This is a genomic window from Janthinobacterium sp. SUN100, assembly GCF_030397705.1.
In the GTDB taxonomy this organism is placed as follows: Bacteria; Pseudomonadota; Gammaproteobacteria; order Burkholderiales; family Burkholderiaceae_D; genus Janthinobacterium; species Janthinobacterium kumbetense.
Map to the genome: position 1 here is coordinate 2,349,490 of NZ_JAPUBU010000001.1, position 112,312 is coordinate 2,461,801.

The window sequence follows — 112,312 nt, forward strand, 5'->3', positions numbered from 1 at the left end:
GCTACCGCCACCGCCGCCGCGCAAACGGACAGCGGCGACTTTACCGACAGCCTGGGCCAGGCCCAGGGGAGGACGGTCGCCACACCGGGCGCCAGCGTGCCGACCGGCAAGGCCGAACCTGGCAAGCTGGCCATCGACGCCCAGCTGGCAGCCACCGCCAAGGCGGGCGCCGCCATGGCCGAACCGATCATCAAGGAAACACCTGCCGACCTGAGCCGCCTGGCGGCCCAGTTGCAGCCGGGCGCGCTGCAGCAGGCGGCGGCCGCCGTGGCCGTGCCGGCCGACAAGCTGACGGGCCGGGTCGGCACGCCGGCCTGGGACCAGCAACTGGGACAGAAAGTCGTGTGGATGGCGGCCGGCGGCGACCAGAGCGCCACCCTGACCTTGAATCCGCCCGACCTGGGACCTGTGCAAGTGGTACTGACAGTCACCAATGACCAGGCCGATGCCGCCTTCATGTCGGCCCAGCCGGAAGTACGCCAGGCGCTGGAAGCGGCCATGCCGCGCCTGCGCGAGATGATGAGCGAAGCGGGCATCGCCTTTGGCAGCGCCACCGTCTCGGCCGGCACGCCGGAACAGCAGGACCAGGGTAACCGGGAAGCATCCGGCGGACGCCGTGGCAATGGCCAGGGCGGCGGCGTAACGGGCGGCGAGATCGCCATCGCGCCAGCGGCAGGCGGACGCAGCCGGCCCAGCCTGAGTGCCGTGGATACCTTTGCCTGAGGACAATTCGTCGTCCGTCAGCCGCTGGCGCGCCCCCTGACGTAACTTTTCGTCTAAAAACAGCGAGTTGAGGGCGCTTCCGCCCTCTTTTCACTGCATCCTTCTGCGCAGAATTTGCCGATAATGACATAATGGCGTCGTGATCCACTTCCATGCACTCGAGTACCATTGAAAGCAAATCCAAAAATGAAAGCAGATCCGAAAGCAGATGCAGGCCTGGCTCCCGCCGGCGCCTCGAAAAAGAAGCTTCTGATCATCGTGCTGGCCTCGGTGCTGGTGGCTGGCAGTATCGGTGGCGGTGCCGCCTGGTATTTCCTGCATGGCAAGGCCGATAAAGAAGAATCGGCGCCCAGCAAGAAAAAACATGCCGCTTCCAAGGCAGGTCCGCCCGTCTTCGTGCCCATCGATGCCTTCACCGTCAACTTGCAGCCGGAAAATGGCGAGCAATACCTGCAAATCGCGTTTACCTTGCAGGCCAGCAGCCCGGAAGAAATGGACTTGATCAAGGTCAACATGCCGAAAGTGCGCAGCCGTTTATTGCTGCTGCTGTCCGGCAAGAAGGCGTCCGAACTCAATACCGTGGAAGGCAAGCAGCAACTGGCGGCCGAAATCATCAATCAGGTGAACCAGCCGTTCGAGGACAAAGGGCCGGAGCAGGACGTGACGGACGTATTATTTACCGCATTCATCATTCAATAAGCAGCCATGGCCGATAATTTCCTCTCCCAGGAAGAAGTCGATGCCCTTCTGAAGGGCGTCAACGGAGACCAGGACGACGCGCAGGCGCCGGAAGATGTCACGGGAGTTCGTACCTACAACCTGGCAACCCAGGAGCGCATCGTGCGCGGCCGGATGCCAACGTTGGAAATTATCAACGAGCGTTTCGCCCGTCTGCTGCGCGTGGGCCTGTTCAACTTCCTGCGCCGCAGCGCCGAAGTGTCGGTCGGTTCCGTGCGCGTGTCGAAATACAGCGAGTTCATCCGTAACCTGGTGGTGCCGACCAACCTGAATTTGGTGCACATGAAGCCGCTGCGCGGCACAGCCCTGATGGTCTTCGATCCGGGCCTCGTGTTCTTGCTGGTCGACAACCTGTTCGGCGGCGACGGACGTTTCCATACGCGCGTCGAAGGGCGCGACTTTACGCAGACGGAGCAGCGCATCATCCTGCGCATCCTCGACATCGTCTTCGAGGCCTACACCAAGTCGTGGGAGCCGGTCTTCCCCGTCGAGTTCGAATATATCCGTTCAGAAATGAACACGCAGTTCGCCAACATCGCCACGCCGAACGAAGTGGTGGTGGCGTCCACGTTTACGGTGGAATTGGGCTCCGTTTCCGGACAAATCCACTTTTGCATGCCGTATTCGATGATCGAGCCGATCCGCGATTCGCTGACCTCCAGCCTGCAGGGCGAGGCGCTGGAAGTGGACAAGCGCTGGATCCGCCTGATGACGCAGCAGATCCAGATCGCCGAAGTCGAGCTGGTCGCTTCGCTGGGCACGGCGCGCGTGTCGTTCGATGAAATCCTGAACATGAAGGTGGGCGACATCATCCCGCTGAATATTCCCGAACTGATCGCCGCCACCGTCGACGGCGTGCCCGTGATGGATTGCACGTACGGCGTGTTGAACGGACAATATGCGCTGAAGGTTGAAAAGTTGCTGGCTAACGCCGATAACATGAACAATCATTAAAAAATACCCGGGCCGCTGCGGCCCGCATCTGTACAACAGGAGAAACACATGTCTGACAACCAAGACGACCAAAGCGCGGAAGACGATTGGGGCGCGGCCATTGCCGAGCAGGCCAAGGCGGAAGCGGAAGCGCTGCAAAACCAGGCCGCCAATACGGCCAGCGCGGCCAGCGCCGCCGTGTTCAAGGACTTTTCCAAGCAGGCATCGAAGTCGGAAACGCACAACGATATCGATTTCATCCTCGATATCCCCGTGCAGCTGACGGTCGAGCTGGGCCGCACCAAGATCGCCATCAAGAACCTGCTGCAACTGGCACAGGGTTCCGTGGTCGAGCTCGACGGCCTGGCCGGCGAACCGATGGACGTGCTGGTGAACGGCTGCCTGATCGCCCAGGGCGAAGTGGTGGTGGTGAATGACAAGTTCGGCATCCGCCTGACGGACATCATCACGCCTTCCGAACGCATCCGAAAATTGAATAAATGAAGCCTGGCCTGTTGATTTCCACTGTGCTGCCGCTCCTGGCGGCATGCAGCATCGCGCACGCCGAACCGGCAACCGCCTCGGCACCGCCGGCCAGCGCCGCCAGCGCTTCCGTCGCGGCGGCCAGCGAGACACCGCCAGCCGCCACGGCGCCGGCAGCAGCAGCTGCAACGGCGGTGCCGGCCTCCGCGCCTGCCGCCGCCCTGCCCGCCATGCCGCCCGGCGCGCCGATGACGATGGCGCCGACCAGCTCGGCCGGCAGCTTGCTGCAAACCATCTTCGCACTCGTGTTCGTGCTGGCCCTCCTAATCGGCCTGGCCTGGTTCATGAAGCGCTATGGCCCCAAGGTCATGGGCGGCAACAGCAAGATGCGCGTCGTCAGCTCGCTCAACCTGGGCGGACGCGAACGCATCGTCCTCGTCGAAGTGGCCGACCAGTGGATCGTCGTCGGCGCCTCGCCCGGCAGGATCAACGCGCTGGCCACCATGCCGCGCCAGGAAGGCGACTTGCCGCAACTGGCCACGGCGCAAAACGGCCCCGCGGCCGCCAATTTTTCCGAGTGGCTGAAACAGACCATCGAAAAACGCAATGGGAAATAAGCAGCAGATGGCGTGGTCCACCTTGAAGACTCCCCTGACCTGGCTGCTGGCGGCCGCCGCCCTGGCCTTGCCGCTGTGGGCCATGGCCCAGCCGGGCATTCCGGCCTTCAACAGCACGCCAGCCCCGGGCGGAGGCCAGAACTACTCGTTGCCGGTGCAGACGCTCATCCTGATGACGTCGCTCACCTTCCTGCCGGCGGCCCTCCTGATGATGACCTGCTTTACGCGCATCATCATCGTGCTGTCCCTGCTGCGCCAGGCCATCGGCACGCAATCGGCGCCGCCGAACCAGGTGCTGGTGGGCCTGGCCCTGTTCCTGACCCTGTTCGTCATGGGGCCCGTGTTCGACAAGATTTATACGGATGCATATCTTCCTTATCAGGAAAACAAGATCACCATGCAGCAGGCCATGGACAAGGGCGTCGATCCCCTGAAAACCTTCATGCTCAAGCAGACACGCCAGGCCGACCTGGCCCTGTTTGCCAAGATGTCGCGCTCGCCGGCCCTGCAAGGTCCGGAGGACGTGCCGCTGCGCATCCTCGTGCCCGCCTTCGTCACCAGCGAACTGAAAACGGCGTTCCAGATCGGCTTTGCCATCTTCATCCCGTTCCTGATCATCGACATGGTGGTCGCCAGCGTGCTGATGTCGATGGGGATGATGATGATGTCGCCGGCGACGATTTCGCTGCCGTTCAAGCTGATGCTGTTCGTGCTGGTCGATGGCTGGCAGTTGCTGCTGGGCTCGCTGTCACAGAGTTTTTACTAGGGGAAATACGATGACACCCGAAAGCGTCATGACCCTGGGCCGCCATGCGATGGAAATCACCCTCATGGTGGCCGCGCCCATGCTGCTCGTCGCCCTCATCATCGGCTTGATCGTGAGTATTTTCCAGGCGGCAACGCAAATCAACGAGGCGACCCTGTCCTTCATCCCCAAGCTGGTCGGCATTTTCGTCGCCCTCGTCGTGGCGGGCCCCTGGATGCTGTCCGTCATGCTCGACTACATGCGCCAGGTCTTCACGGGCATCCCGAACCTGGTGGGCTAGTGCCGCGCTTGTTGCCATGCTGACCCTGTCCAGCATCGAACTCAATACCTGGATCGCAGCACTGCTGTGGCCGCTTAGCCGCATCCTCGGCCTGATCGCGGCCGCCCCCCTGTTCGGCAACGCGGCCGTGCCGGCCACCGTCAAGGTGAGCCTGGGCGCCCTGCTGGCCATGATCATCGCCCCCACCGTGCCGGCCTTGCCGGCCGTCAACCCAATGTCCTTGCCAGGCCTGCTGATCCTCACGCAAGAGATGCTGGTGGGCCTGGCCATGGGCTTTTCCATCCGCATCGTGTTTTCCGCCATCGAAATGGCAGGCGAAATCAGCAGTCTCACCATGGGCCTGGGCTTCGCCTCGTTCTTCGACCCGCAAACCAAGGGCAGGTCTTCCGCCATCAGCCAGTTCCTCGTCATGCTGGCCACCTTGATGTTTTTGACCGTCAACGGCCACCTAGTCTTGCTGGCGGCCCTGGCGGAAAGCTTTGTCAGCCTGCCGATTTCATCGAGCCCCATCAGCGGCGGCGGCTTCCAGCAATTGGCGGCGTGGGGTGGGGAAATTTTCCGTTCCGGCCTGCAAATTTCGCTGCCCATCATCGCCGCCCTGCTGCTGACCAACGTAGCCCTGGGCATCTTGACGCGGGCCGCGCCGCAGCTGAACATCTTCGGTATCGGCTTCCCCGTCACCCTGGGCGTGGGCTTGCTGGTGATCAGCATGGTCCTGCCCTACCTGGCCACGCCCTTCCAGAACATGTTCCTGCGCGGCATAGAAACAGCGCGCCTGCTGCCGCGCGGCTTCGCCACGCACGACCGGCCGCCGCCACCCGCACCGCCGAATCCTTTGCGCCCCCCGGCGCCGGCCGCGCCGGCGCGCTGACTCACCGCGGGTCGCTGCTCAGCGCCGCGCGCCAGCGCCGCATGTCGACGTTCAGGCGCAACTGGTGATGCTTGACCAGGTAGCGCACGCCGACCAGCGCCGCCGCCAGGCCCGACAAGGCGGCTATGCCCAGCGCCCAGCGCGGGCCGAAGGTGTCGGCCACCCAGCCCACGATGGGCGCGCCCAGCGGCGTGCCGCCCGCCGAGATGGCCAGCACGATGGCCATGACCCGGCCCCGCATGGCGGGCGCCGTCGACAGTTGCACGCTGCTGTTGACGCTGGTGGTAAAGGTTTGCGCGGCGATACCGATGACTACCAGCATCATGCCGAACAGCCAATAATTGGGCATCACGGCGGCCAGCGCGCAAGCCAGGCCGAACAGCGCAGCGGCGCCCAGCAGCAAGGCCAGCGTAGGCTGGCCGCGCCCGGCCGCCAGCAGGGCGCCGGCCACGGAGCCGCAAGCCATCACGGAACTGAGCAGGCCATACTGGCCGGCGCCCGCATGGAAGGCCGTCACGGACATGGTCGACAGGAAGATGGGGAAATTCAGGCCGAAGGTGCCGATCAAGAACAGCATCAGCAAAATGGCCATCAGGTCGGGCCGCTGGCGCACGTAGCGAAAACCCTCGCCCAGGCTGGCCCGCGTAGCCTTCAGGCGCGGTGCGCGGCGCAGCAATTCCACGCGCAGCAGCAACAGCGAACCGATCACGGCGGCAAACGAGACGGCGTTGATGATGAAGACCCAGCCGCTGCCGACGCTGCTGATCAGCAAGCCGGCCACGGCCGGGCCCAGCATGCGCGCCGCATTGAACGAGGTGGAATTGAGCGCCACGGCATTCGTCAAGTCTTCCTCGCCGACGATTTCGGCCACAAAAGTCTGGCGCACGGGCGAATCGAAGGCCGTCACGCAGCCCAGCAGGAAAGCAAACACATACACGTGCCACAGTTGCACGAGGCCGCTGATGCACAGCAAACCCAGGCCCAGCGCCAGCAAGCCCATGGCCGCCTGCGTACACAACAGCAATTTCCTGCGGTCGAGCAAGTCGGCCGCCATGCCCGTCAGGGGCAGCAACAGCAGTTGCGGGCCGAATTGCAAGGCCATGACGATGCCGACGGCGCTGGCATTGTGCTGCGTCAATTCGCTCAGCACCAGCCAATCCTGCGCCGTGCGCTGCATCCAGGTGCCGATATTCGACACGAGGGCGCCGCCGGCCCAGATACGGTAATTGGGTATGCGTAGCGAACGGAATGTGTTGTTCATCTGGGCGTGCGGGCTCCTTGCCGGGGTCGTGGTGAAAAATTCAGCGGATCATTCCGCCAAGCGTTTGAGTAATGCCACCGCCTTGTCCAGTTCGGTGACTTCGTCCGGCGTGAGCCGGGTTTCGATGGTGCGCGCCAGCCAGTCTTCGCGCGCGGCACGGCTGGCCGCGATCCAGGCGCGGCAGCTGTCCGTCAGCGTCAAGATGGTTTGCCGGCCATCCAGCGGATCGGGCGACCCCGTCACCATCCGCGCCTCGGTCAGCGCCAGCACGGTGGCGGCCATCGACTGGGGCCGCATGCCTTCGGCGCGCGCCAGGCTGCTGGCCGTGGCCGGGCCGTCGCGTTCGAGACGGCTGAGCACGGATGCCTGCGACATGCTGACATCGCCCAGGTGCGCCTCTTCACGCAGGCGGCGGCGCAGCTTGCCGACCAGGATGCGCAATTCGCCGGCCAGTTGCAGAACTTGTTCGTGGTCTTCTTGCGGGGTGGTCATGGCAGTCATGTAGTGGATCAACGGCCTCCACTATATCAGATATGCAGGTAGACTGCACAGTTTGCCTGCATATCTTGCCAGAACGGCCGTCTTGCGGACGCAAAAAAGCCGGGGCGGGAGATGTCCTCCCTGACCCGGCTTGCCGGCCAGCCTGCGATGCGGCCCGCTTAGCTGATGTAATTGAACAGCGACAGGCCCGAGATCGAGGTAAACGACTTCTGCGCCGCCTGCAGGGTGATCTGCTGCTGGCTGAACAGGGAAATCGCCTTCACCATGTCCAAGTCCTGCAAGCCCGACAGGGTGCTCGCATACTGCAGGTCGAGGTCGTCGCCGGCGCTGTCGAGCGTGTCGAGTTCCTTCAGCCGCGAACCGACTTCCGCGCGCACCGACAGCACGTTATCGTAAGCCGTATCGAGGATGTCGTGTGCCGCGTTCAGGCCGGCCGTCAGGCGCGCCTGCCCCGCGTCGCCCGAGGCCGGCTGGCCCAGCACACCGATCAGGTTGGTGATGGTGCTAAAGATCGATTCCTTGCTGCTGGGCTCCAGGGTGAACTTGTCCAGGTCGGCCGGCTTGCCCGCGACATTGACTTGCTGGCCGTCAAAGTTGATGGCATCGCCCGACTTATACGCTACCGGCACGGCCGGATTCGGGATGGTCTGGCCCAGGGTCACGTCCGTCACGGTATAGGTCGTGACGGCGGCGGTGCCCGTGCCCGTCACCTGGAAATCGATCGAGTACTTGTGCCCCGTCAACTTGGTGGGATCGGTGACGGTGCCGCCGGAAATGATGCCGGCGCCGCCGCGCGTGAAGTTGCCCGGATCGGCCGCCGTGGTGAACTTGCCGTTGCCCGTCAAATTATTCTCGAACACGGCCGCGCCCGAATCGCTGGTGGCCAGGTAGCGGGCCGAGCCCACTTGCAGTTCGCGCTGCCCCTGGTCACCTGCGTAGGTGGCGCCGCCCGGCGTCTGGCTGAACGGTTGCGTCGTCGACTTGTAGCCGCCGAACAGGTAGCCGCCCGCGTTGTCGGACGTGTTGGCGATGCCCAGCAGGTCCGTCAAACGGCCCTGCAGTTCCGTGGCCAGGCTCTGGCGGTCGACATCCTTCAAGGCCGGATTACCGGCTTTGAGCACCAGTTCCTGCACGTCGGCGAGCAGCGAGGTGGTGCTGGCCAGGGCCAGCTCTTCCTGCGAGAGGAAATTCTTGGCGTTCGAGCGGTTCGTCACGAATTGCGTGTTGATCGTTTGCGACTGCGTCACTTCCAGCGCGCGCGCCGAGGCGATCGGGTCGTCGGCCGGCGTCAGGTTGCGGCGATTCGCCGACAGCTGCATCTGACTACGGTTCAACGCGCCCTGCAGGTTGTTCAGCTGTGTGCTGCCCGCGTCATAGATCATTTTGGTACTGATGCGCATGATGCTGCCCTTCCTGATAGCGGCGGGGCGCTAAGCGCCGCCGCTTGAATAATTAACGTCCGAGGCCGATGACCACGTCGAACAGGGTGCTGGCGATCTGCATGACCTTGCCGCAAGCCTGGTAGGCTTGCTGGTAGCGCAGCAGATTGGCCGCCTCTTCATCGAGGTTGACACCGGAGACGGCTTGCTGCTGCGTGCTGGTTTGTTGCAACAACGCAAGACTGGCCAAGCCGCTGACCTGTACTTCGCGCGTCTTGTTGCCGACAAAACTGACGGTTTCCGCGTACGAACCCTGGAACGTGGCCTTGCCGCCGTCGAGAATGTTTTTCGTCTGCAAGCCCGCCAGCAGGGAGGCATTGCGGTTGTCGCCCACGCCGCCCGAGTTCGGCCCGATGGTGAACTTATCGCCCTGCGCGGGCGCCCCCGTCATGTTGACGTTGATGCCGCCAAAGCTGAAGCTGTCGCCTTCCGTGTACGGGATGTTCGCCGTCCCGGCCGGATACGTGGTGGTGGCGCCATTCAAGCCTTTCACGGTCACGGCCTGGCCCGCGGGGAAACCCGACAGCGAAGTGGTCGCCTTGTCGTACGTCAAGGTGACGGGGCCCGTCAAGGCGTTGCCTGGCGTCAAATACGCCTTGTCCACGCTACCTGCGCCCAGCTTGCCGCTACCCGTGTTGCTGACGGGCGCAGCCGTGACGATGGGCGCGCCGGCGGCCAGTTTGTTGCGGTCGGTAATCGCCACGGCCAGGTCGGAAGCGCCGTGCGCCGTCGGCCTGACCATGAAGTTGTCGCCTTCGGCGGCCGCGCCCGAGATCGAGAAATCCACGCCGTCGATGGTTTGCGGCACGGTTTGCGGATACGGGTTGATGGTCGTTTTCGCGCCGTCGCTCTGGCGCGTCACCACATAATTGGCGCCGTCATACTTGACGGCATAATCGCTGGCCGTCAGCTTGGTCGGATCGCTGACCTTGGCCGACAGAACGGTCGTGCTGGTCGCATTGTTGCGGTAGTCGGCGCCGATGACGGGATCGGGCAACTTGAAGAAGTCGGTCCCCATGTCGCCATTCAAGTCCTGGCCCAGCTTGTGCTGTTCATTGAAGGTGGAAGCCAGTGCGATGGCGACCTTGCCCAGCGAATTCTGGATGCGGTCCAGGCTGCCGCTGCGGAATTCCAGCAAGCCGCCCAGCGCGCCGCCGCTGAGGGAGCTTTCCGACAGTTTGCTGACGCTCGAGCCCGTCACATAGCCGATGTCCAGGCGGTTCGGGTCCGTCGGCGACGGCGTGGTGGCCAGTTCAAAGTTCTTGTCACCCACCACCAGCGGCTGGCCCGAGCCGATCGAGACGGTAATCGAATTGCCAGCGCCAGGCTGAACAGTTGCCTTGACGTATTTGTTCAGTTCCGTGATCAACTGGTCGCGCTGGTCCAGCAAATCGTTGGGCTGATTGCTTTCATTCACGGTCAGGTTGGTAATCGAGGTATTCAGTTCCGCGATCTGCTTGGCGTAGGAATTGATCACCTTGACGTTCGACGTGATCTGCGAATTGACGCCGTCGCCGATCTCCGTCAGGCGCGCGCTGAGGCCCTGGAAACGGGCCGTCAGCGAGTTTGCGCTCGACAACAATGCCTGGCGCGACGAGACGGACGAGGGATTCGAGCTGAAATCCTGCACGCCCTTGAAGAAATCGGCCATCGCCGGCGACAGCCCGGCCGTCGGGTCCGCCAGCATATTGTCGATCTGGGTGATCTGCGTGTAATACGCGTCGAGCGAACTGGTGGCCGACTGCGCGGCATTCACCTGGGCCGCCATGAAACCGTCGTACTGGCGCTTGACTTGCGATACCTCGGTACCATTGCCAACAAAGCCATAACCGGCATTGTTGAACTGCGCCGTCTGCTGCAGCACCACCTGGCGGTTGTAACCGTCCACGTTGGCATTGGTGATGTTATGCCCGGTCGTCGACAGGCCCACCTGCGCTGCAAGCAAACCGCTCTTACCGATGCTGAGTAGATTCGAAGTCATGGTGTCTTATTGGTTACCGTCAAAAGTATTTACGGCAGCCGCGGCGAAAACTTGAAGCGCGCGGCTTGCACGGGGGCAAGGCGGGGCGTCAGCCGACCAGAGAATTTTTAATGATTTTTGTCAATTTGGCAGCGTAATTCGGGTCCGTCGCATAACCGGCTTTCTGCAATCCCTGGGCGAAGGTGCTGGCGTCGCCCGCGCTGGCCAGGACTTTTTCGTAGCGTTTGTTGTTGGTAATCAACTGCGCATAATCCTTGAAGCTGTCGGCATAGCTGTCATAGGCGCGGAATTTTTCCACCTTGCGCTGCGCCTTGCCATTTACATATTCCGTGGTGACGGCTTCCGTGACCTTGCCCTTCCAGTCGCTGGAAGCCTTGATGCCGAACAGGTTGTGGCTGCTGCTACCGTCGCGGCTGATGATTTCGCGCTTGCCCCAGCCCGTTTCCAGCGCCGCCTGGCCCAGCATGAACTTGGCCGGGATGCCCGTGGCGCGGCTGGCTTCTTCCGCATGCACGCCCAGCTTTTCCTGGAAGGCGCGCACGTGCGGCGCCTGCGTGGCGTTGGCCTTGTCGCTCAGGGTCTTGCCGCTGGCGGCGGCGCTGCCGCTCCCCTCGGCGAGGGCGCCCTGCTGCTGGCGGAAGGCGGCCAGCGCCTGCGCCATGCTCGAGGAACGGGGCGACGGCGCTTCGGCGCCATCGGCGGCCAGCGCCTGGTTCGACGACGACAATTGGCGGATCAGCACGTCCGCCAGGCCCGTGCCCCGCTTGGCGAGGTTCTGGCTCGTCTGCTGGTCCAGCATCGAGGTGTACATCTTGCTTTGCTGGCTGTCCATGATGCCGTCCTGCGGCGTGGCTTCGCGCATGCTTTTCATCATCATGTTGATGAACATGGCTTCGAATTGCGTGGCCGCCTCTTTCAGGGCGGCGGGGTCCTTCGCCTTGGCGGACTGGCGCAAGCCATCCATGCCCTTGACGTCATAGGCGGCGGTATTGCTGAGGTCGGTTTGACTGATCATGGCGTGCCCATCAAATGATTTCAAGTTCGGCGCGCAGCGAACCGGCCGCCTTCATCGCCTGCAGGATGGCCAGCAAGTCTTGCGGCGAGGCGCCGATGGCGTTGAGGGCCTTGACCACGTCGGACAGCGAGGCGCCGCCCTTGACCAGCATGACCTTGCCCGGTTCCTTCTTGATATCGATCTGCGCCGTCTGCGTGACCACCGTGCGCCCGCCCGACAAGGGGGCCGGCTGGCTCACTTGCGGCTCGACATTGATGGTGACGGACAGGTTGCCGTGCGAAATGGCGCACGTTTCCAGAGTCACGGACTGGTTCATCACGACGGAACCGGTGCGCGCATTCATGATGACCTTGGCCGCCAGGCGGGCCGGGTTGACTTCGATGCTTTCCAGCTGGCCCAAAAAGGACACGCGCTGGTCGCTGCCGCTCGGCGACTGCACCTGGATCACGCGGCCGTCGAGCGCGGCGGCCGTGCCGGCGCCGTAGCGGCTGTTGATGGCGTCGACCACGCGGCTGGCGGTGGCGAAATCGGTGGCGTTCAATTCCAGGCGGATAGTGTTGTTGGCGCCCAGCGCCGAAGGCACGGTGCGCTCGACGGTCGCGCCGCCCGAGATGCGGCCCACGCTCAGGTGATTGATGACGACGGAGCTGCCGGCCGCCTGCGCGCCCACGCCGCCCACCAGCACGTTGCCTTGCGCCATGCCGTACACCTGGCCATCGGCGCCCTTCAGGGGCGTCATCAATAAAGTGCCGCCGCGCAAGCTTTTCGCATTGCCCATCGACGACACCGTCACGTCGAGCAACTGGCCCGGCTGGGCAAACGCGGGCAAGGCCGTCGTCACCATCACGGCGGCCACGTTTTTCAGCTGCAAACTAGTGCCTTGCGGCAAGTTGATGCCCTGCTGCTGCAGCATCGCCGCCACGCTCTGGATGGTGAACGGGGTTTGCGTGGTCTGGTCGCCGCTGCCGTCGAGGCCGACGACGAGGCCATAGCCCATCAGCTGATTCTGGCGCACGCCGGCGATGCTGGCCAGGTCCTTGATGCGTTCGGCTTGCGCCACGGGCGCCAGCAGGGAGATGGCCAGGCCGAAAATGGCGAGAAAGCGGGGAAAGGTCGACGTTGCCATGATCAGAACGGCAACAGGCTGAGGAAGAAGCGCGACGCCATCGAGGCCATTTCGGCGCGGTCGATCTGGCTGTTGGTGCGGTATTCGACGCGCGCTTCGGCCACCTGGGTCGAGGGCACGACATTGCCCGTGCCGATGGTGTCCGGATTGACCATGCCCGAGAAGCGGATGAATTCCGTGCCCTTGTTCATGGCGATCTGTTTTTCGCCCGCGACGATCAAGTTTCCGTTTGGCAATACCTCGATCACCGTCACGCCGATGGTGCCGGAAAACGTGTTGCTGGCGGACTGGTTGTCGCCGTCGGCAAATTTCGTCGCGCCATTCGCCGCCACGGTGCCGCCGAAACGGCCCTGGGCGAAGCCGGGCGTGGAAAAGCCCACGCTGCCGGACTTGTTGCCGGAACTGGCGCCCGCCTTGACGGCATTCGTGCGCTCGGTGATGGCGATCGTCATCGTGTCGCCCACGTGGCGCGCGCGGCGGTCTTCGAAGGCGGGACGGTAGGTCGACGGCTGGTAGATGGAACCGTTGTTGACGACCACGGGTTCCGGCATCGGCGCGCGCGTGGTGGTGGGATATTGCACGATGGACGTAGGCGTGATGGCGCAGCCGGACAGCAGGACTGCGGACAACAGGGCGATGATGGGGTATTGCATGGCGAACCTCCGCTGCCATCCGGCGGCGGATGGCATGACGACTATGAAAATTAAAGTTGCGACAATTTCTGCAGCATTTGATCGGATGTGGTGATAGCCTTGCTGTTGATCTCGTAGGCGCGCTGCGTCTGGATCATGTTGACCATTTCCTCGGCCACGTTGACGTTCGACGTCTCGATATAGCCCTGCATCAGCACGCCGGCGCCGTTGGTGCCCGGGGTGTTGGTTTGCGCCACGCCGGAGGCGCCCGTTTCCATGTACAGGTTTTCGCCCTTCGATTCCAGGCCGGCCGGATTGACGAAGGTGGTCAGTTGCAACGAGCCGATTTGCGATGGCGCAACAGTGTCGGGCAAGGTGACGGACACGGTGCCGTCGCGCGCCACGGTCAGGCTCAGCGCATTGGTCGGCACGGTGATGGCGGGCTGGATGACGAACCCTTCGGACGTCACCAGCTGGCCGTTGGCGTCCGTCTGGAACGAGCCGTCGCGCGTGTAGGCGGTGGCGCCGTCCGGCATCAGCACCTGGAAGAAACCGGTACCGTTGACCATCACGTCGCGCGAATTGCCCGAGGCCTGGGGATTGCCCTGCGTATGGATGCGTTCGGTCGCCACGGTGCGTACGCCCGTGCCGATCTGCAAGCCCGATGGCAGCTGGGTCTGCTGCGACGACTGCGCGCCCGGCTGGCGCACATTTTGATACAGCAAGTCTTCAAACACGGCGCGCGACTTCTTGAAGCCGGTGGTGCTGACGTTGGCCAGGTTATTGGCGATCACGTCCATCTGCGTTTGCTGCGCTTCCAGGCCGGTCTTGGCAATCCAAAGGGAACGAATCATGATATTTCTCCAATAACAGCGCTAACCAGCCCTGTAGACTATTTCTATGCGACCATTATGCGGTGGCCCCCATCAATTCAAAGCGAGGATCTGGGTGGCTTTCGCCGCGTTATTCTCGGCATTCTTCAACAAGCTCATTTGCGTTTCGAACTGGCGCGCCAGGGCGATCATGCTGACCATCGAGTCGACGGGACTGACATTGCTGCCTTCCAGCGCACCGGTGGTCAGCTTGACGGCCTGGTCGGCCTGCGCCACCGTGCCATCCTTCAGGCGGAACAGGCCGTCGTCGCCGCGCACCAGTTGCTGCTCGGGCGGGTTGACCAGCTTGATGCGCCCCAGCACCGTCGAGGGGCCTGGCGGCACGTCCGTGGAAATCGTGCCCACCGTGCCGTCGCTGGCGATGGCCACCGTCACGCCGGGCGGAATCGCCATGGGGCCCGTGTCGCCCTGCACCATCAGCCCGCCCTGCGTTTGCAGCATGCCGTTTTCATTGAGTTTCAGGGCGCCGTTGCGCGTGTAGGCTTCGGAACCGTCGGCCGACTGCACCGCGATCCAGCCGCCGTTTTCCACGGCCACGTCGAGCGCGCGGCCCGTGTGCTGCATGGGTCCTTGCGTGAAATCGGAACCGACCGTCGAATCGACGACGAAGGCGCGCGTCGGCATCATGCCGTCGGCCACAACGGGCACGGCGCGGAACGAGTCGAGCTGGGCACGGAAACCCGTGCTGGTGGCGTTCGCCAGGTTGTTCGCCGTGGTCGCCTGCTTGTCGAGGATGTGCTTGGCGCCCGAGCCGGCGGTGTAGATGAGACGGTCCATGTGTTTTCTCCGTGCAAAACGAAAGCCGGGAGCAGTCCGAAAGAACCGCTCCCCTTACTCTTAACGCAGGTTGACGAGGGTCTGCAAGACGGAATCCTGCGTCTTGATGGTCTGCGCATTCGCCTGGTAGGCGCGCTGGGCCGTGATCATGTTGACCAGCTCCGCCGTCAGGTCGACGTTCGACACTTCCACGGCCGAGGCGCGCAAGTTGCCCAGGGTGCCAGTCTTCGGTTCGCCCGTGATGGGCTTGCCCGAGGCCGAGCTTTCCACCCAGGCGTTGTTGCCCAGCGGTTCCAGGCCGTTCGGGTTGGTAAAGTTGCTCAACACCACTTGGCCCAGGGCGCGCGTCTTGCCATTGTTGTACTGGCCCTGGATGACGCCGTCGTCACCGACGATGAATTGGCTCAGCTGGCCCGCCTTGTAGCCGTCCGCTTCCGTTTTCTTTTCCGCCGTGGTGGTGCCCAGCTGGGTCGACCTGGTGAAGTCGACCTGGACCGACAGGGTCGCATTCGCGCCCGTGGCCGGGAAGATCGGCAAGTTGACGGTGACGGGCAAGGTTTGCGGCGGCGTCAGGGCCAGCATGGCGGCCCGGTCCAGGCTGCCGACAGTGTTGAAGACCAGGGAACCGGTCTTGACAGCCGGCACCACGGTCACGTTGCGGATGGCCTCGTCGATCTGGTCGGGCGTGCGGCTCGAGTTGACGCCGTTCGGCACTGCGCTGCCGTAGGTGGCGGCGATGGCGGCCAGTTGCGCCGGCGTGGCGCCCGCAGCGGCGGCGGCGGCCGAGACGGCGGCACCGACCGCATTGCCATAGGCGACGGCGGCGGCCGTCACGTTGGCCGGCACCAGCGGCACGGCCGTGGCGGCGGCCTGGTAGGCGGCGCGCGCGGCCAGCGAGGCTGGGTCCGTCTGCAGGGCGGCCGCGACTTTCATGCTGGTCACTTCCGTGCCGTCAATGGCCGAGTAGACATCCCAGGTGTTGGTGCCCGTCTTGACATAGAAATTGGCCATGTTGTGGGAATTGCCCAGCGAATCGAAGACTTCGACGGGGAACTGCTTGTGGTAGGAGGTGTCGTCCGTCGACTTGAACGGCACCGTGGTCGGCATGGCCGTGTTCGAATTGAGGTTGACTTGCGTGTCGACCTTGGTCGTTGCCTGGGGCTTCATGTCCGACTGGTCGATCTGCAGGGGCACGACGGCGCCGGCGACGATCTTGCCGTTGACGTCGGCCGGATAGCCGGTCAGCTGCGCCAGCTGGGCGTTGACGATGAAACCGCTCTTGTCGACCTGGAACTGGCCATTGCGCGAATACTGGATGGCGCCATTCACGCTGGTACGGAAGAAACCGCCGCCATTGATGGCGATGTCGAGGGGATTTTGCGACGTTTCCAGGTTACCCTGGTTAAATTGCTGGGCGATTTGCGAGACCGACACGCCGATCCCCGCCTGGTTGCCGCCCACGCCATACAGCGAGTTGGCATAAATGTCGGCGAACTGGGCCTGCGACTGCTTGAAACCCACGGTCGACGAGTTGGCGATGTTGTTGCCGATGACGTCCAGCGATTTGGCGGCGCCATTCAAGCCGCTCAGGCCTTGTTGGAAAGACATTGTGTTCTCCTGGTAGAAATTAGGGGTAGAGGGTCACGCTAAGGGGAAGCGGCTTACAAAATCTGTTTCACGTCGGCCATGGTGATGCTGCCCACGCCCGGCACATTCAATTTCACGCCATTGGCGCCCGTCGACACGCTGGCGACCGAACCGAACATCAGCGCCGTTGCATCCTTGAGCTTGGTGCCGCCGCGCGTCGCTTCCACGGCGAAGGTGTAGGCGCCGTCGGCCAGCACGACCGGCTTGCCATCCTTGTCGAGGTCGGCGGTGGAACCGTTCCAGCCCAGCGGCAAGGTGCCCGCCGGCTGGGCGCCCAGGTCGATGGAATGGACTTCCTTGCCATCCTTGTAGATGACGACCTTGACCTTGTCGGCGGCCGTGGCCAGGTCCACGCCCAGCAGCGCGGCGCTCTTGCTCAGGTTGATGTCCTTGCCCGCCGTCAAGACGCCATGGCCGATGATGTTGGCCGCCTGCATCGATTCGGCTTGCTGGTAGCTGGCTTTCAAACTTTCCACGGTGGTATTGAGCTTGTTGACGCCCGTCACCGTCGACAGCTGGGCCAGCTGGCTGGTCAGCTGTGCATTGTCCAGCGGATTCATCGGGTCCTGGTTTTTCAGCTGGGTAACCAGCAGGGTGAGGAATTTGTTCGTTTCCGCTTCGACACTGCCTGCCTCGGCCGTCGTCTTCTTCGGATTCATCGTCGCCATCAGGTCGGTGACTTTGGAGGTGTTCGTATCGATGATTGCCATAATGATCAGTCAGCCTTACTGGCCGAGGGTGAGGGTTTTCAGGAGCAGCGACTTGGCCGCGTTCATGGTTTCCACGTTGGTCTGGTACGAGCGCGAGGCCGACAGCATGTTGACCATTTCGTCGACCGTATTCACGTTGGGCATGGTGACGTAGCCCTTCTCGTCGGCCAGCGGGTTCTTCGGGTCGTAGACCAGCTTCATCGGCGACGGGTCTTCGATCACCTTCTGTACCTTGACGGCCGTGGCGCCGTTGGCCATGGGCACGGCTTCGAACACCACCTGCTTGGCGCGGTAGGCTTCGCCTGTGGCGCTGGTGGCGCTGTCGGCATTGGCCAGGTTGCTGGCCACCGTGTTCAGGCGCTGCGCCTGGGCGCTCATGGCCGAACCGGAAACATTGAAGATATTAAATAGCGACATGATTATTGTCCTCCCTGGATGGCCGTCAGCATGCCCTTGATCTGCGAATTGAGGAACGTCACGGCCGCCTCGTAGCGGATGGCATTGTCGGCAAACGCGTTGCGTTCGAGATCCATGTCCACCGTATTGCCGTCGACGGCGCCCTGGGCCGGCGCGCGGTACAGCAGCGGCGTGCCGTCGGCCAGGGTCTCGACCTTGCCGCCACCGGGTGCGCCCGCAGCTGCGGCCACGCCCTTGCCCGGCATATGCTGCGGCGCCGTGCCCTTCAGGGCCGGCGGCACGCCATCCTTGCGCGCCATCGCCCCCTTCAGGGCGGCGGCGAAATCGACGTCGCGCGCCTTGTAGTTGGGCGTGTCGGCATTGGCGATATTCGAGGCGAGCAATTCCTGGCGCGTCGAGCGCAGGCTCAGCGCCGTCTCGTTGAAGCGCATGTAATCGTCGAGTTTCCCTATCATGTCAGGCTCCGGAAAGATCTGCCACTGGCGCCCGAGATGGCGGAAGGATGGCGGATTAGTGATGACAGGAAACATAGTAAGGTGCCCGCCAGCAAGACCATCGCCGGATCAGACCGTACTTTTACCCCTTAATCGGCGCTTCGATCGGGGCCGCGCGCACTATCATGGCACTATTCCAGAGGCCTATCACCATGAAAACACCGCTCGCTTTCTTCTTTGCTTTTGCCGCCCTGCCACTGCTGGCGCAGGCGCAAAACGCCGGCCGGCAAACGCCGGAAGCGCTGCGCAACAGCGTGGAACAATTCCTGCAAGTGCAAAGCAACGGCTTGCCCGGCAAGGTGACGGTCACCGTCGGCGCCGTCGATCCGCGCCTGAACCTGGCTGCCTGCCCCGCGCCGCAGGCGTTCATGGCGCCGGGGGCGCGCGCCTGGGGCAAGACCACCGTCGGCGTGCGCTGCACGGCGCCCTCCAGCTGGACTATTTATTTACAAGCGAACGTGGCCGTCGTCGGCGACTACGTGGCCAGCGCCGTGCCGCTGGCGCAAGGGCAAGCCATCGACGCCAGCCAGCTGGTGACGATGCAGGGCGACCTGGCCGCATTGCCGGCAGGCATCGCCACCGACATGGCCCAGGTCGTGGGCGCCAGCACGAATATTTCCGTACCGCCAGGCACGCCGATGCGCCTCGACACCCTGCGCCGCAAGCCGGTGGTCATGCAAGGCCAGCTGGTGCGCGTCGTTTCGAGTGGCAACGGTTTCCAGGTGGCATCAGAAGGACGCGCCATCGGCAGCGCCGGCGATGGCCAGACGGTGCAGGTGCGCACGCAGAGCGGCCAGCAGATCAGCGGCGTGGCGCGGGCTGGCGGCCTGGTGGAGGTGGCGTTTTAAACACGGATGGACAGCGATATTGTGGTCTGGCGCACTAAAGTTTCGGCAAAAGGTGCCGATAATGACACATATCCCGGAGTTTTTTGACTTCGACCAGACGAGGATCACGCTGTGAAAATTACCGACAACACCATTAAAAGCAATCCCGGCCTGCCGGTGGCGCCCGCGAGTACTTCCGGCGCCCGGAATGCCGAGAAAGCCCAGGCAACACCGACAACGTCGGACAATGTACGCCTGTCGCCGCAAGGACAGGCATTAGCGGCCAGTGCAACTGCCGGCAGCGGCGCCGTGTTCGACACGAAGAAAGTCGAACGCATCAAGCTCGCGATCGCCGACGGCCAGTTCCAGGTCAACTCAGAAAAAGTGGCGGACGGTCTCCTCGACACGGTCAAGGACTTGCTGCACTCACGAAATAGATAGGTTCCCTCATGCAATCAGTGACTCCGTTTTCCAGCCTGCGCGACGAGCAACAGCTCATGACCACATTGCTGGCATTGATGAAAGAAGAACAGCGGCATCTGGTTGCGGCTGACATCGATGCAATCACGGAGCTCACGGCGCGCAAGACGGCACTGGTAGGACAATTGAGCCAGCTGGCGGCGCAACGCCACCAGGCGCTGGCGGCAGCCGGTTTCACGGCGGCCGAAGCGGGCATGGAAGACTGGCTGGTCGGCGCCAATGAAGCCGACGCGGCGCCCCTGTGGAAAGCCCTGCTCGAGACGACGCGCGAAGCCAAGGAGCAAAACCGCCTGAACAGCCTGCTCGTCAACAAGCACATGCTGCACACGCAAGGCGCCCTGAACGCCATGCGCCCCCCGGCCCAGAGCGGCAATTTCTACGGCCCCAGCGGCCAACCGACGACGAACACGGCCAGCCGGCGGGTCGTCATCGGCTGATCCCCCCTAGTTAACAGCAATTCCCCGGCAAGGCGCAGCCGCCTTGCCCTTCAGCCGTGCGCGGGACGCCCCGCATGCTGGCGGTATTTCGCCACGATGGCTTGCGCCCTGGCGCTAGCGGCCGCCTGCTGCTCCGGCGTCAGTTCCGCCTGCAGCCAGTGCCAGTATTCGTCCTGGTATGGGTTGGTGACGCCGGGCGCGAGGATATCGTCGTAGACCTGGCGCAGCGCCAGCAGGTAGCCATACGCTTGCGGCGCATCCTTGCGCACCACATCGCCATCGCGCAGGTAGGCCATCATCAGGGTAGCCACGCTGGTCAATTCCGCCTCGTCCGCCTGCGCCGTCAGCTGGGCGATGGCTTGCCGCTTCCACGCCTGCACCAGCGGATCGTCGGGACGATTGCGCAGCGCGCTGCGGTCGCCGAACGGCCCTTCCGACAGGAAGATGGTCGCCGCGCCGGGCACGCCCGCCCTGGCGGCAGTCGCCAGGTAGCCGAGGCGGTCCTCGCGCTGCCGCTGCGTCAGGCCCGCGCACAGCTGCTGCTGCGCGGCTTTTTCCTCTGCCGTCATCTCGCGCCCCAGCTCGAATTCCAGCCCCGGCAGGCGCCCTTCCTGCTGGAAGACGATGCAATCGTCGAGCAGGTTATACGCCGCATACGCGTCTTCCGGCTTGCCGCTGGCCGCCAGGCGCGCGAGCTGCTGCGCCAGGGTGACGGGCATCGGCGCGGCATCGGCGACCGGGCTGGCATCGATATTCAGATACGATTCCAGGCTGCGTCCCGCCGGCGCGCCAGGGGCGGAGGCGACAGCGTCCGGCGCGCCGCCGTCGGGAGCGGGCCAGTACGCGAGCGCCAGCGCTGCCGCGATGGCGGCGGCGATGGCCATGCCGGTGAATTTGACGTTCATGGTGAGGAAGCGCGTGGGTGGGAAACGCACGTTACCACAGGCGCGCGGCGGCGGGCCGCACGCCTCCGCACGCTCAGCCGCCGGCCTTTTTCGGCTGGTGGCCCAGCTTGACCAGCGCAGCCAGGATGGCGTCGACATGGTCGCCCTGCACTTCGATCACGCCATCCTTGACGGTGCCGCCCGAGCCGCACTGCGTGCGCAACTGCTTGCCCAGCAGGGCCAGCGCGATGGCGTCCAGCGGCAAGCCCTTGACCACGGTGACGCTCTTGCCGCCTCGGCCCTTGGTCTGGCGCGAGACGCGCACCACGCCATCGCCCGCAGGCGCAGCCTTCGCTTGCGCCTTGCATGCGCACTGCGCCAGCGGCTGGCGGCAGGCGGGACACATGCGGCCCGTTTCAGTGGAATAGACGAGACCGCCCAGGGAGCTGCTTTTCATGAGGAAACGATAAAAGAGGAAAAAAGCGCGATTGTACCAAGCGGCGGCCCGCAGTTGACGAGCGTCAATTGGCCGGCGCAGGCGCCACGGGCGCCGTCGGCACTTCCGTCACCGTTTCGGGGATGCCCGACAAAATCGTCACGGCGACCCGGCGGTTGCGCGCGCGCCCTTCCGGCGTGGCGTTCGGCGCCACGGGGATATTGTCCGCGTGGCCCACGGCCGTCAGGCGCGACGCCTTGACGCCGCTGGCGATGAACAGGCGCACCACGGCGCTGGCGCGCGCGGCCGACAATTCCCAGTTCGAGGCAAAGGTCGAATTGCTGATCGGCTGCACATCCGTATGCCCTTCCACCTGCACATCGTGCGTGTCGTCCTTGAGCAGCACGGCCACGGCGCGCAAGGCCTGGTCCGATTCGGCCGTCAAGCCCGCCGCGCCCGGATCGAACAGCACGCTGGCATTGATTTCCACGCTCACGCCGCGGCTCGTCTGCGTGACCCGCACCTTGCCTTCCTTGACCAGCGGCGCCAGGGTCGACGTCAGGTCCTGCGCCAGGCGCGTCATGTGTTCGCGCTCGCGGCGGATGGCTTCCGTGCGGCGTTTCAGGGCGGGGTTCGGCAGTGGAATCGCCTGCGGCGCTTCCATGATGATGGGCGGCGCGCCCTTTTCCAGGCTGAAGGCCTGGCCGATGGCATTCTGGAAGACGCGGTATTTGCCTTCGTTGACTTGCGAAATCGCATACATGACGACGAAGAAGGCGAACAGCAGGGTAATGAAGTCGGCGTACGAGATCAGCCAGCGGTCCTGGTTGTCCGGTTCCTCGTCATACTTCCTGCGCGCGCGCCGCATCATGGTCAATGCTCGTGCAAGAGGCTGGACACGCGCTCTTCGATGATGCGCGTGTGGTCGCCCGTGGCGATGTCGTACAGCACGGCGGCCGTGATTTCATATTGCACCACGCGGCGCGAAACGATGGCCTTGAGTTTATTGGCCACCGGCAGGAACAGCAGATTGGCCAGGCCCACGCCATAGATGGTCGAGACGAAGGCCACGGCGATGCCGCCGCCCAGCTTGCTGGGGTCGGTGAGGTTTTCCATCACGTGGATCAGGCCCAGCACGGCGCCCAGGATGCCGATGGTGGGCGAATAGCCGGCCGCCGATTCCCACACCTTGACGGCCTGGCGCTCGGCCATTTCGTAGGCGGAGATTTCCACGTCGAGCAGCTGGCGCAGCTTGTCGGGCGCGATGCCGTCGACGATCATGCGCAAACCCTTGGCGTTGAAGCGGTCGGCCGTGTTTTCCATCAGGCGTTCGAGCGCCAGCGGGCCGTCGCGGCGCGCCGTCAGGCTCCATTGCCCGATGTCGCGCGCCAGCGCGGCGCGCGTGTCGGACGGCGGCAGGAACACCCAGCGCAGCATTTCCAGGCCGCGGACAAAAGTGCGCAGCCGCGTCTGCAGCAGCACGGCGCCGAAGGTGCCAACGATGACGATGGCAAAGGCGGCCGGCTGCAGCAGGGAGGCCATCTTGCCGCCTTCCAGTGCCTGGCCGACCAGCAGGCCGGCCAGCGCCAGCGCCAGCCCGATTACGCTGGACCAGTCCACGCCAGCTCCCTCAAGGTTGCGCGCAGGCGCGCGACGGCCTGGGTATGCAGCTGCGAGACGCGCGATTCGGATACGCCCATCACCGCGCCGATCTCCTTCAGGTTCAGCTCTTCTTCGTAATACAGGCCCATGAGTATTTTCTCGCGTGGCGGCAGCGCGTCGATGGCATCGATCACGGATTGCCGGAAATCGGTATCGAGCAGGGAACGCAAGGGGTCGCTGTCCTCGTCCACGCAGTGGCGGTCGAGGAAGCTGTCATTGCCGTCCGGGTCATGAAAGTCTTCGTAGTACACGAGCTGGTGGCCGCCGCCGTCGCCCAGCATTTCCTGGTAGTCGGCCAGCGACATTTTCAGCAGCTTCGCCACTTCCGACTCCGTCGGCGGATGGCCGAGGCGCTGCTGCAGGGTGCTCATCGCCTCTTCGATCTTGCGCATGTTCTGGCGCATGCTGCGCGGCAGCCAGTCGCTGGTGCGCAATTCGTCGAGCATGGCGCCGCGGATGCGCAGCACGGCATACGTCTCGAACTGCGCGCCATGCGTCTCTTCATAGCGCGTAATGGCATCGAGCAGGCCGATCATGCCGGCCTGGATCAGGTCATCGACCTCGACCGAAGGCGGCAATTTCGCCTTCATATGGTGCGCCAGACGCTTCACCAGCGGAATGTGCTCCGTCAGCAAATAGTCCTTGTTCGATTTCCCTTTGACCGTGTACATAGGCTGCTTATTGTTTTCTCATCTTATCTGGTGCTGCGGTTCGATTCAGGCGCTGAACTGGTGCGGGCTCCCCGTCTGGTACAAGGTGCCGCCAAGCACCGGCGCCGCCGAACGGGCCAGCCGCTCGGCCAGTCCGCGAAACGCCACCGACGCTCCCGCCAGCGGAAACGCGTCGACCACGCTGCGGCCCAGCCGCGCCGCGCGGTGCAGATACTCGTCGGCAGGCACGGAACCCATCGAAGTCAGCTTCACGGCCAGGTAGCGGCTCGCCGCCTGCGCCATATTATCGTATACCACTTTTGCTTCGGATTCGGAAGCGCCGGTGACGAGAATGCCGAACGGACGGCGTCCCAGTTCCTGGCTCAGGCGCTTGATCAGGCAGTACGCCGCCTTGATCGAGGTGGCGCTGGTCGAGACTTGCACGACGATATCCGACGACGCCATCAGCGGCACGGGGAAGCACGCGCCCTCGTCGGCCACAACGCCGTCGACCAGCACGATGCCGCTCTGGCGCGCCAGCACCTCGAACGTCTTGCCCAGGCGGCGCAGTTCATCCTCGCCCGCATAATCCATGCTGTCCATCAAATGGTTGCGCACGCCGAGGCTGGCCACGCCGAAACCTTGCGGCACCTGGTGGATGACCTGGTTCAAGCCGCATTGCTGGCGCGCCACGTCGCGCAGGCTGGCGCCGTGCGCCAGTCCCAGGCGCGATGCCACGCCATCGCTGCCGCCGCTGGCGTCGAGCAGCAGCACGTCATTGCCGCCGTAGACGAGCGACGCGCCCAGGTTGACCAGCATGGCGCCCTTGTCGTCCTGCGGCGTGGCCGAGAGGAACGTCATGACGCGCGGCTGCGGGCCGGCCAGCATGCGGCGCAAGCCTTCGGCCTGGTCGAAATCGAAATTAGCCAAGGTGCACCCCGCGCGCTTCATTGTTGCGGGCGGCCGCCTGCGCCATCAGGAGCGGCAGTTCGGCGTCGGAAAACTGCGTCGCCGCCGCATCGCGCTTGAGCTTGAAGGCACGGTCGATCAGGTAGCCGCGGTCGGCCAGGTACAGGTCTTCCGGCACGCGCTGGCCGTTCGACACATAAAACAGGTTCAGTTTCTGGCGGATCACCACGTCGAGCACATTGCCGATCGAGGCCGCTTCATCGAGCTTGGTCATGATGCAGCCGGCCAGGCCGCTGCCCTGATACGCGCGCACCACTTCATTCAACGTTTCCTGCGTGGCCGTGGAGTTCAGGCACAGCAGGCGCTTCACGTCGGCGCCGGCGCCCGACAGCATGGCCACCTGTTCCGTCACCATCTGGTCGCGCTGGCTCACGCCCACCGTATCGATCAGCACCGTGTGCTTGTTCTTCAATTCTTTCAGGGCGATGCGCAAGTCCGCCTCGTCCTTCACGGAATGCACCATCACGCCGAGGATCTTGCCGTAGATGCGCAGCTGTTCATGCGCGCCGATACGGTAGGCATCCGTGGTGATCAGGGCCAGCTTTTCCGGGCCGTGGCGCATCACGCAGCGGGCCGCCAGCTTGGCCGTGCTGGTGGTCTTGCCGACGCCGGTCGGGCCCACCAGGGCAAACACGCCGCCCTGCTCCAGCATGGCGTCTTCATTGGCCACAGTATTCAGGTTACGGCTGAGGACCGTCTTGATCCAGCGCATGCTTTGCGCGCCATCGAGGCCGGCCGGCAGCTTGTCGATCAGGTAGCGCGCCAGGCTGGCCGAGAAGCCGGCCGCCAGCATTTCGCGCAGCACGACGGCTTTTTGCGGCTCGCGCTGCTGCGTCGAACCCCACGAGATTTCCGCCAGCTGGGTTTCCATCATGCCGCGCATGGCGCGGATTTCATTCATCATGCCGCTCATCTCGGCGGCGGCGTTTTCCTTGACGTGCGCCAGTGCGCTGGCCATCATCTGCTGCATGCGGGCCATGTCCACTGGCTCGGAGGCAGCCTGGCGCGGCGCGGCAGGACGTGGCGCGGCCGGGCGCTGGGCCGGGGCGGCCGGACGCTGCGGCGTGGCGAACTGGGTCTGCAACTGGGGACGGGGCTGGGCCATTTCGGAGGCGGCCGGCGGCGACGCCAGCGAAGCGGCGTCGTCATTGGCCAGCGCGAGGATTTCCACCACGCCATCGGCCTGGCGGTTCGACAGGATCACGGCGTCGGGGCCCAGCGCTTCGCGCACCTTGCGCAGCGCATCGCGCGACGAGGCGCCCGTAAATTTCTTCACATTCATGACCGGCCTCCCAGGGCGGGGGTGGCGCAATATTGGCTGAACTGTGTGACCATCGTCGACTCCTGTTGCTTGAGTGCTGTCTTCCACATGGACACAGATCACCCGGACAGTTTCCATTATTAGCGATGCTTACAGGAAATGATCGAAGGAACAGGACGGGAAAGTACCCGTTATTCAGTTTGCCGAGAGGAAATTGATGTTTATTTGACCAAAAGCAAGCACCGGGCGTCCGTCCCGCAGGAACCGACCCCGATGCCGCTCATCACAACTACTGCGCGCCCACCAGCGCCGTGACGCGGATGGTCTTGGTTTCCGGCACTTCCGCATGCGACAGCACTTTGAGCTGCGGCAAGGCGCGGCGCAGGAAACGCGACAGCAAGGCGCGCAGCGGCGCCGGCACCAGCAGCACGGGCGTCAGGCCCAGCGCTTCCTGTTGCTGGGCAGCCAGGCCCGCCTGGTGCGCGATGGTGTCGGCCAGGCCCGGCTCGATGCCGGCGCCGTCGCCGCCATTGCCCATCGCCTGCATCAGCAGCCGCTCCAGGCGGCTGTCCAGGGTCATCACGGACAGTTCGGCCGAGCCGGGGAACAGTTGCTGCACGATGGCGCGGCCCAGGGCCACGCGCACCAGCGCCGTCAGGTCGTTCGGGTCTTGCGTGCTGACCGTATGCTCGGCCAGGGTTTCGATGATGGTGCGCATGTCGCGGATGTGCACGCCCTCGGCCAGCAGGTTCTGCAGCACCTTTTGCAAGGTCGACAGGGACAGCATCTTCGGCACCAGGTCTTCCACCAGGCGCGGCGACTCCTTGCCCAGGTGGTCGAGCAGCGATTGCACTTCCGCGCGGCCCAGCAGCTCGGAAGCGTGCGAGGTGATCAGGTGATTCAGGTGCGTGGCCACCACCGTCCCCGCGTCGACCACCGTATAGCCCATCGATTGGGCCTGGTCGCGCAGGCTGGCGTCGATCCAGGTGGCGGGCAGGCCGAAGGCGGGGTCGTTCGTGGCCAGGCCGGGCAAGGTGCCGCTGGCCATGCCGGGATTAATCGCCAGGAACTGGCCGTTGAACGCTTCGCCCACGCCCACTTCCACGCCCTTCAGGGTGATGCGGTAGGCGGACGGCTTCAATTCCAGGTTGTCGCGGATATGCACGGGCGGCGCCAGGAAACCCACTTCCTGGGCAAATTTCTTGCGGATGCCCTTGATGCGCTTGAGCAATTCCCCGCCCTGCGTCTTGTCGACCAGGGGGATCAAACGGTAGCCCACTTCCAGGCCCAGGGTATCGACGGGCATGATGTCTTGCCAACTGGCTTCTTCCTGCTCGGGCGCCACGGTCGCTTGCGGCACTTCGGCCGGCTTTTCGGCCGCCGCCTTTTCCTGCGTGCGCTTCTTGCTGATCAGATAGGCGGAACCGGCCAGCAACGAGGCCAGCAGGATGAAGACCATGTTCGGCATGCCGGGAATCAAGCCCATGCCGCCGATGATGCCGGCGGTGATATATAACACTTGCGGTTTCGCAAACAATTGCCCCACCAGCTGGGTGCCGATGTCCTGTTCGCTGGCCACGCGCGAGACGACGATACCGGCCGCCGTGGAAATGATCAGCGAAGGAATCTGCGCCACCAGGCCGTCACCGATGGCCAGCAAGGTGTAGTTCTTGAGCGCATCGGCAAAGCCCATGTCGTGCTGCAGCAAGCCCACCAGCAAGCCGCCGACGATATTGATGACGGTGACCATGATGCCGGCGATGGCGTCGCCGCGCACATATTTACTGGCGCCGTCCATGGCGCCGTAGAATTCCGCTTCCTGCGCCACTTCCGTGCGGCGGCGGCGCGCTTCATCTTCGCCGATCAGGCCCGCGTTCAGGTCGGCATCGATGGCCATCTGTTTACCGGGCATGGCGTCCAGCGCGAAACGGGCGCCCACCTCGGCGATACGGCCCGCACCCTTGGTCACCACGGTAAAGTTGATGATCGTCAAAATGATAAACACGACGATACCGACCGTGTAATTGCCGCCGATCAAGAAGTGACCGAACGCTTCGATCACTTTACCGGCCGCGTCGGCGCCCGTATGGCCTTCCGTCAACACCACGCGCGTGGACGCCACGTTCAGCGACAGGCGCAGCATGGTCGACACGAGCAGGATGGTCGGGAACGCCATGAAGTCGAGCGGCTTGACCGTGTACAGCGCCGTCAGCAGCACGATGATGGACAGCGCGATATTAAAACTGAAGAAGATGTCGAGGATGAAGGCCGGCAGCGGCAGCACCATCATCGCCAGCAGCATGATGATGATGACAGGCGCGGCGATGCCCTTGCTGGCGTTGCCACCCATTCCACTGAGCCAGGCTGGCATTCTCAGGCCGTTCATGGTGTACTTCCTTTATTCTTGTCTTCTGCGCCGGCTGCGGGCGGTGTCTGTGAGGCGGGATTCTGCGGGTCGAGCTCGGGCGGCACGTCGAGTTTCTTCGGCTTGTCGGGACGCTCGCCCTGGCCCTTGCCATAGCTGCGCAGCTGGAACACGTAGGCCAGCACTTCGGCCACGGCGCCGTACAGCGCCTCGGGAATCTCGTCGCCGATGTCCGTGTGCTTGTACAGCGCGCGCGCCAGGGCCGGCGCTTCCAGGATGGCGACCTTGTGTTCGCCGGCCAGTTCGCGGATCTTCGCCGCCACCTCGTCGACGCCCTTGGCCACCACCTGCGGCGCGCCGCGCGAATTCTCGCCATACTTCAAGGCCACCGCGTAGTGGGTAGGGTTGGTCACCACCACGTCGGCCGTCGGCACGTCGGCCATCATGCGGCGGCGCGACATTTCATGCTGCATCTGGCGGATCTTCGCCTTGATCTGCGGATTGCCGTCCGATTCCTTCGACTCTTGCTTGACTTCCTGCAAGGACATTTTCATCTTGTTGGCGTAATGCCACATCTGGTAGGGACCGTCGATGGCGGCGATCAAGCCCAGCGCGCCGACGATCAACAGGAAAGCCGTGATCAAGAGGCTGATCAGATGGGCCGAACCGGCACGCAGGGATTCCACCGACAAGCCCAGCACGGCATCTTTTTGATGCTGCATCACCATCCAGGCGACGACGCCCACGACGAGGGTCTTGGCGATGGCCTTGAGCAATTCCACCAGCGCATTCTTCGAAAACATGTTGCCCAGGCCGCGAATCGGGTTGAGCTTGCCAAAATTGGGTGTAAACGCCTTGGAACTGAACAGCCAGCCGCCCACCAGCACGGGCGAAGCCAGGGCGACGAGCATGATGGCCAGCGCGTACGGCAGGCACGTCAGCAGGACCGAGCCCACGTCGTAGCCGATGCGCAACATCATCGCGTCGGGATTGAGTATCTGTTCCCGGTCCAGGGTCAGCCCGGACACCATGACGGCCGTCAACCGCCGCACGATGGCGTCGCCGGCAAACCACAGGCAGCAGCCGGACGCCATCAACACAGTGAACGTTGCCACTTCACGCGATCGCGGAACGTCGCCTTCCTCACGCGCCTGCTCGAGGCGCTTCGGTGACGCGGCTTCGGTCTTTTCTGCGTCGCTGTCTTCCGACATCAATCAACTCCGGTGAAGTCCTGCAGCCTGGCTAGGCGCAATACGGACTGGGCATGTGGCATTATCGGTTCAATTACCGCAACGCCATCAAGGGAAAAGGAGGGCGAATCCCCTGCTTTTCCTTTGCCTAAATGAAACAAGGCGCCGCAGGCGCCCACTTCAAAGGAGACCGAAAAATGGTCAGGACAAGGCGCAGCCCCGAAGACAGTACGAATAGTACGGCGAGGGGTTGCAACGCAGTCATGGCCATTTTCTCGGGGCTCCTAACGGTTTTTCCTCGCTTCGGCCTGTTTCACGGTCTGCTCGATGGCGCCAAACAGGGACTTGCCGTCATCGCCCAGCATTTCCAGGCGAAGCACGTCGCCGAACAGCAAATACGGCGTGCCGGCGACGCCATCGGCGATCATCTCCTGGTTACGTCGCTCAAAAATACTGGAAAATCCCTTCTTGACTTCCTTGTTGGCGACCCCGCCCGCGCTGACCACGCTGCCGGCGCGCGCGTTGCGCGTCTGGCACAGGTGGGCGAGCAATTGCGGGTAATTGAACGCCATGTCGGCGCCCGCGTGGGGCTGGCCCGTCAACTTGCCGTTCAGGCTGCAGCGCAGCGCGTAATGCACCTTGCCGCCGCGCCAGGCGTCACCCAGCTCGTCGGGCGTGATGGCGACAGGGGAGCACGCCATGGCGGGTTTCGCCTGCAGGAAACCATAACCACTCGCCTGCTCGTCCGGCGCCAGGTTGCGCAGGGTGATGTCGTTGACCAGCATCAACAGCTTGATGTTCAGGTGCGCCTGGTCGGGTGTCGACCCCATGGCCACGTCGTCCGTGATGGCGGCGATGCCCGCCTCGTAGTCGATGCCCCACTGCTCATGCGCCAGCACGATCTCGTCCTGGGCGCCCAGGAAATCGTCGCTGGCGCCCTGGTACAGGCGCGGCGCATCGCGCAGATTGGCGGGCGCCTCGCTGCCCGCCGCCTTGCAGGCCCGCTCGATCTGCTGCAGGTAGGCTGCGCCGGCCACGCGCAAGCTGCTGCGCGGCAAGGGCGCCATGCAGTTGGCGGGATCGAATTCGAAGGCGCGATGGCCGCGGCCGCTATTGATGGTCTGGTACAGCAAATCGAGCTGGGGCGCGATGAAACTCCAGTCGTCGAGCGCCTTTTGCAGGGTCGAGGCGATGCCATCGGCCAGATGGGCCGTTTTCAGGTCGCGCGAGACGACAGCCAGCTGGCCGTCGCGCGTGCCATCCTTCAGGGTAGCTAATTTCATGTGCGGGAAACTTCGTCAAATGCAGGCAATGGAGACTAAAGACGCCAAAAAGCCGGGATATCCCCGGCTTTGGCGGTCAGGAAGGGGCTAGGCCAGGAGCGCGATCTGCTCGGGCGTGAGGTAGCACCACTCGCCTTCGGCGATGCCCAGCGATTCCAGGGTCAGGCTGCCGATGGCGGAACGGTGCAGCGCGCTGCAATGGTTGCCGGCGGCGGCCAGCATGCGCTTGACCTGGTGGTACTTGCCCTGTTCCAGCACGATTTCCAGCTGGTGCTCGCCGCGCTTGACGCAGACGAGGGCCGCCAGCGGGGCCGGCTCGTCGTGCAATTGCACGCCGGCCAGCAGCAGGGCCACCAGCTCATCCGTCACGGGCTCTTGCGTGGTGGCCTGGTAAATCTTCGGAACGTGGCGCTTCGGCGACGATTGCGCATGGATAAACGGGCCATCGTCGGACATCAGCAGCATGCCGGTCGTATCGTGGTCGAGCCGGCCGACGGGCTGGACTTCGCGCCAGGTGAATTGTTCCGGCAGCAGGGTCAGCACGCCCGGATGATGGCTGGGCTTGCGCGAGCATTCGAAGTTGGCGGGCTTGTTCAGCGCCAGGTACAGGTGCGCGCGGTACACCCACTCTTCTTCGAACACGTGCAGCACCAGGCCTTCGGTCTCGACGGTGGTGCGGTAATTGGTCTGGGTGACGCCATCGATGACGACATCGCCATCCTCGATGAGGGAACGACAATATTTACGGGTGCCAAAACCCTGCGATTGCAGGATGCGGTCTAGGGATAATTTACTCATGGGCGTGACTTTACCAGAAGCGGCTGGCAGCGTGAAGCGGCGGCGCCTGGCGTCCGCGCGGCGGCCCGGGCGGCACGAAACCATGGTGCACGCAGAAATACCAAAAAGAACAAGGTGAGATTTGGCGAGAAATGGTTGATTCCTTTGAGAAATATCAAGCGCTCGAAATATCGCGTTGATAGACTGAAACTTCGTTAGGAATCCGCCTAACGAGGTTTAGGAATAATAACTAGGCAACGACTGACAAGGACATCGTATGGAGCATACCGATACCATCGCCTTACAAGGCAACATCGCCGACATGCGCCTGCGCATCGCCGCAGAACAGGCGGCCATGCACAAGGTCAGACTCGGCGTGGCGCGCTGGAGCACCGCCCCTGCGCCGCAGGATGCGGACGCGCCGCCATCGCCGGCAAGCCAGAAGCGCTGGCATGCCGAGGCGCAATGTCATTTCATGTGCTGGCTGGAACTGGGCGGTTTTGCGCACGCGGATGCGCAGGCCGACAACGCGACCGCGCCCGCCATGGCGAACATGCCGTCCGACATCGGCAGCAACGTTGACGCCGGTGCAACAGCAGCCAGGGAAACCAGCGCCGCTCCCCTGCCCCTGCACTGCAACGGCTGCGCCGTCTGAGCGCGGCCCATCCGACCAGCCATGCCACGCCCTCGCATGCCTGCCTTGCCAGCACGCTCAACCTCCTCCGGCGACACCGGACCATCGAACATGAACGACGCACAAAAGGAAACGGCGGCATTGCGCCGCCGTTCCCAAGCCCCATCGGGACTTTAGTGAGGAATGTAAATTCACTCAAAACCACATCTGCGATGCGGCGAGTAGTTCCAAGACCTGCCAATCAAGTTAGTACTGACAACATAGTTGATATATCGCCCCTCCTTGAAAAGAACTACGCTTTCACTATAGCCCAAGCAGCCCTATTTTCAAGCCAATTTACCACCTTATTGAAAATCATTCTCGACTGGCTTGCCTGCCCGCCAAGAGTGATGTCCTCAGCGCAACGCCGGTTGCGACTGCTGCACGGCCGCCTTCATGGCACCCGCACCCATGGCGGCGCCAAACTTCTTCAGCACCCGTTCCGGCAAGCCTTCATGCTGCGTGTAGTCGACGATGTCTTCCGCCTTGACGATGTCGCGCGCCACGCTGTCGACCGTGCCGAAATCGTCGGCCAGTCCCATTTCCACGGCTTTCGCGCCCGTCCAGTACAGGCCGGAGAAGGTATCGGCCGTTTCCTTCAGGCGCTTGCCCCGTCCCGCGCGCACCACGTCGATGAATTGCTGGTGGATTTCATTGAGCATGCCTTGCGCATACGCCTTGTGTTTTTCCGTCAGGGGGCTGAACGGGTCCATGAAGCCCTTGTTCTCGCCCGCCGTCAGCAGGCGGCGCTCGACGCCCACCTTTTCCATCACGCCCGTGAAGCCGAAGCCATCCATCAGCACGCCGATGGAACCGACCACGCTGGCCTTGTTGACGTAGATGCGGTCGGCGGCGGCGGCGATGTAATAGCCGCCCGAGGCGCACATTTCATCGACCACCACATATAAAGGCTTGTCCGGATAGCCCTTGCGCAAACGCTGCATCTCGTCGACGATCATGCCGGCCTGCACGGGACTGCCGCCCGGACTATTAATATGCAGCACCACGGCCACGGAACCGGCATCGGAAAACGCCTTGTCCAGCGCGGGGATGACGACGGCGGCCGAGCCGCTGCCTTCGGACTCGATGGCGCCGCTGATGTCGATCAGGGCCGTGTGGCGGCCCAGGGTTTCGCTGTCGTCGGCCGTGTTGTAGTCATAAAACACCCACAGGGCGAACAGCACGATCAGCAAGCCGAATACCTTGAAAAAGATGCTCCAGCGGCGGTGCGCGCGTTGCTCTTGCAAAGTGGCAAATACCAGCTTTTCCAGCACTTCGCGCTCCCAGTGTCCCGCAGGGGCGCCGTGGCCGGCGGCTGGCGCGCTACTGTCCAGCTTGTCATTCGTGTTATCGCTCATGGTTCACTTTGCGTAAATTACAGAAGGCCTGCCCCGGCCTCAGGCCGGCAGCGGCTGGACATACTCGTCGGGTTGCCAGTACAGCTGGCCATCGCGTTCGGCCACGGCGATCGGGCGCAAGCGCCCGCCCTTGCAGGGGCCGCCCGCACAGTAGCCGCTTTCCGGCACATAGATGGCGCCATGCGTCGAACACATCAGGTACAAGCCGCTGGACTCGAAAAACTCGCCCTCCGCCCAGTCCAGCTCGATCGGCACGTGGGCGCAGCGGTTCAGGTAGCCATACGCCTTGCCGCCATGGCGCACGACAAAGCCCGTGGTGGCTTCACCGCCGGCCGAGACGGGAAAGCGCACACCCTTGCCGCCATCGGCCACGGCGTCGGCGGCACAGATGAAAACGTCGACAACATCGTTCATCATGCGTGCTCGCTCAGCCATTGATGCAGCTCGGCCACCGTGGCGGCCGAATACAGGGGATTGCAAGCTTGCAACTGTGCCACCGGATGCGCTCCATACTCTACGGCAATACCGGCCGCACCCGCATTGCTTGCCATCAACAAATCATGACTGGTGTCGCCGATCATCACGGTGCGGCGCATGTCCTGCCCCAGTTCGCGCGTCAGCTCCTGCAGCATGGCTGGATGGGGCTTGGAAAAGGTTTCATCGGCGCAACGCGTCGCATCGAACAGGGACAGCAGCTTGACGGCATTCAAGGAGCGGTTCAGGCCGACGCGGCTCTTGCCCGTGGCGACGGCGAGGAAATACGCTTGCTGCGACAGTTCCTGCAGCATCTCGTAGACGCCAGGAAACAAGGCCAGCTCATGGTCGCGCGACAGATAGTGATAACGGTAGCGTTCCGCCATGCGCGCATGGTATTTCGGCTCCACGTCGGGCATCACCAGCTGCATGGCTTCCTGCAAGCCCAGGCCGATCACGTGCGAAGCGAGCAACTCGGTGGGAATTGGCAAGCCCAGGTCTTTGGCCGACGCCTGGATGCACTTGACGATGGTCGAGGTACTGTCTATCAGGGTACCGTCCCAATCGAAGACGATCAGATCAAATTGCTTTCTTGCCATGTTTCCCGACGGCATAGCCGCCGGCTCCTTGAGAATGAATGCTGGCGACTGACTACCTTGTGAGTAGTGTCGCGCGCACGGTGGATATTTAGCGTGCGGCAACGGCCAATGGTTTGCCCAAGCTTACCAAGAAACGCTCGCATTCGGCAGCCAGCGGCGCGTTCAGGGTCATCGTCTTGCCCGTTTCCGGATGCGTGAACGTGATCTGGTGCGCGTGCAGGAACATGCGTTTCAGGGCGCCGCGCGTGCTGTCGGCTTTCAACAAGGCACGGTTGAGGGCAAAGTCGCCATATTTATCGTCGCCGGCGATGGGGAAACCGGACGAAGACAGATGCACGCGGATCTGGTGCGTGCGTCCCGTCTTCAATTCCGCTTCCAGCAAGGCGAAGTTGTGATATTTATGCAACAGTGAAAACACCGTGTGCGACGCCAGGCCATCGGCCTGCACGGCCACCCGGCGCTCGCCTTCGGCCGTCGTATATTTATGCAACGGCAACTTGATATGCTGGCGCGCATTCTTCCAGTCGCCCGCCACCAGCACCAGGTAGCGCTTGTCCGTGACGCCGTCGCGCATCTGTTCATGCAGATTCGTCAACGCGGAACGTTTCTTTGCCAGCAACAACAAGCCGGACGTGTCGCGGTCCAGGCGGTGCACCAGTTCCAAAAACTTGGCGTCGGGGCGCGAAGCGCGCAATTGCTCGATCACGCCGAACGAGACGCCCGAGCCGCCATGCACGGCCACGCCGGCCGGCTTGTCGATGACGAGCAGCTGCGCATCTTCGAAGATGATCTTGAATTCGGCGGCCGGCGCGCCCGTGGCGGCCTTTTCGGCCACGCGCACGGGTGGAATGCGCACCACGTCGCCGGCGGCGAGACGGTACAGCTGATCGATACGGCCTTTATTAACCCGCACTTCTCCCGATCGCAAGATCCGGTAGATGTGGCTTTTAGGCACTCCCTTGCACACTCTTAATAAGTAGTTGTCGATGCGCTGGCCTGCTTCTTCCTCGGCGATCGTTACGAATTGGGCTTGCGGCTGAACCGGGGGTGTTGAAGGGGGAACAACATCATTTTGACTCTTCATTTACTATGTCTTCCCAGAAATCTCTCTAAGTCCTTCATTTTGAATATATAATTGTTTTTGCTGCGGCCCTGGCTGCTGCGAGTGTAAGAATAAAAGCACATTTTACACAGGGGCGTCTCCACCGGCCTCGCCAAATTGCAAATTCGGTGGAAAAAAATGTATATGCACCATCCCTGCGCGAATCAAGGTTGCACCGTAGTTGTAATCGGATAACGCGTGGAGATGCTGAAGTGAGTGTATTGGATTATAAGGATAAGTACCCGTTAGCGCGACTTATCGAGTCGGGCTCGCGGGTTGATGAAGTTGATAACGCTTGCCGTTTTCGCCAAACCCCGTATGCGGCCACAATACTGAGGGTTGTCGATGAATAGGCTGAGGCCAAGCCTCGCCATCGCGATCCCTGTAATGAGCCGGCTTACGATTTGGCTCTGAATTTGCTGACCACTTGCATTCTCTGCCCCCGACATCCGGGCTGCTTCAGATGAGTTGCAGGTGTCCTGTGCACTCGGCATGACGATCGACCTCACCGCGCCTGTTGCGGCCGTAACGTATACCTCGTACGCGTTGTTGCTCCGCACGCCTAGGCATTTCCCCCGCCAGCACTCCCGTTCTCGCATATATCCCTGTACTTCGCCGCTTCCCCGGAAGCGGCTTTGAGATGGCCTACGGGTCGCGGAGTTATAAAAATGAAACGCATGTTGTTTAATGCCACGCAGCAAGAAGAACTGCGCGTAGCGATTGTCGACGGACAAAAACTGATCGACATCGATATCGAGACAGCCGGGCGCGAACAGCGCAAATCCAACATCTACAAGGGCGTGATCACGCGCATCGAGCCATCGCTCGAAGCGTGCTTCGTCAGCTATGGCGAAGACCGCCACGGCTTCCTGCCCTTCAAGGAAGTTGCCCGCACGTACTTCCGCGAAGGCGTGGACGTGCGTAACGCTTCCGTCAAGGAAGCGCTGCGCGAAGGCCAGGAAATCATGGTCCAGGTGGAAAAGGAAGAGCGCGGCAACAAGGGCGCCGCCCTGACCTCGTTCGTCTCGCTGGCCGGCCGTTACCTGGTATTGATGCCGAACAACCCGCGTGGCGGTGGCGTATCGCGCCGCGTGGAAGGTGAAGAGCGCCAGGAATTGCGCGAAACCATGGATAAACTGGACTTGCCAGCCGGCATGTCCGTCATTGCCCGCACCGCCGGCATCGGCCGCAACGTCGATGAACTGCAGTGGGACTTGAATTACCTGATGCAACTGTGGCGCGCCATCGAAGGCGCCGGCAAGTCGGCCAACGGCGCTTTCCTGATCTACCAGGAATCGTCGCTCGTCATCCGCGCCATCCGCGACTACTTCCAGCCCGACATCGGCGAGATCCTGATCGACACCGACGAGATCTACGACCAGGCGCACCAGTTCATGAGCCACGTGATGCCCGACATGGTGCACCGCGTGAAACGCTACAGCGACGACGTGCCGCTGTTCTCGCGCTTCCAGATCGAACACCAGATCGAAACGGCGTACAGCCGCACCGTGCCGCTGCCATCGGGCGGCGCCATCGTGATCGACCATACGGAAGCGCTGGTCTCCGTCGACGTCAACTCGGCCCGCGCCACGCGCGGCTCGGACATCGAGACGACCGCCTTCAACACCAACTGCGAAGCGGCCGAAGAAGTGGCCCGCCAGCTGCGCTTGCGCGACTTGGGCGGCCTGATCGTCATCGACTTCATCGACATGGAAGTGGCAAAGAATCAGCGCGAAGTGGAACAGCGCCTGAAAGATGCGCTGCACCATGACCGTGCCCGTGTACAAATGGGCAAGATTTCCCGCTTCGGCCTGATGGAACTGTCGCGCCAGCGCCTGCGCCCTTCGCTGTCCGAAGGCTCGCACGTGACGTGCCCGCGCTGCTCCGGCACCGGCCACATCCGCGATACGGAATCGTCCGCCCTGCAGGTGCTGCGCATCATCCAGGAAGAGGCGATGAAGGAAAACTCGGCCACCATCCACGTGCAAGTGCCCGTGGACGTGGGCGCCTTCCTGCTGAACGAAAAACGCGGCGAAGTGCTGAAGATCGAAAACCGCCACCGCATCGCCGTGATCCTGATCCCGAACAAGCATCTGGAAACGCCGCACTACAAGCTGGAACGCATCAAGCACGACGATCCGCGTCTGGAAGACAGCCAGGCCAGCTACAACCTGGCCGAAAGCGCTGAAACCGACATGGCGTACAGCAAGCGCCAGAAGGAAGAAGCCAAGCCGCGCCAGGAAGCCGTCGTCAAGACGATCACCCCTGACCAGCCGGCACCGCTGGTCGAGCGCAAGCCCGTCGAAGCGAAACCGGCCCCAGTGGCCGCGCCTGCCGCGCCGCAAGGCCTGATCGCCAAGATCATCAGCTTCTTCACCGGCGCCCCGGCACCGGTGGCACCGGCACCCGCCCCAGTCGCCCCGGCCAAGCCGGCCGGCGCCGACCGCGGCGACCGCAACAGCCGTGGCCCGCGTGGCCGTGGCCGCAACGGCAAGCCTGGCCGCGAAGAGCGCGAACCGGGCCAGGGCCGTCCAGCCCAGGACGATGCCGCGAAAGAAGCGGAAGCACTGGAAAAAGCGGCCCGTCCGCCACGCCCGCCGCGTCCGCCACGCGAACCGCGTGAAGCACGCGAAGGCGGCGATGCAACGGCAGCGCCACGCGAACGGGGCGAACGTCCTGAACGCGCGGAACGCCCGGAGCGCGCCGAGCGTCCGGAACGTGCCGAACGTCCGCCACGCCAGCCACGCGAAGGCCGCGAACCGCGCGCCGACAAGGCTGTTGTTGCTGAAGTGAAAGCTGAAGAGCTGGCACTGGTTGGCGCCACCGCCAGCGCAGTGAACGTCGTCGTGCCGTCCAGCGGCCCGGAATCCGACGCCGCACCGGCCAACCTGCTGAAAGCACCGGCGAATGCCGGTCCTGAAGGCGAAGAGACGGAAAACGACGTGGAAGGCGAAGAACCGCGCCGCCGCCGTCGTCGTGGCGGCCGCAACCGCAACCGCCGCGACCGCGAAACGGGCGAGCTGATCGAATCGGCAAATGGCGAGAACGAAGGCCAGGATGCGCCAGTGATCAGCTTTACGGTTGCTCCGGCGCCGGAAGCTGCTGTCGCTGCCGCGCCAGTGGAAGCTGCCGCCGAAGCCGCGCCAGCCGTCGTGGTGGAAGTGGTGGAAGTGGCCAAGGTCGTGGACATCGCCAAGGTCGAAGAAACCGCTCCTGCCGTGGAAGTTGCCCCAGCTGCTGAAGTGATCGTGCCAGCAGCCCCTGTCGAAGCGGCTGCAGCGCAAGCTGAACCAGCCGCTGCCGAACCAGTGCCAGCTGCCGAGTACAGCTTTGCCGAGAAAGCGCAAGCCGCACCAGCGCCTGCCCCTGCTCCAGCGGAAGTCATCGTCGAAGCGGCGCCAGTCGTGGAAGCAGTTGCAGTCGTGGAAACGGTCGTCGTGGTGGAAGAAGCGCCGGTAGCCGAAGCGGCGCCTGTCGTGGCGGAAGCGGCGCCGGTGGTTGCCGAAGTTGCTCCTGCTCCTGCACCAGCGCCGGCACCTGTCGCCGCGCCTGCCCCGGCGCCTGCCGCGCCAGTGGCCGCGCCGCTGGACTTGAGCGCAGTGCTCGGTTCGGCCGGCCTGACCCTGGCTGCCACCGATCCGGAAAAACTGCGCCTGGCGCAGGAAGCGGCCGCCAAGGCAGTCGCTCCGGTCCGCAAGCCGCGCGAACGCAAGCCATTGCCGCCGCAATCGGATGAGCCGTTGATCCAGGTCAACACGCAGCGTCCATAAGCGTGCCGGGTTCGCCCAGCCGCCGATGATGAAAGGGGAAGCTCAGGCTTCCCCTTTTTTACGTCCCCCCCCCTTGCCAGCCAGCCGCCATGCACGAGAACGCCAACCAACTTCCCTCCCCCGTCAGCCTGCGCAGCGCCTTCTGGTACTGGCTCAAGCTCGGTTGCGTCAGCTTTGGCGGCCCGGCCGGGCAAATCGCCATGATGCATGCGGAACTGGTGGAAAAGCGGCGCTGGATTTCCGAGCAGCGTTTCCTGCACGCCCTGAATTACTGCATGCTGCTGCCGGGGCCGGAAGCGACCCAGCTGGCCATCTACATCGGCTGGCTGATGCACCGCACGCGCGGCGCCCTGGTGGCCGGCCTGCTGTTTTTGCTGCCTTCGCTGCTGCTGCTGATCGTCCTGTCCTGGCTGTACATGGCGTATGGCCACGTGGCCGCCATCGCCGGCGTCCTGTACGGCGTCAAGCCGGCCGTCGTCGCCATCGTGCTGGCGGCCGCCTGGCGCCTGGGCCGGCGCACCTTGCGCAGCCCCGGTCCGATCGCCATCGCGGCAGGCGCATTTGTCGCCATCGCCGCGCTACAGCTGCCATTTCCGCTGATCGTGCTCGCCGCCGCCCTGCTTGGCATGGCGGGCGGCCGCTGGCTGCCGGCCCACTTCCATGTCGGCGCCGCCTCGCACGGCGGCGCGGCCCGCTACGGCGCCGCCCTGATCGATGACGACACACCCACGCCGGAACATGCACGCTTCAGCTGGCCGCGCCTGCTTGGCACGGCCGCCGTGGGCCTGGCCCTGACCTTCCTCGCCTGGCTGGGCCTGGCGCTGGCGGGCGGCGCGGACCAGCCGCTGGCGCAGATGGGCATGTTTTTCAGCAAGGCGGCCCTGCTGACGTTCGGCGGCGCGTATGCTGTGCTGCCCTACCTGGTGCAAGGCGCCGCCGAGCACTACCACTGGATCACCAGCGCGCAAATGATGGATGGCCTGGCGCTGGGCGAAACGACGCCCGGCCCCCTGATCATGATCGTCGCCTTCATCGGCTTTGTCGGCGGCTGGAGCCACGCCGTGACAGGGGAGCAGCTGTGGCTGGCGGGCGTGTGCGGCGCGCTCGTCGCCAGCTGGTTCACCTTCCTGCCCTCGTTCATCTTCATCCTGGCCGGCGCGCCGCTGGTGGAAGCGTCGCGCGGCAATCTGCGCCTGAGCGCGCCCCTGACGGCCATCTCGGCGGCCGTGGTGGGCGTCATTGCCAGCCTGGCCCTGTTCTTTGGCCGCCATGTCTTCTGGCAAGAAAACCCGCTGCCGCACTGGGACTGGCTGGCGATTGCCATCGCGCTGGCGGCCGGCGTGGCGCTGATCAGGTTTCAAGTGGGCACCATCAAATTGCTGCTCGCCTGTGGCATCTTCGGCCTCGTGCTATCGTATCTGCCTTGAACGACTCAACGTAAGTGGTATCACCTTTCATGGCTGACAAGATTATCTACCTCGCCGAAGCCCGCAATGGGGCTTTGGCGATTCCTGCGCAGCTGGATAGCCCCAGCGGCAACGTGGCCGACAGCCTGGGCCGGCCCCTGCACGACCTGCGCATCTCGATTACCGACCGCTGCAATTTCCGTTGCGTGTATTGCATGCCCAAGGACGTATTCGACAAGAACCACGTCTACCTGCCGCACACGGATTTGCTGTCGTTCGAGGAAATCACGCGCGTCGCGCGCCTGTTCGTCGCGCACGGGGTGGAAAAGATCCGCCTGACGGGCGGCGAGCCGCTGCTGCGCAAGAATATCGAAAAGCTCATCGCCATGCTGGCCGACCTGCGCACGCCGTCGGGCCAGCCGCTGGACCTGACCCTGACGACCAATGGTTCCTTGCTGGCAAGAAAAGCGCAGGCGCTCAAGGATGCGGGCCTGAACCGGGTCACCGTGTCGCTCGACTCGCTCGACGACGCCACCTTCAAGCGCATGAACGACGTCGATTTCGCCGTGGCCGACGTGCTGCACGGCATCGATGCGGCGCACGCGGCGGGCCTGGGGCCCATCAAGATCAACATGGTCGTCAAGGCCGGCATGAACGAGCAGGAAATCGTGCCCATGGCGCGCCACTTCAAGGGCACGCCCTACATCCTGCGCTTCATCGAATACATGGACGTGGGCGCCTCGAATGGCTGGAACTTGCAGGAAGTCATCCCTTCAGCGGAAGTGGTGCGGCGCATCGCCGCGCACATGCCCTTGCAGCCCATCGACCCGAACTACGCGGGCGAAACGGCGGCGCGCTGGCGCTATGCCGATGGCAGCGGCGAGATCGGTCTCATTTCCAGCGTCACGCAAGCGTTCTGCGGCGAGTGCAGCCGCGCCCGCCTCTCGACCGAGGGCAAGCTGTACACCTGCCTGTTCGCCAGCAGCGGCCACGACTTGCGCAGCCTGCTGCGCGGCGGCCGCAGCGATGCGGAAATCTCCTCGGCCGTGGCGCAACTGTGGCGCGGCCGCGGCGACCGCTATTCGCAATTGCGCACCAGCCAGACGGATTTGACGGGCGGTGCGCTTGAGCACGGTAAAAAGAAAGTGGAAATGTCGTACATCGGCGGCTGAATCGGGCGCAGCGCGCGCCCGCCGCTGCTACCATGGCGCATGCACCAATTTTCCTACCTGACATGATCAACAAACACGACATTACCGGCCTGATCCTGGCCGGCGGCCTCGGCACGCGCATGGGCCAGCGCGACAAGGGCATGCTGCCCCTGCATGGCCAGCCCCTGGCGCGCCACGTGGCCCAGCGCCTGGCGCCGCAAGTGGGCCAGCTGGCCCTCAGCGTCCACGCGGATGCGGGCGACTACGCGCACTTCGGCCTGCCCGTGTGGCCCGACGTGCTGCCAGGCCAGCTGGGGCCGCTGGCCGGCTTGCACAGCGGCATGCAGCACGCCGGCACGCCCTATCTGCTCACCGTGCCGTGCGACTCGCCCCTGCTGCCGCCCGACCTGGCGGCGCGCCTGGCCGCCGGTTTGACGCAAGACAATGCCGACCTGGCCATCGCCGTCACCGAGGAAATCGATGCGGCGACGGGAGCGGCCGTGCGCCGCCCCCACCCCGTCTTTTGCCTGGTAAAAACATCCGCCCTGCCCCAGCTCGACGCCTATCTGCGCGGCGGCGAACGCCGCATGCGCACCTGGCACGGCCCCTTGAAACTGGCCGAAGTACTCTTCGAAAACAATAGTGCATTCGGCAACATCAATACGCCGGACGAGCTGGCCGCCCTGCAGGCGCAGGGCCTGTCCGTGCCGATGGCGCAAGCCATCCTGGCCGACACCGTCGCGCCCGTGGCCGACATCGAGGAACTGCCGCTGCCGCAAGCGTTCGAACGCATCCTGGCGGCCGACATCATCTCGCCCATCAGCGTGCCCGCGCACGACAATTCCGCCATGGATGGCTATGCGCTTTACGGAGCTGACCTTGGCGCCGACCTCGGCGGCGACACCCCCGTGACCCTGGCCGTGGTCGACACCATCCTGGCCGGGCGTCCCGGCACAGTCAAAATCGGACGCGGCCAATGCGCGCGCATCATGACGGGCGCCGTCATGCCCGACGGTTGCGACAGCGTGGTGCCGCAGGAACTGGTGCTGCAAGCGGGCGACGCCAGCATTACCGTGGCACCGGACTGCATCCGCGCCGGCGACAACCGCCGCTTCAAGGGCGAAGACTTGATGCAGGACAAGCCGGCCCTGCTGCAAGGCAAGATACTCGGACCGGCCGAGCTGGGTTTGCTGGCCTCGCTGGGCATCGCCACGGTGCCCGTGCGCCGGCGCCTGCGCGTGGCCTTCTTCTCCACCGGCGACGAATTGCGCTCGATCGGCGAGCCGCTCGACGCGGGCTGCATCTACGACAGCAACCGCTACACGCTGCTGGGCATGCTGACGCGCCTCGGCTGCGAAGTGCTCGACATGGGCATCGTCAAGGACAATCCGCAAGCGCTGGAAGCGGCCCTGCGCGGCGCCTGCGCCACGGCCGACGTCATCATCACCTCGGGCGGCGTATCCAGCGGCGCGGCCGATTTTACGCGCGACATCCTCGCGCGCCTCGGTGACGTGGCCTTCTGGCAAATCAACATGCGCCCGGGCCGCCCCATGGCCTTCGGGCGGATTGCCAGCGAGGGCGAATCGGCCTTGCTGCTGGGTCTGCCCGGCAACCCGGTGGCCGTGATGGCGGCGTTTTATTTCCTCGCCCGCCCCACCCTGCTGCGCCTGATGGGCGCCGACGCGGACACGTCCGCCCTGCCGCTGCTGCAAGTGGCGGCGCAAGCGGCGATCCGCAAGAAACGGGGCCGCACGGAATACCAGCGCGGCATCGTCGAGCGCGGTGCGGACGGGCGCCAGCACGTGCGCGTGACGGGCGCGCAAGGCTCGGGCATCCTGCGCTCGATGACGCAAGCCAATTGCATGATCGTGCTGCACGAAGCGCAAGGCCACGTGGCCGCCGGCGACCTGGTCGATATCGTGCTGTTCCAGGGATTGGTATGAAACTGATACTGGCACTGGCCCTGCTGCAGGGCATGACGGCGTACGCCGGCGAAGTGCACAGCAATGGCTACACGTTGCGCTTCGACGAACGCATCGAGGATGCACGCGGTGACTTGCACGGCGACACCGTGGGCCGCATCCGCCTCGTGCGCACCAGCGACCAGGCGCTCGTGTGGCAGGAAAACACGCCCCTGCGGCCCGGCTGCGGCGCCGTTGCGGCCGTCACCGCCCTCGACGACCGCTTCGTCGCCCTGTGCGGCCACCTGGGCGGGCGCCATTACACGCAAAAGATCATTTTCATGCAAGGCACCTCGCCCGCCATGGTGAGCGTGGACCAGTACGATGCGCCCAGTCCCGTGCGCGTGGAGCGCGACGGATCGCTGGCCATCGACGTCCTGCGGCGCGACCGCTTTCCTGGCGAACTGACGGGCCCGCATTACTTTCCCACCGTGTACCGCTTGCACCGCGATGACGCCACGTTCGGTTTCGTCCCCAGCTTTGATGGCGATGCCGCCGGGCGCTACTGGCAGCACTACCGCGCCACGCGCCAGGCGGCGCCGGCGACGTCCGTGCTGCCGGAACTGCTGGCCTCCCTGCTGGCGGCCCAGGCCGGCAAGCAATCGATCTGCGCAGAACTGGACACGCTCGCCGCCGACTTGCAGCAAGGGCGGCAGTACGATGCGCAAGGCGCGCGCACCTTGATGCGCACCTGGCTGCACAAGCTGCCCGCCATCGGCTATCCCGCCTTCGATACGCAAGCCTGCCCGGGCCGCATCTAAGCATCCCTTGCCGCGCCGCCGGCGGCGCATCCCCAAGCTTCCCCTCCCGAACGGCCCGCCTTGCGCGGGCCGTTTGCATTGCCCCTTCGCAATCAATTTTCCTCCCGGAAACTGCTCGCCTATTGAGATAAAAATGTTAATTATTTCTTTAAATAACATATCAACAAACACAACACTAATTGTAATTATTTTATTTATTTGTTGATATTTAAGTTTCTTCGGTGATAACATCCGAACTTATACGAAAAGTTCAATTTTGATATTGTTTTCACAAGGAAACTAATAATGAGACACCGCTCTTGGAACGCGGGCGCCAGCATGCTGGGAGCGGCTTGCCTGCTTGGCCTATTGACCCTCGCCCCGCCGCCCGCCCATGCCAAAGGGGCCCCTCGGGCCGACGTCCTGGACAACTGCAGCTGGAACCGCCCCGGCGCCGACCCGTTCATGGGCGACGTCGTGGCCGCCGTGGACAGGTACCCGGACATCGCGCCGCAGGTGCGCGAGCAATTGAAGGCGCGCATGCGCGCGCGCCAGTATGATGAAATCGTCGTGATCAGCCGCGACGCCATCCGCGGCAAGGGCAATTACGATGCGCGCATCAGCGACATGCATTTCGGCCCGGGCCGCGTCTGCCGCAATGTCACGCGTGCAGGCTGGAGCGAGCAGATGCAGGAAAGGGGACTCGTGTACTGCGTGCAGGGCACCTGCATCCTCGTGCCCACCGTGTGCCGCAATGTCAGCCGCATCACGCAGGCGGCGGCAGGGCCGCGCGGCGCTGGCGCGGCCCCGGTTGGCGCCGCGCCGGGCGGTGCAACGCCGGCAGCGGCCGCGCCGGCGGCAACGGGCGTGCCCGTCATCGAGCATCCCGTCGCCGCGCATGGCGGCTCGCTCACGGGCGCGGCGCCGCCGGCCGTGGTGGCCGGCCTGCCCCTGCCGGGCTTCGATTTCGTGCGCGGCAGCCGCGACACGATGTTGCCGTCGGGCATAGGCGGTGGCCAGCCACCGCGCGGCAGCAGCATCATCGTCGAGCCGTTCAACCCCACCGTCATGCTGCCTTCGCTGCCGCCCACCGGCCTGTCCGTCATGCCCGCCGTGCCGGAACCGCAAACGTGGGCCATGCTGCTGGCGGGACTCGCGCTGACCGTCTGCGCCACGCTGCGCCGCCGGCCTGCGGCGGCGACCTGAACGGCGGCGGCGCTATTCGCCGTCCGCTTCGGCGGACAGTCCCGCGTCCGCCTTACCCAGCAGCAAGGCGGCCGCCTCGCCCGGCAAGGCTTCCACGGATTTCAATTTGCGCGCCATCTGCCGGCTGCGCACTTCCGCGCTTTCGATATTCTTCGCCGCCTTTTCCAGGGTCAGGCGGGTCTGCGACAGCACGTCGCCAAACTTGCCGAATTCCGTCTTCACGGCGCCCAGCACTTGCCACACTTCCGACGAGCGCTTTTCCAGCGCCAGGGTGCGGAAACCCATTTGCAGGCTGTTGAGCAAGGCCGTCAACGTGGATGGCCCCGCGATGCTGACCCGGTGCACGCGCTGCAATTCGTCGGCCAGGCCCGGGCGGCGCAACACTTCCGCATACAAGCCTTCCGTGGGCAGGAAGAGGATGGCAAAGTCGGTGGTCAGCGGCGGCGCCAGGTATTTGTCCGCGATGGTTTTCGCTTCGCCCCGCACGGCCCGTTCCAGCTCGCGTCCGGCCAGGGCCACGCCGTCGGCATCGGCCCGCTCTGCCGCTTCGACCAGGCGCTCGTACTGTTCCTTGGGGAACTTCGCATCGATCGGCATCCACACGGGCGGCCCGCCATCGGACAGGCCCGGCAATTTCAGGGCGAATTCCACGCGCGCGCCGCTGCCTGGCAAGGTTTCCACGTTCTTCGCATACTGGTCGACAGTGAGTACCTGCTCCAGCAGCATTTCCAGCTGCACTTCGCCCCAGGTTCCCCGCGTCTTGACGTTGGTGAGCACCCGCTTCAGGTCGCCCACGCCCAGCGCCAGCTGCTGCATTTCACCGAGTCCCTGGTGGACTTTTTCCAGCCGCTCCGACACTTGCTGGAACGAGGCAGTCAGGCGCGTTTCCAGCGTGGCGTGCAGCTTTTCATCGACCGTCTTGCGCATCTCTTCCAGGCGCGCGCCATTGTCGGCCTGCAAGTCGCGGATCTTGCTTTCCAGCGTGGCGCGCACTTCCAGCATGCGCTGCGCATTCGATTCCGTCAGCTGCGCCAGGGTCTGGTTGGTGCTGTCGGCAAAGCGCGCCAGGCTTTGCGCCTGTTCCTCGCGCCCGACTTTTCCCTGCGCCTGCATCTGCGTGCGCAGGCTGTCGAGCTGCTGCAGGGTCGCCGCCTGGAATTGCGCCAGGCTGGTGGCCAGGTCTTGCCGCGTCGCCTGTGCCGACGCCTGCAGTTGCAGCCGCACTTCGCGCTCGACCCGGTCGATGCGTTCCAGGCTTTGCTGCTGGTGCTGCTGCACCAGGGCCAGGGTGGTGGCGCCATCGCCGGCCGCGCCACGGGGGCGCAGCAAGATCAATAGCAACAGGACGATGGCGACGATGGCGGCGCCCAGCAGGCTGTAAAACTCGATTGGGCTCATGGGTGTCAGTCAGGTTTGTTGCGCATCCAGTCGGCCGTCTGATAGAACGATTCCATCAGGCGCACGCGCAAGGACTCTTCGATGCCCGTGTCTTCCATGGCCCAGGCCATGGCGCGCAGCCACTGGTCGCGCTCGCTGGTGCCGATGGCGTAGGGCAAGTGACGCGCGCGCAGGCGCGGATGGCCGAATTTCTCGATATACAAGTCCGGGCCGCCCATCCAGCCCGTCAGGAAGAAATACAGCTTGTCGCGCGAACCGTCCGTCGAAGGCGGATGCATGACGCGGATGCCGGCGAACTCGGCTTCGAGTTCCATCAAGTCATAAAAACGGTCGACCATTTCGCGCAGCACGGGGGCGCCGCCGATGGTCTCGTAGAGGGTGGGGGCAGTGGTATCAGTCATGGCCGCCATGATAGCGCAAGCGCCGGCGGCCCATGCGGCGCCAGCTTCCGCTGCCGGCATAAAAAGCAATATACTTGACCACTCAAGCTTTTATCAACTACTATGCAATCTTTAAACACGGACAGGTCAACCATGCCCACCACCGCAGAACCTCCTTTGCTACGCAATACCAACTTCCGCTGGCTGCTGGGCGGCGGCCTCGTCTCCATGCTGGGCGACCAGTTCAGCATGCTGGCCCTGCCCTGGCTGGTGCTGAGCCTGACGGGCGATAGCCTCAGCCTGGGCATCGCCGTGGCCCTGATGGGCGCCCCGCGCGCCGTGCTGATTTTGCTGGGCGGCACCATCGCCGACCGCTATTCGCCCCGGCGCGTGATGCTGCTGAGCAAATACGCGAACGCCGCCATCCTGCTGGCGCTGGCGGGGTTGCTGCTGCTGGACCAGGCCAGTGTGACGCTCGCGTATGCGGCCGCGCTGGCGCTGGGTATCGCGGCCGCCTTCGGCATTCCCGCCGGCACGGCCATCCTGCCGCAAGCCGTGCCGCCGCAATCGTTGCAGAACGCCAATGGCTTGCAGATGGGCGCGCGCCAGTTGTCCCTGCTGGCCGGCCCCCTGCTGGCGGCGCTCGTGCTCGGCGCCCACGATGGCGCGCAGCACACCTCCATGGCGGCGCTGGCCGCCGCCTTTGCCATCGATGCGCTGACGTTCCTGTTCTCCGCCTGGACCTTGCGGCAAGTGAGCCTGCGGCCACTGGCCGCGGCGGCGGCGCAGGGCATGTGGCGCGACATGGCGGCGGGCCTGGCCATGGTGTGGCGCGACCTTCCCTTGCGCAGCTGCTATGCGTACTGGGCGGTGGTGGCGTTCTTCGCGATGGGGCCGCTGCAAGTGGCCTTGCCCGTGCTGGCCAGCGAGCGCCTGCATGGCGCCTCCGCGCTGGGTTTGCTGATGGGCGCGCATGGCGCCGGCACCCTGGCCGGCATGCTGGCGTCCAGCCTGGGCGGTGCCTGGCTGCGCCGCCACTTCGGCGCCACCCTGCTGCTCGTCGATGCGGTCGTCGGCCTGCTGCTGATGGCGCTGGGACAAATCAGCTCGGCCTGGCAAGGCGCGGCCCTGCTGGCCGTGACAGGGTTGCTGGGCGGCTACTTGCAGGTGGCCATCTTTACGTGGATACAGCGGCGCGTGGCGCCCGCCATGCTGGGACGGGCGATGGCCCTGTTCATGGGCATCTTCCTGGGACTGGCGCCGCTGTCGGCGGCGGCCACGGGCGCGCTGCTGCGCCACCTGAGCGTTGAGGAGCTGTTCTGCGGCGGCGGCGCCCTGCTGCTGGCAGCCGCCGTGGCGGCCGCATTATTTACCGCCATCCCGCGCATCGCCGGACCGGAAACGATCAAGCAAACGATATCGGAGAAGTAAAACATGGACAAGACACGACAGGCAACATTGAAAGCGCACTACCGGCAACAGCCGCCGCCGCTGGGCATCATCGCCTTGCGGCACTTGCCCAGCGGGCGCACCTTGCTCGACAGCAGCCGCAACGCGCCCGGCATGCTGAACCGGCACCGCTTCGAGCTGAACCTGGGCAAGCACCGCAACGCCCTGCTGCAGGCGGACTGGCGGCGCGACGGCGCGGCGGCCTTTTCCTGCGCCGTCATCGATACGCTCAAGCTGCCCGACGACCCCGCCTTCGATGCGGATGCCGAACTGGGCGCCCTGCTGGAACTGCACCGCGCACAGTGGCTGGAGCAAGGCCAGCCGCTGTATTGAGCGGCATTGCTTTACACTTGCGTACTCAAGCATTTCGCAATGGATAAAATGGACGCCATGAACGATCACACCCTCCCGTCGCCGGACGCCGACGGCGCGCTGGACTTTTGCCTGCGCCTGGCGCGCGCCCAGGCGCTCATCGTGCGCCGCTTCGACAGCGCCCTGGGCAATTTGCATGGCCTGAGCTTCAGCGACTATCAATTGCTGTACCAGCTGCAGCGCGCGCCCGGTGCGCGCCTGCGCCGCATCGACCTGGCCGAGCGCCTGGCATTGACGGCCTCCGGCGTCACGCGTTCCTTGATGCCACTGGAAAAGATCGGCCTGGTGGCACGCCAGGCCGATGCGCGCGACGCCCGCGTCGGCTATGCCGTGCTGACTGCCGCCGGCCAGGAATTGCTGGGACATGCGAGCGCCACCGCGCAGGCGGTGGGGCGCGAATTGCTGCAGGATGCGCCGGCAGAGCAGCTGGGAGCGCTTTCAGCCCTCCTGGGCCGGCTGGCCGGCTGACGACGCTACACGAGCGCCAGCCTGCGCAGGCGCCGCGTCGACGGCCAGTGTTCCACGCCCGCTTCGGCGCGGATGGCGGCGCAGCCCGCCAACACCCGCTCGATGGCCGCCCCGTCGAGCCCCGCATTGAGGGTCAGGCGCACGAGGGCGCGGTTCTTCGCCGTTGCCGGGGCGCAAAACATGGCGCCGTAAATGCCTTGCCGCTCCAGCGCCTGGCGCAGGACTAGGGTGGCCGGTTCGCCGCCCGCCTCCAGCGCCACGATCTGCTCCGTGCCATCGCTGACGTTGTAGCCCAGTTCGCGCAAGCCTTCGCGCACCTGCAGCGTATGGCGTTGCAGGGTGGCGCGCCGCTCGTCGGCAGCCATGATGAAATCGAGCGCCGCGCCCAGCCACGCCAGCTCATGCGCCAGCAAACAGGAACTGAAGATGGCGGGGCGTGATTCGGACAAAAAATAGCCCTTGAAGCGGCTGGAACAGCTGATGAAACCGGCACGTCCCGCGAAGGCCTTGGCCAGCGACGCCGTGCGGAAATGCACGCGGTGGCCCAGTCCCCACGCCTCCACCAGGCCCGCCCCCTGCGGGCCATGCGTGCCCAGCGAGTGCGACTCGTCGACCACCACCACGCAGTCGCTGCGCTCGGCGATGTCGAGCAATTCCAGCAGCGGCGCCAGGCTGCCGTTGGTGCTGTACAGGGCGTCGACGACGATCACGCCGCGGCCATGCTTTTCCACCTGCCGCCGCAAGTGCGTCATGTCGTTGTGCAGGAAGGGCACGGCCTGGGCCTGCGCCGAGAGCACGCCTTCCCACAGCGAGGCGTGGGCCTGCATGTCGAGGTAGACGGGAATGCCGGGGCTGGCGATGCACTGGATCAGCCCGACGTTGGCCGCCATGCCGGACTGCGCCAGGATGCCGTCCTCGCTGCCCATGAAGCGGGCCAGCCGGCTTTCCAGCCGGTGTTGTTCGCTGCCTTCCTGCAAGTACACGGCCGACATCAGCATGCCGCCCGCATTCGCCTGCAGGGACGCCACCTGGGCCGCCACCAGCGCCGGCTCGGCGGCGATGGACAGGTAATCATTGCCAGCCAGGAAAATGGCATGGGCGGGTGTCGGTTGCCAGGCATGGGGATGCTGGCCGCCCAGCAGCTTTTCGATGCGCGTGACGTGGTGCGCATCCATGCGCCGCACGATGTAGTCTGGCAAGCAGTGTTCTGCGCGGACGAAGGATGGGGCGTGCAAGCTGGTAGCGATGGTCATGAGTTTTCTCCTAGGGAAAGGTTTGCTGCGGCTTAAAGCCTTGACCGTCTCGCGAACCCATCCATTGACGTATATCAATGTCCGATGAGATAACCGTTCAACCAGGAAAATTTACGCGATGATAATGTTCTGAAGAGAATCAAGGCAGAGTCATGACGCAGCAATTGCAAGGACGATGGACACACTGGCGCAGGCGCCTGCTCCATTCGCTGCTGCATGAACGCATGCCCCATGAAAACCTGGCCGGCAGGGTCGCCATGCTGGCCGCCGTGGGCACGGTGGCGATGCCGCTGTACTACCTGCTGTGGAATTACTTTTTTCCGCAAGCCTATGAAAACCTGACCTTGCGCCTGACGGGCGTGGGCATCTGCGCGGTCGGCCTGTTTGCGCGCCACTTCTCGGCCCGCTGGCTGTCGCGCTACCTGCTGTTCGCGCTCAGCTACATCCTGCCCTTCTTCTTTACCTTCATGTTTCTGATGAACCACGCGTCGTCCATCTGGAGCGAATCGCTGCTGATCGGCCTGGTCGTGCTGTTTCATTTCGAAACGAAGCTGGCTTGCCGCGCCTACCTGATCGGCACCAGCACCGCCTGCCTCGCCGTCATCCTGCAGGGGGAAGGCGACTTCCTGCTGCAGCGTGAAGTGCTGCAGCAACTGCCCGTGCACTGGTTCACCATAGCCGCGCTGTCCGTGGTGAAAGTGGGCAGCAAGGTGCTGGAACTGGAACGGCTGGCCGGCCTGTCCGCCGGACTCGGTTCCGTGGCGCACGAGCTGCGCACGCCGCTGACCAGCGTGGAAGCCAATGTGCGGGGCATGCGCCGGCTGCTGCCGCAACTTGCCGGCCAGGCGCACGACTTGCCGCCGTTGCAGGAAGCCCTGTCGCGCATCCAGTTCGAAGTGCGCCACATGCAGCACATGATCGATTTGTTCCTGATGAGCGCCAGCGCCGTGAACCGCAACCTGCAGCCCAGCCAGGCGCTGTCGATGCTGGCGATGGTGAATTCCGTGCTGAAGCGCTACCCATTCACCGGCAACAGCCAGCGCAGCCGCGTCAAGGTGGACGTGCGCGCCGACTTCCAGTTCGCCGGCCAGGACGAACTGTGCGTGGTGATCCTGCTGAACCTGCTGAGAAACGCGCTGAAAGCCATCCAGCGGGCCGGCAAGGGCCGCGTGCGCATCATCATCGACGGCGCCCGCCCCGTGCCCAGGCTGCTGTTCATCGACACGGGCTGCGGCATCGCGAAGAACCGCCTGCCGCTGATCTTCGAGCGTTTTTATTCGTATCCCGTGCATAACGGCAGCGGCATCGGCCTGGCCCTGTGCCGGCAGATCATCACGGCCTGGCAGGCGCGCATCCGCTGCGTGTCGCGCGAGCATGCGTATGCGATTTTCATCCTGGAATTTCCCCAGCCCCTGCCTGCCCGCTTACAACCCTCTTCCCCCGCAAGGTGATGCATGCAACTGCCCGTCTACTCCCATCCGACCCTGACCGTATTGATCGATGACAGCGATTCCTTCCTGAAAAGCCTGGCGTTCCAGCTCGACCCCGCGCTGGCGCGCCTGACCTTTCATGACACCAGCAGCGCGCTGCACTGGCTGCGCCACAGCACGCAGCCGGGCGAGACGCCGCTGCACGTCAATTTCGACACGCAAAACCTGCCGCGCGACCAGCGCAACGTGGCGCTCGACCTCGAACGCATCTGGCGCATCAGCGGCCAGGCGCAGCGCTTTGCCGTGCCTTCCGTGCTGGTGGTCGATTATTCGATGCCGCAGATGAATGGCCTGGAATTCTGCCAGGCCGTGCGTGACTTGCCGTGCAAGAAGATTTTATTTACGGGCGCGGCCGATGAAAAAGTGGCCGTGACGGCCTTCAACCGGGGCTTGATCGACCGCTACATCAAGAAGAGCGACGACGATGCGCTCGATATCCTGGAACAGGAAATCGTTTCCCTGCAACGCGAATTCTTCCTGCAGCAGTCGGACACCGTGCGCGACTTGCTATTGCTGCACGACTATAGTTTCCTGCAAGACGAAGCCATGGCCGCCGTCGTGCAGGAACTGTGCCGGCGCCATGGCTTTGTCGAGTTCTATATTTTCCCGAATCCCTGCGGCATCCTGTTTTTCACGCGCGACGGCCAGGCCCGCCTGATGATCATCGAGACGGAACGCAGCCTGCACACGCAGTACGAAATGGCGCGCGACAGCGACGCGCCCGAGTCCCTGCTGCTGGCCTTGCTGGAAATGCGCGTGATCCCGTACTTTTCCGATGCCGACAGCGACGGCATGTATGCGGCGCACATCGGCGAAAACTGGTTCCGCTATTGCGCCGCGCCGACCATCTGCCTGGGACGCGAAACCTACTTCTGGGCCCTGTTCGACGTGCCGCCGCACCAGCTGGGGCAGCCAGTCATGTCCTACGCGCAATTTTTACGCGCGCAGGCGGACGACAGCGTGGGCGCCTAGTCCTTAGCTTTCCCGCAAGGTTTGCAGCGGCGGATGTTTCAGGACATTGCGCAAGCCCAGCCAGCCGCCGGCGATCGCACACAGGGCGCCGGCCAGCAAACCAAAGGCCCACACGCCGGGCGCGAAGCTCCAGGCGAACTTGAACTGGTACGTGGCCAGCGCCCAGCCCATGGCCGCCGCGCCCGAGGCCGCCAACAGGCCGGCCAGCGCGCCGACAAGGGAAAACTCGATCAGCTGCGCCTGCGCCAGCTGGCGCCGCGTGGCGCCCAGCGCGCGCAGCAGGCCCGCTTCGCGCGTGCGCTCGTCCTGCGAACCCATCAAGGCCGCATACAGCACCAGCAAGCCAGAGGCCAAGGTAAAGGCAAACAGGAATTCGACGGCCGTCACCACTTGGTCCAGCACGCCCTGAATTTGCTTGAGCACGCCGCCCACGTCGACCACCGTCAGATTCGGGTAGTCGCGCAGCAAGGCATTGCCCAGGTCGGCCTGCGCGGGCGGCAGGTGAAACGCCGTGATCCACGTCTGCGGCGTGTCCGCCATGGCGGCCGGATTGATGATGACAAAGAAATTGACGCGCATCGAGCCCCATTCCAGCTTGCGCAAACTGGTAATGGCCGCTTCCACGGGCTGGCCGGCGATGTCGAAGCGCAGCTTGTCGCCCAGCTTCAGCTTCAGGGTCTTGGCGATGCCTTCTTCCACCGACGCCTCGGCTGGCGCGCCCGGCGCATTGCCGAACCACTTGCCGGCCACCAGCTTGTTTTCTTCCTGCATCGCGGCCATCGTCGACAGGTTGAATTCGCGGTCGGCCAGGCCCTTGGCGCGGTCGTCCTCGTAGGTGGTTTCCGTGATGGCGTTGCCGTTCACGGCTACCAGGCGCCCCCGTATCATCGGATACAAGGGCGCATTGGCCACGCCGGCCTGGGCCAGGCGCGCGGCGATCGGGTCTTTCTGTTCCGGCAGGATATTGATCATGAAGCGGTTCGGCGCGTCCGGCGGCGTGGCGTTGCGCCAGGCCACCATCAAGTCGCCGCGCACCACCGTCAGCAGCAGCAAGGCCATCAGGCCCAAGGCCAGGGACACCACCTGGATGACGGTGGCGCCCGGGCGGCGCTGCAGGGACGTGACGGCGAAGCGCCAGCCCGGGTGATTGAAGGCGCCGCGCAGGGTTTTCAGCGAGCGGATGCCCAGCCAGCCGGCCAGGCCGAACAGGGCGAAGCCGCCCAGGAAGCCGGCCGCCGTCAGCAGGGCCAGTTTCACGTCGCCCGCTTGCCACAGGAGCAGCACGACGAAGGCGGCGATGCCCAGGCCGTAGGTGGCCAGGGCCAGCGCCTGCGGCGCCTCCTGCTCGCGGCGGATCACGCGGTTATGGGGGACATTGCGCAACTGCAAAATCGGCGGCAAGGCAAAACCGAGCAGCAACAGCATGCCGGTGGCCACGCCTTGCAGGGCGGGCAGCATGGACACGGGCGGCAAGTCGCTCTGCACCAGCTTGCCCAGCAGCTCCAGCAGCACCAGGTGGCCGCCGAAGCCCACCATCACGCCGACCACGCTGCCGGCCAGTCCCACCAATAAGAATTCGATCACGTACATGGCCGTGACCTGGTTTTGCGTCAGCCCCAGGCAGCGCAGCATGGCGCAGGCATCCAGGTGGCGCAGCATGAAGCGACGCGCCGCCATGGCCACGGCGACGGCCGCCAGCATGGCCGACAGCAAACCGACGAGGGAAAGAAAGCGGTCGGCGCGGTCCAGGGTCGATTGCATCTGCGGGCTGCCCGATTCCAGCGATTCGATGCGCACGCCTTTGATCGCTTGCGTCTTGATCTGGCTTTCCAGCCAGGCTTGATATTGCGCAAGCTCGCCCGCCTTGGCGGGCGGCGCCGACAACAGCAAGCGGTACGACACGCGCGAGCCGTTCTGCACCAGCGCCGTGGCGGCCAGATCGCTCAAGGGCAGCATCACGCGGGGAGCGAAGTTGAGGAAGGACGCGCCTCGGTCCGGCTCGCTGGCGATCAGTTGGGTGACGGTAAATGCCTTGTCGCCCAGCGTCAGCGTATCGCCCAGCTTGGCGTTCAGGCTGGACAGAATCGCCGCATCGACCCACAGGGTGCCGGGCGCCGGCACCTGGTCGGTTGGTCGGCCGACGGCATCCTGCGCCTCGCTAACCTGGGTGGTGATTTTCAGCTTGCCCCGCTGCGGGTAGCCGGGCGAGACGGCCTTGATGGAGGCCAGTTGCGACAGCGATTGCTCGCCCTCGCCCGCCTGCGCCATGCTGGGAAACGTCACCGTGTCGGCCAGGATGAAGCCGCGCTTCTGCGCCTCCGCGCGCCAGGCCGCATTGACGGGCTGGTCGGCGCTGATGACCAGGTCGGCCCCCAGCAGCTGGTGCGCGTCGCGGTTCAAGCCCGCGCGCAGGCGGTCGACGAAGAAGCCGACGGCCGACAGGGCCGCCACGGCGACGATCAGCGCGACGAGCAGGAAACGCAGTTGCCCGGCGCGCCAGTCGCGGCCGGTCATTTTCAGGGAGAGGCGGAACATGGGCGGCGGGTCTTTATAGAGTTACTGCGCGCTGCCGTGGGCGGCGGCGTGCTGCGCGAAATACGCATCGACGGTAGCGAGGAAGGCGTCTTTCTGCGCCTGCGGCAGGAAGGCGGCGATGAAACCGTTGCGCGCCAGGCGTTGCGCGTGGGATAGGCCCAGCGGCAGCGCATCGAAGATGGCGTCGAAATTGTCGTTCATGTAGCCGCCGAAATACGCGGGATCGTCCGAGTTCACCGTCACCAGCAAGCCCGCGTCGAGCAATTGCACCAGGTTATGGTCGTGCATCTGGTCGAACACGCGCAGCTTGGTGTTCGACAGGGGGCAGACGGTCAGGGCGATCTGTTCGCGCGCCAGGCGGGCCGTCAGTTCCGCGTCTTCCAGGCAGCGCACGCCATGGTCGATGCGTTCGACCTGCAAGTCGTCGAGCGCCGTGCGGATGTAGGCCGGCGGGCCTTCCTCGCCCGCGTGGGCCACCAGGTGCAGGCCCAGTTCGCGGCAGCGGGCAAACACGCGCGAGAATTTCTCGGGCGGGTTGCCCACTTCCGAGGAATCGAGGCCGATGCCGATGAATTTGTCACGGTGCGGCAAGGCGTCTTCCAGGGTCTCGAACGCCTCTTTCTCGCTCAAATGGCGCAGGAAGCACAGGATCAGGGCCGCGCTGACGGGACTGTCCTGGCAGGCGCGGTGGATGCCGTTGATCACGTCGGCGATGGGCACGCCGCGCGCCGTGTGGGTTTGCGGGTCGAAAAAGATTTCCGTGTGCAGCACGTTATCGGCTTCGGCGCGGCGCAGGTAGGCTTGCGTCATGTCATAGAAATCCTGCTCTTTCAAGAGCACGCTTGCGCCAGCGTAATAAATGTCGAGAAAAGACTGTAAATCCGTAAAAGCATAGGCGCTGCGCAAGTGTTCCACCGATTCATAGCCCAGCGGCACGCCATTGCGCTCTGCCAGTGCGAAAATCAGTTCTGGCTCCAGCGAGCCTTCGATATGGATATGCAGTTCGGCCTTCGGCATGCCGCGGACGATCGCGCGCAATTGGGGGTTCATCATGGGTGTTCCTTATAGGGTGACGATAAAAATGCTGGCTCGCGCACGCGCACGCGCGGCGCGCAGGGCCATCAGACATGCAGGCATCTTAGCGCAAGATGGCCAGCCTCACCGGCGCCAGGCCGCCATGGCGCAGGCTGCGGCAGCGCCATGGCCGGCTCCGGCACGCGCTGGCGAATTGTCGTATGATGGTTTAAAAGGTATACAAAAGTTCATTGGAATCGATGAAAAATTTGATGATTTATCCAATTAAATCAACAATTTACAAACAAGTATTAAGGATATGCCGACATATCTTTTGACTTCCTGATCCTTTAGAGCAATAATAAATTTCATGGGGTAATGGTAGGTGCAGCAAGCGCTATCAACAGTGAAAAAAAAGCCGGCTGGCCACGTCAGCACACGGCATCAAGCGCCAGTTTTTTGGTCCGGGCAATCCGGACTCGCAAAGACAGCCGGGCTTGAAACAACAATAAAAATCGATACGGGGTACAGGAAAAGTTCAAGCGGCAAGCCCAGGCGAGTGCCAGGCGGGCGGCCATGGTGACTGGCAGTACGGGTTTACATTAAAGGACATTGACATGACCATTTTTGATAACTATGCAGCACGCTACGAGCGCACCCGCGAAGAGGAAATGTCGCTCACCGACTACCTGGCCCTGTGCAAGAAGGACAAGCTGACGTACGCCAGCGCGCCCGAACGCATGCTGGCCGCCATCGGCGAGCCGCAGCTGGTCGACACGCGCAACGACACGCGCTTGTCGCGCATCTTCGCCAACAAGATCATCAAGATCTATCCCGCCTTCCGCGAGTTCTACGGCACCGAGGAGGTGATCGAGCAAGTCGTCTCGTACTTCCGCCACGCCGCGCAAGGCCTGGAAGAGCGCAAGCAGATCCTGTATCTGCTGGGGCCCGTCGGCGGCGGCAAGTCGTCCATCGCGGAAAAACTCAAGTCGCTGATGGAACACGTGCCCTTCTATTGCCTGAAAGGCTCGCCCGTCAATGAGTCGCCGCTGGGCCTGTTCAACGAGGAAGAGGACGGCACCATACTGGAAGAGGATTACGGCATCCCGCGCCGCTACCTGCGCAACATCCCCAGCCCGTGGGCCGTGAAACGCCTGCATGAATACAATGGCGATATCAACCAGTTCCGCGTCGTCAAGCGCTATCCATCCGTGCTGAAACAGATCGCCATCTCGAAAACGGAGCCGGGCGACGAGAACAACCAGGATATTTCCTCGCTGGTGGGCAAGGTCGACATCCGCAAGCTGGAAGACTATGCGCAGGACGATCCGGACGCCTACAGCTATTCGGGCGGCCTGTGCCTGGCCAACCAGGGCTTGATGGAATTCGTGGAAATGTTCAAGGCGCCGATCAAGGTCTTGCACCCCTTGCTGACGGCCACGCAGGAAGGCAATTACAAGGGCACGGAAGGCTTCGGCGCGATTCCGTTCGACGGCATCATCCTGGCCCACTCGAACGAGTCGGAATGGAAGACGTTCAAGAACAACCGCAACAACGAGGCGTTTCTTGACCGTATCTATATAGTCAAGGTGCCGTATTGCCTGCGCGTGTCCGACGAAATCAAGATCTACGACAAGCTGGTGGCCAATTCCTCGCTCGTCAAGGCCCCGTGCGCGCCCGGCACCCTGCGCATGATGGCGCAGTTCGCCATCCTGTCGCGCCTGAAAGACCCGGAAAACTCCAGCATCTTCTCGAAGATGCTCGTCTACGATGGCGAAAACCTCAAGGACACGGACCCGAAAGCCAAGTCCATGCACGAATACGTCGATTACGCGGGCGTGGACGAAGGCATGAACGGCCTGTCGACGCGCTTTGCCTTCAAGATCCTGTCAAAAGTGTTCAACTTTGACAATTCCGAAGTGGCTGCCAATCCCGTGCATCTATTATATGTACTGGAGCAGCAGGTCGAGCGCGAGCAGTTCGCGCCGGAACTCGAGCAGCGCTACTTCTCCTATATTAAAGAGCACCTGGCGCAGCGCTACGTGGAATTCATCGGCAAGGAGATCCAGACGGCTTACCTGGAAAGCTATTCGGAATACGGGCAGAACATCTTCGACCGCTACGTGACGTTTGCCGATTTCTGGATACAGGACCAGGAATACCGCGATCCGGACACGGGCGAAAGCTTCGACCGCGAATCGCTGAACAATGAACTCGAGAAGATCGAGAAGCCGGCGGGCATTTCCAATCCGAAGGATTTCCGCAATGAAATCGTGAACTTCGGCTTGCGCGCGCGGGCCTCGAACGGCGGCAAGAATCCCGCCTGGACCAGTTATGAAAAGTTCCGCACCGTCATTGAAAAGAAAATGTTTTCGAATACGGAGGAATTGTTGCCCGTGATTTCCTTCAATGCCAAGGCCAGCGCCGACGATGCCAACAAGCACGCCGACTTCGTGGCCCGCATGGTGGAAAAAGGCTATACGGCCAAGCAGGTACGCCTGTTATGCGAATGGTACTTGCGCGTGCGCAAGTCATCCTAGCGCGGACAGCGGAGGCGCGCTCCCGCCCGAGGGCTGGCGGGGCGCGCAAGACGAGAAGCAAGGAGGCACCCTTTGACATATCTCATCGACAGGCGCTTGCAAAGCAAGAATAAATCCGCCGTCAACCGCGAGCGTTTCCTGCGGCGTTACAAGGGCCAGATCAAGGATGCCGTGGGGCGCGCCATCAAGGGGCGCTCGATCACGGACGTCGAGAATGGCGAGAAGGTCAGCATCCCCGTCAAGGACGTGGGCGAACCGTCGTTCGGCCACGCGCATGGCGGCGTATGGGAAGTGGTCAATCCCGGCAACAAGGAATACCTGAAAGGCGACCAGATCGCGCGGCCGAAAGGCGGCGGTGGCGCCGGGCGGGGCAAGGCGGGCAATAGCGACGAGACGACGGAAGACGACTTCATCTTCGAATTGTCGCGCGAAGAATTCATGAATTACTTCTTCGAGGACCTGGAATTGCCGCACATGGTAAAAACCCAGCTGACGGCCACCACGGAATTCAAGAACCAGCGCGCTGGCTACAATATGTCGGGCACGCCATCGAACATCCACGTGCTGCGTTCCCTGCGCGGCGCGCTGGGACGGCGCATCGCCGTCGGCGGCGGCGCCCGCAAGCAGCTGGCGCAGGCCGAGGAAGACCTGGCCGAACTGCTGCACGAAGGCGCGCCCGACAGCGACCCGCTCGTCACGGAACTGCGCCGCCTGATCCACCACCTGCACACGCGCCTGCTGGCCATCCCCTTCATCGACCCGTTCGACTTGCGCTACAGCAACCGCATCAAGGTGCCCAAGCCGATGACGCAAGCCGTCATGTTCTGCATCATGGACGTATCCGGTTCCATGGACGAGTCGCGCAAGGACACGGCCAAGCGCTTCTTCATCCTGTTATATCTGTTCCTCAAGCGCGCCTACGACAAGATCGAGGTGGTCTTCATCCGCCACCATACGGCGGCGGCCGAAGTGGACGAGCATGAATTCTTCAATTCGCGCGAGTCGGGCGGCACCGTCGTATCGTCCGCGCTGCACTTGCTCAACACCATCATCGACGAACGCTATGGCGCCGGGCAATGGAACAGCTATGTGGCGCAAGCGTCCGACGGCGACAACTGGGACAACGATTCCGTGCTGTGCCGGCAATTGCTTATTAATACCATCATGCCCAAGGTGCAGTACTACACCTATGTCGAGATCACGGACGGCCCGCAGCAAAACCTGTGGGAGCAATACGCGGGCGTGCTCGACCATCACGCCCATTTCGCCATGCAAAAGATCGTCACGCCGGCCGATATCTACCCGGTCTTCCGCGAACTGTTCAAGAAACAGGTGAAATGATGAGTGCAGCCTTTGACCGCGCCAGCAACACCCCGGGCGAACCGTTCGCGCGCCTGCGCCATCCGAACGCCCTGCCCGAGCAGTCGGAATGGACGTTCGAACTGATCGAGCAAATCCACGAGGAAATCCGCCGCGTGGCGAAACAGTTTGGCCTCGACACCTATCCGAACCAGCTGGAAATCATCACGGCCGAGCAGATGATGGATGCCTATACCTCGGTGGGCATGCCCGTTTCCTACAACCACTGGTCGTTCGGCAAGCATTTTTTATCGACCGAGAAAAGCTACAAGCGGGGGCAGATGGGCCTGGCCTACGAGATCGTCATCAACTCGAACCCGTGCATCGCCTATTTAATGGAGGAAAACAGCCTGACCATGCAATCGCTGGTGATCGCGCATGCGGCCTACGGCCACAACTCCTTTTTTAAAGGCAATTACCTGTTCCGCGCCTGGACGGATGCGGACGCCATCATCGACTATATGGTGTTTGCCAAGAATTACATCGCCGAATGCGAACAGCGCCATGGCGTCGACGCCGTGGAATTGCTGCTCGACTCGTGCCACGCCATCCAGAACTATGGCGTGGACCGCTACAAGCGCCCGGCGAAACTGTCGATGGCGAAGGAGTATGCGCGCCAGAAAGAGCGCGAAGCCTATGTGCAGTCGCAGATCAACCAGCTGTGGCGCACCCTGCCCCGCCGCGAGGATGAGGAGGAAGAGGAAGACCAGCGCAAGGCCGCGCCCCGCTTTCCGCCCGAACCCGAGGAAAACCTGCTGTACTTCATCGAAAAGTATGCGCCTCTGCTGGAACCGTGGCAGCGCGAGATGGTGCGCATCGTGCGCAAGATTTCCCAGTACTTCTATCCGCAGCGGCAAACCCAGGTCATGAACGAGGGCTGGGCCACCTTCTGGCACTACACGATATTGAACCAGCTGTATGACGAAGGCGTGGTGGGCGACGGCTTCATGATGGAATTTCTGAAAAGCCATACCAACGTGGTCTACCAGCCGCCCATCGACAGCCCGTATTACAGCGGCATCAACCCGTATGCGCTGGGTTTTGCCATGATGAGCGACATCCGCCGTATCTGCGAGCACCCGACCGATGAAGACCGCGCCTGGTTCCCCGACATGGCCGGCAGCGACTGGCGCAAGAGCCTGGACTTTGCCATGCGCAATTTCAAGGATGAAAGCTTCATCGCCCAGTACCTGTCGCCGCGGCTGATCCGCGAATTCCACTTCTTTACCGTGCTCGACGACGACAAGAATGAAAAACTGGCCATTTCCGCCATCCACGACGATGCCGGCTACCGCTACGTGCGCCAGCAACTGGCGGAACAGTACAACCTGGGCAACCGCGAGCCGAATATCCAGGTCTGGTCCGTCAACACGCGCGACGACCGCGCCCTGACCCTGCGCCACACGCAATTCCAGCGCCGCCCGCTGAACCAGCAGGCGGCCGAGGTGCTCAAGCACGTGGCACGGCTGTGGGGCTTCGATGTGCACCTCGATACGGTCGACCCGCAGGGGGCGGTGCTGGGCACCTTGAATTGCCGGCGCGAGAAGCGCAACCGGCGCGATGACCCGGTTGCCAAGCCATGAAATGATTTGTTGATAATAATCAATAGCAAGAATATAAGCGCTTCCTATGCCTATATAGGAATTCAGTATGGCCTGACGGCCTCGAAACGGCTGTCAGGAGCGCCTTTTTTGACCTGGGTGAAGTGCGTTCCGCACCCGTTTGGTGCGCGCGACGGGCTAAGTGGTCTGGTTCCGAGGCAAAACATTTCCAAAAAGAAAGATTTTTCTCCAAATTTAGCAGTTTCCATATTGGATATCACGAAATATAATTCCGCCAGATCGACACATCGGAGAACTTAGCAGCGGTCACCCAAAACGGCTGTAAAAAACCGATAAGACCGCCTTTTTTTATGTCCGAAAGCGTGCAAAGATGACATAAGCAAGTACGTTTTCAGGGCGCAAAAGCGCCAAAAATTTAACCGGTTTTAGGCGTTAAAAATCTGTGTAAAATAAAGAATTCGTATGTATAATTCGGCGACGTCCCGGATACGGCTGGAGCTTTGTGTCGTCATTTTGGGGTTCAGTTGCAAGACAAGAGATGGTATTTGGAGAAAGCAGGCATGAATTTTTCGAACGAGAAAAGTCCCAAGAACTACACAGGCATAACCGTCGTTGTCCTGCTGCACGTTCTCGCGGCTTACGGGATCGCGACGGGCTTGGGCAAGCGGTTGGTCACCAAAATGATGGAACCGGTTGAAACCAAGATTATCGAGGAAGTCAAACCGCCTCCACCGAAGGATCTTCCACCGCCACCACCGCCGCCAGAAATGAAGGCGCCACCGCCGCCATTCATTCCGCCAGTCGAGGTGAACGTGCAGCAGCCGCCGCCACAGCAGAACGTGATTGCAAATGCGACTGCCGTGAAGCCAGCATCGAATGTATTGGCACCGCCAACGCCGCCAGCACAGCCTGCGCCAACTCCTGGACCAGCCAAATCGGTGCGTACACCGGCCGTGGTTGACTTCAGCGTCTGCGAAAAACCGGCTTATCCAAAGTCGTCGCAGCGTAACGAGGAAACCGGTGTGGTGACACTGTCGTTCCTGATCGGTGTAGACGGCAAGGTCGCTGATTCGAAGATCGTGAAGTCCAGCGGCTTCAGGGACCTGGACAAAGCTGCGGTGCAAGGTATCAGCCGCTGTACATTTAAGCCGGCAACAGTTGACGGCAAGCCGGAACAAGGCTGGCAGCAAATGCAATACGTTTGGTCGCTGGATTAAAACCCGAGACAGTTATCCCCTGTCTCACACTATGATTTCGTTGTCATTACGTTCAGCGATCTGTTATTTTTAATTTTGGAGGAAGCATGTTTAAGAATACCCGTTTGTCCGCATTTTTTGCCGCGGTTCTGTTGTCCGTTACCGCTACTACCGCTCTGGTAGCAGCTCCGGCATTCGCTGACGCGCCAGCATCGGCTGCCGCTTCGGCTCCTGCGGCAGACGCTGCACCAGCACCAGTTGCTGCAGATGCCGCCGCTCCAGCAGCAGCTCCAGCCGCTGATGCAGCCGCTCCAGCCAAAACCGAAGAAGTGCACAACCCGTTCGGCCTGTCCGCAGTATGGGACGGCGGCTTCGTGCCACGCGCCACCCTGATCATCCTGTCCATCATGTCGATCGGTAGCTGGTACATCATCATCACCAAACTGCTGGATCAAATGAAGATCTTCAAGCAAGCTAAAGAAGCCGCTTCCAAATTCTGGAAAGCTCCTTCGATCGCTGCTGGTTCGGCAACCCTGAGCGAAGGCTCGCCATTCCGCTTCATCGCTGAATCGGGCACCAAGGCAACCGCTCACCATGACGGCGCCCTGCTGGAACAAATCGATCTGTCGACCTGGGTGACGATGTCGATCCAGCGCGCTTCGGACAAAGTCCAATCGCGCCTGCAAGATGGCCTGTCGTTCCTGGCAACCGTTGGTTCGACCGCACCGTTTATCGGTCTGTTCGGTACCGTTTGGGGTATTTACGGCGCGCTGACCGCTATCGGCATGACCGGTAACGCATCGATCGATAAAGTTGCAGGTCCAGTTGGTGAAGCACTGATCATGACCGCTTTCGGTCTGCTGGTCGCCGTTCCTGCCGTTCTGGGTTACAACTGGCTGGTACGTCGTAACAAATCCGCAATGGAAGACATCCGCTCGTTCAGCGCCGACGTTCACTCGGTCCTGGTTTCCGGCGTAATGTCCACCAGCGAAGCTGGCCGTGCTGCCGGCGCTAAAAAGATCGGATAAGAATCATGTCGATGTCCGTCGGCTCCGACAGCGGAGATGAAGATCAAGTAATGTCAGAAATCAACACGACGCCGCTCGTCGACATCATGTTGGTTTTGCTGATCATTTTCTTGATCACCAGTCCGGTTGTCCTCAAATTGCAGAAAATCGATCTGCCGATTGAGGCCAACCAAGCCCTGCAAACCAAGCCAGAGAACGTCAACATCGTTGTTAACAAGGATGGTGAGATTTACCTGGGCCAGACCAGACTGAGAGACACGAACGAATTGTTCGATTATCTTAAAGTTGAAGCAGTGAAAGTACCGCAGCCGGAAGTACACGTTCGTGGCGACCAAGAAACACGCTACGAATCGATCGGCCGGGTTATTTACACGACCCAACGTGCCGGGATCCAGAAGGTCGGCTTCATCACCGAACCACCTGACAAGGGCTGATAGCGACTGACAGCGGCGTCCCGGCAACATGGGGGCGCCACTGAAGGAAGCTTGCCGGGCGGCAGTTTCGCCCGGTGCTTCGTTGGACTTCTTAAAGGAAACACTATGAGTATGAATGTCGGTTCGGGAAGCGCAGCAGGCGCGGATCCGGAACCAATGATGGAACTGAACATGACGCCCCTCATCGACGTGATGCTGGTGCTGATTATCATGTTGATCATCACGATTCCTAAGCAAAACCACTCGGTGAACCTGAACATGCCGGTCGGCACCCCGCCGCCACCGACAACCGAACCAGTGGTCGTCACGATCGATGTCGATTTTGATGGCACTATCTTGTGGGACAATCAGGTCGTACCTGATCGTAATACGCTGGAAGCCAAACTGAGCAACGTTGCTGCGCAAGCAGATCAGCCAGAAGTGCATCTGCGTCCTAACAAGCTGGTGGAATACAAAGTCGTCGCCGGTGTGATGGCGTCGGCGCAGCGTCTGGGCGTGACCAAAATCGGTCTGGTCGGCAACGAGCAATTCCAGTAAGCTGCAGCAATCAGGTTATCTTTACATCCGAATAGGCAGGACTTCCTGCCTATTCGCTTTTTACTGAAAGACTTTCTCATGTCCAAGTTTCGTCTCGCTCATCTCGGCCTCGTCATGGCCGCTATCGGTTTTACCGCAGCAACTCCCGTAATCGGCCTGGGCTCGCTGGCATATGCCGCGGACACCGTGCGTGCCGAAGTGGGCAAACCATTGCAAGAAGCGCAAAAACTCGCTGGCAGCGGCAAAAACAAGGAAGCACTGGCCAAGCTGCGCGAAGCTGACAGCGTCGGCGGCAAGACCGCCTTTGAAAGCTACCAGATCGAACGCGTGCGCGCCTCGGCTGCCGCCGCCGCTGGCGACAACGGCACCGCCATCAAGGCTTTTGAAGCCGTCATCAATTCAGGCCGCCTGAGCGCCGCCGAAGCCCCCAAATTCACACAAGCGCTGGCAGGCATGTACTACCGCGCCAAGGATTGGCCAAACACCATCACCTGGATCAAACGCTCGCTGAAAGACCGCGAAGATCCACAGATGCGCGAACTGCTGATCCAGACCTACTACGTCAGCGGCAACTTCGCCGAAGCGGCAAAAGAACTGCAAGCGCGTGGCGGCAACTCGGAAGCGAGCCTGCAAATGCTGGCCAACATCCAGTTGAAGCAAAACGACAAGGGCGGCTACGTTGCCACCCTGGAAAAACTGGCATCGAACTATCCGAAAACCAGCTACTGGGCCGACCTGCTGAACCGCGTTTCGGGCAAACCTGGCTTCTCGCAACGCCTGGGCCTGGATGTCCAGCGCCTGCGCCTGGCCAACGGCCTGTTCAGCAAGCCTTCCGAATACATGGAAATCAGCCAGCTGGCCCTGCAAGCAGGCAATCCTGGCGAAGCGCTGAGCATCATCGAGCAAGGCTACAAAAAAGGCGTGCTGGGTACCGGCGCCGATGCGCCACGTCACCAGCGTCTGAAAGACCTGGCCCTGAAAACCCAGGCTGACCTGAAAGCCAACGCAGCCAAGTCGGAAGCGGAATACACCAAGAACAAGGACGCCGACAGCTTGAGCAAGCTGGGCTTCGCTCTGGTCTACGATGGCCAGGCTGAAAAAGGTCTGGGCTTGATGAACGACGCCGTGAAACTGGGCACCGCCAAGTATGCGGAAGAAGCCAAGCTGCATCTGGGCATCGCCTACATCCACGCTGGCAAGAAGTCCAACGCCACGACGGCACTCAAGGCCGTCAAGGGCACGGATGGCGCGGCTGACCTGGCCCGCTACTGGACGTTAATGAATAAATAAGACAACACCGCCAAGGCGTTGTCGGGCAGCTAGTCGAGTGCCATCCAAAAGCGTTGCCAGCATACCCGCCGGCAACGCTTTTTATCATTTCAGCAGTGAAATTCGCCCTACGTCCGCCCTGCCGGGTGTGCATCCCCGAAACAGTCCGTATAATCCCCCTTTTGGCACAGTTTTTCATCAGATTCCTATGAAGGTATTCCGCGGACTTCCCAATGCCCAGGCACGAGCGCCTTGCGCTCTGACCATCGGCAATTTTGACGGTGTCCACATCGGCCATCAAGCCTTGCTGGCGCGCGTGCGCGGCGCGGCGACCGAACTCGGCATTGAAGCGGCCGTGATGACGTTCGAACCGCACCCGCGCGAATTCTTCGCGCAGCGCGCGGGCGACCTGTCCAAGGCCCCGCAGCGCATCGCCAACTTGCGCGACAAGCTGCAATCGCTGGATGACGCCGGCATCGACCGTGTCGTCGTCGAGCACTTCAGCGCCCAGTTCGCCGCCTTGACGCCGCAGGAATTCACGGAAAAAGTCCTCGTCGACGGCTTGCACGTGAAATGGCTGATGGTCGGCGACGACTTTTGCTATGGCGCCCGGCGCGCCGGCGACGTGGCCATGCTGCAGGAAGCGGGCCGCAAATATGGTTTCCATGTAGAAACATTGCCTACCGTGATGAACGGCAGCACGCGCATCTCGTCGTCCGCCGTGCGCCTGGCCCTGGCCGCCGGCGATTTCCCGCTGGCCACGCAGCTGCTGGGCCATCCGTACGCCATTTCCGGCCATGTCATCCACGGCCAGAAACTGGGCCGCACCCTCGGTTTCCCCACCCTGAACCTGCGCGTGGCGCACCGTCCCGCCCTGTCCGGCGTCTTCATCGTGCAAGTGCACGGCCTGGCGCCGCAGCCGCTGCCGGCCGTGGCCAGCCTCGGCGTGCGCCCCACCGTCGACGACAGCGGCCGCGTCTTGCTGGAAGTGCATCTGTTTGATTTCAATCAATCCTGCTACGGCAAGCTGGTGCGCGTGGAATTCCTGGAAAAGCTGCGCGACGAAGAAAAGTACGACGACTTGCCCACCCTGACGGCCGCCATCGAGCGCGACTCGAACCAGGCGCGCGCCTATTTTGAGCAGCGCAGCGGCGCCATTACCGCCACCGACCGAATTTGACGCCGGCCAACTCCGCCGCCTGGCGGCACTTGCCGTCGCAAACCCGCTGCAAAAATATACTCCATACCATTAAAGAAGATTATGTCCGATCAAAACAAGCCAGCCACGCCCAAGCAGAACAAGAAGCCTGAAAGCAAATACCCGGTCAACATGACGGAAACCCCGTTCCCGATGCGCGGCGACATGGCCAAGCGCGAGCCGCAATGGGTACAGCAATGGCAAGACAAGAAAATCTACGAGCGCGTGCGCAAGGCTGCCGCCGGCCGTCCGAAATTCATCCTGCATGACGGCCCGCCGTACGCGAATGGCGATATCCACCTGGGCCACGCCGTCAACAAGATCCTGAAGGACATGGTCGTCAAGTCGCGCTCGCTGGCCGGCTTCGACGCGCCGTACGTACCAGGCTGGGATTGCCACGGCATGCCGATCGAGATCCAGATCGAAAAACTGCACGGCAAGAACCTGCCGACGGCCGAAGTGCTGGAAAAGGCCCGCGCCTACGCCAACGTGCAGGTCGAGCGCCAGAAGAAAGACTTCATCCGCCTGGGCGTGCTGGGCGAGTGGGACAACCCGTACCTGACCATGGCGCACGGCAATGAAGCCGACGAATTGCGCGCGCTGGGCAAGCTGCTGGAAAAAGGCTATGTGTACCGCGGCCTGAAACCCGTCAACTGGTGCTTCGACTGCCAGTCGGCGCTGGCCGAGGCGGAAGTGGAATACGCGGAAAAGCGCGATCCCGCCATCGACGTCGGATTCAAGTTCGCCGAGCCGGAAAAACTGGCAGCCGCCTTCGGCCTGCCTTCCCTGCCGACCGATAACGGTTTCATCGTCATCTGGACCACCACGCCGTGGACCATCCCGTCGAACCAGGCGCTGAACGTGCACCCGGAAGTCAAATACGCGCTGGTGAAAGCCGAGCGCGATGGCCAGCCGCTGCTGCTGATCCTGGCGCAAGACCTGGTCGTCGCCAGCCTGGCGCGCTTCAAGCTCGATGGCACGACTATCGCCACCTGCGACGGCGCGGCCCTGGCCGGCATCAGCTTCCGCCACCCGCTGCATGCGGCCGACGCCTTCTACGACCGCCTGTCGCCCTTGTACCTGGCCGAATACGTGACCACGGAAAGCGGCACGGGCGTGGTGCACTCGGCGCCAGCCTACGGCCTGGACGACTTCATCTCGTGCAAGGCGCACGGCATGAAGGACGACGACATCATCAAACCCGTCATGGGCGACGGCAAGTTCGCCTCGACCCTGCCCCTGTTCGGCGGCATGACCATCTGGGAAGCATCGAAGCCGATCTGCAACGCCCTGCGCGAAGCCGGTGCGCTGTTCGAAGTCAAGATGTTCGACCACAGCTACATGCATTGCTGGCGCCACAAGACGCCGATCATCTACCGCGCCACCTCGCAGTGGTTCGCCGGCATGGACGTGACGCCGAAGGACGGCGGCGCGACCTTGCGCGAAACGGCCTTGAAAGGCATCGCCGACACCGAGTTCTTCCCCGACTGGGGCCAGGCGCGCCTGCACGGCATGATCGCCAACCGTCCCGACTGGACCCTGTCGCGCCAGCGCCAGTGGGGCGTGCCGATGGCCTTCATCGTGCACAAGGAAACGGGCGACCTGCATCCGCGCACGCCGGAACTGCTGGAGCAAGTGGCCAAGCTGATCGAAAAAGGCGGCATCGAGGCATGGCAGGCGCTAGACCTGGCTGACCTGATCGGCGACGAAGCGGCCATCTACGCGAAGAACAAGGATACGCTGGACGTGTGGTTCGATTCCGGCGCCACGCACCAGACGGTGCTGGGCGGCCCGCAAGCACACGGTTCGCACTCGACGCAGCTGCAATTCCCGGCCGACCTGTACCTGGAAGGCTCGGACCAGCATCGCGGCTGGTTCCACTCGTCGCTGCTCGTGTCGTCGATGCTCAATGGCCGTCCGCCATATAAAGCGCTGCTGACGCACGGCTTCACGGTCGATGGCGAAGGCAAGAAGATGTCGAAGTCGCTGGGTAACACGCTGGCGCCGCAAAAGATCTCGGACACCCTGGGCGCGGACATCCTGCGCCTGTGGATCGCCTCGACCGACTACACGGGCGAACTGTCGATCTCCGACGAAATCCTGAAACGCGTGACGGAATCGTACCGCCGCATCCGCAACACCCTGCGCTTCCTGCTGGCGAACACCTCGGACTTCAATCCGGCCACGGACGCCGTGCCGGTGGCCGAGATGTTCGAAATCGACCGCTATGCGCTGGCCAACATGGCCTCGCTGCAAACGCAGATCGAGAACAACTACGCGCGCTACGAATTCCACCCGGTCGTGTCGAAGCTGCAGACGTACTGCTCGGAAGACCTGGGCGGCTTCTACCTGGACATCCTGAAGGACCGCCTGTACACCTCCGGCCTGACGTCGCACGCGCGCCGTTCCGCGCAGACGGCCCTGTGGCACATCACGCAAAGCCTGCTGCGCCTGATGGCCCCGGCCCTGTCGTTCACGGCAGAGGAAGCGTGGGCCGTCTTCGCCGGCAGCGAAGCGTATGCCGCCAGCGATGAAACCATCTTCACGCAAACCTGGTGGCAGCTGCCGGAAGTGGCGGATGCGGCCGACCTGCTGGAGAAATACACGGCCCTGCGCGCCGTGCGCACGGACGTCACAAAACAGCTGGAAGACTTGCGCACCTCGGGCGCCATCGGCTCGTCGCTGCAGGCGGAACTGACGATCAAGGCCGCGCCGATGAAGTACAAGCTGTTGACGACCCTGGGCGACGACTTGAAGTTTGTCTTCATCACCTCGCAGGCAAGCGTGGCCGAAGTGGCCGACGAAGCGGCCGAGGAAGTGGTCGTGGCCGCGTCGACGGCGCCGAAGTGCGAGCGCTGCTGGCACTACCGCAGCGACGTGGGCACGGACGCCGCGCATGCCACCCTGTGCGGCCGCTGCGTCAGCAACCTGTTTGGCAAGGGCGAAGTTCGCCGCTTCGCCTAAACAACGGCGTCAAAATCTGCTGCGCGTCGCGATTTGCGGCCTGCGATGCTCACCGTACTAGAGTACGGTTGCGCTTCTCGGCCACAAATCGCTGCCGCTCGCTACGATTTTGCCCGCCGTTGTATGCTATCCGTCCAACCGCCGCCTGCTGCCAGGCGGCGGCTTTATCTTCCCTGGAAAAATATGGCCACTAAAAACCGTTTTTCATCGAAACCGCAATCGCCGCTGACGCTGTGGCTGGGCATTGCCGCCATCGTCATCCTGTTCGACCAGATCACCAAGATCACGATCCTGAAGACCTTCCGCTATGCGCAGGAAATGGTCATCACCTCGTATTTCAACCTGGTGCTCGCGTATAACAAGGGCGCCGCATTCAGCTTCCTGTCCGACCAGGGCGGCTGGCAGCGCTATTTCTTCACCGGCATCGCCCTGGCGGCCGCCATCTACATCATCTACCTGCTGAAAAAGCACGCGGGCCAGCGCATGTTCTGCTGGGCCCTGTCGCTGATCCTCGGCGGCGCGCTGGGCAACGCCATCGACCGCCTGATGTACGGCCACGTGGTCGATTTCCTCGACTTCCACTGGAAAAGCTGGGGCCATTTCCCCGCTTTCAATATCGCCGACAGCGCCATCTGCATCGGCGCGGCCCTGTTCATCATCGATGAACTGCGCCGGGTAAACAAATAAACACGCAGGAGAACGGCATGGAACTGTCCGGCAAAAAAATCGTCCTGGGACTCTCGGGCGGCGTCGCCTGCTACAAGGCGGCGGAATTGTGCCGCGCGCTCACAAAAGCAGGCGCCTCGGTGCAGGTGGTGATGACGGATGCGGCCAGCCACTTCATCACGGCCGTCACGATGCAGGCCCTGTCCGGCCACCCCGTGCACACGAGCCAGTGGGATGCGCGCATAGCCAACAACATGGCGCATATCGATTTGACGCGCCATGCGGACGCGATTTTGATCGCGCCGTGTTCGGCCGACTTCATGCGCAAGCTGGCGCACGGCGTGTGCGACGACCTGCTGTCGACCCTGTGCCTGGCCCGTCCATCCCACCTGCCCCTGCTGGTGGCGCCGGCCATGAACGTGGAAATGTGGCAAAACCCCGCCACGCAACGCAATGTGCAGCAGCTGCGCGACGACGGTATCAAGCTGTTCGGCCCGGCCGCCGGCGAACAGGCGTGCGGTGAAACAGGCCTGGGCCGCATGCTGGAACCGGAACAGCTGCTGACGGAGCTGATCGCCGCCTTCCAGCCGAAGGTATTGGCGGGCAAGCGCGTGCTGGTCACGGCCGGCCCCACGTTCGAAGCCATCGACCCCGTGCGCGGCATCACCAATCTGTCCTCGGGCAAGATGGGCTATGCGGTGGCGCGCGCGGCGCGCGAAGCGGGCGCCGAGGTGCTGCTCATTTCCGGCCCCACGGCCCTGGACGCCCCCTTCGGCGTGCGCCGCATCGACGTGCAAAGCGCGCAGCAGATGCACGACGCGGTACTCGCCCACGTCGACGGCCAGCATGTCTTCGTCGCCGTGGCCGCCGTGGCCGACTGGCGCGTGGCCAACGCCAGCGAACAAAAGATGAAAAAACAGGCCGACGGCTCCGTGCCCGAACTGCAGTTCGCGCAAAACCCCGACATCCTGGCCACTGTGGCGGCGCGCACCAACCTGGCCGGCTATCCGTACTGTGTCGGTTTTGCCGCCGAATCGGAAAACCTGGTGGAATTCGGCTCGACCAAGCGCGAAAAGAAGGGCATCCCCTTGCTGGTCGGCAATATCGGCCAGAACACCTTTGGCCAGGATGACAACACCATCATCCTGTTCGACGAAGAAGGCCATACCGTGCTGCCGCGCGCCTCGAAACTGAACCTGGCGCGCCAGCTGATTTCGGAAATCTCGAAGCGGCTGGCCAAGAATTCGCTGCTCAAATAACCTTTTACACGACTTAGCTTAGTTAGTTAGATTAATGAAAAATATCGACATCAAGATCCTCGACGCCCGCATGAAAGAAATGCTGCCGGCCTACGCCACCCCAGGCAGCGCCGGCCTGGACCTGCGCGCCTGCATCGACGAGGCGATCACCATCGAAGCCGGCCAGACCGTGCTCATTCCCACGGGCCTGGCCATCCACATCGGCGACCCCTCGTATGCGGCCATGATCCTGCCGCGCAGCGGCATGGGCCACAAAAACGGCATCGTATTGGGGAATCTGGTAGGCTTGATCGACTCCGATTACCAGGGCCAGCTGATGGTATCGACCTGGAACCGGGGCCAGAGCGCTTTCACGCTCAATCCCATGGAACGCCTGGCGCAACTGATTATCGTGCCGGTGCTGCAAGTGGGCTTTAACGTCGTCGAGGAATTCGGCGACAGCGAACGCGGTGTTGGCGGTTTCGGCAGCACCGGCAAACATTAACAGCGACTGACAAACCGTAGCGAGCGGATGTGATTTGTGGCCGGGAAGCGGAGTTGTGCGAATGCACGGGGCCGCCGAGGCAGTGAGCATCGGAGGCCGCAAATCTCGCCGCGCAGCAGGTGTTGTCAGGAGCGACAAGAAGGAATAGTTTATGCCAGGTTTCCGCCATCTGATCACAGCCCCAACTTCGCTGCGCCAACTGGCCACTCCCCTGCTGCTGGCCGGCGCGGCCATGCTGGCCGGCTGTACCACGCCAACGACGCATGTCAGCGGCCCGTTCAACGTGGTGCCGGCGCCCGATGCGCCCGCCCCGACGGCGCAGCAAAAGGCGGCGCAGGAAGAACTGGTGAAGATGGTGGCGCTGCAGGACCGCCTGTCGAAAATCTCGGCGCCCCTGCTGATCAACAATGCGGACCTGTGCAAGACGTATGCGCGCAACCTGCTGGGCTTCACGGCGCAAAACAAGTATTCCTACCCCGGCATCTATGCCGACGCGGCGCAGGCGGCCCTCGGCTACGGCGAACAGATGCAGGTCTCCGGCGTCTTGCCGGGCAGCGGCGCCGCACGCGCCGGCTTGCGCAAGGGCGACGGCTTGCTGGCAGCCGAAGGCAAGCCGCTCCCGGCCGGCCCGAAGGCGGAAGGCCCGTTTGGCGCCATCGTCGGCCCGCTGGCCTCGAAAAGCGCCAGTCTGAACATGACCATCGCCCGCGACGGCCAGCAGCAGGACCTGAAGATTCCCGTCACGCGCGCCTGCGCCTTCCGCGTCGCGCTGGGCAATGCGGACAATATCAACGCCTACTCGGACGGCGCGCGCATCATGCTCACGCGCGGCATGGTCAATGCGGCGCAAAACGACGAAGGCATCGCCTTTGTCATCGCCCGCGAAATGGCGCACAACATCCTCGACCATGCGCGCAGCCAGCGCACGGCAGGGACGGCCGGCAGCATCATCGACAGCCTGGGCGCCGTGCAGCCCGACGTGTCGATGCTGACGGGCGCCGCCGGCATCAAGGCCATGCCGCAGGAACTCGACGTGCAAGCCGACACGCTGGCCATCTACCTGCTGGCGCGCGCCGGCTACAACGTCGACAACGCGGCCCGCTTCTGGCAGCGCCTGGCCACGCAAGTCCCGGCCACAGTCGCCAACGGCTACACGGCCCTGCACCCGGGCACCAACTCACGCATGGCCGCCGTCAACCGCGCCGTCACCGACGTGCGCGCCAAGCAGGCGGCGAAGAAACCGCTCAAGCCTTAGAACGCCTGCCATAAGCTACTGCGCGTCGCGCTTTGCGGTCTGCGATGCTCACTGTGCTCAATCCTGATCAAACAGGGTTTGCTCAGGCTCCCGGGAAGTTGGGGAAGTAGGTGCCCATGATCCAGGTCAGGGCACCGCAGAACACCACGGCTAGAAACAGGACAATGAGCAGCTTGCCGAACTTGGGAATACCCTCTTCTTGCGTCTTGACTTCATTTGACATGAAAATTCTCCGCAGGGTGGTGGAACAGGTAGTATATCCACAATCTTGAATACTTTTCCATACTTTGCCGCAAACATGCGGCATGTAACTCGCGCGCGCCATGGACAGCATCGACCTTGAAGTTCTGAAAACCAGCGCCGCCTGGCTCGCCGCCGGCCGCCGCTGCGAACTCGTCACCGTCATCAAGACCTGGGGTTCCAGCCCCCGTCCCGTGGGCGCCACCCTGGCCATCTGCGACGATGGCACAGTGGTCGGTTCCGTCTCCGGCGGCTGCATCGAAGATGACCTGATCGACACCGTGCGCGTGCACGGCATCGTGCGCACGCGGCCCGAAATCGTCAGCTACGGCATCAGCGCCGACGAGGCGCACCGCTTCGGCCTGCCCTGCGGCGGCACCATCGAACTGGCCATCGAGCCGCTGCATGCGGGCAGCCGCGTGGCTGAACTGCTGGCGCGCCTGGAAGCCCATGAACTCGTCGAGCGCCGCCTCGATCTGGATACCGGCGCCGTCACCCTGCAGCGCGCCACGCCGGGCGCCGTGCTGGCCCTGGAAGACGGGGCGCTCACCACGCAGCATGGCCCGCGCTGGCGCCTGCTGATCATCGGCGCCAGCCAGCTGTCGCGCTTCGTGGCGCAAATCGCCACGGCCATGGATTACCACGTCATCGTCTGCGACCCGCGCGAGGAATACCGGGGCGGCTGGAACGTACCGGGCGTGCCCCTGCTGCACGCCATGCCGGACGACCTCGTGCTGGAATTAAAGCTCGACAGCCGCAGCGCCGTCGTCGCCCTCACGCACGACCCCAAGCTCGACGACCTGGCCCTGATGGAAGCGTTGAAATCCCCAGCGTTCTACGTGGGCGCCATCGGCTCGCGCGCGAATAACGCCAAGCGGCGCGAACGGCTGCTGCAATTCGACGTCAGCGCCGAGCAGCTGGCGCGCCTGCACGCCCCCATCGGCCTGTACATCGGCAGCAAGACGCCGGCCGAAATCGCCATTTCCATCCTGGCCGAACTGACGGCCGTGAAAAACGGCGTGCCCGATGCGCTGCAAATCCAGCACGCGGCCGCCTTGACGCCGCCCAACCCTGACCTCTGCGTGCGCTGAAGCGTGAAAAGCAAGAAACGGGATGCGCCAGCATCGTCCCCCTGATACCTTCCCTGACTTTGGCCCGCCATGACCCTGCTGCACTGGACCCTCCCCCTGCCCGCCGGCTACCGCCGCGACGATGTCATCGCCTTCCACAGCCGGGATACGCAAGCCGTGGCGGAACAAGTCACGCCGACAGGCCTGCGCAAGGGCATCCTGCTTGCCGGCGTCCCCGTCGTACTGGACGTGGCGTTCACGCAGGATGCCGCCATTTGCCAGGCAGACCTCGACGACAGTGACGACACCGTCGCCGACCTGCAAACGCCGCTGCACGGCGCCCTGCTGAACATCCTCGGCCTGCGCATCGACCCGCAGCCGTTCGCGCAACTGGCCGCCGCCGACCCGCTGCTGGCGCCCTTGATCCGCGTCAACCCGGGCTTGCGCATCGTGCAATCGGCCAGCCCCTTCGAAGCGCTGACCTGGGCCATCATCGGCCAGCAGATCAACCTGTCGTTCGCCATTTCCCTGCGCCGCACCTTCATCGTGCAGGCGGGACGCCAGCATGGCAGCGGCTTGTGGTGCTACCCGGAGGCGCGCGACGTGGCGCGGCTATCCGCCGAGGATTTGACGAGCCGCAAATTCTCGCGCGCCAAGGCGGAAACCGTGCTGCGTCTGGCGCATCTCGTCAACGATGGGGAACTGTCGCTGGAGCTGCCCCCTTCCGGCGATGTGGCGGCCATTTCGCAGGCGCTGCTGGCCGTGAAGGGCATCGGCCCGTGGACCGTCAACTATGCGCTGCTGCGCGGCTATGGCTATGCCGACTGCTCGCTGCACGGCGACGTGGCCATCCGCGCCGCCCTGCAAAAGCTGCTCGGCGAAGAGGTCAAGCCGGACATGGCGCGCACGGAGCAGTGGCTGCGCCAGTACGCGCCGCACCGCACCATGGCCGCCGCCCACCTGTGGGCCAGCCTGCACGCGCCGGAAAAAAATATTTTGCCGGCCGGGGAATAAACGGCGGGCGGCACGCGTCTATCCCTTGCAAGCCCCCAAAACCTCAAGGAGACCACCATGCGCTTTACCACTTTTGCCGCCACCGCCCTTTTCACCACCTTGTCCGCCCCGCTGGCCTTTGCCGCCGACGCCATGCCCGCCAACGGCATGCTGGTCAACGCCAGCGGCATGACCGTGTATGTGTTCGACAAGGATATCGCCGACAGCGGCAAGAGCGCCTGCAGCGGCGGCTGCCTGGTGGCCTGGCCCGCCGTCATCGCCACCGAAGCGGCGCCCGCCGCCCCGTATGGCAGCATCAAGCGCGAAGACAACGGCGCCATGCAGCTGACCTACAAGGGCAAGCCCCTGTACCTGTACAAGGAAGACAAGAAACCGGGCGACGCGGCCGGCGACAATTTCAAGAACGTGTGGCACGTCGTCAAGCCTTAAGCACGCCATCCCGCCGCCACGATGACCACGCAAGAGAACAGCCGCCAGCTGCAAGCCTGCCTGCCCGGCCTGCGCCGCTATGCGCGCGCGCTGGCGGGCGCCGCGCACGCGGACGACCTGGTGCAGGACACCGTGGAACGGGCCTGGCGCAAGTTCGACCAGTGGCAGCGCAGTGGCGAGATGCGGCCCTGGCTGTTTTCCATCATGCATAACCTGCACGTGGATCAACTGCGCCGCCCCGGCCTGGCGCTGCAGGAGCTCGACGACGACGCCCTGCTGCCTGCGCCTGAGCGCGCGCCTGGGCAGGCCATCGCCATCGGCGAAATGGATGCGGCGCTGGCCCGTTTGCCGCTGGGGCAGCGCGAAGTCATCCTGCTCGTCGCGCTGGAACAGATGCCGTACGAGCAGGTGGCGTCCACGCTGGGCATCCCCGTCGGCACCGTCATGTCGCGGCTGTCGCGCGGGCGCGAGCGGCTGCGCGAACTGCTCGACGGCCGCCCCGCCGGCAGCCATGGCGCCCCTACCCTGAAAGTCGTGAAATGACAACGCAAGCCATCAGCGAAGCGCAATTGCACGCCCTGGCCGACGGCGTCCTGCCCGAGGAGCAGCGCGCGGCCATCGACGCCCACCTGCGCGCGCATCCCGAGGACGCCGCCAGGGTGAATGCGTGGCGCGAACAGAACCGGCAATTGCGCGCCCTGTTCGATCCCGTGCTGGACGAAGCCGTGCCGCCGGCCCTGCGGCAGGCGGCATTGCCAGCGGCGGCAAACGGTGCCTGGCGCCGCCCCGCCATGCAGGCGGCAGCGGCCATCGTGCTGCTCATCGCCGGCGGCGCGGGCGGCTGGCTGCTGCGCGGCGGCGATGGCACGAGCGCCAGCGCCAGCCCCCTGACGCTGGCGCGCAGCGCCGCCATCGCCCATGCCGTCTACACGCCCGAAGTGCGCCACCCCGTCGAGGTGGGCGCGGCGCAGGAAGCGCACCTGGTGCAATGGCTGTCGAAACGCCTGGGCACGCAACTGCAGCCGCCCGCGCTGTCGCCACTCGGCTATCACCTGATCGGCGGGCGCTTGCTGCCCGGCGATGGCGACGGCCCCGTGGCGCAATTCATGTACGAAGATGGCGGTGGCAAGCGCCTGACCCTGTACGTGGCCAAGGAACGGGCGGGCAGGCAGGAAACGGCTTTCCGCTATACGCAGGAAAAGGACCTGAGCGTGTTTTACTGGATCGACGGCCAGCTCGGTTATGCCCTCTCGGCGAGCCTGCCCAAACGGGAACTGGGCAAGATCGCCGACGCCGTGTACGCGCAGCTGGAGCAGGCCCGCTAAGCCCCTCCATCCAGGCGCAAGTGCGCTGAACGCCAGCCCGGCATCAGCCCAGCGCGCGCTTGAGTTCCGCATATGCGTCGACCAGCCGCTCCTTCGAATAGCCGCGATTGAGGCCACTCGGATTGGGCAAGATCCACACGCGTGCGCCGCCGAAGCGCTCTGGCTGCTCACCCCACTCCAGCTGGCGTTTTCCCGTCATCGCCGCGTAGGCGGCCTTGCCCAGGAAGGCGATCCACTGCGGCTGCGCCCATGCCAGCTTGTGCCGCAGGCCCGCCGCCGCTTGCGCAAATTCGTCCGTCCCCACCTGGTCCGCGCGGCTGGTCGGGCGCCCGACGGCCGCCGTCAAGCCCAGCCCGAAACCGAGCACGCTGACATCGTCCTGCGGCGCCACCAGGTGCGGCGTGAAGCCGGCCAGGTGCAGCACGGGCCAGAAGCGGTTGCCGCGGCCGAGAAAATGGTGGCCGGCCACCGCCGCGTCCACGCCGGGATTGAGGCCGCAAAAAACCACCTGCAAGCCGGGAGCGAGGATGTCGGGCAAGCCCGGTGCCGTTGTGAGGTATGTCATGGAAAACTCCGATATCAGAAGCCGCAGTATGCCACCGGCGCCATCTCCTGCAGCGCAGGGCGGCCGGTGCTACCATCCTATACTGATGAGCTAATCCGTCTGGCGGATGGCCGTCGCGCTGTCCCGCACCATCCCCACTCCGAGGAATACACATGACGACCCTGACCATCAATGGCAAGCAGCACGACCTTGCACTGCCTGAAGACACGCCCCTGTTGTGGGCCCTGCGCGACGAACTGGGCATGACCGGCACCAAATTCGGCTGCGGCATGGCCCTGTGCGGCGCCTGCACCGTGCACCTCGATGGCGAAGCCATCCGCTCCTGCGTGACGCCCATGTCGGCCGCCGCCGGCAAGAAGATCACCACCATCGAAGCGGTGGGCGAAGACAAGGTCGGCCTTGCGCTGCAACAAGCCTGGCAGGAACACGGCGTGCCACAATGCGGTTACTGTCAGGCCGGGCAAATCATGTCGGCCACGGCCCTGCTGCACAAGACGCCAAGACCGAACGACCAGCAAATCCGCGAAGCGATGAGCGGCAATATCTGCCGCTGCGGCACCTACACGCGCATCCACGCGGCCATCAAGCAGGCCGCAAGCAGCATCCACGCAAAAGGAGCGGCCAAATGAGCATGCATGACACTGCCGCCGCACATTCGCCTGCGCGGCGCAACTGGCTCAAGGCCGCCGGCGCGCTGGCCGGCTTGACCCTGGTGGCCGGCTCTTCCGGCCTCGTGATGGCGGCCGATGCCGTCAAATACGGCGGCGACAATATGGCTGGCGGCGTGGTCGACGACACCCTGGTCTTCCTGTCGATCGGCGCCGACGGCATCGTCACCATCGTGGCGCACCGCTCCGAAATGGGCCAGGGCATCCGCACCAGCTTGCCCATGGTGGCGGCCGACGAACTGGGCGCCGACTGGGCGCAGGTGCGCGTGCAGCAGGCGCCCGCCGACGAAGCGCGCTACGGCAGCCAGGATACGGACGGCTCGCGCAGCATGCGCCACTCGTTCCGCGCCATGCGCCACGTGGGCGCCACGGCGCGCCTGATGCTGGAAACGGCGGCCGCCGTGCGCTGGGACGTACCCGTGACAGAAGTGAAAGCCGTCAATCACGCGGTCGTGCATGCGGCCAGCGGACGCTCGCTGTCCTTCGGCGCGCTGGCCGAAGACGCGGCCAGATTGCCCGTGCCGCCACGCGCGCGCATCAGCCTGAAAACGGCGGGCGAGCTGCGCTACATCGGGCAAACCAGCACGCGCGGCATCGACTTGCACGACATCGTCACGGGCAACACCCACTTCGGCATCGACACGCGCCTCGATGGCATGGCGTACGCCGTCATCGCCCGTCCGCCCGTCTTCGGCGGCAAGCTGAAAAGCGTGGACAAGACGGCGGCCCTGAAAGTGCCGGGCGTGCTGCGCATCGTCGAACTGGCGGGCAGCCCGCCGCCGGCCATGTTCAATCCGCTGGGCGGCGTGGCCGTCATCGCCAGCAACACCTGGGCCGCCATCAAGGGCCGCGAAGCGCTGGTGCTGGAATGGGACGACGGTCCGAACAGCGGCTACGATTCGAAAGCCTTCCGCAAGACGCTGGAAGCGGCCGTGCGCCAGCCGGCCAGCCCGGCGCGCGACCAGGGCAAGACGGTGGCGACGCTGGCCGCCGCCCCCGCCGCGCGGAAATTCAGCGCCGAGTACTATCTGCCCCACCTGGCCCACGCCACCATGGAGCCGCCCGCCGCCACCGTGCGCATCGCCAACGGCAAGGCCGAAGTGTGGGCCTGCGTGCAGGCACCGCAGGCGACGCGCAGCAACGTGGCCAAGGCCCTGGGCCTGACGTATGACGACGTGACCGTCCACGTGACCCTGCTCGGCGGCGGCTTCGGGCGCAAATCGAAACCCGATTTCGCCGTCGAGGCGGCGCTGCTGTCGAAAGCCATGGATGGCGCGCCCGTCAAGCTGACGTGGACGCGCGACGACGACCTGCAGCACGACTACCTGCATACGGTATCGGTCGAACGGCTGGAAGCGTCGCTCGACGCGAAAGGCATGCCGACGGCCTGGCTGCACCGCACGGCCGCCCCCACCATCACGTCGACCTTCGCCGCTGGCGCGAACAAACAGGCGCCGTTCGAACTGAGCATGTCGGCCATCAACGTGCCGTTCGCCATTGCGAACATCCGCGTCGAAGTGCCGGAAGTGCCGGCCCACACGCGCATCGGCTGGTTCCGCTCCGTGTCGAACATCCCGCACGCCTTCGCCATCCAGTCGTTCACGGCCGAACTGGCGCACGCGGCGAAGAAGGACCATCGCGACTACCTGCTGGCGCTCCTGGGCCCCGCGCGCAAGATCAACCCGGCCGACCTGTCCGACGGCTGGAACTATGGCGAAGATCCGGCGAAGTATCCGGTCGACATCAGCCGCATGCGCCACGTGATCGAGCTGGCGACGGCCAAGGCGGGCTGGGGCCGCAAGCTGCCCAAGGGACGGGGCCTGGGCCTGGCCGTGTCCTACAGTTTCGTCACCTATGTGGCGGCCGTGATCGAAGTGGAGATCAATGCGGCCGGCGAAGTCATCGTGCCGAGGGTCGACATCGCCATGGATTGCGGCCCGCAGATCAACCCGGACCGCGTGCGCTCGCAGATCGAGGGCGCCTGCATCATGGGCCTGTCCCTGGCCATGAGCGGCGAGATCAGCTTTAAAAATGGCCGGGTCGAGCAAAGCAATTTCCACGACTACGCCGTGCTGCGCGCCGCCGACGCGCCGCGCGTGATCCACACGCACCTGGTGCCGGGCACCCTGGACATGGAGCTGGGCGGCGTGGGCGAACCGGCCACGCCGCCGATCGCGCCCGCCCTGTGCAACGCCATCTTCGCCGCTACGGGCAAGCGCATCCGCGCCCTGCCCGTGGGCATGCAACTGGCGAAGAAAGGCTAGCCGCGCCGCGCCGCCGGCAACTGCAGCAGCAAGGCGGCGGCGGCGACCAGGGCGGCGCCGGCCGCCAGCAGCCACATGGGCCAGTCCAGCAGGAGCAGCACCCCGCCCGTGGCGGCGCCGATGGCGCTGCCCAGGTACAGCGCCGATTCGTTGAGGGCGATGGCCAGGTTGCCGTCGCCCTGGCGCGCGCGCACGGCCAGCAGTTGCTGGTTTTGCGGCACTTGCAGGGCCCAGCCGGCCGCGCCCCACAGCACGATAGGCGCCAGCATCAGCCAGGCCGACCAGCCGGCCGCCAGCGGCAGCGCGCCCAAGGCCAGCGCCAGCAGCAGCAAGATGAGCCAGGTCAGTTTCGGCGCCGCCACCTTGTCCGCCCATGGCCCGACCAGTACGCTGCCCACGATGCCCCCCACGCCCCACGCCCACAGGAAGGGCGTGGCGGAGATCGCCAAGCCCTGCGCCGACCACGCCAGCAGCGGCGCAATGAAGGTGTACATGCCCAGGCTGGCGACGGCCGCCAGCAAGGAAACGAGCAGGATGGCCAGCACCTGCCCGTCGGCCAGCAAGGCCAGCTTGCGGCGCAGCGAGATGGCCGGCGCGGACGATGCGGCAGGCAGCGCGGGCAGCTTCCACAGCAAGCCCGCCAGCGCCAGCGCACCGAGAAGCGCCACCAGCCACAGGGCCGCTGCCCAGCCCAGCTGCTGCGCCAGCAGCAAACTCAAGGGCACGCCCAGCACCGTGCCGCCCGCCATGCCGCCCATGATCGCGCCGATGGCCTTGCCCCGCTGCTGGGGCGCCGACACGCCGGCCGCCGCCGCGATGCCCAGCGCCAGGTACACGCCCGCACCGATGCCGGCGATGGCGCGCCATGCCAGCAAACCGCTGAAACCGGGCGCCAGCGCGCTGGCCCCGTTCGCCAGCACGAACACGCCCAGGGCGACCAAAAGGCCGGAGCGCTGCGCGCGCGCCGGCAGCAAGGCCACCATCAGCGGCGAGCCGAGGCCATAGGCCAGCGTAAACGCCGTCACCAGCTGCGCCGCCATCGCCAGGGGAACGGAAAACGCGCCGGCGATCATCGGCATCAGGCCTGCCGTCACATACGACGCCATGCCCAGCGCGAACGCGCCCACGGCGATCAGATAGACGGTGGCGGGCAGCACGGCGGCGGAAGTGCCAGTACTGGCGTGAGAAGAATAATCGGACATGGGCAAGCCTTCGGGAAGAAAGCAGGCATTCTGGAATACAATATAAACAATTACAATTTAACTGTTTATGCTATTACTGATAGCAACAGGCTTACCTGAAAGGCAGCACCATGCGCACTTTGGCCCGCACCCGCCACGAACTGGCCGCCTACCTGCAGGCGCGCCGCGCACGCCTGTCGCCGGAAGACGTGGGCTTGCCCGGCGGCGGGCGGCGCAGGACGCCCGGCTTGCGCCGCGAAGAAGTGGCAGCGCTGGCCGGCGTGGGACTGACCTGGTACACCTGGCTGGAACAGGGGCGCGACATCGGCGTCTCCAGCGCCTTTCTCGACAAGCTGGCCGAAGTGCTGAAACTGGACGCGGGCGAACGCCGCCACCTGTTCCTGCTCGCGCATGCGCGTCCGCCGGCCGAAGAGGGCAAGACGTTTTGCGTGGTGCCGCCGCCGGTGCGCCGCCTGATGCACGAACTGGCGCATCCCGCGTATGTGCTCAACCTGCGCTGGGACGTGCTGGCGTTCAATGCGGGCGCGGACGCCCTGTTCGGCTTCGGCGCGCATGTGCCGGCGCGGCGCAATCTGCTGTGGCTCTTGTTTACCGATCCGCTGCTGCGCTCGCGCTTCATCGGCTGGGAAGAACAGGCGCCGCTGATGCTGTCGAGCTTTCGCCGCGACTATGCGCGCGCCACGCAGGAAGCGGACATTCACGCGCTGGTGGACGAACTGGAAAAAGTCTCGCCCGAATTCAAGCTGTGGTGGCGCCGCCACGACGTGCATGCGCCATGTGCCGGCGTGCGCCGCCTGGACGTCGGCGGCGAAGGCATCGCATATGAGCACACCTCGCTGACCATCGATGCAGACCGCCACCTGCGGCTGGTGGTGTATGCGCGCCAGCTGCCAGAGTAAACACTGCCGCACAACGAAAAAACCGCTGACCCTCTTGCGAGGAATCAGCGGCTTCGAATTGGTTGCGGGGACAGGATTTGAACCTGTGACCTTCGGGTTATGAGCCCGACGAGCTGCCAGACTGCTCCACCCCGCAGCAGAATTATATACCAGATTGTTGCGAGGCGTAAAGGGCAAGATTTGACAATTGCATGCGCGCCCCGCCTCGCGAAGATTGCCGATAGGCAGATGATGGGGTGCGCCAGGCGGAAATGAAAAAAGCCGCCGATCTTTTGCAAGAATCAGCGGCTTTCCGGTATTGGTTGCGGGGACAGGATTTGAACCTGTGACCTTCGGGTTATGAGCCCGACGAGCTGCCAGACTGCTCCACCCCGCACAAGAATTATAAGGGCAAACAGGTGGCTTAGGCAATAGCTATCTCAACTTAGACCGCAATAGAGCCATTTTATTAAAAATGCGTTCCAAAGTGCGTCACGCAGCTTCGCCAATTGCCGGTTGGCATTGTGTCCGCCCGTCACGCCACGCCGCACGCAATCGGTGTACAGTAAGCGGTGTACAGTAAGCGTTACACTAGACATCATTCTTTTCCTAAGCCCGCCCATGAAATTCTGCTCCGAATGCGCCCATCCTGTCAGCCTGTCCATCCCGGAAGGCGACAACCGCCCGCGCTATGTGTGCGCCAACTGCGACGCCATCCATTACCAGAACCCGAAAATGGTGGTCGGCTCGATTCCCGTCTGGGAAGAGGATGGCCAGTTGCAGGTCTTGCTGTGCAAACGGGCCATCGAACCGCGCCTGGGCTACTGGACCCTGCCGGCCGGCTTCATGGAAAACGATGAAACGACGTCGGATGCGGCCGAGCGCGAAACGGTGGAGGAAGCGGGCGCGAATATCGAACTGGGGCCCCTGTTTTCGCTGCTGAACGTGCAGCGCGTGCACCAGGTGCACCTGTTCTACCTGGCCCGCCTGCGCGACCTCGATTTCGCACCGGGCATCGAAAGCCTGGACGTGCAGCTGTTTACGGAAGCGCAGATTCCCTGGGACGACCTGGCCTTCCCCACCATCCGCGCCACCCTGGAACTGTTCTTTGCCGACCGCGTGAAAATCCGCGAAGGCGGCAGCTACGGCGTGCATACGGGCGACATCACGCGCCCGATGGCGCGCACGGATGCAGAATAAGCTCCCCTCACCTGCCACCTTTGACGCCGCATGATTCCCTGGCTCGACATCCACACCCCGTTCCCCGACGTCTCGCGCGCCCTGACCGACGAGGCTCCCGGCCTGCTGGCGGCCGGCGCCGACCTGTCGCCCGCGCGCCTGCTCGACGCCTACCGGCGCGGCATCTTCCCCTGGTTTTCCGAAGGCCAGCCTATCTTGTGGTGGAGCACCGATCCGCGCATGGTGCTGATGACGGAGCATTTCAAGGTCTCCGACAGCCTGGCCAAGGCGATCCGCAAGGTCGAGCGCAGCGCCGCCACGGACGGGCGCTGGCAGCTGCGCTTCGACGGCGATTTCGACGCCGTCATGCGCGCCTGCGCGGCGCCGCGCAAGGATGGCCCGGGCACGTGGATTTCCGACGAAATCATCGCCGGCTACACGGGCTTGCACAAGCTGGGCTACGCGCACTCGTCGGAACTGTGGCTGGACGGGGAACTGGTGGGCGGTGCGTATGGCGTGTCGATCGGGCGCATGTTCTATGGCGAATCGATGTTCGCGCGCGTGACGGATGGCTCGAAGATCGCGCTGGCGCACCTCGTGCGCTTTTTGCAGGCGCACGGCGTGACCATGATTGACTGCCAGCAAGAAACAAGACACCTGGCGTCGCTGGGCGCGGCGCCCATTTCGCGCGCGCGCTTCCTGGCCCATGTGCGCGTCGCCATTGAAGCAGCGCAAATCACGGATTGGCAGGCTGCACCGCCGGCATAAAAAAGCTATGATATCTCCACGCAGACTTCCATTGCCGCGGACAGACCAGACAGGATCAGCATGACGCACCTGAACGAACTACCGTTTGCCACCCTGCAGTTCTACACGACGGCGCCCTACCCGTGCAGCTACCTGGACGACCGCCAGGCCCGCTCGCAGGTGGCCACGCCCTCGCACCTGATCAACAGCGACGTGTATTCGGAACTGGTGCGCAACGGCTTTCGCCGCAGCGGCATTTTTACTTACCGCCCGTATTGCGATGGCTGTCAGGCCTGCATACCCGTGCGCGTCGTGACGGGCGAGTTCACCCCGAACCGCAACCAGCGCCGCGCCTGGAACCGCCACGCCGACCTGCAGGCGGGCGTGGCCACCCTGTCCTTCCTCGACGAGCACTACGAGCTGTACCTGCGCTATCAGAGCACGCGCCACGCGGGCGGCGGCATGGACCAGGACAGCCGCGACCAGTATGCGCAATTCCTGCTGCAAAGCCGGGTCAATACGCGCCTGGTGGAGTTTCGCGATGCCGAAGGCATCCTGCGCATGGTCAGCATCATCGACGTGCTGGCCGACGGCCTGTCGTCCGTCTACACCTTTTTCGATCCGGACGTGCCAGGCGCCTCCTACGGCACCTACAACGTGCTGTGGCAAATCGCCCAGGCGCGCGAACTGGGCCTGCCCTACATCTACCTGGGCTACTGGATAAAGCAAAGCCCGAAGATGGCGTACAAGATCAATTTCAAACCCTTGGAGGCCCGCATCAAGGGGCAGTGGGTCATCCTGTAAAAAAAGGGGCTCGCGCCCCTTTTTTCATGCCTGCCGTACCGGCTTACTTGCTCTTGTCCGGAAACGCAGGACGCTTGGGCTGCACGGGCGGATTCTTCGCCAGTTCGGCCTGGATCACCTCGATCGCCTTTTCCAGCTGCGGATCACGTCCGGCGATGACGTCGGCCGGCGTTTGCTCGACGTCGATATCGGGCGGCACGCCTTCGTTTTCCACGCCCCAGCCATTCTCGCGCGTCCAGAACGCCAGGTTCGGCGCCGTGATGAAGCCGCCGTCCATCAGCACGGGGAAGCCCAGTACGCCCACCAGGCCACCCCACGTCGCCTTGCCGATCAGCGGGCCCATGTTGTTTTTGCGGAACATCCACGGTAGCAGGTCGCCGCCCGAACCGGCCGTCTCGTCGATCAGCATGGCGCGCGGCCCCTGGATCGACGCGGACGGCGTCTTCATGTCGGCGCCATAGCGCATGGTCCACCAGGCGATTTCCTTCTTCTGCAGGATCTCGATGTAGTAATCGGCCACGCTGCCGCCGCCGTTGAAACGCTCGTCGACAATGATGGCCTGCTTGTCCGCCTGCGGGAAGAAGTAGCGCTTGAAGTAGGTGTGGCCCAGCCCCGCCGTATTCGGCACGTACACATACGCCACCTTGCCGCCCGTGGCCGCATTGACCTTGCGCATATTGCCTTCGATCCAGTCGCGGTTGCGCAAGGCATCCTCGGTCGGGACGGGCACCACGGTGATGGTGCGCGCGCCCTTGCCGTCGGCCGACGGTCCCACGGTCAGGTCGATGGCCTTGCCGGCCGTGTTCTCGAAAGCGCTGTAGATATTCGTCGGCGGCAGCAAAGGACGGCTGTCGACGGCCAGCAGGTATTCGCCCGCCTTGACGTTCAGGCCCGGCTCCGTCAGCGGCGCGCGCAGGGCCGGATTCCAGTTCAAGCCGCCATACACCTTCTTGAAGCGGTAATGGCCGTCGCGCACTTCATAATCGGCGCCCAGCAAGCCCCCCGGCACCTTCTTCGCCTCGATAAAATCGTCGCCGCCGCCGCCCCGGTGGTGGCCGACGGCCAGTTCGCTGCACATCCACTGTATCAACCGGTTCAGGTCCGCGCGGCTGGACAGCTCGGGCAGGAACACGGCGTACTTGTCGCGCATGGCCTTCCAGTCCACGCCATGCATGCCCGGGTCATAGAAATAATCGCGGTTGATGCGCCACACCTCGTTGAAAATCTGCGTCCATTCGGCGCGCGGATCGGCCTTCACCTCGATGGCGTCGACCTTGATCTTGCCCTCGCCCGGCGCCAGCAGCTTGCCCGTGGCCGACCCCATGGCCCAATTGTCCTTCTGGCGATACAGCAGCTTCTTGCCGTCGGCCGAGACTTCGAAATCATCGGCTTCCGCCACCACGGTTTCCGCCTTGCGCTCCTTCAGATCGAAGCGCTGCACGGCCTTCTTGCCGTCGCTTTCGCGCAGCAAAAAGATTTGCCCCGCAGCGCCAGCCGTCAGGCTGGAGAATTGCGCGGCCGGCAGCGGCAAGTCGACGATGCGCGTGGCGATGCCGTCGAAATCGATGTGGATCGGCGCCACCGGCGCGACGACCACTTTCGGGTCGTCGCGCCCCGTCTTCGGATCGACCTTCGGCTCGCTCTTCGCTTCCGCTTCCCCCTTCGCCGTGTCTTTTTTACTCTCCGCGCCGGCCGCCTTTTCCTCGTCGCTTTCCTTGATCAGGGGCGATGGCAAGTCGCGCCGCAGCACGGCCATCCACACGGTGCGCGTCACCAAGTTGTCTTCGTTCTGCTGCGAGAACCAGTTGTTGCTGGGGCCAGCATTCGTCGAAGCGAAGAAGTACAGGTATTTGCCGCTCTTGTCGAACACGGGCTGGGCCACGTCGGACAAGCCGTCGGTCACGGGCATCGACTTGTTCTGCTCGACGGAATAGATGTAGGCGCTGCGCGTGTAGGTGGGCGAATTGAGCGTATAGGCCAGCCAGCGCGAATCGGGCGCCCACGAGGCGCGCATGCTCTTGTCGACGCCATACATCGGCTCCGTGGCGATTCTTTGCACCTTGCCCGTGCCGACATCGATCACATACATGCTCCAGCCATTGTCGGCAAACGCGATCTTCCGGCTGTCGGGCGACCAGACGGCGTTGTCATAGAAACCGCTGCCATTGAGCTTGAGCTTTTTCACGGCTCCCTTGCCGTCCTGCGAGCGCACATGCAGTTCATATTCTCCCGACTCGTCCGAGAAATACGCGACCGAGCGGCCATCGGGCGACCAGATCGGCGTGCGCTCGTGGGCGCCGGCCGTCTGCGTCAGGTTGCGCACGTCGCCCTTGTCGGCGGGGATGGTGACGATCTCGCCCCGGTATTCGAAGGCGATGCGCGCGCCCGACGGCGAAATCGACGCGTCGCGGATGTATTTCGCGTTCTTGACCCAGCGGGCGCGCGCCTGCCCCAGGTCGCTGGCCACGGCGATGGCCAGCTTGTGCGCCTGGCCGCTGGCGATGTCGAGCGAGTGCAGATAACCGGCCTGCTCGTAGACGATGGTGCCGTTCGCCGCCGACGCGTTCAACACGGGGAAATCCTTGTGCTGCGTCAACTGGCGCACGGCTTTCGTCTTGACATCGTAGGCAAACAGGTTGAATTCGCCGTTGCGGTCCGAGCGGAAGTACACGATATCCTTGATCCACATGGGATCGACGTCGTTCGAGCGCGTCGTCGGCTGGGGGATTTTTTCAATCGATTTGTCGCTGGACGAAAATAGCCACAGCCAGGAATTGGTGCCGCCCCGGTAGCGCTTCCACTGCTTGAAGGCGGGCGCGAGCGGGTTGTAGGCGATGCGCTGGCCATCGGGCGAATACGTGGCGCGCGAGGCGTTGGGGATTTCCAGCTGGGTCTCCACGCCGCCCGCCACCGGCACCGTGAACAGCTTCTGGAAGCGGTTGTTGAAGGCGGCGCGGGGCGAGGTGAACATCACGGACTGGCCATCGGGCGTAAACGATTGCGCCAGATCAACACCCGGGTGGAAGGTCAGGCGGCGCGGCACGCCGCCCGCCGCGGCGATCACATACACGTCGACATTGCCGTCGATGTTCGCGCTATACGCGATCAGGCTGCCGTCGGGCGAAAACACGGGGTTCGATTTGTCGCCCAGGTCGGAGGTCAGGCGCCGCGCGCCGCCACCGTCCAGGTTCGATAGCCATACATCGCCCGCATAGATGAAGGCGATGTGGCGGCTGGAGACGGCCGGTTCGCTCAGCATGCGGGTGTCTTGCGTATTGGGCAGGGCCAGGGCCGGATGGCTCAGCAGCAGTGCGCTGGCGGCCGCGATGGCGGTCAGGATGCGTGTCTTTTTCAATCGATGTCTCGCTTATGAAGTCAACAGAACAGAGAAAAAACAGGAAGGTCCACGGTCGAATGCGAATTATCAAGGATTCAATATTGCATTAGACCAACAAGAACTATACACCCGGCAGCCGCGCGGAACACGGTAAAATACGCCACTTATTTCGCGCGCCGCCAGCCCTTCCCGGCAGCCCGCATACCTACTCAAAGCGCCCCATGTCTGAAAAATTCCTGTACTCCCTCGCCCGCCCCTTGCTGTTTTCGATGGATGCCGAAGCGGCCCACCATCTCACTCTGCCCGCCCTGAAACGCGCCAGCGCGCTGGGCCTGACGAAGCTGGCCGGCAAACCGGCGGCGGACCCGCGCACGGTGATGGGCATCACCTTCCCGAACCCGGTCGGCCTGGCCGCCGGCCTGGACAAGGACGGCGCCTACATCGACGCGCTGGCCGACCTGGGTTTTGGCTCCATCGAAGTGGGCACCGTCACGCCGCGCGCGCAGGCGGGCAACCCGAAACCGCGCATGTTCCGCCTGCCGCAGGCGCAGGGCATCATCAACCGCATGGGCTTTAACAATGGCGGCGTGGACGCGTTTGTCGCCAACGTGCAGGCGTCGAAGTTTTACCAGAACCGCGCCGGCGTGCTGGGCCTGAACATCGGCAAGAACGCCGACACGCCCATCGAGCGCGCGGCCGACGACTACCTGCTGTGCCTGGAAAAAGTCTACCCCTACGCCAGCTATGTGACGGTGAACATCTCGTCGCCGAACACCAAGAATTTGCGCCAGCTGCAGGGCGCGTCGGAACTCGACGCCCTGCTGTCGCAGCTCAAAGATGCGCAGGCGCGCCTGGCGGACAAGCACAAGCGCTACGTGCCGCTGGCCCTGAAAATCGCGCCGGACATGGATGGCGAACAGGTGAAGAGCATCGCCGAGTCGCTCACGCGCCACCAGATCGACGGCGTCATCGCCACCAACACGACCCTGTCGCGCAGCGCCGTCGAAGGCATGCCGCACGGCGCGGAAGCGGGCGGCCTGTCGGGCGCACCCGTGTTCGAGCTGTCGAACAATGTCATCCGCCTGCTGAAGGCGGAACTGGGCGACGCGCTGCCCATCATCGGCGTGGGCGGCATCATGCAGGGCAGCGACGCCGTGGCCAAGTTCGAGGCGGGCGCGCAACTGGTGCAGCTGTACAGCGGCCTGATTTACGCCGGCCCCGCGCTGATCAAGGATTGCGCGCGCGCGCTGCACGGCAAACAGGCCCGCTAAGGACGGCGCATGGAAAAGATCAAGCTGGGTACCAGCAGCCTGGAAGTCAGCAGGATCTGCCTGGGCACGATGACCTTCGGCGAACAGAACACGGAAGCCGAAGCGCACAGCCAGCTCGATTACGCGCTGGAACGGGGCATCAACTTCATCGACACGGCGGAAATGTATCCGGTGATGGCCAGCGCGCAGACGCAGGGCAGCACCGAGCGCCACATCGGCAGCTGGCTGAAGAAAAGCGGCAAGCGCGGCAACATCGTGCTGGCCAGCAAGGTGGCCGGGCCGAATTCGCGCATGCACTGGATACGCAAGGGCAAGACGGACCACGACGCGGTCAACATCCGCGCCGCCGTCGAAGACAGCTTGCGCCGGCTGCAGACGGAGCACATTGACCTGTATCAATTGCACTGGCCCAGCCGCAACCTGCCCATCTTCGGCGCCAGCGTGTACAACCCGCGCAAGGAGCACGCTTGCATCGCCATCGAAGACACGCTGGCCGTGCTGGGCAAGCTGGTCGAGGAAGGCAAGATCGGCCACATCGGCGTGTCGAACGAATCGTCGTGGGGCGTGTGCGAATACATCAAGCAGGCGGAACTGAAGGGCTTGCCGCGCATCGCCTCCATCCAGAACCTGTACAACCTGACGGCGCGCCATTTCGAGACGAGTTTGCTTGACGAAACCTGCCACCGGGAAAATGTCAGCTTGCTGGCCTACAGCCCGCTGGCGTTCGGCCAGCTGACGGCGAAATACCTCGACGATCCGCAGGCCAAGGGCCGCCTGACGCGCTTTCCGGCCGGCTGGAGCCCCCGCTACGTGCGCCCCGCCACCATCGCGGCCGCCGGCCAGTATGCGGCGCTGGCCCGCGCGCACGGCTTGACGCCGGCGCAGCTGGCGCTGGCCTGGTGCTACACGCGCTGGTTCGTGGCCTCGACCATCATCGGCGCCACCAGCGTGGAGCAGTTGCAGCAAAATATCGACGCCCATCAAGTCACCCTGTCGCCGGAACTGGTGGCGGCCGTCGACGCCATCCACGCCAGTGCGCCCAATCCAGGGCAGTAACCGCCCTGCGTCTGGCGGCGCATGCCGCCGCCAGGCTCCCCCCTCTTTTCCCAGATAGTCGTTTTTATACAACAGCTGGCAATTTACTGCTGTGCAGCATTGCGGCCTTGCCTTGCCCGGCCGTATGCTGGAAACGAGGCCATATGCGCTACTCGCGCCATGTTGACGTGTTTCAGATATTTATTGCATATCGATAGACAGAACGATTCGTAAGCACGCCACGTGCCCACTGTTAATCTGATTTCATCGTCGGACCGCCATGGTCCGCGTAACCACCAACCGAAGAGATATCGTCGATGAGTTCAAGCAACGCCCGCTCCCAGCTTCCCGCCCTGCCCGTAAAAACCGTTATCGCCGCCAGCCTGATCGCCTGCTTCAGCCTGCCCATGCAGGCGCAAGCGCAGCAAGAGCTGCCGGCCGAAGGCGAATTGCAATCGGTGGTTGTCACCGGCACCTTCGCCAAGAACCGCCGCACCATCGATTCCGAATCGCCGATCGACATCCTCACCTCGCGCGACCTGCAAAGCACGGGCTCGGCCGAACTGGCCACCGTGCTGGCGCGCCTGCTGCCATCGCTGAACTTTGCCCGCGCCACGGGCGCCGACGCCAGCGACGCCGTGCGCCCTGCCCAGCTGCGCGGCCTGTCGCCCGACCAGACCCTGGTGCTGGTGAACGGCAAGCGCCGCTACACCTCGGCCGTCGTCAACGTCAACGGTTCCCTGGGCCGCGGCTCCGCGCCTGTCGACCTGAACGCCATCCCCCTGGCCGCCATCGACCACGTGGAAGTGCTGCGCGATGGTGCGGCGGCCCAGTACGGTTCCGATGCCATCGCCGGCGTGATCAACATCATCCTGAAAAAAGGCGCGGCCGGCGGCGACGTCGAAGTGGGCTATGGCCAGACGCAGGAACGCGACGGCAAGCAAAAATCCATCAAGGGTTCGGCCGGCTTCGCCCTGGGGGAGGACGGCTGGGTGCGCATCTCGGCGGAAGTGGCCGACCGCGACCCGACCAACCGCGCCGGCGCCGACTTCCGCAACCCATTGGAACCGCGCTACGGCAAGGTCAACCAGCGCTATGGCGACCCGGAAAGCAAGCCGGCGACGATTTTCCTCAACAGCGAATACCGCATCAGCGACAACCTCGACTGGTATGCCTTCGGCAGCTATGGCAAGCGCGACACGTCGGCTGCCGCCACGTGGCGCACGGCGCTGATCCAGGATTCCGTCACCAAGGCGTATTCGCAGCGCACGCCGATCTACCCGGAAGGCTTCTTGCCGCTGCAAAACAGCACGCTGACGGACCAGTCCATCGTCACGGGCTTGCGCGGCGAAGCCGCCGGCTGGCGCTGGGATGCCAGCCTCAATTACGGCAGCAACAAGTTCGAGCTGGACCTGGACAACACGGTCAACCAGTCGCTGGGCGCGAACAGCCCCACGCATTTCTATGCGGGTTCGCTGAAAAACGAGCAGACCGTGTTCAACCTCGATGCGGCGCGCGAATTCCCCGTCGCCGCCTTCTCCGGCCCGCTGACCGTGGCCGTCGGCGCCGAAGCACGCCATGAAAAGTACAGCATCGGCGCAGGCGACGCAGCGTCGTACACGGGCGGCGGCTCGCAAGGCTTTGCCGGCTTCCGTCCTGCCAACGCGGGCAGCCATTCGCGCCACAACGAATCGATCTATGTGAACCTGGAAGCGGAAGCGACGAAGAAACTCTCGGGCGGCGTAGCCTTACGCCATGAGCGCTACAGCGATTTCGGCAGCACTACCTCGGCCAAGGGTTCCGCCCGCTATGCGTTCACGGATGCGCTATCCCTGCGCGGCACGGTATCGAGCGGCTTCCGTGCGCCATCGCTGGCACAGCAGTACTACACCATCACCACCACCAACTTCCAGGTCATCAACGGCAACAATACGGCCATCGAGACGGGCACCTTCGCCGTCAATACGCCGCAGGCGCGCGCCCTCGGTGCACAGGACCTGAAACCGGAAAAGGCCCGCAACTACAGCCTGGGCCTGCAGTTCCAGCCCAGCCGCAACTTCACGACGACGGTGGACGCCTACCGCATCGACATCGACAACCGCATCCTGTTCTCGGCCAACCTGGCACTGAACGACAAGCTCAAGGCCCAGCTGGCCGCGCAAGGCACGCCGGTGGGCGCGGCGCGCTACTTCACCAACGCCGTCGACACGCGCACGGAAGGCGTGGACATCGTCAGCACCTACCGCATCGACCTGCAGGAGAAGGACCGCCTGGACCTCACCGTGGCGTACAACCACAACAAGAGCACGGTACGGAAAATCGCCGACAATCCGGCCATCCTGACGGCCAACAACCTGAAACTGATCGACCGCCAGAGCATCGACCGCATCACGGTGGCGTCGCCGAAGGACAAGTTCAGCCTGGCCGCCGACTACAGCTTCGGCATCTGGAATGCGCACGGCGTCGTGACGCGCTACGGCAGCTTCACCGTACCGCAAAATGACGTCAAGCTGGACCAGACGTACGACCCGCAATGGGTGCTGGACGTGTCCGGTTCCGTGAAGCTGGGCAAGAACTGGCGCCTGGTGGCCGGCATCGACAACGTCACCAACCGCTACCCGGCGCAAGTGACGAGCGCGGGCAACCTGAACGTCAACGGCACCCAGCCCTACAGCATCTTCGCGCCGAACGGCTTCAACGGCCGCTATTACTACGCCAAGGCCGGCTATAGCTGGTAAATGGCGCTCTGCCATGCAAAAAGCCTGGAACGCATCGCGTTTCCAGGCTTTTTTTTCATGCGTCAGCGCATGCGCCCGCAGGCGCTGCAGGCTCAGGCGCGGCGGCGCGCGGCAAATCCGACCAGGCCCAAGCCCAGCATCAGCATGCCGTAGGTCGCTGGCTCAGGCACTGCCGAAACCGAATTGAACGCGCGGAAATTGCTCAGGCCACGCGGCAGGTTGGCAATGGTGACAACCGTATTGGCGGCCAGCGGCGTGTCCCAGTGGAACAACAGTTCGCCACGGCCATAATGCACGGCCAGGTAGTCGAAGCTGGAGTTGACGGTGAATGAACCAGAGTTGCTGCTGGCCAAGTCGCCCTGGGCGGCAAAGACCAAGGAGCCGGTACCGCTGGACGGCAGGCCGAACGTGCTGCTGACCAAACTCTGGATGGCGGCCGCGCTTTGCGCGCCGGGCGGGTTGGCGCCGTCATAGACCCAAACCGAGTCCGCTGCCACGCTGCCATAGGTGACGGTCTTGCCGCCCACCGAAAAGCCCGTCATGGCAGGATCGGTGATTTCCACCCAGCTCGCCGCCTGGGCCAATGGCGCCAGGCAAGCCGCAGCGGTCAGGCAAAGACCCAGCAACGCGCGTTTGGTCATGTTCATATATTCCCCTGATATAAATATTTCAATAATTGCAATTTTAATTATTTTTCTATCACCCTCACATCGCAGAGCAAAAGATATCATTCAGGAAATCGAAATACAATAAAAGAAACAATTTTTACCATTGGCATTTTCAATTGGCCTTATCGATTTATGGCCGGTGCCGGCTATCGCGGGGCATGCAGCCCTCCCTGCCATGTCCGGGCGCCGCTCCTGGCAGCAGGATTGTTGTAGATCGGCACATGCCAGATAGCGGTGTAGCCCTGCGGCAACGGCAAGCCGGAAGGTAGGCGTGGTCATCCTGGCACGCAATCGGCTACCATGGGCCTTACTCTTCTTGATAACGGATCACCATGCCCAGCTGGCACCTGGCCGACGCCGCCGAACTGGCGGCGCGCCATCCCTACACCTTCTACAAATCGCCGCCCGAGGCCATCGCCCAGGTGCGCCCCGGCGAGGTGGTCAAGCTGATCTTCGCCTTCCACAGCGACGATCCGCAGGCGCCGGGCGCCGAGCGCATGTGGGTGCTGGTCGATACGGTGGACGCCGGCGGCCAATTCACCGGCAAGCTCGACAACACGCCAGGCTACATCCGTGATCTGCAAGCCAAAGACCCCGTCGCCTTCGCGGCGCGCCACATCATCAATACGCAGCACGACGATGACGATAACCTCGTCAACCGCTATGCGGGCCTGTGCTTCGTCACGAAAAAAGTGCTGGAAGACGGCGCGCCCGTCGGCTATCTGTACCGCGAGGAACCGGACAACGACGACGACAGCGGCTGGCGCTTCACGGCGAATGATGAAAGCGACGACTACATCAACGACAGCGCCAACGTGGCCCTCGTGTCGCTGGGCGCCGTGCTCAGCGTGGATGACCGCTTCATTGCGCTGCTGGACGCACCCGCCGGCGCGGCGTTTGCCTTCGACCACGACACGCAACAATTCATGGCGGTGGACGAATGACAAGTGATGAACTGAAGGAATTTTGCGCAACCCTGCCCGGCGCGCAAGCCGTGCTGTACGGTGCGCCGTCGAATATCCTCGTGTATGAAGTGGCGGGCAAGAAATTTGCGTACTTTAAAACCAGCATGCCGGAACAGTGGCGCTTCAGCCTGCGCGCCAGCGCCGGGCGCTTTATCGAACTGACGGACATGCCCGGCGTGAAACCGGCCCGTTACATGGGCCGCTTTCACTGGGTGACCATCGTCGACGTGGCGCGCTTCCCGTCCGATTACCTGGCGGAACTGGTTCAGGATAGCTACGCGCGCGCCGTGGCCAGCCTGACGCGCGCGCAAAGGGCGGCCATCGCCTAGAGGGCGTCCTCGCCCGCCATCGCGCGGTCGATGTCTTCGCGCGTCAAGTCCGGCGCCAGCTGCAGGATGAACTCGTAGGCGTAGGCGCGCAGGTAGGCGCCCCGCCGGACGGCCAGGCGCGTCGTGTTGGTGGCGAACAGATGCGACGCTTCCACGGCCCGCAGCCCCTTGTCGCGGCCATGGTCGAAGGCCATCGAGGCGACGATGCCCACGCCCAGGCCCAGCGCCACGTATTGCTTGATGACGTCGGAATCCATGGCCGTCAGGATGATATCGGTCGCCACGCCAGCCTTGGCAAAGGCGTCGTCGATATGCCCGCGCCCCGTGAAACCCTTGTCGTAGGTAATCAGCGGATACTTCGCCAGGTCTTCCAGGCGGATGGGCGAATGTTCGAGCAGCGGATGGCCGTCGGGCACGACGATCAGATGGCTCCAGCGGTAGCACGGGAACGACACGAGGTCGGGGAACTGGCTCAAGCCTTCCGTGGCGATGCCGATATCGGTCTTGCCGGACAGCACCCATTCCGCGATGTGCTCGGGCGCGCTTTGTTGTAGCGCAATACGCACGTCGGGGAAAGCGGCGCGGAAGCTTTGCACCACTTTCGGCAACGCATAGCGCGCCTGCGTGTGCGTGGCCGCCACGGACAAGGTCCCGCTCGTCTGGCCGCTGTATTCGAGGCTGGCCTGCTGCAGGTTTTCCGCCTCGATCAAGAGACGGTCGACGATCTTCAGGATGCCCTTGCCCGGCTCCGTCAAGCCCGTCAAACGCTTGCCGTTGCGCTCGAAAATCACCACGCCCAGCTCGTCTTCGAGTTCGCGGATTTGCCGGCTCACGCCCGGTTGCGACGTGAACAGGGCGTTCGCCACTTCCGTCAGGTTATAGCCGCGGCGGGCCGCTTCGCGGATCGATCGCAATTGTTGAAAGTTCATGGCTATCCTGTATCAAGTTCGGGTGGGTTCAACAAATACATGGAGACGTTTCGGGCGGACAACCAATGTCTCGCCTTCCTTCAGCTGCAGGTGGGTGAAACGCTCGTTCGACATCACCGCTTCGATCAGTTCGCTGTTATCCACGCGCTGCAAGTCCAGCTGGGCCAGCGGGCCGATGGCATGGGCGCGGCTCAGTTTCACGACGATGCCTTCCGCGCCCTGCGTGTAGCGGTCGATTTCCAGGTCGTGCGGACGCACATAGGCCGTGCCCTTGCTGTCGCTCACGCCCGCGTAGTCGGGCACCTCGAAACTGGCGTCGCCCGTGGCCATCACGCCGTCATGCACGCGGCCGTGGAACAGGTTGACGTTGCCGAGGAAGCCATACACGAACGGCGACGCGGGGTGGTTATAGACTTGCTCTGGGGAACCGAGTTGCTCGACCGTGCCCTTGTTCATCAGTACGACCTGGTCGGCCACTTCCAGCGCCTCTTCCTGGTCATGCGTGACGAAAATACTGGTGACGTGCAAGTCGTCATGCAGGCGGCGCAGCCAGCGGCGCAATTCCTTGCGCACCTTGGCATCCAGGGCGCCAAACGGCTCGTCGAGCAGCAGCACGCGGGGCTCGACCGCCAGCGCGCGCGCCAGGGCGATGCGCTGGCGTTGCCCGCCCGACAATTGCGGCGGATAGCGGTCGGCCAGCCAATCGAGCTGCACCAGCTCCAGCAAATCCTTGACCTTGCGGCGGATCTGGTCTTCCGACGGGCGCTCGCTGCGCGACTTCACGCGCAAGCCGAAGGCCACGTTCTCGAACACGGTCATGTGCTTGAACAGCGCATAGTGTTGAAACACGAAACCGACCTGGCGCTCGCGCACATGGCGGTTCGACGCGTCTTCCGCGTCCAGCAGCACCTGGCCGCTGTCCGGATGTTCCAAGCCAGCAATAATGCGCAGCAAGGTGGTCTTGCCGCAACCGGACGGGCCCAGCAAGGCCGTCAGTTCGCCGGCGGGAAAGTCCAGCGAGATATTGTCGAGGGCAACGAAATCGCCGAAGCGCTTGTGGATGTTTTTAACTGCGATGGTCATATCAGTGCTCCGTGGAACGTAAGGCGGAATCGTCGGCGTTGCTCTCGTTCAAACGCCACTCAATGAAAGCTTTCAAGGCCAGGGTCACCAGCGCCAGCAGGGCCAGCAGGGAGGCGACGGCAAACGCGGCGGCGAAGTTGTACTCGTTGTACAGAATCTCCACCTGCAGCGGCATGGTGTTGGTTTCGCCACGGATATGGCCGGACACGACGGACACGGCGCCGAACTCGCCCATGGCGCGGGCGTTACACAGGATCACGCCATACAGCAGACCCCACTTGATATTTGGCAAAGTCACGCGGCGGAAGGTATTCCAGCCCGAGGCACCCAGCACGATGGCGGCCTCTTCCTCTTCGCTGCCCTGCGACTGCATCAGCGGGATCAATTCACGCGCCACGAACGGGAAGGTGATGAAGATGGTGGCCAGCACGATGCCGGGCACGGCGAACAGGATCTTGATGTCGTGCGCCTGCAGCCACGGGCCGAACCAGCCCTGGGCGCCAAACATCAGCACATAGATCAGGCCGGAAATCACGGGCGAGACGGAAAACGGCAAGTCGATCAGCGTCAGCAAGATGCTCTTGCCGCGGAATTCGAACTTGGCGATGCACCAGGAAGCGGCCACGCCGAACACCAGGTTCAACGGCACGGCGATGGCGGCCGTGATCAGGGTCAATTTAATGGCGGAAATCGCGTCCGGATCGATGATGGCGGCGATATACGCTTCCCAGCCCTTCTTGAACGCTTCCGCAAACACGGCCACCAGGGGCACGATCAGGAACGCCGTCAGGAACAGCAAGGCGACGGTGATCAGGACGGTGCGTACCCACAACGGTTCCAGCACGACGGGGCCGACATTCGGCTCGAAGCGGCGCACTGCCGGGCGCGCATTATCCACGCCAGCGACGCTAGTCGTATTCGTACTCATGATTTCTTCGCCTTTCCGCGCGTCCATGCTTGCAGCAGGTTAATCGTCAACAACAGCAGGAAAGACACCACCAGCATCACCACGGCGATGGCCGTGGCGCCTGCGTAATCGTATTGTTCCAATTTGGTAATAATGAACAGCGGCGTGATTTCCGACACCATCGGCATATTGCCGGCGATAAAGATCACGGAACCGTACTCGCCCGTGGCGCGGGCAAACGCCAGCGCAAAGCCTGTCAGCAAGGATGGCAGGATCGTGGGGAAGATGACGCGGATAAACGTTTGCAGCGAATTGGCGCCCAGGCTGGCGGCCGCTTCTTCCAGTTCCTTTTCCGCGTCTTCCAGCACCGGTTGCACGGTGCGCACGACGAAGGGCAAGCCGATGAAGGTCAGCGCCACCACCACGCCCAGCGGCGTGAACGCCACCTTGATGCCCAGCACGCCTTCGATGAACTGGCCGAACCAGCCGTTCGACGAATACAAGGCTGTCAGGGTGATGCCGGCCACGGCCGTCGGCAAGGCGAACGGCAAGTCGACCAGCGCGTCGATGATGCGCTTGCCGGGGAATTTATAGCGCACCAGCACCCAGGCCAGGATGCCGCCGAACACCACGTTCAACAGGGCGGCGATCAGGGAAGCGCCAAACGTCAGGCGGTACGAGGCCATCACACGGTCGGACGTGACGGCGCTGAAGAAGGCGTCCCATGTCATGGTGAAAGTTTTCAGGAACACCGACGACAGCGGAATGAGAACGATCAAGGCCAGGTAAAAGAGCGTGAAGCCCAGTGACAGCTTAAATCCCGGCATGACCCGAAACGGCGCTCCGCGCGCCTTGAGCGGTGCTGCTGATGCTGCAGACATAGAAACTCCTTCTTATTACATTTTTGAGTTATAGAGTGCAATAATCACATGCATTCGTTATAAAAAGAACTAACCATTTCTCATTTGCTTAGATGGATTTTGCATACTTGCCGATGGAAATGCTGGGCGAAAAAAAACGCACCGGTGAGGTGCGTTTTTGTGGGAACAAGAGCGCCGAATAAAACGTTCAGGGCTAGGCGCCTTGCCGAAGACAGTACGAATGTACGGCGAGGCAATGCAACAACGCCATGGACGTTTTTTCGGTGCTCTTATTTGTTTGGCTGCGGCGTGAGGCGCAAGTATGGCTTCGCTGCCGTAAATCCCTTCGGATATTTCTGCTTGATCACGTCCGGATCTTGCACCGTCAGCGGAATGATGACGTCGTCGCCATCTTTCCAGTTGCCGGGCGTGGCCACCGTGTAGCCGTCCGTCAGTTGCAGGGCGTCGATGACGCGCAGGATTTCATTGAAGTTGCGGCCAGTGCTCAGCGGATACGTGAGGATCAGGCGTACCTTTTTGTTCGGGTCGACGATGAAGACGGAACGCACGGTGGCCGTGACGGACTGTTCCGGGTGAATCATGTCGTACAGCACCGATACTTTCTTGTCGACGTCGGCGATGATGGGGAAGCCCACCACCGTGTTTTGCGTCTCTTCGATATCCTTGATCCAGCTCTTGTGCGACTCGGCCGCATCCACGGACAGGGCGATGGCCTTCACGTTGCGCTTGTCGAATTCCGGCTTGAGCTTGGCCGTCAAGCCCAGTTCCGTCGTGCACACGGGGGTAAAGTCGGCCGGGTGGGAAAACAGCACCACCCAGGAATTGCCCGCCCACTCGTGGAACTTGAGGGGGCCGATCGAGCTGTCTTGTTCAAAATCAGGGGCGACATCGCCCAGGCGTAAAGTCATCGTGATCTCCTTGAGAGGTTGTGTGGCAATGGGATGTGCGTCGAATCAGGCTGCCTGACGGTGGCGTTTGTCGCTTTGCGCCAGATCAAACAGTGTTTGCAGTTGCGCCTGGCCATAGACCCAGTCACCAAGGCGCGACTCGGCGTTGATATGGCCCAGCGCACCGCCATCAATATACTTGCAATTCCAGCGCCGTGCCCACTGCGCCGCGTGTTCGGCCGTCATCCACGGGTCCGTCTGGCTGGCGATCAGGATGCCGGGGCAAGGCAGCCGCTTTTGCGGCAAGACCTTGGCGACGCCAAACTTGTCGGGATCGGCCGGCCCCACCAGCAGCACGCCGGCCACGCCCTGCGGGTCGCGGGCCAGGCTGTGCGCCGTCGTCAGGCAGCCGAAGCTGTGAGCGACGATCAGGGTAGGACGCGCATCCTGCCGCCGCACCTGATCCAGGCGCGCCGACCAGGTGGCCAGGTCGGGAGCGTTCCAGTCATCCTGCTCGACCCGCTCGAATTGCGGATACAGGCGCTGCCAGCGGCTCTGCCAATGCTCGGGACCGCTGTTATGCAAGCCCGGCACGATCAATACCCGGTAATCGGAAAAGCTGCGCAGCGCCATGATGTGTCCTTGCGTGATCGATTCCGGCAAGCGTTGCCGCCTGCCGGTGAAGATTACTTCGGCTGATAGATCTGGTCGAAGATGCCGCCGTCGGCAAAGTGCGCCTTCTGTGCCGCCGTCCAGCCGCCGGCCACTTGCTCGATGGTGAACAGGTTGACCTTGGCGAACTGCGACGCGTATTTCTTTGCCGCCTTGTCCGTTGCTGGACGGTAGTAGTTCTTCGCGATGATGTCTTGCGCTTCGTCCGTGTACAGGTAGTTCAGGTAAGCCTCGGCCACCTTGCGCGTGCCGTGCTTGTCGGCAAATTTATCGACGACGGCGACGGGCGGCTCGGCCAGGATGCTGACGGATGGCGTGATGATGTCGAACTTGGTCGGGCCCAGTTCCTTGACGGCCAGGTAAGCCTCGTTTTCCCAGGCGATCAGCACGTCGCCGATACCCCGTTCGACGAAGGTGGTGGTGGCGCCGCGCGCGCCGGAATCGAGCACGGGCACGTTTTTATACAGTTTGCCGAGGAAATCCTTGGCCTTCGCTTCGTTGCCGCCCGGCTGGCGCAAGGCATAACCCCACGCGGCCAGATGGTTCCAGCGGGCGCCGCCCGAGGTTTTCGGGTTCGGCGTGATGACGGACACGCCCGGCTTGATCAAGTCATTCCAATCCTTGATGCCTTTCGGGTTGCCCTTGCGCACCAGAAACACGATGGTCGAGGTGTAAGGCGAGCTGTTGTGCGCCAAGCGCTTTTGCCAGTCGGCGGCCAGCAGCTTGTGCTCGGCCAGCGCGTCGATGTCGTAGGCCAGGGCCAAAGTGACCACGTCCGCTTCCAGGCCGTCGATGACGGCGCGCGCCTGCTTGCCGGAACCGCCGTGCGATTGCTTGATCTTGACGTTGTCGCCCGTCTTGCCTTTCCACTCCTTGGCAAACGCCGTATTCACATCCTGGTACAGCTCGCGCGTCGGGTCGTATGACACGTTGAGCAGGGTGATATCGGCAGCCTGCGCCGTTTGCAGAAGGGCAAACGCGCTGATGGCGGCGGCAGTGATGATTTTTTTCGACAGCATCTAAGATCCCCGTGTGGTTGAACTTTCAGAGCCACCAGATTACGGCGCTATGGCCGCAAAGAGAACGAAGCGTTTCGCCGTTTGATATACATTTTTCGCATATGGACGGCGCGCAACGGGGATAAAGCGGTTAATAGAAACGGTTAAATAATACGACGGCCCACGTGGCGAAGGCCAGGATGCAGGTCAGCAGCACGGCCGCGCTGCCGAAATCCTTGGCGTTCTTCGACAGCGGATGGCGCTCCAGCGAGATACGGTCGACCACGGCTTCGATGGCGGAATTGATCAGTTCGACGATCAGCACCAGCAGCAGCACGCCGATCAGCACCAGTTTTTCAAAGGCGGAGACGCGCAGCAGCAAGGCGATCACGGTGCCGACGACGAACAAACCGAGTTCCTGGCGGAACGCGTGTTCATGGCGCCAGGCCGCTTTCAAGCCATCGAGCGAGTAGAAAAAAGCGGAAAAAATCCGTTTCAAGCCACTTTTACTTTTGAATTCGTTTACAGGTTGCATAGTTTTCCATATGTAAAGCAAGTGCAGTGGACACATTATGGGGGCGACATAGCACTGTGACCATTTATTCGCTGAATATCTCGGAACATTTCACTATTTTTTCACATCATGGTATAAAGAAGCATGAATACTGCATTGCACCAAATCCATCATGAAAATTGAACCGGTCGCTGCTCCGAAGACGACGATCCAGGTGATCGAACGCATGGTCGCCCTGCTCGACGCCCTGGCCAAATATTCCGACCCGGTCAGCCTGAAGGAATTATCCAAGGTTTCCGGTTTACACCCCTCGACGGCGCACCGCATCCTCAACGACATGGTGCTGACGCGCTTTGTCGACCGCATCGAACCGGGCACGTACCGGCTGGGCATGCGCTTGCTGGAATTGGGCAATGTGGTGAAAAGCCGCCTCAGCGTACGCGAAGCGGCGCTGGACTTCATGCGCCAGTTGCACAAGAAAACCCAGCAAACCATCAACCTGTCCGTGCGCCAGGGCGACGAGATCGTCTACATCGACCGCGCCTTTTCCGAGCGCTCGGGCATGCAGGTGGTGCGCGCCATCGGCGGCCGCGGTCCGCTGCACCTGACCTCGACGGGCAAGCTGTTCCTCTCCGTGGACGAGCCGAAAGCCATCCGCGCCTACGCCACGCGCACGGGACTGGCCGGACACAACAAGAATTCCATCACGGATCTGCAAAAGCTCGAGCGCGAGCTGAGCCTGGTGCGCGAGCGCGGCTATGCGCGCGACAATGAAGAGCTGGAACTGGGCGTGCGCTGCATGGCCGCCGGCATCCGCGACGATACAGGCAAGCTGATCGCCGGCCTGTCGATCTCGGCCCCGGCCGACCGCCTGCAGGATGGGTGGCTGGTGGACCTGGTGGAAACGGCGAACCAGATTTCCGTCACATTGGGTTATATCCCGCAAGACTGACTTCCACATAAAAATGTTCAGGGCAAGGCGCACTAACGAAGGCAGTACGACTAGTACGGCGAGTTAGTGCAACGCCGCCATGGACATTTTTAGCCGCCGGGCAGGCTCATGTTGGCTGGTTTCAAGGCTTCCAGCCACTTGCGCATGCGTCCCGCATCGGCCGTACGCGACTGTTTCCCCTTGGAATCGAGGAAGACCATGATCACGGCCCGTCCTTCGATGACCGCCTGCATCATCAGACAACGTCCCGCCTCATTGATGAACCCCGTCTTTTGCAAGCCGATTTCCCAGCCCGGATTGGCCACCAGATGATTCGTATTGCCAAACTGCATGGGCTGGCCGCTGGCTTCGACGATGGCTTTCGGGTCCGTCGAGTACTCGCGCAGCAGCGGATGGCGGAAGGCGGCCATGGCCAGCTTGCCCAGGTCGCGCGCGCTGGCCACGTTCATTTTCGACAAGCCGCTGGAATCGACGTAATGCGTATCCATCATGCCCAACTGGCGCGCCTTGCTGTTCATGGCGTCGACAAACGCCGGCAAGCCGCCCGGATAATTGCGGCCCAGCGCCGAGGCGGCGCGGTTTTCCGAGCTCATCAGGGCGATGTGCAGCATATTCGCGCGCGTCAATTGCGAGCCCACTTTCAGGCGTGAGCTGCTGAACTTGGCGCGGTCGACGTCCTCGTCCGTGATCGTCAGCAACTCATCCATGTCCTGGCGCGCTTCGACCACCACCAGGCCCGTCATCATCTTGGTGATGGAGGCGATGGGCAAGGCCACATTGGAATTCTTTTCAAACAGCACTTCCGCATTCGCCTGGTCCAGCACCAGCGCCACGCTGGACTTCAGGTCGAGCGGATCGCGCGTCAGGTTCAGGCCCGCCAGGTCGCCCATGGTGGGCATCGGTGCGGCCATGGGCACAGCCACGCTGCTGACTTTTTGATAGATGACCTTGCGTTTGCCGCGCACCATGACGACCCGGCGCACGGTCTTTTCGCGCGGCGCGGCCGTCGCGCCCTTGCGCAGCACGACTTTGACTTTCTTGGTGTTGTGTTTCTTCGAGGCTGAGGATTTGCCGTTCGCTTCCTTGGCGTGCACGGCCGCAGCCGGCGCCAGTGCAAACAGCAGGGAAGCCAGGATACCCAGCGCAAGTTTAAACTTAGCCATTCGATAATTCCCCGTGAAGCTGTTGCCTTATTGCAGTGTAGCGAAATGCAGAGCAATCGCAAGCCTATTTAACAGTTAGGACAGTATTTATTGCAGCAATGAAATACAAATCGTTGGCGATCAGCAAACAAACTCATCCTTAACCGGCTGTTTTTCCCCGCCCGTCGCCAGTAATGTCTATTTGTCCATGAATTTAACAAAGCCGGCCAGCGGCTCGCGCTCCGTGTTCAGGCGGTTCTCGACCTTGTCCGGGTCGGCATAGCCGAGGGCCATGCCGCACACCACCATTTCGCCGGCCGGCACGCCCAGTTCGTCGCGGATGATGTCATGGTAATGGATGAAGGCCGCCTGCGGGCACGTGTCGAGTCCCCGCGCACGCGCCGCCAGCATGATGTTTTGCAAAAACATGCCGTAGTCGAGCCAGGAACCCTGTTCCAGTACCCGCTCGATGGTAAAGATCAGGCCCACGGGCGCATCGAAAAACTGGAAATTGCGCCCATGCTGGGCCGCCATGCCGGCCGTGTCGCCCCGTTCCAGGCCCAGCAGCTGGTACAGGTCCAGGCCGATCTTGCGGCGGCGCTCGATGAATGGCGCCGTCCACTGGCGCGGATAATAGATATATGAGGCCGTGCGCGCGGGCGCATCGGGCGCCTTCGGTGCGGCGTAGGCGGCCAGGATGCGCTGCGACAGGCGCAGGCGGGCCTCGCCCGACAGCACATACACTTTCCACGGCTGCATGTTGGCGCCCGAAGGCGCGCGCGCCGCCACTTCCAGGATGCGCGCGATCTCGTCCTGCGCCACCGGCGTGGGCAAAAAGGCGCGGATGGAACGGCGCGACAGGATGACGCTATCGACGGCTTGCTGCGCCGCTGGTGTTTCCAATGCTTGCTTGTTCACTGCCCTGCTCTCCCGCTATAGCTTATTATTTCTTGACCACGAACACCACGCCGACCACGGCCACCAGCATGCCGGCGATCCCCAGCATATTAAAGGCTTCGCCAAACATCAGCCAAGCCATCACGGCCGTCGTGGGCGGCGTCAGGTACAGCAAGCCCGTCACTTTCGTCGCATCGCTGCGGCGGATCAGGGCGAACAGCAGGAAGATGGCGCCGATGGACAGCACGAGCACCGACCACAGCAAGGCGCCGATGAAATTCGCCGTCCATTGAACATTGCTAAAATGCAAGTCCAATCCTTCGTAATACAGGGCGAATGGCAAGACCAGCACGATGGAAGCGGCAAACTGCACCACCGTGCCGGTGCGCAAGTCAAAGTGCGGACAGTGGCGTTTTTGGTACATGGTGCCGGCCGTCATCGACAGCAGCGCGAACACGCACAGCAGCACGCTTTCCACGGTCAGACCCACGAGGTTGATCTTTGCATACACGACGAGGGCCACGCCCAGCAAGCCAAAGAACAGGCCCAGCCACTGGCGCGGGCGCACGGATTCGCCGATCAGGGGTGCGGCGCAGGCCGTCAACACGGGCTGCATGCCGACAATCAGCGCAGACAGGCCGGCCGGCATGCCCAGCTTGATGGCGCACCACACGCCGGCCAGGTAGCCGGCCTGCATCAGGATGCCGGCCACGGCGATCTGGCGAAATTGGCCCACGGGCCACGGCGCGCGCAACAGCAGCACCAGCGGCAACAAAATGACCAGCACGCCCAGGAAGCGCAGCAGCAAAAAGGTCAGCGGCGGCGCATATGGCAAGCCGAACTTGGCCACAATAAAACCTGTGCTCCATAACAACACAAAGAAGCCGGGCAAGGCCATCGGCGCCAGGTTAGTCAGGAAGGAGGCTTTGCTGCTGGCGCCAGCCGCAGCGGGAGGATTGGACATGGTATCGACTCGGGAAACGGGATCGGCACCGGGGCGTTGCCCAGTGCGGGAGGCAAAGTCTAGCATGCTGCGCCGCGATCGTCCCCGCAGGCACTGGAAACGATAGTTTAAGCACAAACCATTAACAGGTAGAAATCAAATATTTCTCTTTAGAAACAATGACTTTTGATGCAAATCTATTCAATTGTTGCATCGCACAAGAATCGCTTGACTTACGTTTTTTTCGCCGTAGAATAGGGTTTGTTGCGTTGCACAATTCTTGTTCAGCTTGAAAAATTTAGATTCACCTGCTTTCCCAAACGGTACACGCAGCATCAAATTAACCAGATTTCGATTTTTTGGAGATTTATATGTTTTCAATTCCTGAGCAATTTTCGTCCGCTACCAAAGCCAACCTGGAAGCCCAATTCGCCCTGTTCTCGTCGCTGACGGGCAAGGCCTTCGAAGGCATCGAAAAGATCGTCGAACTGAATCTGACCGCTGCCAAGGCAACGCTGGAAGAATCGACCGCCGCCGCCAAGCAATTGCTGTCGGCAAAAGATCCACAAGAATTCTTCTCGCTGGCCTCTGCCCAAGCCCAGCCTGGCGCCGAAAAAGCCATCGCTTACGGCCGTCACCTGGCTGCCATCACGTCGGGCACGCAAGCCGAGTTCAGCAAAGCTGCTGAATCGCAAATCGCTGAAACCAACCGTAAAGTCCTGTCGCTGGTGGAAGAAGTCACCAAGAACGCGCCAGCCGGTTCGGAAAACGCCGTCGCCATCCTGAAAAGCGCCATCGGCAACGCCAATGCAGGCTACGAGCAATTCTCGAAAACCAGCAAGCAAGCCGTCGAAGCCATCGAAGCGAACCTGACGTCGGCCGTGAACCAGTTCACGCAAGCGGCTGAAAAAATCGTGCCGCGCACTGCCGCCAAGTAATTATCAAGCGACCGCCACGGCGGTCTGCTGTTATCGGCTCCTCCAGGCATCCATCCCGCACTTCCCCGACGGATGCCATTATGCCCCAGCCCAGCTGGGGCATTTTTTATGCCTGAACACTTCCCGAACGCGCTTACTCGCCCAGATACGCCGCCTTCACGCGCGGGTCGTCGAGCATGGCGGCCGCGTTGCCGCCCATGGTGACCAGGCCGGAATCCATCACATAGCCGCGGTGCGCCGCCTGCAGGGCCAGCCGGGCATTCTGTTCGACCAGCAAGATCGTGATGCCTTCGGACGACACCTTGCGGATCACCTCGAAGATTTTCTCGACCATGATGGGCGACAGGCCCATCGACGGCTCGTCGAGCAGCAGCAGCTTCGGATGGCTCATCAGGGCGCGCGCCATGGCCAGCATCTGCTGCTCGCCGCCGGACAGGGTGCCGGCCATCTGCGCCGCCCTTTCCTTCAGGCGGGGAAACACGTCGAACCAGCGGGCGATGTCGTCCTCGACGCCCGCCTTGTCCGTGCGCGTGTAGGCGCCCATCATGAGGTTTTCGCGGATCGACATGCGGGTAAACACGCCCCGCCCTTCCGGCACCATCGCCAGTTTCCTTTCCACCAGGTGAAACGATTTCGTGCCCTTCAGCGATTCGCCCAGGTAGCTGATCGTGCCCTCGATCTTGCAGGCAGGCAAAGTGCCCGTGATGGCTTTCAGGGTCGTCGTCTTGCCGGCGCCGTTCGCGCCGATCAGGGCGATCAGCTCGCCCTCGTTGACTTCCAGGTCGATGCCTTTCACCGCCTTGATGCCGCCGTAGGCCACGTGCAGGCCCGCCACCTTCAATATATTGCTCATGCGTGCGATCCCCCCAGGTAAGCCTCGATGACGGCCTGGTTTTGTTGTATTTCGGCCGGCAAGCCTTCCGCGATGCGCTTGCCATATTCGAGCACCGTGATGCGGTCGCACAGCCCCATCATCAGTTTCACGTCATGCTCGATCAGGAGCACGGTCTTGCCTTCCGCCTTGATTTTCACCAGCAACTCGCGCAGGGCCAGCTTTTCCGTCGCATTCATGCCGGCCGCCGGCTCGTCGAGCGCCAGCAGGGTCGGGTCGGTGGCCAGCGCGCGGGCGATTTCCAGGCGCCGCTGGTCGCCATACGACAAAAAGCGCGCCGTGCGGTTGGCGAACTGGGCGATGCCGACGAAGTCGAGCAACTCCATGGCCCGCTTGCGGATGGACGCCTCTTCCTCGCGCGCCGCCTTGTGGCGGAAGATGGCGCCGAAGACGCCCTGGTGCGAGCGCACGTGGCGTCCCACCATGACGTTTTCCAGCGCCGTCATGTCGCCGAACAAACGGATGTTCTGGAAGGTGCGCGCGATGCCTGCCTTCGCCACCTGGTGCGGCGCGGACGGCGAATACGGCTTGCCGGCCAGCTCGAAGGTGCCCGTGTCGGGCTGGTACAGGCCCGTGATGACATTGAAAAACGTCGTCTTGCCGGCGCCGTTCGGGCCGATCAAGCCATAGATCTGCCCCTGGCGGATGGTGATGCCCACGTCGGTGAGCGCCTGCAAGCCGCCGAAACGCTTGTTTACGCCGGCGATATTGAGAATGATCTGTTCGCTCATGTGATTCCCTCCCTTAAGCGGACACGACGCCGGTGGATTTGTTCGGCTGGTCCACATCGTGGTCGGGCCGGTCTTCGTGCTTCGGCGATGGCCACAGTCCCGCAGGACGATTGAGCATGATCAACACCATGGCCAGGCCGTACAGCAGCTGGCGCAGCACTTCCGCTTCAATGACCACGTGGCCGAACAGCGCCTGCTGGGCCGGCTCGACGACATGGCGCAGCACTTCCGGTATCGAGGCGAGGATCACGCCGCCGAGGATCACGCCGGGGATATGGCCGATGCCGCCCAGCACCACCATGGCCAGCACGGCGATCGATTCCGTCAGCGAGAACGATTCCGGCGAGACAAAGCCCTGGAAAGACGCAAACATGGCGCCAGCCACGCCGCCGAACGAGGCGCCCATGGAAAAGGCCAGCAATTTGACGTTGCGCGTGTTGATGCCCATGGCCTTGGCGGCGATCTCGTCTTCGCGGATGGCCACCCAGGCGCGGCCCAGGCGCGAATGCTGTAAGCGCTTGGTGACGAACACGACGGCGATGCACAGGAAGAGGAACAGGAAGTAATAAGCGTTGACGGACGGCATGGAAAAACCGGCCACCGTCACGGTGCTGTTGGTGCCAGCCTCGCCCGCCAGGTTGACGCCGAAGATGCGGATCGGGTCGATCAAATTGATGCCTTGCGGCCCATTCGTGAAATTGATCGGATCGTTCAAATTGTTCATGAAAATGCGGATGATCTCGCCAAAGCCCAGGGTCACGATGGCCAGATAGTCGCCGCGCAGTTTCAAGGTGGGCGCGCCCAGCAGGGCGCCGAACAGGCCTGCCACGGCAGCGGCCAGCGGCACGATGATCCAGATCGACAGGTGGATGCCGTTTTCGCGGATTTCCGGGCCCATCAGCTGCACCAGGGATGCACCCAGCACCGGATACTGGTTCACCACCGATTCGAGCAGGATGGCGAACTGGGGCGACGCCAGCAAGGCCGTCAGGTAGGCGCCCACGGCATAGAAGGCGATGTAGCCGAGGTCGAGCAAGCCGGCGAAGCCGACGACGATGTTCAAGCCCAGGGCCAGCATGATGTACAGCAAGGCCATGTCGATGATGCGCACCCACGAGTTGCCGAACTGCGCGGCAAAAAACGGGAACACCATCAGCAGCGCGGCCAGGCC

The 112,312-nt window shown here is 63.3% G+C and carries 108 protein-coding genes and 2 tRNA genes (2 of these 110 running past the window's edge); 56 read left to right on the forward strand and 54 right to left on the reverse strand.

The features are described 5' to 3' along the window. The 8 genes from O0881_RS10360 to fliR all read left to right on the forward strand — a co-directional run. Window positions 1–723: the 3' portion of a flagellar hook-length control protein FliK gene (locus tag O0881_RS10360; protein ID WP_289911187.1), read on the forward strand. Its footprint begins 585 nt before the window's first position; the window shows 723 of its 1,308 coding nt (coding positions 586–1,308); the start codon falls outside the window, past its left edge; its stop codon occupies window positions 721–723. Between the two features lie 186 nt (window positions 724–909). Next, entirely contained in the window at window positions 910–1,422 is a 513-nt protein-coding gene (fliL, locus tag O0881_RS10365; protein WP_099666868.1) for a flagellar basal body-associated protein FliL, read from the forward strand. A gap of 6 nt (window positions 1,423–1,428) precedes the next feature. After that, on the forward strand, window positions 1,429–2,415 hold the full coding sequence (gene fliM, locus O0881_RS10370; RefSeq protein ID WP_034754035.1) for a flagellar motor switch protein FliM: 987 nt from the start codon (window positions 1,429–1,431) through the stop codon (window positions 2,413–2,415). Between the two features lie 48 nt (window positions 2,416–2,463). After that, window positions 2,464–2,898, forward strand: coding sequence for a flagellar motor switch protein FliN (fliN, locus tag O0881_RS10375; protein WP_034754038.1), 435 nt, complete (start codon window positions 2,464–2,466; stop codon window positions 2,896–2,898). Then, the gene (gene fliO, locus O0881_RS10380) at window positions 2,895–3,494 is read left to right on the forward strand and encodes a flagellar biosynthetic protein FliO (RefSeq protein WP_289911188.1); all 600 of its coding nucleotides are present in this window, start codon (window positions 2,895–2,897) and stop codon (window positions 3,492–3,494) included. The genes fliN and fliO overlap by 4 nt, the downstream gene beginning before the upstream one ends. Before the next feature lie 82 nt (window positions 3,495–3,576). Next, on the forward strand, window positions 3,577–4,260 hold the full coding sequence (fliP, locus tag O0881_RS10385) for a flagellar type III secretion system pore protein FliP (RefSeq protein WP_233516144.1): 684 nt from the start codon (window positions 3,577–3,579) through the stop codon (window positions 4,258–4,260). A 10-nt stretch (window positions 4,261–4,270) separates the two neighbouring features. Continuing rightward, window positions 4,271–4,540 (forward strand): flagellar biosynthesis protein FliQ, encoded by a 270-nt coding sequence (gene fliQ / locus O0881_RS10390; RefSeq protein ID WP_035821365.1) that lies wholly within the window; start codon window positions 4,271–4,273, stop codon window positions 4,538–4,540. A gap of 16 nt (window positions 4,541–4,556) precedes the next feature. Then, window positions 4,557–5,411: a flagellar biosynthetic protein FliR gene (gene fliR / locus O0881_RS10395; RefSeq protein WP_289911189.1), complete on the forward strand. Its 855-nt coding sequence runs from the start codon at window positions 4,557–4,559 to the stop codon at window positions 5,409–5,411. Window position 5,412: 1 nt separating this feature from the next. On the opposite strand, the gene O0881_RS10400 is transcribed toward fliR, so the two are convergent. The 13 genes from O0881_RS10400 to flgB form a co-directional block, all read right to left on the reverse strand. Beyond that, window positions 5,413–6,672 carry an MFS transporter gene (locus O0881_RS10400; protein ID WP_289911190.1) on the reverse strand — a complete coding sequence of 420 codons (1,260 nt, stop codon included), beginning with the start codon at window positions 6,670–6,672 and terminating at the stop codon, window positions 5,413–5,415. Window positions 6,673–6,720: 48 nt separating this feature from the next. After that, window positions 6,721–7,164, reverse strand: coding sequence for a MarR family transcriptional regulator (locus O0881_RS10405; RefSeq protein WP_289911191.1), 444 nt, complete (start codon window positions 7,162–7,164; stop codon window positions 6,721–6,723). Window positions 7,165–7,331: 167 nt separating this feature from the next. Next, entirely contained in the window at window positions 7,332–8,573 is a 1,242-nt protein-coding gene (gene flgL / locus O0881_RS10410; RefSeq protein WP_180278709.1) for a flagellar hook-associated protein FlgL, read from the reverse strand. Window positions 8,574–8,625: 52 nt separating this feature from the next. After that, window positions 8,626–10,593, reverse strand: a complete 1,968-nt coding sequence (flgK, locus tag O0881_RS10415; RefSeq protein ID WP_289911194.1) for a flagellar hook-associated protein FlgK — start codon at window positions 10,591–10,593, stop codon at window positions 8,626–8,628. An 88-nt stretch (window positions 10,594–10,681) separates the two neighbouring features. Beyond that, on the reverse strand, window positions 10,682–11,608 hold the full coding sequence (flgJ, locus tag O0881_RS10420) for a flagellar assembly peptidoglycan hydrolase FlgJ (protein ID WP_289911195.1): 927 nt from the start codon (window positions 11,606–11,608) through the stop codon (window positions 10,682–10,684). Between the two features lie 10 nt (window positions 11,609–11,618). Next, window positions 11,619–12,734 carry a flagellar basal body P-ring protein FlgI gene (locus tag O0881_RS10425; RefSeq protein ID WP_099666858.1) on the reverse strand — a complete coding sequence of 372 codons (1,116 nt, stop codon included), beginning with the start codon at window positions 12,732–12,734 and terminating at the stop codon, window positions 11,619–11,621. A 2-nt stretch (window positions 12,735–12,736) separates the two neighbouring features. After that, on the reverse strand, window positions 12,737–13,387 hold the full coding sequence (locus O0881_RS10430; protein ID WP_077407839.1) for a flagellar basal body L-ring protein FlgH: 651 nt from the start codon (window positions 13,385–13,387) through the stop codon (window positions 12,737–12,739). A 50-nt stretch (window positions 13,388–13,437) separates the two neighbouring features. Beyond that, complete coding sequence (gene flgG, locus O0881_RS10435) at window positions 13,438–14,220, reverse strand: flagellar basal-body rod protein FlgG (RefSeq protein ID WP_034754070.1); 783 nt, start codon at window positions 14,218–14,220, stop codon at window positions 13,438–13,440. A 72-nt stretch (window positions 14,221–14,292) separates the two neighbouring features. Beyond that, the gene (locus O0881_RS10440; RefSeq protein WP_070253727.1) at window positions 14,293–15,036 is read right to left on the reverse strand and encodes a flagellar basal body rod protein FlgF; all 744 of its coding nucleotides are present in this window, start codon (window positions 15,034–15,036) and stop codon (window positions 14,293–14,295) included. 60 nt (window positions 15,037–15,096) lie between these two features. Beyond that, entirely contained in the window at window positions 15,097–16,644 is a 1,548-nt protein-coding gene (locus O0881_RS10445; RefSeq protein WP_099666857.1) for a flagellar hook protein FlgE, read from the reverse strand. A gap of 53 nt (window positions 16,645–16,697) precedes the next feature. Beyond that, a complete protein-coding gene (locus tag O0881_RS10450) occupies window positions 16,698–17,393 on the reverse strand; it encodes a flagellar hook assembly protein FlgD (protein WP_099666856.1) in 696 nt (231 codons plus the stop codon). Between the two features lie 15 nt (window positions 17,394–17,408). Next, window positions 17,409–17,810 (reverse strand): flagellar basal body rod protein FlgC, encoded by a 402-nt coding sequence (gene flgC / locus O0881_RS10455; protein WP_071075845.1) that lies wholly within the window; start codon window positions 17,808–17,810, stop codon window positions 17,409–17,411. A 2-nt stretch (window positions 17,811–17,812) separates the two neighbouring features. After that, window positions 17,813–18,265 (reverse strand): flagellar basal body rod protein FlgB, encoded by a 453-nt coding sequence (gene flgB, locus O0881_RS10460; RefSeq protein WP_099666855.1) that lies wholly within the window; start codon window positions 18,263–18,265, stop codon window positions 17,813–17,815. 191 nt (window positions 18,266–18,456) lie between these two features. On the opposite strand from flgB, the gene flgA reads away from it, so the two are divergent. From flgA to O0881_RS10475, 3 genes are all read left to right on the forward strand, one after another. After that, entirely contained in the window at window positions 18,457–19,152 is a 696-nt protein-coding gene (gene flgA / locus O0881_RS10465; RefSeq protein WP_289911197.1) for a flagellar basal body P-ring formation chaperone FlgA, read from the forward strand. Window positions 19,153–19,263: 111 nt separating this feature from the next. Next, entirely contained in the window at window positions 19,264–19,572 is a 309-nt protein-coding gene (gene flgM, locus O0881_RS10470) for a flagellar biosynthesis anti-sigma factor FlgM (RefSeq protein WP_034787161.1), read from the forward strand. Window positions 19,573–19,580: 8 nt separating this feature from the next. Beyond that, window positions 19,581–20,048 (forward strand): flagellar protein FlgN, encoded by a 468-nt coding sequence (locus O0881_RS10475; RefSeq protein WP_099666853.1) that lies wholly within the window; start codon window positions 19,581–19,583, stop codon window positions 20,046–20,048. Between the two features lie 50 nt (window positions 20,049–20,098). Here O0881_RS10475 and O0881_RS10480 read toward each other — a convergent pair whose 3' ends face one another. From O0881_RS10480 to O0881_RS10530, 11 genes are all read right to left on the reverse strand, one after another. Continuing rightward, window positions 20,099–20,983 carry a hypothetical protein gene (locus O0881_RS10480; protein WP_289911198.1) on the reverse strand — a complete coding sequence of 295 codons (885 nt, stop codon included), beginning with the start codon at window positions 20,981–20,983 and terminating at the stop codon, window positions 20,099–20,101. Between the two features lie 43 nt (window positions 20,984–21,026). Next, window positions 21,027–21,389 (reverse strand): translation initiation factor Sui1, encoded by a 363-nt coding sequence (locus tag O0881_RS10485; RefSeq protein ID WP_289911199.1) that lies wholly within the window; start codon window positions 21,387–21,389, stop codon window positions 21,027–21,029. A 64-nt stretch (window positions 21,390–21,453) separates the two neighbouring features. After that, window positions 21,454–22,236, reverse strand: coding sequence for a flagellar motor protein MotD (gene motD, locus O0881_RS10490; protein ID WP_077409251.1), 783 nt, complete (start codon window positions 22,234–22,236; stop codon window positions 21,454–21,456). 5 nt (window positions 22,237–22,241) lie between these two features. Then, window positions 22,242–22,988: a flagellar motor protein gene (locus tag O0881_RS10495; RefSeq protein ID WP_099666849.1), complete on the reverse strand. Its 747-nt coding sequence runs from the start codon at window positions 22,986–22,988 to the stop codon at window positions 22,242–22,244. Next, window positions 22,970–23,701: an RNA polymerase sigma factor FliA gene (locus O0881_RS10500; protein ID WP_077407859.1), complete on the reverse strand. Its 732-nt coding sequence runs from the start codon at window positions 23,699–23,701 to the stop codon at window positions 22,970–22,972. The genes O0881_RS10495 and O0881_RS10500 overlap by 19 nt, the downstream gene beginning before the upstream one ends. A 45-nt stretch (window positions 23,702–23,746) precedes the next feature. Beyond that, window positions 23,747–24,610, reverse strand: a complete 864-nt coding sequence (locus tag O0881_RS10505) for an antiactivator of flagellar biosynthesis FleN protein (protein WP_289911200.1) — start codon at window positions 24,608–24,610, stop codon at window positions 23,747–23,749. Then, a complete protein-coding gene (flhF, locus tag O0881_RS10510) occupies window positions 24,603–25,931 on the reverse strand; it encodes a flagellar biosynthesis protein FlhF (RefSeq protein ID WP_034785293.1) in 1,329 nt (442 codons plus the stop codon). The genes O0881_RS10505 and flhF overlap by 8 nt, the downstream gene beginning before the upstream one ends. Window positions 25,932–26,199: 268 nt before the next feature. Continuing rightward, the gene (gene flhA / locus O0881_RS10515; protein WP_077407865.1) at window positions 26,200–28,296 is read right to left on the reverse strand and encodes a flagellar biosynthesis protein FlhA; all 2,097 of its coding nucleotides are present in this window, start codon (window positions 28,294–28,296) and stop codon (window positions 26,200–26,202) included. Beyond that, the gene (gene flhB, locus O0881_RS10520) at window positions 28,293–29,486 is read right to left on the reverse strand and encodes a flagellar biosynthesis protein FlhB (protein WP_092608479.1); all 1,194 of its coding nucleotides are present in this window, start codon (window positions 29,484–29,486) and stop codon (window positions 28,293–28,295) included. Before flhB ends, flhA begins: the two co-directional genes overlap by 4 nt. A 263-nt stretch (window positions 29,487–29,749) precedes the next feature. Then, window positions 29,750–30,748 carry a fumarylacetoacetate hydrolase family protein gene (locus O0881_RS10525; RefSeq protein ID WP_289911201.1) on the reverse strand — a complete coding sequence of 333 codons (999 nt, stop codon included), beginning with the start codon at window positions 30,746–30,748 and terminating at the stop codon, window positions 29,750–29,752. A gap of 87 nt (window positions 30,749–30,835) precedes the next feature. Continuing rightward, a complete protein-coding gene (locus O0881_RS10530; RefSeq protein ID WP_034754110.1) occupies window positions 30,836–31,546 on the reverse strand; it encodes a 16S rRNA pseudouridine(516) synthase in 711 nt (236 codons plus the stop codon). Window positions 31,547–31,802: 256 nt separating this feature from the next. On the opposite strand from O0881_RS10530, the gene O0881_RS10535 reads away from it, so the two are divergent. Next, the gene (locus O0881_RS10535) at window positions 31,803–32,180 is read left to right on the forward strand and encodes a hypothetical protein (RefSeq protein WP_289911204.1); all 378 of its coding nucleotides are present in this window, start codon (window positions 31,803–31,805) and stop codon (window positions 32,178–32,180) included. Window positions 32,181–32,554: 374 nt separating this feature from the next. On the opposite strand, the gene O0881_RS10540 is transcribed toward O0881_RS10535, so the two are convergent. From O0881_RS10540 to O0881_RS10555, 4 genes are all read right to left on the reverse strand, one after another. Continuing rightward, window positions 32,555–33,556, reverse strand: a complete 1,002-nt coding sequence (locus tag O0881_RS10540; RefSeq protein ID WP_289911206.1) for a S49 family peptidase — start codon at window positions 33,554–33,556, stop codon at window positions 32,555–32,557. A gap of 39 nt (window positions 33,557–33,595) precedes the next feature. Next, window positions 33,596–33,973, reverse strand: coding sequence for a Rieske 2Fe-2S domain-containing protein (locus O0881_RS10545; protein ID WP_115057572.1), 378 nt, complete (start codon window positions 33,971–33,973; stop codon window positions 33,596–33,598). Beyond that, on the reverse strand, window positions 33,970–34,629 hold the full coding sequence (locus O0881_RS10550) for an HAD-IIIA family hydrolase (RefSeq protein WP_035821424.1): 660 nt from the start codon (window positions 34,627–34,629) through the stop codon (window positions 33,970–33,972). Before O0881_RS10550 ends, O0881_RS10545 begins: the two co-directional genes overlap by 4 nt. A gap of 88 nt (window positions 34,630–34,717) precedes the next feature. Beyond that, window positions 34,718–35,713 (reverse strand): RluA family pseudouridine synthase, encoded by a 996-nt coding sequence (locus tag O0881_RS10555; protein ID WP_077407877.1) that lies wholly within the window; start codon window positions 35,711–35,713, stop codon window positions 34,718–34,720. Between the two features lie 686 nt (window positions 35,714–36,399). On the opposite strand from O0881_RS10555, the gene O0881_RS10560 reads away from it, so the two are divergent. From O0881_RS10560 to O0881_RS10585, 6 genes are all read left to right on the forward strand, one after another. Beyond that, the gene (locus O0881_RS10560; RefSeq protein WP_289911209.1) at window positions 36,400–39,501 is read left to right on the forward strand and encodes an Rne/Rng family ribonuclease; all 3,102 of its coding nucleotides are present in this window, start codon (window positions 36,400–36,402) and stop codon (window positions 39,499–39,501) included. Window positions 39,502–39,590: 89 nt separating this feature from the next. Further along, a complete protein-coding gene (chrA, locus tag O0881_RS10565) occupies window positions 39,591–40,928 on the forward strand; it encodes a chromate efflux transporter (RefSeq protein ID WP_289911210.1) in 1,338 nt (445 codons plus the stop codon). A gap of 29 nt (window positions 40,929–40,957) precedes the next feature. Continuing rightward, a complete protein-coding gene (gene moaA / locus O0881_RS10570; RefSeq protein ID WP_289911212.1) occupies window positions 40,958–42,079 on the forward strand; it encodes a GTP 3',8-cyclase MoaA in 1,122 nt (373 codons plus the stop codon). A 62-nt stretch (window positions 42,080–42,141) separates the two neighbouring features. Beyond that, on the forward strand, window positions 42,142–44,001 hold the full coding sequence (gene glp / locus O0881_RS10575) for a gephyrin-like molybdotransferase Glp (protein ID WP_289911213.1): 1,860 nt from the start codon (window positions 42,142–42,144) through the stop codon (window positions 43,999–44,001). Further along, window positions 43,998–44,780: a hypothetical protein gene (locus O0881_RS10580; RefSeq protein WP_289911214.1), complete on the forward strand. Its 783-nt coding sequence runs from the start codon at window positions 43,998–44,000 to the stop codon at window positions 44,778–44,780. The genes glp and O0881_RS10580 overlap by 4 nt, the downstream gene beginning before the upstream one ends. 285 nt (window positions 44,781–45,065) lie before the next feature. After that, window positions 45,066–45,965, forward strand: coding sequence for an MHFG family PEP-CTERM protein (locus O0881_RS10585; RefSeq protein ID WP_289911215.1), 900 nt, complete (start codon window positions 45,066–45,068; stop codon window positions 45,963–45,965). A gap of 12 nt (window positions 45,966–45,977) precedes the next feature. Here O0881_RS10585 and rmuC read toward each other — a convergent pair whose 3' ends face one another. Together rmuC and O0881_RS10595 are read right to left on the reverse strand one after the other, a co-directional pair. Next, window positions 45,978–47,363, reverse strand: coding sequence for a DNA recombination protein RmuC (gene rmuC / locus O0881_RS10590; RefSeq protein WP_289898665.1), 1,386 nt, complete (start codon window positions 47,361–47,363; stop codon window positions 45,978–45,980). Window positions 47,364–47,368: 5 nt separating this feature from the next. After that, a complete protein-coding gene (locus O0881_RS10595; RefSeq protein ID WP_034785429.1) occupies window positions 47,369–47,764 on the reverse strand; it encodes a group II truncated hemoglobin in 396 nt (131 codons plus the stop codon). A gap of 132 nt (window positions 47,765–47,896) precedes the next feature. Here O0881_RS10595 and O0881_RS10600 point away from each other — a divergent pair, with 132 nt between their 5' ends. The 3 genes from O0881_RS10600 to O0881_RS10610 are packed head-to-tail and all read left to right on the forward strand — an operon-like array spanning window position 47,897 to window position 50,032. After that, on the forward strand, window positions 47,897–49,174 hold the full coding sequence (locus O0881_RS10600) for an MFS transporter (RefSeq protein ID WP_289911216.1): 1,278 nt from the start codon (window positions 47,897–47,899) through the stop codon (window positions 49,172–49,174). A gap of 3 nt (window positions 49,175–49,177) precedes the next feature. Then, window positions 49,178–49,525, forward strand: coding sequence for a GIY-YIG nuclease family protein (locus O0881_RS10605; RefSeq protein WP_143451483.1), 348 nt, complete (start codon window positions 49,178–49,180; stop codon window positions 49,523–49,525). A 57-nt stretch (window positions 49,526–49,582) separates the two neighbouring features. Then, window positions 49,583–50,032 (forward strand): MarR family winged helix-turn-helix transcriptional regulator, encoded by a 450-nt coding sequence (locus O0881_RS10610; RefSeq protein ID WP_099668394.1) that lies wholly within the window; start codon window positions 49,583–49,585, stop codon window positions 50,030–50,032. 5 nt (window positions 50,033–50,037) lie between these two features. Here the strand turns inward: O0881_RS10610 and cqsA are convergent, their stop codons facing one another. Then, a complete protein-coding gene (cqsA, locus tag O0881_RS10615; protein ID WP_289898668.1) occupies window positions 50,038–51,285 on the reverse strand; it encodes an alpha-hydroxyketone-type quorum-sensing autoinducer synthase in 1,248 nt (415 codons plus the stop codon). A 152-nt stretch (window positions 51,286–51,437) separates the two neighbouring features. Here cqsA and O0881_RS10620 point away from each other — a divergent pair, with 152 nt between their 5' ends. Both O0881_RS10620 and O0881_RS10625 read left to right on the forward strand, forming a co-directional pair. Then, a complete protein-coding gene (locus tag O0881_RS10620; protein ID WP_289911218.1) occupies window positions 51,438–52,736 on the forward strand; it encodes a HAMP domain-containing sensor histidine kinase in 1,299 nt (432 codons plus the stop codon). A gap of 3 nt (window positions 52,737–52,739) precedes the next feature. Further along, the gene (locus O0881_RS10625; protein ID WP_289911221.1) at window positions 52,740–53,747 is read left to right on the forward strand and encodes a response regulator; all 1,008 of its coding nucleotides are present in this window, start codon (window positions 52,740–52,742) and stop codon (window positions 53,745–53,747) included. Between the two features lie 3 nt (window positions 53,748–53,750). Here O0881_RS10625 and O0881_RS10630 read toward each other — a convergent pair whose 3' ends face one another. Both O0881_RS10630 and O0881_RS10635 read right to left on the reverse strand, forming a co-directional pair. Next, window positions 53,751–56,282 carry an FtsX-like permease family protein gene (locus O0881_RS10630; protein WP_289911223.1) on the reverse strand — a complete coding sequence of 844 codons (2,532 nt, stop codon included), beginning with the start codon at window positions 56,280–56,282 and terminating at the stop codon, window positions 53,751–53,753. 21 nt (window positions 56,283–56,303) lie between these two features. Further along, a complete protein-coding gene (locus O0881_RS10635; protein WP_289911225.1) occupies window positions 56,304–57,335 on the reverse strand; it encodes an adenosine deaminase in 1,032 nt (343 codons plus the stop codon). Between O0881_RS10635 and O0881_RS10640 the strand changes: the two genes are divergently transcribed. From O0881_RS10640 to O0881_RS10710, 15 genes are all read left to right on the forward strand, one after another. After that, window positions 57,334–57,585 carry a hypothetical protein gene (locus tag O0881_RS10640; RefSeq protein WP_289911226.1) on the forward strand — a complete coding sequence of 84 codons (252 nt, stop codon included), beginning with the start codon at window positions 57,334–57,336 and terminating at the stop codon, window positions 57,583–57,585. The two genes, O0881_RS10635 and O0881_RS10640, sit on opposite strands and share 2 nt — an antisense overlap. Window positions 57,586–57,913: 328 nt before the next feature. Further along, window positions 57,914–59,836 carry a PrkA family serine protein kinase gene (locus O0881_RS10645; RefSeq protein WP_099666829.1) on the forward strand — a complete coding sequence of 641 codons (1,923 nt, stop codon included), beginning with the start codon at window positions 57,914–57,916 and terminating at the stop codon, window positions 59,834–59,836. A gap of 72 nt (window positions 59,837–59,908) precedes the next feature. Next, window positions 59,909–61,177, forward strand: coding sequence for a YeaH/YhbH family protein (locus O0881_RS10650; RefSeq protein WP_077407911.1), 1,269 nt, complete (start codon window positions 59,909–59,911; stop codon window positions 61,175–61,177). Beyond that, complete coding sequence (locus O0881_RS10655) at window positions 61,177–62,778, forward strand: SpoVR family protein (RefSeq protein ID WP_099666828.1); 1,602 nt, start codon at window positions 61,177–61,179, stop codon at window positions 62,776–62,778. Before O0881_RS10650 ends, O0881_RS10655 begins: the two co-directional genes overlap by 1 nt. Before the next feature lie 539 nt (window positions 62,779–63,317). Then, a complete protein-coding gene (locus O0881_RS10660; RefSeq protein ID WP_289911227.1) occupies window positions 63,318–63,974 on the forward strand; it encodes an energy transducer TonB in 657 nt (218 codons plus the stop codon). An 86-nt stretch (window positions 63,975–64,060) separates the two neighbouring features. Continuing rightward, a complete protein-coding gene (locus O0881_RS10665) occupies window positions 64,061–64,981 on the forward strand; it encodes a MotA/TolQ/ExbB proton channel family protein (RefSeq protein ID WP_180278707.1) in 921 nt (306 codons plus the stop codon). 5 nt (window positions 64,982–64,986) lie between these two features. Next, a complete protein-coding gene (locus O0881_RS10670) occupies window positions 64,987–65,415 on the forward strand; it encodes a biopolymer transporter ExbD (RefSeq protein WP_289911228.1) in 429 nt (142 codons plus the stop codon). Window positions 65,416–65,520: 105 nt separating this feature from the next. Beyond that, a complete protein-coding gene (locus tag O0881_RS10675) occupies window positions 65,521–65,952 on the forward strand; it encodes a biopolymer transporter ExbD (RefSeq protein ID WP_170840419.1) in 432 nt (143 codons plus the stop codon). A gap of 78 nt (window positions 65,953–66,030) precedes the next feature. Beyond that, the gene (locus tag O0881_RS10680) at window positions 66,031–67,242 is read left to right on the forward strand and encodes a hypothetical protein (RefSeq protein ID WP_289911230.1); all 1,212 of its coding nucleotides are present in this window, start codon (window positions 66,031–66,033) and stop codon (window positions 67,240–67,242) included. 187 nt (window positions 67,243–67,429) lie between these two features. After that, window positions 67,430–68,401: a bifunctional riboflavin kinase/FAD synthetase gene (locus O0881_RS10685; protein ID WP_077407919.1), complete on the forward strand. Its 972-nt coding sequence runs from the start codon at window positions 67,430–67,432 to the stop codon at window positions 68,399–68,401. 81 nt (window positions 68,402–68,482) lie between these two features. Continuing rightward, on the forward strand, window positions 68,483–71,383 hold the full coding sequence (gene ileS / locus O0881_RS10690) for an isoleucine--tRNA ligase (protein WP_289898672.1): 2,901 nt from the start codon (window positions 68,483–68,485) through the stop codon (window positions 71,381–71,383). Window positions 71,384–71,566: 183 nt separating this feature from the next. Further along, window positions 71,567–72,070: a signal peptidase II gene (gene lspA, locus O0881_RS10695; RefSeq protein ID WP_077407922.1), complete on the forward strand. Its 504-nt coding sequence runs from the start codon at window positions 71,567–71,569 to the stop codon at window positions 72,068–72,070. Window positions 72,071–72,087: 17 nt separating this feature from the next. Next, window positions 72,088–73,308 carry a bifunctional phosphopantothenoylcysteine decarboxylase/phosphopantothenate--cysteine ligase CoaBC gene (coaBC, locus tag O0881_RS10700; RefSeq protein WP_099666824.1) on the forward strand — a complete coding sequence of 407 codons (1,221 nt, stop codon included), beginning with the start codon at window positions 72,088–72,090 and terminating at the stop codon, window positions 73,306–73,308. 34 nt (window positions 73,309–73,342) lie between these two features. After that, on the forward strand, window positions 73,343–73,792 hold the full coding sequence (dut, locus tag O0881_RS10705) for a dUTP diphosphatase (RefSeq protein ID WP_099666823.1): 450 nt from the start codon (window positions 73,343–73,345) through the stop codon (window positions 73,790–73,792). Between the two features lie 151 nt (window positions 73,793–73,943). After that, window positions 73,944–75,047 (forward strand): M48 family metallopeptidase, encoded by a 1,104-nt coding sequence (locus O0881_RS10710; protein ID WP_289911232.1) that lies wholly within the window; start codon window positions 73,944–73,946, stop codon window positions 75,045–75,047. An 82-nt stretch (window positions 75,048–75,129) separates the two neighbouring features. Here the strand turns inward: O0881_RS10710 and O0881_RS10715 are convergent, their stop codons facing one another. Continuing rightward, entirely contained in the window at window positions 75,130–75,270 is a 141-nt protein-coding gene (locus tag O0881_RS10715) for a hypothetical protein (protein WP_162835767.1), read from the reverse strand. A gap of 100 nt (window positions 75,271–75,370) precedes the next feature. Here O0881_RS10715 and O0881_RS10720 point away from each other — a divergent pair, with 100 nt between their 5' ends. The 5 genes from O0881_RS10720 (at window position 75,371) to O0881_RS10740 (ending at window position 79,125) form a co-directional block, all read left to right on the forward strand. Next, window positions 75,371–76,378, forward strand: coding sequence for an XdhC family protein (locus O0881_RS10720; RefSeq protein WP_289911234.1), 1,008 nt, complete (start codon window positions 75,371–75,373; stop codon window positions 76,376–76,378). A gap of 69 nt (window positions 76,379–76,447) precedes the next feature. After that, window positions 76,448–77,371, forward strand: coding sequence for a DNA-3-methyladenine glycosylase 2 (locus tag O0881_RS10725; RefSeq protein ID WP_289911235.1), 924 nt, complete (start codon window positions 76,448–76,450; stop codon window positions 77,369–77,371). Window positions 77,372–77,428: 57 nt separating this feature from the next. After that, window positions 77,429–77,800, forward strand: coding sequence for a hypothetical protein (locus tag O0881_RS10730; RefSeq protein WP_289911236.1), 372 nt, complete (start codon window positions 77,429–77,431; stop codon window positions 77,798–77,800). 21 nt (window positions 77,801–77,821) lie between these two features. Continuing rightward, a complete protein-coding gene (locus O0881_RS10735; protein ID WP_289911237.1) occupies window positions 77,822–78,343 on the forward strand; it encodes an RNA polymerase sigma factor in 522 nt (173 codons plus the stop codon). Next, window positions 78,340–79,125: an anti-sigma factor gene (locus O0881_RS10740; RefSeq protein WP_289911238.1), complete on the forward strand. Its 786-nt coding sequence runs from the start codon at window positions 78,340–78,342 to the stop codon at window positions 79,123–79,125. Before O0881_RS10735 ends, O0881_RS10740 begins: the two co-directional genes overlap by 4 nt. A gap of 43 nt (window positions 79,126–79,168) precedes the next feature. Here O0881_RS10740 and mug read toward each other — a convergent pair whose 3' ends face one another. Then, window positions 79,169–79,690 (reverse strand): G/U mismatch-specific DNA glycosylase, encoded by a 522-nt coding sequence (gene mug, locus O0881_RS10745; protein WP_289911239.1) that lies wholly within the window; start codon window positions 79,688–79,690, stop codon window positions 79,169–79,171. A 152-nt stretch (window positions 79,691–79,842) separates the two neighbouring features. Here mug and O0881_RS10750 point away from each other — a divergent pair, with 152 nt between their 5' ends. Next, a complete protein-coding gene (locus tag O0881_RS10750; protein WP_289903870.1) occupies window positions 79,843–80,319 on the forward strand; it encodes a (2Fe-2S)-binding protein in 477 nt (158 codons plus the stop codon). Next, window positions 80,316–82,622: a xanthine dehydrogenase family protein molybdopterin-binding subunit gene (locus tag O0881_RS10755; protein WP_289911240.1), complete on the forward strand. Its 2,307-nt coding sequence runs from the start codon at window positions 80,316–80,318 to the stop codon at window positions 82,620–82,622. Before O0881_RS10750 ends, O0881_RS10755 begins: the two co-directional genes overlap by 4 nt. Here O0881_RS10755 and O0881_RS10760 read toward each other — a convergent pair. Further along, entirely contained in the window at window positions 82,619–83,824 is a 1,206-nt protein-coding gene (locus O0881_RS10760) for an MFS transporter (protein ID WP_289911241.1), read from the reverse strand. The two genes, O0881_RS10755 and O0881_RS10760, sit on opposite strands and share 4 nt — an antisense overlap. Window positions 83,825–83,934: 110 nt before the next feature. Here O0881_RS10760 and O0881_RS10765 point away from each other — a divergent pair, with 110 nt between their 5' ends. Continuing rightward, window positions 83,935–84,723: a helix-turn-helix transcriptional regulator gene (locus O0881_RS10765; RefSeq protein ID WP_289911242.1), complete on the forward strand. Its 789-nt coding sequence runs from the start codon at window positions 83,935–83,937 to the stop codon at window positions 84,721–84,723. A gap of 59 nt (window positions 84,724–84,782) precedes the next feature. Here O0881_RS10765 and O0881_RS10770 read toward each other — a convergent pair. Both O0881_RS10770 and O0881_RS10775 read right to left on the reverse strand, forming a co-directional pair. Then, window positions 84,783–84,859: transfer RNA gene (locus O0881_RS10770), tRNA-Met, on the reverse strand. Window positions 84,860–85,022: 163 nt separating this feature from the next. Beyond that, window positions 85,023–85,099, reverse strand: a tRNA-Met gene (locus O0881_RS10775). A gap of 224 nt (window positions 85,100–85,323) precedes the next feature. Between O0881_RS10775 and O0881_RS10780 the strand changes: the two genes are divergently transcribed. The 3 genes from O0881_RS10780 to O0881_RS10790 are packed head-to-tail and all read left to right on the forward strand — an operon-like array spanning window position 85,324 to window position 87,432. Further along, a complete protein-coding gene (locus O0881_RS10780) occupies window positions 85,324–85,902 on the forward strand; it encodes an NUDIX hydrolase (protein ID WP_099666811.1) in 579 nt (192 codons plus the stop codon). Between the two features lie 30 nt (window positions 85,903–85,932). Continuing rightward, window positions 85,933–86,649 carry a leucyl/phenylalanyl-tRNA--protein transferase gene (gene aat / locus O0881_RS10785; RefSeq protein ID WP_289911243.1) on the forward strand — a complete coding sequence of 239 codons (717 nt, stop codon included), beginning with the start codon at window positions 85,933–85,935 and terminating at the stop codon, window positions 86,647–86,649. Window positions 86,650–86,709: 60 nt separating this feature from the next. Continuing rightward, entirely contained in the window at window positions 86,710–87,432 is a 723-nt protein-coding gene (locus O0881_RS10790; RefSeq protein ID WP_289911244.1) for an arginyltransferase, read from the forward strand. A 43-nt stretch (window positions 87,433–87,475) separates the two neighbouring features. Here O0881_RS10790 and O0881_RS10795 read toward each other — a convergent pair whose 3' ends face one another. Continuing rightward, window positions 87,476–90,787, reverse strand: a complete 3,312-nt coding sequence (locus O0881_RS10795) for a S41 family peptidase (RefSeq protein WP_289911245.1) — start codon at window positions 90,785–90,787, stop codon at window positions 87,476–87,478. 203 nt (window positions 90,788–90,990) lie between these two features. Between O0881_RS10795 and O0881_RS10800 the strand changes: the two genes are divergently transcribed. The 3 genes from O0881_RS10800 to O0881_RS10810 all read left to right on the forward strand — a co-directional run bounded on the left by O0881_RS10800 (window position 90,991) and on the right by O0881_RS10810 (window position 95,813). After that, a complete protein-coding gene (locus O0881_RS10800; protein ID WP_099666807.1) occupies window positions 90,991–92,040 on the forward strand; it encodes a quinone-dependent dihydroorotate dehydrogenase in 1,050 nt (349 codons plus the stop codon). A gap of 9 nt (window positions 92,041–92,049) precedes the next feature. Then, window positions 92,050–93,096 (forward strand): aldo/keto reductase, encoded by a 1,047-nt coding sequence (locus O0881_RS10805; RefSeq protein ID WP_289911246.1) that lies wholly within the window; start codon window positions 92,050–92,052, stop codon window positions 93,094–93,096. Window positions 93,097–93,392: 296 nt separating this feature from the next. After that, the gene (locus tag O0881_RS10810) at window positions 93,393–95,813 is read left to right on the forward strand and encodes a TonB-dependent receptor (protein ID WP_289911247.1); all 2,421 of its coding nucleotides are present in this window, start codon (window positions 93,393–93,395) and stop codon (window positions 95,811–95,813) included. 92 nt (window positions 95,814–95,905) lie between these two features. On the opposite strand, the gene O0881_RS10815 is transcribed toward O0881_RS10810, so the two are convergent. Next, complete coding sequence (locus O0881_RS10815; RefSeq protein WP_289911248.1) at window positions 95,906–96,460, reverse strand: PEP-CTERM sorting domain-containing protein; 555 nt, start codon at window positions 96,458–96,460, stop codon at window positions 95,906–95,908. 353 nt (window positions 96,461–96,813) lie between these two features. On the opposite strand from O0881_RS10815, the gene O0881_RS10820 reads away from it, so the two are divergent. Continuing rightward, the gene (locus O0881_RS10820; RefSeq protein WP_289911249.1) at window positions 96,814–97,425 is read left to right on the forward strand and encodes a DUF2185 domain-containing protein; all 612 of its coding nucleotides are present in this window, start codon (window positions 96,814–96,816) and stop codon (window positions 97,423–97,425) included. Next, on the forward strand, window positions 97,422–97,775 hold the full coding sequence (locus O0881_RS10825) for an MmcQ/YjbR family DNA-binding protein (protein WP_289911250.1): 354 nt from the start codon (window positions 97,422–97,424) through the stop codon (window positions 97,773–97,775). The genes O0881_RS10820 and O0881_RS10825 overlap by 4 nt, the downstream gene beginning before the upstream one ends. On the opposite strand, the gene O0881_RS10830 is transcribed toward O0881_RS10825, so the two are convergent. The 8 genes from O0881_RS10830 to O0881_RS10865 form a co-directional block, all read right to left on the reverse strand. Next, the gene (locus O0881_RS10830) at window positions 97,772–98,704 is read right to left on the reverse strand and encodes a CysB family HTH-type transcriptional regulator (RefSeq protein WP_070256667.1); all 933 of its coding nucleotides are present in this window, start codon (window positions 98,702–98,704) and stop codon (window positions 97,772–97,774) included. The genes O0881_RS10825 and O0881_RS10830 overlap by 4 nt on opposite strands. Window positions 98,705–98,716: 12 nt before the next feature. Next, entirely contained in the window at window positions 98,717–99,787 is a 1,071-nt protein-coding gene (locus O0881_RS10835; RefSeq protein WP_034747519.1) for a sulfate ABC transporter ATP-binding protein, read from the reverse strand. Window position 99,788: 1 nt separating this feature from the next. Next, complete coding sequence (gene cysW, locus O0881_RS10840; RefSeq protein WP_251350677.1) at window positions 99,789–100,715, reverse strand: sulfate ABC transporter permease subunit CysW; 927 nt, start codon at window positions 100,713–100,715, stop codon at window positions 99,789–99,791. Further along, window positions 100,712–101,521, reverse strand: a complete 810-nt coding sequence (gene cysT, locus O0881_RS10845; protein WP_099408869.1) for a sulfate ABC transporter permease subunit CysT — start codon at window positions 101,519–101,521, stop codon at window positions 100,712–100,714. Before cysT ends, cysW begins: the two co-directional genes overlap by 4 nt. 323 nt (window positions 101,522–101,844) lie before the next feature. Further along, window positions 101,845–102,483, reverse strand: coding sequence for a peroxiredoxin (locus O0881_RS10850; protein ID WP_034785187.1), 639 nt, complete (start codon window positions 102,481–102,483; stop codon window positions 101,845–101,847). Between the two features lie 45 nt (window positions 102,484–102,528). After that, a complete protein-coding gene (locus O0881_RS10855; RefSeq protein WP_289911483.1) occupies window positions 102,529–103,095 on the reverse strand; it encodes an alpha/beta hydrolase in 567 nt (188 codons plus the stop codon). Between the two features lie 53 nt (window positions 103,096–103,148). Beyond that, window positions 103,149–104,153, reverse strand: a complete 1,005-nt coding sequence (locus O0881_RS10860; protein WP_099666802.1) for a sulfate ABC transporter substrate-binding protein — start codon at window positions 104,151–104,153, stop codon at window positions 103,149–103,151. Window positions 104,154–104,283: 130 nt separating this feature from the next. Then, the gene (locus O0881_RS10865) at window positions 104,284–104,667 is read right to left on the reverse strand and encodes a diacylglycerol kinase (protein ID WP_289911252.1); all 384 of its coding nucleotides are present in this window, start codon (window positions 104,665–104,667) and stop codon (window positions 104,284–104,286) included. A 151-nt stretch (window positions 104,668–104,818) separates the two neighbouring features. Here O0881_RS10865 and O0881_RS10870 point away from each other — a divergent pair, with 151 nt between their 5' ends. Next, window positions 104,819–105,598 (forward strand): IclR family transcriptional regulator, encoded by a 780-nt coding sequence (locus O0881_RS10870; RefSeq protein ID WP_289911253.1) that lies wholly within the window; start codon window positions 104,819–104,821, stop codon window positions 105,596–105,598. Between the two features lie 89 nt (window positions 105,599–105,687). Here the strand turns inward: O0881_RS10870 and pbpG are convergent, their stop codons facing one another. The 3 genes from pbpG to O0881_RS10885 all read right to left on the reverse strand — a co-directional run bounded on the left by pbpG (window position 105,688) and on the right by O0881_RS10885 (window position 108,601). Continuing rightward, a complete protein-coding gene (pbpG, locus tag O0881_RS10875) occupies window positions 105,688–106,761 on the reverse strand; it encodes a D-alanyl-D-alanine endopeptidase (RefSeq protein ID WP_289911254.1) in 1,074 nt (357 codons plus the stop codon). Between the two features lie 177 nt (window positions 106,762–106,938). Further along, on the reverse strand, window positions 106,939–107,658 hold the full coding sequence (locus O0881_RS10880; RefSeq protein WP_099666798.1) for a nitroreductase: 720 nt from the start codon (window positions 107,656–107,658) through the stop codon (window positions 106,939–106,941). Between the two features lie 25 nt (window positions 107,659–107,683). Further along, window positions 107,684–108,601, reverse strand: a complete 918-nt coding sequence (locus tag O0881_RS10885; RefSeq protein ID WP_289911255.1) for a DMT family transporter — start codon at window positions 108,599–108,601, stop codon at window positions 107,684–107,686. A 350-nt stretch (window positions 108,602–108,951) separates the two neighbouring features. Between O0881_RS10885 and O0881_RS10890 the strand changes: the two genes are divergently transcribed. Next, the gene (locus tag O0881_RS10890) at window positions 108,952–109,518 is read left to right on the forward strand and encodes a phasin family protein (RefSeq protein ID WP_099666796.1); all 567 of its coding nucleotides are present in this window, start codon (window positions 108,952–108,954) and stop codon (window positions 109,516–109,518) included. A gap of 133 nt (window positions 109,519–109,651) precedes the next feature. Here O0881_RS10890 and O0881_RS10895 read toward each other — a convergent pair whose 3' ends face one another. The 3 genes in view from O0881_RS10895 to O0881_RS10905 are tightly spaced (at most 13 nt apart) and all read right to left on the reverse strand, a layout consistent with a single transcriptional unit that may run on beyond the window. Continuing rightward, on the reverse strand, window positions 109,652–110,371 hold the full coding sequence (locus O0881_RS10895; RefSeq protein ID WP_070256673.1) for an ABC transporter ATP-binding protein: 720 nt from the start codon (window positions 110,369–110,371) through the stop codon (window positions 109,652–109,654). After that, entirely contained in the window at window positions 110,368–111,141 is a 774-nt protein-coding gene (locus O0881_RS10900; RefSeq protein WP_099666795.1) for an ABC transporter ATP-binding protein, read from the reverse strand. The genes O0881_RS10895 and O0881_RS10900 overlap by 4 nt, the downstream gene beginning before the upstream one ends. A gap of 13 nt (window positions 111,142–111,154) precedes the next feature. Then, window positions 111,155–112,312 carry the 3' portion of an ABC transporter ATP-binding protein gene (locus tag O0881_RS10905; RefSeq protein WP_251350675.1) on the reverse strand. It continues 60 nt past the right edge of the window, so only the last 1,158 of its 1,218 coding nucleotides appear in the window; its start codon lies beyond the right edge, outside the window — the gene reads right to left on this strand; its stop codon occupies window positions 111,155–111,157.

Excerpts from the sequence above, each read along its gene's own strand:
- fliL (WP_099666868.1), top strand. The coding sequence starts at position 910 with ATGAAAGCAGATCCGAAAGCAGATGCAGGCCTGGCTCCCGCCGGCGCC.
- fliM (WP_034754035.1), top strand. The coding sequence starts at position 1,429 with ATGGCCGATAATTTCCTCTCCCAGGAAGAAGTCGATGCCCTTCTGAAG.
- fliN (WP_034754038.1), top strand. The coding sequence starts at position 2,464 with ATGTCTGACAACCAAGACGACCAAAGCGCGGAAGACGATTGGGGCGCG.
- fliO (WP_289911188.1), top strand. The coding sequence starts at position 2,895 with ATGAAGCCTGGCCTGTTGATTTCCACTGTGCTGCCGCTCCTGGCGGCA.
- fliP (WP_233516144.1), top strand. The coding sequence starts at position 3,577 with ATGGCCCAGCCGGGCATTCCGGCCTTCAACAGCACGCCAGCCCCGGGC.
- fliQ (WP_035821365.1), top strand. The coding sequence starts at position 4,271 with ATGACACCCGAAAGCGTCATGACCCTGGGCCGCCATGCGATGGAAATC.
- fliR (WP_289911189.1), top strand. The coding sequence starts at position 4,557 with ATGCTGACCCTGTCCAGCATCGAACTCAATACCTGGATCGCAGCACTG.
- O0881_RS10400 (WP_289911190.1), bottom strand. The coding sequence starts at position 6,672 with ATGAACAACACATTCCGTTCGCTACGCATACCCAATTACCGTATCTGG.
- O0881_RS10405 (WP_289911191.1), bottom strand. The coding sequence starts at position 7,164 with ATGACCACCCCGCAAGAAGACCACGAACAAGTTCTGCAACTGGCCGGC.
- flgL (WP_180278709.1), bottom strand. The coding sequence starts at position 8,573 with ATGCGCATCAGTACCAAAATGATCTATGACGCGGGCAGCACACAGCTG.
- flgK (WP_289911194.1), bottom strand. The coding sequence starts at position 10,593 with ATGACTTCGAATCTACTCAGCATCGGTAAGAGCGGTTTGCTTGCAGCG.
- flgJ (WP_289911195.1), bottom strand. The coding sequence starts at position 11,608 with ATGATCAGTCAAACCGACCTCAGCAATACCGCCGCCTATGACGTCAAG.
- O0881_RS10425 (WP_099666858.1), bottom strand. The coding sequence starts at position 12,734 with ATGGCAACGTCGACCTTTCCCCGCTTTCTCGCCATTTTCGGCCTGGCC.
- O0881_RS10430 (WP_077407839.1), bottom strand. The coding sequence starts at position 13,387 with ATGCAATACCCCATCATCGCCCTGTTGTCCGCAGTCCTGCTGTCCGGC.
- flgG (WP_034754070.1), bottom strand. The coding sequence starts at position 14,220 with ATGATTCGTTCCCTTTGGATTGCCAAGACCGGCCTGGAAGCGCAGCAA.
- O0881_RS10440 (WP_070253727.1), bottom strand. The coding sequence starts at position 15,036 with ATGGACCGTCTCATCTACACCGCCGGCTCGGGCGCCAAGCACATCCTC.
- O0881_RS10445 (WP_099666857.1), bottom strand. The coding sequence starts at position 16,644 with ATGTCTTTCCAACAAGGCCTGAGCGGCTTGAATGGCGCCGCCAAATCG.
- O0881_RS10450 (WP_099666856.1), bottom strand. The coding sequence starts at position 17,393 with ATGGCAATCATCGATACGAACACCTCCAAAGTCACCGACCTGATGGCG.
- flgC (WP_071075845.1), bottom strand. The coding sequence starts at position 17,810 with ATGTCGCTATTTAATATCTTCAATGTTTCCGGTTCGGCCATGAGCGCC.
- flgB (WP_099666855.1), bottom strand. The coding sequence starts at position 18,265 with ATGATAGGGAAACTCGACGATTACATGCGCTTCAACGAGACGGCGCTG.
- flgA (WP_289911197.1), top strand. The coding sequence starts at position 18,457 with ATGAAAACACCGCTCGCTTTCTTCTTTGCTTTTGCCGCCCTGCCACTG.
- O0881_RS10475 (WP_099666853.1), top strand. The coding sequence starts at position 19,581 with ATGCAATCAGTGACTCCGTTTTCCAGCCTGCGCGACGAGCAACAGCTC.
- O0881_RS10485 (WP_289911199.1), bottom strand. The coding sequence starts at position 21,389 with ATGAAAAGCAGCTCCCTGGGCGGTCTCGTCTATTCCACTGAAACGGGC.
- motD (WP_077409251.1), bottom strand. The coding sequence starts at position 22,236 with ATGCGGCGCGCGCGCAGGAAGTATGACGAGGAACCGGACAACCAGGAC.
- O0881_RS10500 (WP_077407859.1), bottom strand. The coding sequence starts at position 23,701 with ATGTACACGGTCAAAGGGAAATCGAACAAGGACTATTTGCTGACGGAG.
- flhF (WP_034785293.1), bottom strand. The coding sequence starts at position 25,931 with ATGAATGTGAAGAAATTTACGGGCGCCTCGTCGCGCGATGCGCTGCGC.
- flhA (WP_077407865.1), bottom strand. The coding sequence starts at position 28,296 with ATGAACGGCCTGAGAATGCCAGCCTGGCTCAGTGGAATGGGTGGCAAC.
- flhB (WP_092608479.1), bottom strand. The coding sequence starts at position 29,486 with ATGTCGGAAGACAGCGACGCAGAAAAGACCGAAGCCGCGTCACCGAAG.
- O0881_RS10525 (WP_289911201.1), bottom strand. The coding sequence starts at position 30,748 with ATGAAATTAGCTACCCTGAAGGATGGCACGCGCGACGGCCAGCTGGCT.
- O0881_RS10530 (WP_034754110.1), bottom strand. The coding sequence starts at position 31,546 with ATGAGTAAATTATCCCTAGACCGCATCCTGCAATCGCAGGGTTTTGGC.
- O0881_RS10535 (WP_289911204.1), top strand. The coding sequence starts at position 31,803 with ATGGAGCATACCGATACCATCGCCTTACAAGGCAACATCGCCGACATG.
- O0881_RS10540 (WP_289911206.1), bottom strand. The coding sequence starts at position 33,556 with ATGAGCGATAACACGAATGACAAGCTGGACAGTAGCGCGCCAGCCGCC.
- O0881_RS10545 (WP_115057572.1), bottom strand. The coding sequence starts at position 33,973 with ATGATGAACGATGTTGTCGACGTTTTCATCTGTGCCGCCGACGCCGTG.
- O0881_RS10550 (WP_035821424.1), bottom strand. The coding sequence starts at position 34,629 with ATGGCAAGAAAGCAATTTGATCTGATCGTCTTCGATTGGGACGGTACC.
- O0881_RS10555 (WP_077407877.1), bottom strand. The coding sequence starts at position 35,713 with ATGAAGAGTCAAAATGATGTTGTTCCCCCTTCAACACCCCCGGTTCAG.
- O0881_RS10560 (WP_289911209.1), top strand. The coding sequence starts at position 36,400 with ATGAAACGCATGTTGTTTAATGCCACGCAGCAAGAAGAACTGCGCGTA.
- chrA (WP_289911210.1), top strand. The coding sequence starts at position 39,591 with ATGCACGAGAACGCCAACCAACTTCCCTCCCCCGTCAGCCTGCGCAGC.
- moaA (WP_289911212.1), top strand. The coding sequence starts at position 40,958 with ATGGCTGACAAGATTATCTACCTCGCCGAAGCCCGCAATGGGGCTTTG.
- glp (WP_289911213.1), top strand. The coding sequence starts at position 42,142 with ATGATCAACAAACACGACATTACCGGCCTGATCCTGGCCGGCGGCCTC.
- O0881_RS10580 (WP_289911214.1), top strand. The coding sequence starts at position 43,998 with ATGAAACTGATACTGGCACTGGCCCTGCTGCAGGGCATGACGGCGTAC.
- O0881_RS10585 (WP_289911215.1), top strand. The coding sequence starts at position 45,066 with ATGAGACACCGCTCTTGGAACGCGGGCGCCAGCATGCTGGGAGCGGCT.
- rmuC (WP_289898665.1), bottom strand. The coding sequence starts at position 47,363 with ATGAGCCCAATCGAGTTTTACAGCCTGCTGGGCGCCGCCATCGTCGCC.
- O0881_RS10595 (WP_034785429.1), bottom strand. The coding sequence starts at position 47,764 with ATGACTGATACCACTGCCCCCACCCTCTACGAGACCATCGGCGGCGCC.
- O0881_RS10600 (WP_289911216.1), top strand. The coding sequence starts at position 47,897 with ATGCCCACCACCGCAGAACCTCCTTTGCTACGCAATACCAACTTCCGC.
- O0881_RS10605 (WP_143451483.1), top strand. The coding sequence starts at position 49,178 with ATGGACAAGACACGACAGGCAACATTGAAAGCGCACTACCGGCAACAG.
- O0881_RS10610 (WP_099668394.1), top strand. The coding sequence starts at position 49,583 with ATGAACGATCACACCCTCCCGTCGCCGGACGCCGACGGCGCGCTGGAC.
- cqsA (WP_289898668.1), bottom strand. The coding sequence starts at position 51,285 with ATGACCATCGCTACCAGCTTGCACGCCCCATCCTTCGTCCGCGCAGAA.
- O0881_RS10620 (WP_289911218.1), top strand. The coding sequence starts at position 51,438 with ATGACGCAGCAATTGCAAGGACGATGGACACACTGGCGCAGGCGCCTG.
- O0881_RS10625 (WP_289911221.1), top strand. The coding sequence starts at position 52,740 with ATGCAACTGCCCGTCTACTCCCATCCGACCCTGACCGTATTGATCGAT.
- O0881_RS10630 (WP_289911223.1), bottom strand. The coding sequence starts at position 56,282 with ATGTTCCGCCTCTCCCTGAAAATGACCGGCCGCGACTGGCGCGCCGGG.
- O0881_RS10640 (WP_289911226.1), top strand. The coding sequence starts at position 57,334 with ATGGGTGTTCCTTATAGGGTGACGATAAAAATGCTGGCTCGCGCACGC.
- O0881_RS10635 (WP_289911225.1), bottom strand. The coding sequence starts at position 57,335 with ATGATGAACCCCCAATTGCGCGCGATCGTCCGCGGCATGCCGAAGGCC.
- O0881_RS10645 (WP_099666829.1), top strand. The coding sequence starts at position 57,914 with ATGACCATTTTTGATAACTATGCAGCACGCTACGAGCGCACCCGCGAA.
- O0881_RS10655 (WP_099666828.1), top strand. The coding sequence starts at position 61,177 with ATGAGTGCAGCCTTTGACCGCGCCAGCAACACCCCGGGCGAACCGTTC.
- O0881_RS10660 (WP_289911227.1), top strand. The coding sequence starts at position 63,318 with ATGAATTTTTCGAACGAGAAAAGTCCCAAGAACTACACAGGCATAACC.
- O0881_RS10665 (WP_180278707.1), top strand. The coding sequence starts at position 64,061 with ATGTTTAAGAATACCCGTTTGTCCGCATTTTTTGCCGCGGTTCTGTTG.
- O0881_RS10670 (WP_289911228.1), top strand. The coding sequence starts at position 64,987 with ATGTCGATGTCCGTCGGCTCCGACAGCGGAGATGAAGATCAAGTAATG.
- O0881_RS10675 (WP_170840419.1), top strand. The coding sequence starts at position 65,521 with ATGAGTATGAATGTCGGTTCGGGAAGCGCAGCAGGCGCGGATCCGGAA.
- O0881_RS10680 (WP_289911230.1), top strand. The coding sequence starts at position 66,031 with ATGTCCAAGTTTCGTCTCGCTCATCTCGGCCTCGTCATGGCCGCTATC.
- O0881_RS10685 (WP_077407919.1), top strand. The coding sequence starts at position 67,430 with ATGAAGGTATTCCGCGGACTTCCCAATGCCCAGGCACGAGCGCCTTGC.
- ileS (WP_289898672.1), top strand. The coding sequence starts at position 68,483 with ATGTCCGATCAAAACAAGCCAGCCACGCCCAAGCAGAACAAGAAGCCT.
- lspA (WP_077407922.1), top strand. The coding sequence starts at position 71,567 with ATGGCCACTAAAAACCGTTTTTCATCGAAACCGCAATCGCCGCTGACG.
- coaBC (WP_099666824.1), top strand. The coding sequence starts at position 72,088 with ATGGAACTGTCCGGCAAAAAAATCGTCCTGGGACTCTCGGGCGGCGTC.
- dut (WP_099666823.1), top strand. The coding sequence starts at position 73,343 with ATGAAAAATATCGACATCAAGATCCTCGACGCCCGCATGAAAGAAATG.
- O0881_RS10710 (WP_289911232.1), top strand. The coding sequence starts at position 73,944 with ATGCCAGGTTTCCGCCATCTGATCACAGCCCCAACTTCGCTGCGCCAA.
- O0881_RS10715 (WP_162835767.1), bottom strand. The coding sequence starts at position 75,270 with ATGTCAAATGAAGTCAAGACGCAAGAAGAGGGTATTCCCAAGTTCGGC.
- O0881_RS10720 (WP_289911234.1), top strand. The coding sequence starts at position 75,371 with ATGGACAGCATCGACCTTGAAGTTCTGAAAACCAGCGCCGCCTGGCTC.
- O0881_RS10725 (WP_289911235.1), top strand. The coding sequence starts at position 76,448 with ATGACCCTGCTGCACTGGACCCTCCCCCTGCCCGCCGGCTACCGCCGC.
- O0881_RS10730 (WP_289911236.1), top strand. The coding sequence starts at position 77,429 with ATGCGCTTTACCACTTTTGCCGCCACCGCCCTTTTCACCACCTTGTCC.
- O0881_RS10735 (WP_289911237.1), top strand. The coding sequence starts at position 77,822 with ATGACCACGCAAGAGAACAGCCGCCAGCTGCAAGCCTGCCTGCCCGGC.
- O0881_RS10740 (WP_289911238.1), top strand. The coding sequence starts at position 78,340 with ATGACAACGCAAGCCATCAGCGAAGCGCAATTGCACGCCCTGGCCGAC.
- mug (WP_289911239.1), bottom strand. The coding sequence starts at position 79,690 with ATGACATACCTCACAACGGCACCGGGCTTGCCCGACATCCTCGCTCCC.
- O0881_RS10750 (WP_289903870.1), top strand. The coding sequence starts at position 79,843 with ATGACGACCCTGACCATCAATGGCAAGCAGCACGACCTTGCACTGCCT.
- O0881_RS10755 (WP_289911240.1), top strand. The coding sequence starts at position 80,316 with ATGAGCATGCATGACACTGCCGCCGCACATTCGCCTGCGCGGCGCAAC.
- O0881_RS10760 (WP_289911241.1), bottom strand. The coding sequence starts at position 83,824 with ATGTCCGATTATTCTTCTCACGCCAGTACTGGCACTTCCGCCGCCGTG.
- O0881_RS10765 (WP_289911242.1), top strand. The coding sequence starts at position 83,935 with ATGCGCACTTTGGCCCGCACCCGCCACGAACTGGCCGCCTACCTGCAG.
- O0881_RS10780 (WP_099666811.1), top strand. The coding sequence starts at position 85,324 with ATGAAATTCTGCTCCGAATGCGCCCATCCTGTCAGCCTGTCCATCCCG.
- aat (WP_289911243.1), top strand. The coding sequence starts at position 85,933 with ATGATTCCCTGGCTCGACATCCACACCCCGTTCCCCGACGTCTCGCGC.
- O0881_RS10790 (WP_289911244.1), top strand. The coding sequence starts at position 86,710 with ATGACGCACCTGAACGAACTACCGTTTGCCACCCTGCAGTTCTACACG.
- O0881_RS10800 (WP_099666807.1), top strand. The coding sequence starts at position 90,991 with ATGTCTGAAAAATTCCTGTACTCCCTCGCCCGCCCCTTGCTGTTTTCG.
- O0881_RS10805 (WP_289911246.1), top strand. The coding sequence starts at position 92,050 with ATGGAAAAGATCAAGCTGGGTACCAGCAGCCTGGAAGTCAGCAGGATC.
- O0881_RS10810 (WP_289911247.1), top strand. The coding sequence starts at position 93,393 with ATGAGTTCAAGCAACGCCCGCTCCCAGCTTCCCGCCCTGCCCGTAAAA.
- O0881_RS10815 (WP_289911248.1), bottom strand. The coding sequence starts at position 96,460 with ATGAACATGACCAAACGCGCGTTGCTGGGTCTTTGCCTGACCGCTGCG.
- O0881_RS10820 (WP_289911249.1), top strand. The coding sequence starts at position 96,814 with ATGCCCAGCTGGCACCTGGCCGACGCCGCCGAACTGGCGGCGCGCCAT.
- O0881_RS10825 (WP_289911250.1), top strand. The coding sequence starts at position 97,422 with ATGACAAGTGATGAACTGAAGGAATTTTGCGCAACCCTGCCCGGCGCG.
- O0881_RS10830 (WP_070256667.1), bottom strand. The coding sequence starts at position 98,704 with ATGAACTTTCAACAATTGCGATCGATCCGCGAAGCGGCCCGCCGCGGC.
- O0881_RS10835 (WP_034747519.1), bottom strand. The coding sequence starts at position 99,787 with ATGACCATCGCAGTTAAAAACATCCACAAGCGCTTCGGCGATTTCGTT.
- cysW (WP_251350677.1), bottom strand. The coding sequence starts at position 100,715 with ATGAGTACGAATACGACTAGCGTCGCTGGCGTGGATAATGCGCGCCCG.
- cysT (WP_099408869.1), bottom strand. The coding sequence starts at position 101,521 with ATGCCGGGATTTAAGCTGTCACTGGGCTTCACGCTCTTTTACCTGGCC.
- O0881_RS10850 (WP_034785187.1), bottom strand. The coding sequence starts at position 102,483 with ATGACTTTACGCCTGGGCGATGTCGCCCCTGATTTTGAACAAGACAGC.
- O0881_RS10855 (WP_289911483.1), bottom strand. The coding sequence starts at position 103,095 with ATGGCGCTGCGCAGCTTTTCCGATTACCGGGTATTGATCGTGCCGGGC.
- O0881_RS10860 (WP_099666802.1), bottom strand. The coding sequence starts at position 104,153 with ATGCTGTCGAAAAAAATCATCACTGCCGCCGCCATCAGCGCGTTTGCC.
- O0881_RS10865 (WP_289911252.1), bottom strand. The coding sequence starts at position 104,667 with ATGCAACCTGTAAACGAATTCAAAAGTAAAAGTGGCTTGAAACGGATT.
- O0881_RS10870 (WP_289911253.1), top strand. The coding sequence starts at position 104,819 with ATGAAAATTGAACCGGTCGCTGCTCCGAAGACGACGATCCAGGTGATC.
- pbpG (WP_289911254.1), bottom strand. The coding sequence starts at position 106,761 with ATGGCTAAGTTTAAACTTGCGCTGGGTATCCTGGCTTCCCTGCTGTTT.
- O0881_RS10885 (WP_289911255.1), bottom strand. The coding sequence starts at position 108,601 with ATGTCCAATCCTCCCGCTGCGGCTGGCGCCAGCAGCAAAGCCTCCTTC.
- O0881_RS10890 (WP_099666796.1), top strand. The coding sequence starts at position 108,952 with ATGTTTTCAATTCCTGAGCAATTTTCGTCCGCTACCAAAGCCAACCTG.
- O0881_RS10895 (WP_070256673.1), bottom strand. The coding sequence starts at position 110,371 with ATGAGCAATATATTGAAGGTGGCGGGCCTGCACGTGGCCTACGGCGGC.
- O0881_RS10900 (WP_099666795.1), bottom strand. The coding sequence starts at position 111,141 with ATGAGCGAACAGATCATTCTCAATATCGCCGGCGTAAACAAGCGTTTC.